This window comes from Mesorhizobium sp. M0051, assembly GCF_040323235.1.
GTDB lineage: Bacteria > Pseudomonadota > Alphaproteobacteria > Rhizobiales > Rhizobiaceae > Mesorhizobium.
This window is the reverse complement of record NZ_JAMYUT010000032.1, coordinates 1-88,753: the sequence shown is the minus strand read 5'-3', so window position 1 is coordinate 88,753 and position 88,753 is coordinate 1. Positions and strand designations below refer to the sequence as shown.

Sequence of the window (88,753 nt, the reverse complement as noted above, 5' to 3'; positions counted from 1 at the left end):
ATAATCCTTTTTTCTTTTTGTCCCTGTCGGCCGGCAGCGACACCCATTTAAAAAACGGCCTTTTTTTTTGGGTTCCCCCCCTTTTTTTGATATTGTGCGGGGCGGGCGCCGGGGGGCCCCCGACAAAGTCAACCTCCGGACGCATCCAAAGGGCGCGATCGGCGAGACAAGGAAACGGACCGTCCATGTTGCGATTCCTGCTCACGCGCATAGCGTCGGCAATACCGGTCCTCGCCATTTTGAGCCTGGTCACCTTTGCCATCATCCAGGCGCCGCCGGGCGATTATGCCGACTACATCCGCTCGCAGGCGATCAACCAGGGTGGAGCTTCCTTCGCCGAGGCTGACGCGCAGGCAAAGGCCTATCGCATCGAGCATGGCCTCGATAAGCCGCTGCCCGTCCAGTATCTTAACTGGATCGGTGGCATCATCACCCGCGGCGACTTCGGCTACAGCCTCTATTACAACAAGCCGGTAGCCGATGTGGTCGGCGAGCGGCTGCCGCGCACGCTCCTTCTGGCTTTGGTCTGCCATCTGCTCGCCTCGGTGCTGGGCATCGGCTTCGGCATTTGGGCGGCGACCCGGCAATATACCTGGATAGACAGCACGCTTTCGGCCATCTCCTTCCTAGGCATGACGGTGCCGCGCTTCCTGATGGCGCTGATCATCGTCTATCTCCTGGTCTTCCAGTTCAACGTATCGGAGATCGGCAGCTTCTTCTCGCCGCAATATGGCGGCGCTACGTGGTCGTGGGCCAAATTCGTCGACCTGGTCAAGCATGTCTGGCCTGTCGTGGCGATCGCCACCTTCGGCGGCCTCGCCTACAATATGCGCGTCATGCGCGGCAATCTGCTCGACACGCTGAACGCGCAATATGTCGAGACTGCCAGGGCCAAGGGGCTGACCGGCACTGCCGTCGTCATGCGTCACGCCGTGCCCAATGCGCTGCACCCCCTCGTCATGTACCAGGGCGTGGTGCTGCCTTATATGCTCACCGGCGAGATCGAGACCGCAATCATCTTTGCGCTGCCAACCGTCGGCCCGGCGATCGTCGGCTCCATGGCTGTCGGCGACGTCTATGTCACCGCCACGTTCATGATGGTTTTGTCGGCAACGCTGATTGTCGGCAACATCATCGCCGACATGCTGCTCGTGCTGCTCGATCCGCGCGTGCGCCAGTTCGGGGAAAGCTGAGATGCTGGCTTTCGACAATCTCCCACCACCGTTGCCCGCCGAAGGCACAATCGAGAAGCCGCAGCGCGGCAATGAGAGCTATATCGCGCTTGTCTGGCGCCGGTTGAAGCGCTCCTGGACCGGCATGGCCGGGCTTTGGCTTGTCGTGCTCCTGTTGGTGATGGCCGTGTTCGCCGAGTTCATCGCGCCGATGGACCCGAAGGTCACGGACGTCGGCTTCGCTCCGCCGCAGGTGCCTGTTTTCCATGACAAGGACGGCGGTTTCACCGCTCGGCCGAGGGTCTATGCGCTCGCCGATTCGGCGGATCTCGATCCGGTCACCTTCCAGCCTGTCGTTGGCCCTGACTATGACCATCCGAGGCTGCTTGGCTTCTTTGCGCACGGCGCACCCTACAAGCTGTTCGGGCTCATACCGGCGGACCGGCATTTGTTCGGCTCGCTGGATGGCCAGCCGGTACATTTCCTCGGCACGGACAAATTCGGCCGCGACGTGCTGTCGCGCGCCATCCATGGCTCGCGCGTCTCGCTGATGATCGCGCTGACGGTCGTCTTCATCATCACCGTCATCGGCACCACCGTCGGTATGGTCTCCGGCTATTTCGGCGGCAGGTTCGATGTCTGGATGCAGCGCTTCGTCGAACTGGTGCTCGCCTTCCCGCAACTGCCGCTTTACCTGGCGCTGACGACATTGATCCCGGTTACTGCTCCCACCAACGTCTTTCTTGCTTTCGTCATCATCGTCATGTCGGCATTGGGTTGGGCGCAGATGTCGCGCGAGGTGCGCGGCAAGACTTTGGCGCTGGCGCGGATCGAGTATGTGCGCGCCGCCATGGCGGTCGGCGCCACCGACAGGCGCATCATCATGCAGCACATCTTCCCCAATGTGATGAGCCATGTGATCGTGGCCGTCACGTTGGCGATCCCGACGGTTGTGCTGCTTGAATCCTTCCTCGGTTTCCTAGGCTTTGCCGTCAAGCCGCCGCTGATCTCGTGGGGCCTGATGCTGCAGGACACTGCGACCTATTCGGTCATAGGCACCTATCCCTGGATCTTATCGCCGGTCGGCTTCGTGCTCGTCACAGTCTTTGCCTTCAACGCGCTTGGCGACGGCCTGCGCGACGCCGTCGATCCCTACTGAGGTGGCACAGATGTCAGTCGCGCTCGCCGTATCCTTCGCACCGACCGTCCGCCATGACCATGACGGACGCCAGGATCAGCCCGTTATCGACGCCCGCAATGTCGCCGTGGCCTTCAAGGTCGAGCATGGCGTCGTCGACGCGGTCAAGGACATCTCGTTCCAGCTCTATCGCGGCGAGACGATCGCCATCGTCGGCGAATCCGGTTCCGGCAAGTCGGTGACGGCGCGCACCGTCATGGGATTGCTGTCGCGGCGCGCCACGGTGTCGCCCGGATCGAGCGTCTGCTATGACGGACAAAACATCCTGAAGTTCCCCGAGAGCGCGCGGCGCAAGCTGCGCGGCAACCGCATTTCGATGATCTTCCAGGAGCCGATGAGCTCACTCAACCCGATTTATACGGTCGGCAGCCAGATCGTCGAGGCGATCAGGGTGCATCGCAAGGTCAGCCGCAAGCAGGCCTGGGCGCGGGCGCTGGAACTTCTGCAGCACGTGCAGATTCCCGATCCCGCTGCGCGGCTCAGGCAATACCCGCACCAGCTGTCGGGCGGGCAGCGCCAGCGGGTGATGATCGCCATGGCGCTTGCCAACAATCCCGACGTCTTGATCGCCGATGAGCCGACCACGGCGCTCGATGTCACCGTCCAGGCGCAGATCCTGAACCTGATCCGCAGCCTGCAGAAAGAGCTGCGCATGGCGGTAATCCTGATTACCCACGACCTGACCGTCGTGCGCCAGTTCTCCGATTACGTCTATGTCATGCAGCATGGCGAAATGTGCGAGCACAACGTCACCGAACGGCTGTTTGCCGATCCGCAGCATCCCTATACGAGGCGGCTGCTGGCTTCCGAGCCGCGCGGGCAGCCGAAGCCGCTCCCCGCCGGCTGCGGCACCATCCTCGAGGCCAGCGGCGTGCGCGTCTCCTTCATGCTGCGCCATGGCACCTTCCTGAAACCCGACTGGCGCGAACTGGTCGCCGTCGACGGTCTCAGCCTCAGCCTGTGCCGCCATGAGACGCTGGGGCTGGTCGGCGAGTCAGGTTCCGGCAAGACCACCTTCGGCCAGGCCCTGCTCCGGTTGATAGACACCAAGCGCGGCGAGATTCGCTTCGACGGCAAGCCGATCCACGGCCTGTCGCGAGCCGAGATGCGGCCCTTGCGATCACGCATGCAGATTGTCTTCCAGGATCCGTTCTCTTCTCTCAACCCGCGCATGACGATCGGGCAGATCATCGAGGAAGGGCTGATCGTCAACAGCATAGGAGCGACGCGGCGCGAGCGGGTAGAGCGAGTGCGCGACGCGCTGGTCAGCGCCGGCATGCCAGGCGATATACTGTCGCGGTTTCCGCACGAATTCTCCGGCGGCCAGCGGCAACGCATCGCGATCGCCCGCGCCATAGCGCTCGAACCCGAATTCATCCTGCTCGACGAGCCGACATCGGCGCTGGACCTCTCCGTCCAGGCGCAGATCATCGACCTCTTGCGCAAACTGCAGGACGAGCGCGGCCTGAGCTACCTTTTCATCTCGCATGACCTTAAGGTGGTGCGCGCACTGTGCCACCGCGTCATCGTCATGCAGAACGGCAAGATCGTCGAGCAGGGCCCCGTCGACGATGTCCTTTCCAATCCCAAGACCGCCTACACCGAACGGCTCGTCAGGGCCGCTTTCGAAGTGGCCTGAACATATGCCGGAGATTAGCATGGCAAGAAATCCCAAGATCACGTTCATCGGCGCCGGCTCGACGGTGTTCATGAAGAACATTGTCGGCGACGTGCTGCAACGCCCGTCGCTTGCCGGCGCGACGATCGCGTTGATGGACGTCAATCCGCAACGGCTGGAAGAGAGCGCCATCGTCGTCAACAAGCTGATCGCGACGCTTGGCGTCAAGGCGAAGACCGAGACCCATTCGGACCAGCGCAAGGCGCTGGCCGGTGCCGATTTTGTCGTCGTCGCGTTCCAGATCGGCGGCTACGAGCCCTGCACGGTCACCGATTTCGAAGTGCCGAAGAAATACGGCCTGCGCCAGACGATCGCCGACACGCTCGGCGTCGGCGGCATTATGCGGGGGCTCCGGACCGTGCCGCATCTGTGGAAGGTCTGCGAGGACATGCTCGCCGTCTGCCCGCGGGCGATCATGCTGCAATATGTCAACCCGATGGCGATCAACACCTGGGCGATATCAGAGAAATATCCTGAGATCAGGCAGGTCGGCCTCTGCCATTCGGTGCAGGGCACGGCAATGGAGCTGGCGCACGATCTCGACCTTCCCTATGAGGAAATCCGCTATCGCTCGGCCGGCATCAACCACATGGCCTTTTATCTCAGCTTCGAGCATCGCCAGCCGGACGGTTCCTACCGCAATCTCTATCCAGATCTCGTGCGTGCCTATCGCGAAGGCCGCGCGCCCAAGCCTGGCTGGAACCCGCGCTGCCCCAACAAGGTGCGCTACGAGATGCTGACGAGGCTCGGCTATTTCGTCACCGAAAGCTCGGAGCATTTCGCCGAATACACGCCCTATTTCATCAAGGACGGACGCCCGGACCTGATCGAGAAGTACGGCATCCCGCTGGATGAGTATCCCAAGCGCTGCATCGAGCAGATCGAGCGCTGGAAGGGGCAGGCGGAAGCCTATCGTTCGGCCGACCGCATCGAAGTCGAGCAGTCGAAAGAGTATGCCTCCTCGATCATGAATTCGGTCTGGACCGGCGAACCGTCGGTGATCTACGGCAATGTCCGCAACAATGGCTGCATCACCTCGCTGCCTTTCGACTGCGCCGCCGAAGTGCCGTGCCTGGTCGACGCCTCCGGCATCCAGCCGACCTATATCGGCGAGCTGCCGCCGCAATTGACCGCGCTGATCCGCACCAACATCAATGTGCAGGAACTGACGGTGCGGGCGCTGATGACGGAGAACCGCGAGCACATCTACCATGCTGCGATGATGGACCCGCATACCGCCGCCGAGCTTGATCTCGACCAGATCTGGTCACTGGTCGACGACCTTCTCGCCGCTCACGGCGACTGGCTGCCGGCCTGGGCCCGCGTGAGGCGCAAGACCGAAGCCGCCTGACGACCTATTTCGGAGCGTCGGGGTCGGTCTCGTCCTCGTCGTCGCGGGCCGAGATGACATAGGCGCCCTTCAGCCAGCGATTGAGGTCGATGTCCTTGCAGCGCGTCGAGCAGAATGGATAAGTCTCGCGCGCCGACGGCTTGCCGCATTCGGGGCAGGGGCGTTTGGGCCGTAGCGGCGTCACCTTGTCGTCGATGCTCATGGCCGCGGCGATGACCAGCTTCGATGGATCTTGAAGCCTTCGCCGGATAGCAGCGCCACCGTCTCATAGAGCGGCAGCCCGACGATGTTGGTGTAGGAGCCGACCAGCTTGACGACGAAGGCGCCGGCGAGACCCTGGACGGCGTAGCCGCCGGCCTTGCCGCGCCATTCGCCCGAGGCGACATAGGCGTCGATCTCTTCGCGCGGCAGTCGCTTGAAGCGCACCCGTGTCTCGACCAGCCGTTGGCGGAGTTTGCCGCCCGGCGTGATCAGGCAGATGCCGGAATAGACCCGGTGCGAACGGCCGGACAACAGCCCGAGGCAGTTGGCGGCGTCGTCGAGCGTCTCGGCCTTGGGCAGGATGCGCCGCCCGACGGCCACCACCGTGTCCGCGGCCAGCACGAAGCCCGGCGCATAGTCGGCTTCGATTGTCAGCGAAGCGAATGCCTTCTCGGCCTTTTCCTTCGACAGCCGCTTGGCCAGCGAGCGCGGATGCTCGGCACGCAGCGGCGTTTCGTCGACATCGGCAGGCAGCACGCGGTCCGGTTCGATACCGGCTTGCTGCAAGAGCTCGATTCGGCGCGGCGAACCCGAGGCAAGCACCAGCTTCTGCAAAATGCTCATCGCGGACCAGTCGGGCTTTGCTTACTTGAAACGATAGGTGATGCGGCCTTTGGTCAGGTCGTATGGTGTCATTTCGACCAGAACCTTGTCGCCGGTCAGCACGCGGATGCGGTTCTTGCGCATGCGGCCGGCCGTATGGGCGATGATTTCGTGTTCGTTTTCGAGCTTTACCCGGAACATCGCGTTGGGCAACAATTCCGTCACGACACCCGGAAACTCGAGGACTTCTTCCTTCGGCATTCGATACCTTTGCTTGGATGGCAGTTCCGGCGCTTAGAGCATGATGCCGAAAAGTGTGAAGCGGTTTTCGGACGACATCATGCTCTACTTCTTGGTTTAGAGGCGGATTCAGATTTCAGCTCGAACAGACCTGAAATCATCCGACTCTAGCCGGAATTTCGGCGGAACCTATATGATAATCGTTCGCTTGTGAACACGCTTAATCCGTCGCGTTTTTTTGTTGTGGGAGCAAAAAACGTCGACCTATGCGCAACTTCAGCCGCTCGCGCACGTCCCTGTAGGCCGCCATGATCTGCTCGCGCGTGCCGCCGGCATCGGTGGGATCCGGCATCGGCCAGTATTCGACTTCGACGGCGAGCGAGCGGGTGAGTTCAAGCGCCGCGTGGTGCGCTTCCGGCGCCAGCGTGACGATGAGGTCGAAATAGTCGTCCTCGAGATCGTCCATCGTCCTTGGGTGACGCTCGCCCAGCGTGAGACCCTCCTCGGCCAGCACCGCATCGACGAACGGATCGCGCTCGCCCGCGCGAACGCCGGCCGAGGCGACGAAGATGGTGTCAGGTAGCATCCGCCTCGCCAGTTGCTCCGCCATCGGCGAGCGCACGGCATTCATCCCGCACAGGAACAGGATCGAACGGGGAAGGCCGCCGGGTGCCAGGGCTAGCCCCGCCAGTGCAGCACGCAGACCAGCGTGAACAGCCGGCGCGCCGTATCGAAGTCGATGTCGATCTTGCCGGAGAGCCGGTCCATCAGCGTCCGCGAACCCTCATTGTGCAGGCCGCGGCGGCCCATGTCGATCGCCTCGATGTGGCTCGGCGTCGAGGAGCGGATGGCATCGTAATAGCTTTCGCAGATCATGTAATAGTCCTTGACGATGCGCCTGAGCGGCGTCAGCGACAGGATGTGGGTGACGACGGCGGCGCCATCCTCTCGCGCCACGGCAAAGACCAGGCGCTGCTCGGCCAGCGACAGTTTCAGCCGATAGGGGCCGGCGCCGCTGTCATTGACGGGTCGAAAACTGTTTTCCTCGATCAGATCGAAGATCGCCACCGCGCGTTCATGCTCGACATCGGGTGTCGAACGGCCGATCGATTCATCGAGTTCGACATCGATCAGCCTGCCGCGGGTTTGATCGGAGTCCGACATGCCGGCCTACATATTCAACCGTATGGCGACGGAGCGGCCATGTGCTTCAAGGCCTTCCGCCTTGGCCAGCGCAATCGCCGCCGGCGCCAAGATCCGCAACTGCTCCGGCCCAAGCTTGAGGATCGAGGTGCGCTTGACGAAATCGAGCACGGACAGGCCGGACGAGAAACGTGCCGAGCGTGCCGTTGGCAGCACATGGTTGGATCCGCCGACATAGTCGCCGATAGCTTCCGGCGTATGGCGGCCGAGAAAGACGGCACCCGCATTGCGCATCCGGGCCAGAAAACCCTCGGCATCGTCGATTGCCAATTCGACGTGTTCGGCGGCGATACGGTCGACCAGCGGTAGCGCGGCGTCGATGGTGGCGACCTCGATCACGGCGCCGAAATCGCGCCAGCTTGCCGCCGCCGTTTCGGCGCGCGGCAGGTTCTGCAACTGGCGTTCGACCGCCTGTTCGACGGCGATGCCGAAGCCCGGGTCGTCGGTGACCAGGATCGACTGCGCCGACGCATCGTGCTCGGCCTGGGCTAGCAAATCGGCGGCGATCCAGTCCGGGTCGTTGCTGCCGTCAGCCACGACGAGCACTTCCGACGGCCCGGCGATCATGTCGATGCCGACGGTGCCGAACACCTGGCGCTTGGCTGCGGCGACATAGGCGTTGCCCGGCCCGACGATCTTCGCGACCGGCCGGATCGTTTCGGTTCCATAGGCAAGGGCTGCGATCGCCTGGGCGCCGCCGACGCGGTAGATTTCCGACACGCCTGATATATCGGCGGCCACCAGCACCAGCGGGTTGATGACGCCGCCGGGCGCCGGCACGACCATGACGATGCGCTCGACGCCGGCTACCCTGGCAGGTACGGCGTTCATCAGCACCGAGCTCGGATAGCTCGCCGTGCCGCCCGGCACATAGAGCCCGACCGCCTCGATCGCCGTCCAGCGCCAACCGAGTTCGACGCCGGCGGCATCGCTATAGCGATCGTCCTTCGGCCGCTGCCGTTCGTGATGCGAGCGGATGCGGTCGCGCGCGAATTCCAGCGCCTCGATCGTTTTTGGGTCAGCGGCCTTGTAAGCCTGGGCGATGTCGTCCTTCGAGACGGCGATGCCTAATCCAGCAAGATCGGCGCGATCGAATTTCTGGGAATACTCGATCAACGCCGCGTCCCCCTCGGCGCGGACGCGCGCGATGATGTCGCGCACCGCGGCGTCGACATCGGCTGACACTTCCCGCTTGGTCAGGAGGAAGGCGGCGAAACGCTGCTCGAAATCGGCGTCGGACTGACGAAGCGTGATGGCCATCGGATGTTCAGGCCTTATGGATCGGGCGCGAGCTGGCTTCCCACGCGCCGCCGATGTCGGCAAGACGGGCCTCGATGCACTCGACATCGAGCATGATCGTGCCGCCGCCCGCAAAGATCAGCTCGACGATACCGGCCGGCTTGCTGATCTCGATGAAGCTGATCGCCAATAGGGACAGGACCTCAGTCGGCTTGTCGCGGGCGATGCCGTTGGTCTTGGCACCGAGCACCCGGTCGAAATGCAGCACCGCCTGCCGCCGCTCATTGTGCTGGCGAAACAGGCCGGATTTGGCCTCCCACACGAAACGGTTCATGGTCATCAGGAAACGCTTGGCCGCGGGCAGGAATTCGAGGTCGCTGACCTTCATCACGGCATCCTGGACATGGGCCGAAACGATGCTCAGATCCTGGTCGTCGAGCGCGATAAGCTTAAGGGCAGTCATGCGGATTTCGCACCTGAAGGTTGATAACCGAACCTTCTGTTAGGCGGTCTTTCCCGTCCGCGCAACCGCACCGCACGGCCTTGCGATTGGCCTATGCGGAAATCCGCTCGATCACCGCGCCGCAGTTGGACAGCTTTTCTTCCAGCCGCTCGAAGCCGCGGTCGAGATGATAGACGCGGTTGACCGTCGTCTCGCCTTCGGCTGCCAGGCCGGCGATGACCAGCGAGACCGAGGCGCGAAGATCGGTCGCCATGACCGGCGCACCCTTCAATTTCGGCACGCCGTCGACGATTGCCGTCTGGCCCGAAAGCGTGATGTGGGCGCCGAGCCGGGCCAGTTCCTGCACATGCATGAAACGGTTTTCGAAGATCGTCTCGGTGATGCGCGACTTGCCCTTTGCCATCGTCATCAGGCCCATGAACTGCGCCTGCAAATCGGTCGGGAAGGCCGGGAAGGGCGCCGTCGTTACGTCGACTGGGGAAATGCCGGCGCCGTTGCGCTTCACACGAATGCCGGAATTGGTTTGCGTGATCTCCGCACCCGTCTGGGAGATCACGTCGAGCGCTGTCTGCAGCAGTTCGGGGCGTGCGCCCTCGAGCACGACGTCGCCGCCAGTCATTGCCACCGCCATTGCGTAGGTGCCGGTCTCGATGCGGTCGGGAATGACGCGCACGCGGGCACCCGACAGCGATTCGACGCCATCGATGGTGATAACAGGCGTGCCGGCGCCGGAAATCTTCGCGCCCATGGCATTGAGGCACTCGGCGAGGTTGACGATTTCGGGTTCGCAGGCGGCATTTTCCAGCACCGTCTCGCCCTTGGCGAGCGCCGCGGCCATCATCAGCACATGGGTGGCGCCGACAGAGACTTTCGGGAACACGTAGCGGTTGCCGACAAGACGGCCATTCCGGGTTTTGGCGATGACATAGCCGGTGTCGACATCGATGTCGGCTCCCAGCGCCTGCAAGCCTTCGAGGAACAGATCGACCGGGCGCGTGCCGATGGCGCAACCGCCGGGCAGCGACACCTTGGCCTCGCCCATGCGGGCCAGCAGCGGCCCGATCACCCAGAACGACGCCCGCATCTTCGATACCAGCTCGTAGGGCGCCGTCGTGTCGACGATGTTGCGGGCGGAGAAAGTGATGGTGCGCGAATAGCCTTCATTCTGCTTCTCGCGGCGGCCATTGACCGAATAGTCGACGCCGTGATTGCCCAGGATGCGGATCAACTGCTCGACATCGGCCAGATGCGGCACGTTTTCCAGCGTCAGCGTGTCATCGGTCAAAAGCGAGGCGATCATCAGAGGCAGCGCCGCGTTTTTCGCGCCCGAGATCGGAATGCTTCCGGAGAGCTTGTTGCCCCCGACAATTCTGATGCGATCCATGGAAGAACGTCCCTCTCGGCTCAAAAAAGCCGGTTCAATCGTTTGAGTAGCGGCCCGTCTAGACCATTGGCCAATCTGGTTCAAGGAATTGGCTGGTTCAAGAAATAGGATTTCGCCCCGCCCCGGGCCAAGACTGGCAGATTTGAGTTAATCTTTTTGTATTTCCTTCGCAGCGCCGAGCCCGTCCGGCCGCTGATCCGCATCGCCGGCGCGCCGCGAGCGCGACTGCGCCTTGCGCTTCTGCAAATTGGCACGCAATTGCTCGGCCAGCCGGTCCTTGCGGTTGATGCCGCCCTTTTTTGCTGGGATTGTCTTGTCGTTCATGGTCCCGTCCGGGCCGGCGACCAGCCAGCCTGCCAATCAGGGATAGCCAACATTGTGGCGCCGCCATGTCAATAAAGCTATCCGGCAAAGGCTTTCACAGAAGCGTTGCACTTGGCCTTGCGCTTGCCGGTTCGATATGGCAGAAGCCCCGCCATCAGCGGCTGCGGTAGCTCAGTGGTAGAGCACTCCCTTGGTAAGGGAGAGGTCGAGAGTTCAATCCTCTCTCGCAGCACCATTCCAAGCCCATGTTTGGAAACAACTATCTGACTTTATTGGTCTTTTTGCCGCCTGTCTGGTACACAGGGGTGGTACACATAAGCTTGAGAATGCCTGGACCTCGGCGACATCCGAAGGTCGGCGTCTATTATCTTTGGCAACGCGCGCCCTCCGATTTGAGGGATAGGCGTTCGGGCTGGTGTCGGGCGTGTAGATTAGGCCCGACTTTCTTTTGCCGGCGGCCAGCAAGCACTGGTCCTTCTACTCCCCGACAATGGACGTCGGTGAGCGTACCGAGGTTATCGGGTCGGCATGACGAAGGACGATCCTCCACGCGCCTTCCTCCCGGCGGAATATGGTGGTGACTCGAAGCGCAATCGGCACCAGTTTGTCGCCCCCGCCGACCTTGGATTGGAACCGTTCGACCTCGATGATGTATCCCAAGTCGGCCGTCGCATATTCCGAGATGCGCTCAAAGCCGATGGCCTTGCCGTGCCGGTAATTGGTGGCGGCCCGTTCCATGGTCTCAGCGGCCTTTCTCCATCCCTTCGCCGGCGGGCCAAAGGGATTGGCAATTATGACGTCGTCCTTTCGCGAGTAGAGGCCTTTCAAGGGCTCAGGATCGCCCTTTACGAAGGCATCCAGAGCCAGATGATCCTGCTCGATAACTTTCGTTAGGTCGGAGGCTAACATCTTAACATTCCCACAGTCTTGCCATGCTTCCCAAAACTTCAGAAGCGGCAACTCGTTCCGTTAGCCTGCGCTAAAATGCCTGCCACCTCCCGGCAGTGGGCAGTGTCGTCGTGGGAACATGCACTGAATGGAGAACAGTGCGACAGCCGAACTGCCCCAACAGGTAACGGGATCACGCCTGCTGAATCACCAATTCGCTGGTCATGGGAATTCCTCTGAGGGCCCCAAGCACCATGTTGTGGGAGATCGCGCGATCATGAATTTTCTCCAGGTCGGCGCGCGGCGCCGAAGAACACACGGTCGCGCGCAGGTGCAGGGATACATAGCAATGCCGGGCGTCCCTGGGCGCCGTTAGCCCATCAAGTCCGTCGAACTCGCCACGCGGGTCGAACACGCCTTCCGCGACAAAATCGACTGAACGCAGATCGACCCCCGCATGCGCTGCCAGCATCGGATAGTCCGAGCCGGCACACACAGCCGCCGCGGCAAAGATCTGCTCCCAGGGAAAGACTGCGGCCGGCGAATTGTCCTTGAGGCTCGCCGGTCGCTCCAGCAGCGGCGTTGTGTAAGGATCGCTCGACTGCCGGTCGAAGTGGTAGCGGGCACGGTAGGTGCCGCGCACCGCGTCACCGTGTTTCTTCAGCACGGACACGATGTCTTTGACCGTGCTGACGGATTCTCCGAAGACTATTGGCATCTTTACCTCCCTATAAAGTTACAATTCCACTCACTTCCTCGGTTGCCGACGACTGTTGCCGCGGTCCGGCCTTGATCCGATAATGCGCCGATAAGGCTCACCCTACTTAGCAGGCGCGGCCGCTTGGGTATCGCCGCCGAGATCTTTCTTGAAGGTTTCGAAATCGACCTGCATGCCGTTGAAGATGGTGCTCCAGTGGCGTGACAGAGCGGCGATAGCGACGGCCTCTTCAATCTCGTCCTCCGTTGCGCCCGCCTGTTTTGCGCTCTCGGTGTCTTCCCAGATGCAATACTGGCAGGGAACTTGAGCGGAGACGGCGAGCGAGATCAAAGCCTTGACTTTCGGCGGCAGGGCGGTGTCGTTCGAGAATTGCAGAGCCTTCACCTCGGCCCAGGCGCCCGGCAGCGCCGCTTTTGAAACCTGATGGACAAAGCTTGGCACCGAGCCGAGCGTCCGCTCGACGTCCTTATAGGTGGCGTCGACCTCAGCCTGGCCGGCCCAGCCTAAGCCCGGTGACAAAAATGTGGCGCAGACGACAGTCGATGCGAACGCCGTTTGAAGGAAGCGGCGCGACCGGCGGGGTCCGAGCTTGCCGTGGTATGCGTTGGAAGCAATATGGGAAACTGCGAAGGCGGACATGATCTCTCTCCTCTGTGGAACCATTCGAGGCGGCGTTCTGTGATGGCCCCGTGCTCCAAGGAGTCACGGACGAGAGAAAAAGTTCGATCAATCATCCTCGATTCTGGGCGGGCGCGGCGAAAGATGAAGGTGCAGGCGTCGGGCCTTGCCGTCTCGTTGAAAGATCACCAGGGCGACACCCGGCGGGCAGTGGAACGGGTCTTCGGGCGGATTGAAGAATCGTCCTTCGATGACTGTGACATGGCTGCCGCTGAGAATGCGCTGCGGCTCGAGGCGGACGCCGGCTTCCGTGTCGGAGTCGACTTCCTCGGCAAGGAATGAACGCCCCAACACCGGTTCGCTCGCTCCACGGACCAGGTGAAGATCTTCCGCAAAGTGCCCGAGGAAGCGGTCGCGTTCGCCGTGCCGGTTGAGTCCATTGAAGATTTCGGAGTAAAATCGCTGGCGTTCGCAAGACTGTGAGCGAGCCCCTGCGTCGCCAAGGCCTGCCGTTTCGAGCAGCATCTCCGCCAGCTTGCGTTTGGCTTCCGACAAACGACTGCGAACCGTCCCAATCGGCACATCCAGAATGGCGGCCAGTTCCTGGTAGGACTGATAGCTTCCAAAATAGCGCAAGATTGCGGTGGCCTGCAGCGGCTCGGGAAGCTTGCGGAGGGCATCCCAAACCCATTCGCGAAGCGCGATTTTCTCCAGCCGCTCCTCGATGCCAGCGCGTTCGTCAGGGCGGTCGGGAATGTCGGCGGTCAAGATCTCGCGTCGTCTTCGACGCAATTGTTGCAGGCAGCATCGGTACAGCACAGCGCCAAGCCAGCCACCGACGGCTTGCGGATCCTTGAGTTCACCGATGCGCCTCAGCGCGATCAGGAACGTCTCATGCACTGCATCTTCGGCGTCAGATCCATAGCCGAGGATATTCAGCGCTGTCGCATAGAGCCGCGCGCGATGACGTTCCAGCAACAGGCCGAGGCAACCACAATCACCGCCCCGAGCGGCAACTGCCAGTTCGGCATCATTCGGCACGATACGAGTTTCGTAGCTCATCGACTGAAAGATGCACCAACCGGCGAAAAAGTTCGAATGCTTGTTCAGGCTTCGTCACCATCCGTGTTCGGCACCAGATCACCAGTAAGCTTTGAGCAGGCTTTGAATTGGGTTATGATCCTCGACCATCGCTCCCAGATCCGTCAGCGTGCAGCGCGGCGCCACTTCAGCTCCGCAACGACCGGCCCGAAGCGGGGTCCGTGAAACCACGCTCGTTCGTGCCGCCTTCTCCTCGTCCAGCCGCCTTGCGCCGACGGAACGATCGCGCTGGGAAGCCAGCGCTTGCAACAGCGCGTGACAATGATGAGCGTCTGCCGTATATTGACATAAAGATATCCTTATGTGACACGAACAGGCTTGTCGCCAGGGGGATAAAAAATGTCGCAGAATTCTGCATCGCCGGACGCATTGTTCGGCTCTGTCGCGGCAAAGCCCGATGGGTCGGAGGTGCTTGCGGCGCTCACGGCGGCGGCTAGCGAACGCATCCTCATCCTTGACGGTGCCATGGGCACGCAGATCCAGGGCCTGGGTTTCGATGAAGACCAGTTTCGCGGCGAAGCCTTCGCCGGCTGCGCCTGCCACCAGCAAGGCAACAATGATCTTTTGATCCTGACGCAGCCGCAGGCGATCGAGGAAATCCACTATCAATATGCCATCGCAGGCGCGGATATCCTGGAGACCAACACCTTCTCCTCGACGTCGATCGCCCAGGCCGATTACGGCATGGAGGATGCCGTCTACGCGCTGAATCGCGACGGGGCGCGGCTGGTGCGGCGCGCCGCGTTGAGAGCACAGCAGCAGGATGGCAGGCGCCGCTTCGTCGCCGGTGCGCTCGGCCCAACCAACCGCACCGCTTCGATGTCGCCTGATGTCAACAATCCCGGCTATCGCGCCGTGACCTTCGACGAATTGCGCCTTGCCTATGGCGAGCAGCTGCGCGGCCTGATCGACGGTGGCGCAGACATCATTCTGATCGAGACCATCTTCGACACTCTGAACGCCAAGGCAGCGATCTTTGCTGCGGAAGAGATCTTCATCGAGAAGGGCGTGCGCCTGCCGGTGATGATTTCGGGCACCATCACAGACCTGTCCGGCCGCACGCTGTCGGGCCAGACGCCGACCGCCTTCTGGCATTCGGTGCGTCATGCCAGCCCGTTCACCATCGGCCTCAACTGTGCGCTCGGCGCCAAGGCCATGCGCGCCCATCTGGCCGAAATATCAGGCGTCGCCAACACCTTCACCTGCGCCTACCCGAATGCCGGCCTGCCCAATGAATTCGGCCGTTATGACGAGAGCCCGGAATACATGGCCGCGCAGATCGGGGATTTCGCCCGCGAGGGACTGGTCAATGTCGTCGGCGGCTGCTGCGGCTCGACGCCGGATCACATCCGCGCCATTGCAGAGGCTGTCCGGAAGTATCCGCCGCGCGCCATTCCCGACATCGAGCGCAAGATGCGCCTGTCCGGGTTGGAACCGTTCACGCTGACGAATGAGATTCCCTTCGTCAATGTCGGCGAGCGCACCAATGTTACCGGGTCGGCCAAGTTCAGGAAGCTGATCACGGCGGGTGACTATGTCGCCGCGCTCGACGTGGCGCGCGACCAGGTCGCCAACGGCGCGCAGATCATCGACATCAACATGGACGAAGGCCTGATCGATTCGAAGAAGGCGATGGTCGAGTATCTCAACCTGATCGCCGCCGAACCAGACATCGCCCGTGTCCCGGTGATGGTCGACAGTTCGAAATGGGAGATCATCGAGGCCGGCCTGAAATGCGTGCAGGGCAAGCCGCTGGTCAACTCCATCTCGATGAAGGAAGGCGAGGCGGCATTCCTGCATCACGCCAGGCTGGTGCGCGCCTATGGCGCAGCCGTCGTCGTCATGGCCTTCGACGAGGACGGCCAGGCCGATACAAAGGCGCGCAAGGTCGAAATCTGCACCCGCGCCTACAAGCTCCTGACTGAGCAGGCCGGCTTCCCGCCCGAGGATATCGTCTTCGATCCCAATGTCTTCGCCATTGCCACCGGCATCGAGGAGCACGACAATTACGGCGTCGACTTCATCGAGGCGGCGGGCGAGATCACCGAGACGCTGCCGCATGTCCACATTTCCGGCGGCGTGTCGAACCTGTCGTTCTCGTTCCGCGGCAACGAGCCGGTGCGCGAGGCCATGCATGCCGTGTTCCTCTACCACGCCATCCAGCGCGGCATGGATATGGGGATCGTCAACGCCGGCCAGCTCGCCGTCTACGACACGATCGAGCCGGCGCTGCGCGAGGCCTGCGAGGATGTCGTGCTCAACCGTGTGCCCAAGGCCGGCGGCACAGCCACCGAACGCATGCTGGAGATCGCCGAACGCTTCAAGGGCGCGGCGGGCCAAGAAGCCAAGGAGCGCGATCTTGCCTGGCGCGAACTGCCGGTCGAACAGCGGATCGGCCATGCGCTGGTCAACGGTATCACTGAGTTCATCGACGCCGACACCGAGGAAGCGCGGCTTGCCGCCGAGCGCCCGCTGCATGTCATCGAAGGCCCGCTGATGGCCGGCATGAACGTCGTCGGCGACCTGTTCGGCGCGGGAAAGATGTTCCTGCCGCAAGTGGTGAAGTCCGCGCGGGTGATGAAGCAGGCGGTGGCGGGACTGCTGCCGCATATGGAAGCCGAGAAGTTGGCCAATGCCGCCAATGGCATCGACAATGGCGAGCGCCAGACAGCGGGAAAAATCCTGATGGCGACGGTGAAGGGCGATGTCCACGACATCGGCAAGAACATCGTCGGCGTCGTGCTCGCCTGCAACAATTACGAGATCATCGATCTCGGCGTCATGGTGCCGGCGGCAAAGATCCTGCAGACGGCGCGCGAGAGACAAGTCGACATCATCGGACTGTCAGGCCTGATCACGCCGTCGCTCGATGAGATGGCGCATATGGCCGCCGAGATGGAGCGCGAAGGCTTCGATATCCCGCTGCTGATCGGCGGCGCGACGACCAGTCGCGTGCACACGGCGGTGAAGATCCACCCGCGCTACACCAAGGGACAAGCGGTCTATGTCACCGACGCCAGCCGGGCGGTCGGCGTGGTCTCGTCCTTGCTGTCGAATGACAGCAAGGCGAAGTACGTCGACACGGTGCGCGCCGAATACAAGAAGGTCGCCGACGCGCATGCCCGCTCCGAAGCCGACAAGCAGCGGCTGCCGGTAGCCAAGGCGAGGGCCAATGCGCATCGGATCGACTGGTCTGAATATGAGCCGCCGAAGCCGTCCTTTACAGGCGTGAAGGTCTTCGAGAATTGGGACCTGACCGAGCTCGCGCGCTACATCGACTGGACGCCGTTCTTCCAGACCTGGGAGCTGAAGGGCCGCTATCCAAAAATCCTCGAAGACGAGGCGCAAGGACCCGCCGCCCGCCAGTTGTTCGAGGATGCGCAGGCGATGCTGAAGAAGATCATCGCCGAAAAATGGTTCGTCCCGCGCGGCGTCATCGGTTTCTGGCCGGCCAATGCCGTCGGCGACGACATCAAGTTGTTCACGAACGAGGCACGCTCGCAGGAACTGGCGACCTTCTTCACCCTGCGTCAGCAACTGACCAAGCGCGACGGCAAGGCCAATGTCGCGCTCTCGGATTTCGTCGCGCCAGCGGATAGCGGTAAGCTCGACTTCATCGGCGGCTTCATCGTCACCGCCGGCATCGAGGAGGTGGCGATCGCCGAGCGTTTCGAGCGGGCGAACGACGATTATTCGTCGATCATGGTCAAGGCGCTGGCCGACCGTTTCGCCGAGGCCTTCGCCGAGCGCATGCATGAGAAGGTGCGCAAGGAGTACTGGGGCTACGCGCAAGAGGAATCGTTGGCGCCCGACGAGCTGATCGGCGAACCCTATCGCGGCATCCGCCCGGCCCCCGGCTATCCGGCGCAACCCGACCATACCGAAAAGGCCACGCTGTTCCGGCTGCTCGACGGTGAGCGCAATGCGGGCGTGAGCCTGACCGAGAGCTATGCGATGTGGCCGGGCTCGTCCGTGTCAGGCATCTATTTGTCGCATCCCGAAAGCTACTATTTCGGCGTCGCCAAGGTTGAACGCGACCAGGTCGAGGATTATGCGCGCCGCAAGGCGATGCCATTGGCGGAGGTCGAGCGCTGGCTCGGCCCTATCCTCAACTACGTGCCGGCACACTATGCCGAGGCGGCTGAATAGCGGCGGCATGCCTTCAATTGAATTGCACTGGTTGCCGGCTTGTGATCCATGGCGTGACGGTTACACCTTCGCGGGCAGTCGCCTTTGCAGTTGGAGCGCCGAATGACCCTAATCACACGCCGCCGGCTTTTGACATCGGCCGCGATCGCCGGCGCGGGCGGGATCGGGCTTTCGGCCATGGGTCGGCTTGGCGGCTGGGCGGCTGCCACGCCTGAGCCGGTGGTTTTGCAGACGGCAAAAATCCAGGCAAAGCTGACGGATATCGGCCAGACCAGGGATGTGCTGACCTGGGGCAACGCCGGAATGCCGCCCGTGCTCAGGATGAAGAAGGGCGAGCCCTTTGCCGCCCGTCTTGTCAATGCCATAGACGATCCGACGACGATTCATTGGCATGGCATTCGCGTTCCAAACAAGATGGACGGCGTCCCGTTCCTGGTCCAGCCCTACGTCTATGCCGGCGACCATTTCGATTACGCCTTCACGCCGCCCGACGCCGGCACCTTCTGGTATCACCCGCATTGCAACACGTTGACCCAGATGGGCCACGGCCTGACAGGCGTCATCGTGGTCGAGAATCCCGGCGATCCGGAATTCGATGCCGAGGTCGTCCTCAATCTGCGCGACTGGCGCCTCGGCGACGACGGCCAGTTCATCGACCAGTTCCGCCCGCGTGATGCTGCGAGAACCGGCACCTATGGCACGGTGCGTACCGCCAACTGGCTCGACCAGCCGCAATATGACGCGCCGGCCGGAGGGCTGGTGCGGCTCAGGATCGCCATCACCGACGTCACGCGCATCTATGCTTTTCGCGTCGACGGCGCCGAGGCGACAGTCATCGCACTGGACGGCAATCCGGTGCAGCAGCGTTTTTCCCCCGATGCCTTGCTGCTTGGACCGGGACAGCGCATGGAGCTGGCCATCCGCATGCCCGATGGCGAGGGTGCGATCGTAAGCCTGAGGGATGTCAGGGGCACCAAGCCCAAGGTGCTTGCGACCCTGCGCGCGACCGGAAGCTCGCTCAAGCGTGATATCAGCGATGTTGCACCCCTGGAGCTCAATCCGGTGGCGGAAGTGGATCTCACCAGCGCCAAGCATATTTCCCTGGCTCTGAGCGCCACTGCGGAAAATGTCCCAAGCGACGGCATTTGCGGTTCGCTTGGCTACAGTTTTTGGGCCATCAACAAGGTGCCGTGGCCCGGCGATGCACCGGATCCGACTGCGCCGCTGGCCGAATTGAAGCTCGGCAGGAGCTATGTCATCGACATGGAAAATTTGACGCCGCAATCCCATCCGATGCATCTGCACGGCATGAGCTTCAAAGTGCTGTCGTCCTCGACGCGCCAGGTTCAGCCTTTGATTTCCGACACCTATCTCATCCAGCCCAACGAGAAGGTTCAGCTCGGCTTCGTTGCCGACAATCCCGGCGACTGGCTGCTGCACTGCCACATCATCGAGCACCAGAAATCGGGAATGACGAGCTACGTCAGGGTGGTGTGAAGCCGCGGCCGAGGGTTTCGTTGGCAAAAGAGGGCGGTTCCCTGCTATTGCCGCCTCCAACTCAAGAACCATGGGACATTCCTGCATGACCAATGTCGCCCTAACCGGCCTTGCCCGTGATCTCGCCAGGCGTTCCGCCGAAGGCCGCCCGGTGCGTATCGGCGTCATCGGTTCGGGCGAAATGGGCACCGATCTGGTCACGCAAGGCATGCTGATGCCGGGCATTTCGGTCTGCGCCGTCTCGACACGCCGCCCCCACACCGCACGCGATGCCATCCGCATTGCCTATGGCGACGAGGCAATGGCGGTCGAAGCCGACACCGCGTCGAAAGTCACCGCAGCGATCGAAAACGGCAAGATCGCCGTCACTTCGAACGAGATGCTGGTCACCAATCCGTTGATCGATGTCGTCATCGACGCCACCGGCAAGCCGGGTGTCGCCGCCGATTTCGACCTGATGGCGATGGAACACGGCAAGCATCTGGTGATGATGAATGTCGAAGCCGACGTCACCATCGGCTGCTATCTCAAGCAGCAGGCTGATCGGCTTGGCGTCGTCTATTCCGTTGGTGCGGGCGACGAGCCGTCGAGCTGCATGGAGCTGATCGAGTTTGCATCGGCGCTCGGCCTAACCATCGTCTCGGCCGGCAAGGGCAAGAACAACCCCCTCAATCACGATGCCGTGCCGGACGACTACCGCGAGGAAGCGATCCGCCGCAACATGAACCCGCGCATGCTGGTCGAGTTCGTCGACGGTTCCAAGACCATGGTCGAGATGTGCGCCATCGCCAACGCCACCGGGCTGGTGCCCGATGTGCCCGGCATGCATGGCCCGAAGGCCGACCGCGACGACCTCGCCAAGGTGCTGATCCCGCGCGAGAACGGCGGTCTGCTGCTGAAGAAAGGCGTTGTCGACTACACGGTCGGCAAGGGCGTCGCGCCCGGAGTCTTCGTCATCGTCGAGGCGACGCATCCGCGCATCATCGAGCGCATGGACGATCTGCATATCGGCCGCGGCCCCTATTACAGCCTGTTCCGGCCGTATCACCTGACTTCGTTGGAGGTGCCGCTGACCGCTGCCCGCATCATGCTTTTCGGCAAGCCCGACATGGTGCCGCTGCCGCGGCCGGTCGCCGAAGTGTGTGCCGTCGCCAAGCGCGACCTTGCCGCCGGCGAAATCTTCGATGCGATCGGCGAGACTTGCTACCGCTCCTGGACCATGACCGTCGGCGAAGCCCGTGCCCAGCGCGCCGTGCCGGTCGGCCTGCTCGAGGGCGGCAAGGTGCTGAAGCCTGTCAGGAAAGGCGAATTGCTGACTGCGGATAATGCCGTACCCGACCAGACGACGAGGCTGTTCGCTTTGCGCCGGCTGCAGGACGAGATGCTGTATGGGGCTGAAGGCCGCGCGCCTCTGTCGGAGCGGTTGGCCGACATTGCCGTCGATTTGAGGACCAAGGTAGGCGAGGGCGGTCGCGTCGTGAGCAAGAACAAGATCGACGACATGTGGGGCGGCAGCCAGAATGAGGCCTGACCAGGGGCACACGGGGTTGATCGGTTGAACGGCCTATTGGCGGCCCGGATTTCGTCTTTCGTTTGGATTGATCAGCATAAACATTCGGGATTGACTGTAGTGTCTCAGTTTGAAATTTGACGCCGCGCTTGTCGCTCGCCGGCCCGACCTCCTATATGCTTAGCGGAAAGCATGGGAGCAGCCAGTGACAGACGATATCGTAGGCATCATTGCGACGGCAATACGCGATATGCGCGCCGAATACCCTGGCACCGGAGAAGGCACCACGCGAGACCAGATATTTGAGGGAAATGAAAACAGCATTCCCCTTGCAAAGGCCGCTATTCTGGCGCTGGACAAAGCAGGCTACAAGATCGTCGCCAAGGCCGAACCCGAGAAGGGATCGTGATGCCGACCGGACCTAAGGGCCAGAGGCGCCCCGCCGACGTAATCGGCAATGCCGTCCGTGTCATGCGCATTGCCACCGGCGAGGAAGCCGACGATGTGCAGGAAAACACGCGGGTATCGGTTGCCAGTCAAGGCGGGAAAGCGCGGGCGGAAAAGCTAAGCGCCAAGCGTAAGGCAGAAATTGCGACCAGTGCCGCAAGGGCTAGATGGCAAACTCGCGTTGCTCCTTCTGAAAAAGAAGATTCTTAGCATCTTCGTCAATCATGCCGCTTGTATGCCATTGATGATCACGTAGGGCTGCATCATTGGGTCGGCAAAGCGAAACATTTGCTGCCGGTCACCGCCTCTCCTTGAGAGAATTTTGCCGCCATCGTCTCCACTAAAGCGGCGGAGATGCTTTTCGAAGTGAGCAATTCTGCGTCTATCTTTCATAATAGCGCTAAGTGGTTCAATTAAATCAGCGGCTTTGAAAAACCCCTCGTCGTCGCTTTTTGCCAGCGCACAGGCGAGTAGGGTTTCTTTCAAGTTGTTTTTCTGGTTCGTTCTGGTCGCTTCGCCATATGCGTCGCGAAACGATACTGCGGTGTCTTCGATAAACTGCTTCATAGCTTCTGCGACATCACCGTTATTTATATTTAGGCGACGTGTTTTAATGGCATTTAGTGCCGCAAGCTTCGATAGGGTTTGCGTGAAGAAGGGCAATCCTCGCGATAGGATCACAACCGTCCAGATCGCATCGTTGCTGAATGTCATCGGAGTTTGTCGGATTCTTTGGTGGATTATTTCACGAAGTTCACTTTCCGACATCCTGTGGAGCGGAACATCAACCAGAGCGCGCCCGATCGAGGCATGGTCCGCTATCAATTCTGATATATTCTCAGCCACTCCAACAATTATTACAGTTGTGTGAACAGCAAAATCATAAAGCTCCTTTACTATGTTAGCCATCAAAACCTTGGTATCGCCGTCGGTAACCTTGTCGTACTCGTCAAAAATTATAATCGGCAAAGCATTTGGATTTATTTTCTGTAGTTCACGACGAACCTGTGACGGAGTGATCGCCGTAAAATTGGTGTCGAAATTGACATAATCGGGGCGCCCCCGAGAAATGCCCATCGCCTTCAACTCCTCAAGACCTCTAATCCACACGGATGAGAAATCATCGTGCGGTCCGCATTGGACGCGCGCTACTATGAAGCTTTGAAGGGTTGTTCCGTACCTCTTCCAAAAGATGTTGGACAATGAGGTTTTGCCAACTCCGCGCTCCCCGAAAAGAACGACATGCTTTGCCCGCTCCATTACCGTCTGGAGCATTTTATTTACCTCCTTAGAGCGCCCCGCGAACAACTGCTCTTCATCAACAGGGGCTCCGTCAAACAGGCGCTGGATTTCGAATTCCAACATCATCCATTCATCGGAGGTCTGGGGCTTTGGCTTTTGCGTCGCCTTCGGCTTCGTTGCCATAAGCGTCTCCTTCGCGGCGGGAATCACAACATTGGTATGACTAACACGACAAAAGGTATGACTAATAGCAAAAAAGGTCTGACTAGCGTCCGCGATGGACGATCTTTGCGAGAAGATGGACGCCGTTGCGCCCAAGCCGGGTAAGCGCGGCCCGTACAAGAAGCAGCCTAGCTAAACTCGTAGGCGCACTTGCCGTGGTCTTTATGATGCGGGTCGAAGAACACGATGCGAAGGCAATTAAGTTCGCGGACGCCGTAAATACGTGTTCCTTGATCGAGCCTGAGAGAGAACAGCGTATCCGCGTGAATGTTTCGCGCTTCTAGCCGAGCTTGAACGTCCTTCTTGAACTTGTCCCTGGCTATGTGGTGGTTATTGTTCCCGGATGATCGCCCGCCGCTGGCTTTTAAAATTTCGTCCCATGTCATCGATTCAAAATTGGCCAAGTGGTCTTCAATATGGCCTCTGACATTGGCTATGTGCGACAGGCAAGACTCGTGACCAAACGGACCGTCCCAATCAAAATCACTGAACCGCCAAACCGGCTTCATCTTTAAGTAGGAGTCAGGGTCCGATCCAATCCGAACGGATTCGCCACCGGGTTTCTTCTTGATTTTCGGTTTGGCCATTTCAGGTCAAAGAGGCATAATATCGCTGCATTGCTGAAACCGTGATTTCAACCTTGCTTCTCTCGCCCGGCCTCGCTCCCCGTCTTGCATCCAGCCAAGGGTCTTCCGTATGTGTGAGATCGCTGAGCCATTGTGCAGACTTCCCGCCGTAAAACTTCAATACGTTTTTAACGGTTCGCCGCTCACGCTTGTCCAATTCCTCGGCGTCACCACGAGCAATCTTTGTGACCTTGAATTCGCTGGCGTGTTCGCGCCACAAGGCGGGACAGACAGGACCGTCCTTCCAAGCCTCGATTTTCTCTCTGAAAAGAGTGTGGTCGGCCCACACGGTATGCCAAGCCTGGGAATAGTAAACAAGCTTTTGCAACTTCATGGCCGACAGATCACCCATCTCTTCCAAGATAAATTGGGCGACGTCGAAAACATTGGCCATTTTTGTCTGCTCCTTCTTCGGCATTCCAGCCGAAGAAGCTCCCCCCGAGCTTCGAATCGGCACACTATGCCTAATGTGCGATACGCACAATACGGGACTCTTGTGCGGCGCACAATGAACCGCCATGCAGACTTATGACAGCTTCAGGATGCGCCGCGAACCTAAAGGAACCGTTCACGGCCAAGCCGGTTCCAAATTTCAAACTGAGACACTACCGGATTGACCGAAGCCTTCCCCTTTGTCATCCACGGGCGGAGCAAGGAGCGGAGCGACGCAGCGCAGACCATAGGATGACGAAGCGATGGGCGTTTCCGCCAAGGCGTCAACGCAAGGAGCTACCGGCTTACTTCCCGAGCTCGATCGATCGCAACCGCGCAGCCTCAACCGCCTCGGTGAGAAGGTGCGTCAGCCGGTCCTCGCCCATCAGCACGGCCAGCGCTGCTGCCGTCGTTCCGTTGGGACTCGTGACCTGCTGGCGCAGCACACCTGGTTCCTCGCCGCTTTCGGCGGCAAGCGAGGCAGCGCCGTAGACGGTCTGCATGGCGAGCAGCTTGGCGGTCGCTGTCGGCAGGCCGGCCTTCTCGGCGGCCACGGTCAGCGCCTCGATGAAATGGAAGATGTAGGCCGGCCCCGATCCGGACACAGCGGTCACCGCGTCCATCAGGCCCTCGTCGTCGACGGTGGTCACTTCGCCGCTTGCCGACAAAAGATCGGCGACGAAACGCTTGGTGTCGTCGGAAACCAGCTTGTTGGAAAACACCACCATCATACCCTTGCCGATCGCTGCCGGCGTGTTGGGCATGCAGCGCACGACCGGTGCACGGTTGCCCAGGATGTCCTCGAAGGTGGCGGTAGGCGTGCCGGCGGCGATGCTGACATAGGTGGTGCGGCCATCGGCGAAGCGCTTGTAGTCGGCGGTGACATCGCGGATCACCTGCGGCTTCACCGCGATGACGACGAGATCGGGCACGGCATCGGCCGGAATGCCATCGGCATCGGCTGATGCGGCGCAGCCCAACGCTGCGGCACGATTGCGCAGATCGGCATTGGGCTCGACCACGAAAACCGCCGACGGCGCAAGCTTGCCGGATTTCAGCCAGCCCGAGAGCATGGCGTAACCCATATTGCCGCAGCCGGCGAGAACAAGCCTGATCGTCATCGAAAGCCTCCGAAGCAACGCCTTCACATAGACGCTGACTGTTCCGTGGGGAAGCCCCCGTCAGGACGAACGGGAGATCCGTGCCGCGATCGGGATCATGCAATGCCATCGGCCGCAGCGTGTTTTGCAAATAGATGCAACTACAGAGGGAAACCGCACCGTCGGCGCGAAAAAATTAACCTTTCGTTTTCCGTGCCTGTTTAGCGTGGCTTAACGAATGGCCAATCGCTGTTCGCGGGTCGCAAGGGGTAAAGTTCCAGACGATGGTCGACAGGGAAAACCGCGAAGACTGGAAGCGCGAGCGCTCGTTGCTGGCGCTTGGCCAGGCTGTGCGTGGCGACGAACCCGACGCATCCCTGGTCTCGATCGGAGACCGGGCGGACCCGTCATGGCGCGAGGATGCCGCCACGCGTCATCGTCTCGCCCGTTCACAACGCGAAACGCCGACGAACCCGAAGCTGTCGCGTGCAACAGGCGGGTATCAGGCTGGCCACGAGCCGGCCTCGTCGATGAACCATGCGCAAGCCACGCCACAGCCACAGACACAGCCCGGCCGGATCCGAGCGTTGCTGTCGTGGCTGCACAAGGCCGTGTCCCGCAAGCCGGTCCCGGAGGAGCCCTTCGATACCCACGGTTGGGTATCCGCTGAAAACGCGATATCAACGCAAGATCCGACGTACTCTCCCTATTCGCAGTCGGCGCCGGCCATTGCGCCTCGGCAGCCAGTTCCCGCTGCTTACCCGCCGCCTTTCCAGCCCGGCGGCCATTCTCCCTTTCCGCCGCAGATGGCGCAGCCGCCTCAGCCTCCGCACATGGTGCCGCCGCGAGCGTATTCGGGCCCGCAACTCTATCCCTACGCGCAGCCTTTGGCCTACATACAGCAGCCGGACTATCCACGTCCGCAATCTACGTCGGCCCCCAATGCCGGCCAGCCCTCCTATCCGCCTCAGCCTGCCCCTGCGCCTCCGCCCTTCCCGCCGCAGCAGTCATCCCAGCCTCGCCAGCCATCGGTAGAGGCGCGGCAGGCCACGGAGGATGTCGAACCGCAAGCGCCGATCGAGGAAATCCGCGCCAGCCTGCGCGAATTCCGTGAAGCGGTCCGCGAACTCACCGAGAGCCGCGCGCGTCGCCGGTACTTCTGAGCCACAAAATTCTTCGCCGTGTCGTACAAAAGCATGCCGGTTTCGCGTAAACGGCATGGGACGGCGCTTTGGCGGGATTGCGTGTGGGAATTTTCGTGAAGATGCCACGCTGTTAAAGATCAGAAAGCGCGTCGCGTACCCAAGCGCCGCGCGTGGGCATTTTTGTGTTGAGGGGGGTGCAAGGCCGAAGTGATTGATGGGAAGAGCGTTGCCGAAGACGTGGTGCGGACGGTCAAGATCCTGACCGCCGAGCTTGTCGCCAAAGGCAAGGCCAAGCCCGGTCTTGCAGTGGTCATCGTCGGCGAGGATCCGGCCAGCCAGGTCTATGTCGCTTCCAAATCGCGCACCGCGAAGGAATGCGGCTTTCATTCAGTGCAGCACACGCTGTCGGCCGAAACCTCGGAACCGGCATTGCTGGAGATCATCGGCGACCTTAACGCCGATCCGGCCATCAACGGCATCCTGGTGCAGCTTCCGCTGCCGGCCCATATCGATGCCGGCAAGATCATCCAGACCATCGCGCCGGAAAAGGATGTCGACGGCTTCCATTTCATCAATGTCGGCAAGCTCGGCACCGGTGAACTCGAGACTGCCTTCGTGCCCTGCACGCCGGCCGGCTCGATGCTTCTGATCGAGCGGGTGCGCGGCAAGGATTTGTCCGGCCTCAATGCGGTCGTCGTCGGCCGCTCCAACATCGTCGGCAAGCCGATGGCCAACCTCCTGCTTGCCGCCAATTGCACCGTCACCATCGCCCACAGCCGCACCAAAGACCTGCCGGCACTTGCCCGCACCGCCGACATTCTGGTCGCGGCCGTCGGCCGGCCGGAGATGATCAAGGGCGATTGGGTGAAGCCTGGCGCCACCGTCGTCGATGTCGGCATCAACCGCATTCCCGCACCAGAGAAGGGCGAGGGCAAGTCGCGCCTCGTCGGCGACGTCGCCTATGCCGAAGCGGCCAAGGCCGCCGGAGCCATCACGCCGGTTCCCGGCGGTGTCGGGCCGATGACCATTGCCATGCTGATGGCCAATACGTTAGCCTCGGCCTACCTTGCGGCCGGATTGAAACGGCCGTCCTTCTGACCGCCAGAAAGCCGCAGCTTTGCCGAACTCCACTATTCCCCCGGAACGGCCGGTCATGACTGATCCCGTTCAAGGCGGCCGGCAGTTCGCTTTCCTGCTGGTCGACAAGTTCTCCATGTTCTCGCTGGCCGCGGCGATCGATACATTCCGGTCGGCGAACCGGTTGCTCGGCCGCGACTTCTACGGCTGGACCACGGTGTCGGCCGATGGCGATCCGGTGATGGCCTCCAATGGCCTGCCGCTCAAGATCGACTATGCCGTTGCCGACCTGCCGCCGGTCGACATCCTCTTCGTCTCGGTCGGGCTGACGACGGAATTTCCCGGCAAGAGCAAGGTGCTGGCGGCACTGCGCAGCTGGGGCCGGCGCGGCAATGCGCTCGGTGCCTTGTCGGTCGGCTCCTATCTGCTGGCCGAGGCCGGCCAACTCGAAGGCTATCGCTGCACCATCCATTGGGAAAACCGCGCCGGCTTCGTCGAACGCTTCCCCGACATCAACTGCACCGGCAACGTCTTCGAGATCGACCGCAAGCGCTACACCTGCGCCGGCGGCACCACCTCGATCGACCTGATGCTGGAGATCGTGCGCGGCGATTTCGGTTCGAATCTCGCCAATGGCGTCGCCAACCAGTTCCAGCACGAACGCATCCGCTCGGCCGGCGACCGCCAGCGCGTCGGTCCGGAACGAGACCTGACCGGCAAGTCGGAGAAGCTCAGGCGCATTGTCGAACTGATGGCAGACCACCTCGACGAGCCGCTGTCGGCCGTGCAACTGGCCAAGTCCGCCGGCCTGTCGGTGCGCCAGGTCGAGCGGCTGTTCCTGCGCCATCTCAGCGTCACCCCCGGCCGCTATTACATGCGGCTGCGGCTGGAGCGGGCGCGCGAATTGTTGCGCCAGACCAACATGCCGATCCTCGACGTGGCGATCGCAACCGGCTTCACCTCGCATTCCTACTTTGCCCAGAGCTACCGGCTGCAATTCGGCAGGCCGCCCTCGGAAGAGCGCCGCACGACCTACTGAGCGGTTTTTCGCTTCCGTTGAAAAGTTCGGTATTCGGCCCCGGCACCGGGCCGGCGGAGCATCAAACGAAAAACCCGCCTGAGCGGCGGGTCACCGGCGCAAATCAGCACCATGGGCGAATATGTACCATAGCTGAGGGCACTGAGTCAAGAAAAAATTCCTATCGTGAAAAACTACCGGCACTGCCGACACCGCCGAACAGGATGTCGTCAGGTCTTTTGTTACGCTGAGTTCGGAGCCCTACGCACCGGCACCGACTTGTGTCCCGGCGCCGCGTCAAATAGCTTGCCGCCCGGATCAGGGGCGGATTGAGGAGATTTCGATGGCGGGACTTGCACGGGGCGTCGCTGCGGCGATCCTCCTTTTGTCGATGACCACGTTCGGCTTCGCCGCAAACAAGGTCATCGTTATCCTCGACGCCTCCGGCTCGATGTGGGCGCAGATCGACGGCAAGCCCAAGCTCGAAATCGCCCGCGAGTCGCTACGAACGGTGCTTCAATCGGTCCCCGTCGACGACGAAATCGGCTTCATGGCCTATGGCCATCGCGAAAAGGGCAGCTGCGACGACATCCAGTTGATCGTGCCGCCACAGGCAGGTTCGGCCAGTGCCATTTCGGCGGCCGCCGACAGCTTGAAATTCCTCGGCAAGACGCCCCTGACCTCTGCGGTCAAGCAAGCAGCCGAGGCGTTGAAATATACCGAGGACAAGGCGACCGTCGTGCTCATCACCGACGGTCTCGAAACATGCGGTGGCGACCCCTGCGCGCTTGGCAAGGAGCTTGAAGCATCCGGCGTCGACTTCACCGCCGATGTCGTCGGTTTCGGCCTCACCGCCGACGAAGGCAAGCAGATCGCCTGCCTCGCCGACAACACCGGCGGCAAATACATCCAGGCCTCCGACGAGAAGGCGCTGCAGGAGGCGCTTGTCGAGACCGTGGCGGCACCCGCTCCAGAACCGGCTCCCGCTCCGGCGCCTGCGCCCGCACCGGAGCCCGCGAAACCGGAATTCAATTTTCAGCCGACGGTGGTGATGGCCGAAGGTGGCGAGCCGATCACCGACGGCAACGCCTGGGAGATCTACAAGGCGAATGCCGATGGCTCGCGCGGCGATTCCATCACCACCGAATATGGCGCCTACAAAGGCAGTCTCGAGCCGGGCGACTACGTCGTCGTGGCGCGCGACGACGAGGCCAAGGTGGAGCAGAAATTCAAGATCGAGGCCGGCCAGGTCTACAAGCCGCTGTTCACCTTGAACGCAGGCACCATGCTCATTCATCCGCGGCCGAGCCAGGGCGCCGATATCAGTGAGGCGGCCAGCCTCAATTTCGTTTATCCGGGCGGCAGCACCACCCACTATGGCGACACCAAGATCATCGTGCCGGCGGGCGAACAGAAGGTCACGGTCCAGATCGGCGCCGGCAGCGTCACCGAAACCATCCAGCTCGCCGCCGGGCAGAAGATCGAGAAGGACGTCATCGTCGGCGTCGGCCATATCGTGCTCAACGCTTTCTATGTCGCCGGCGGTGACAAGGCCGACAGTTCCGGCCTCGGCTTCGAGATCGTCAAGGCGAAGAAGAAAATCGACGGCACGCGTGACAGTGTCGAGCATTCGTATGGACCCGACAGCAAGTTCTGGCTGCCGCCGGACGACTATGTGGCGGTCACCACGCTTGACCTGGCGGTCGTCGAGCAGCCGTTCAGCGTCAAGGTCGGAGATATCACGGACATCAAGGTGCCGCTCGATGCCGGCGTCCTGGCGATGTCGGCGTCCGGTGCCTATTCGATCGAGATCCTGTCACCGAAAAAGGACATAGAGGGTAAGCGCAAGGCGCTTGGCCTGAACTATGGCGATACCTGGCAGCAGACCGTTCCGGCCGGCGACTATGTGGTCGTCCGCCACATGTCCGATGCAGGCCATGACAAGGAAATGCCGGTGACGGTCAAGGCCGGCGAACGGAGCGAAATTACCGTTACGCCGTGACCACCATTTGACCGTAGCAAAAAGGGCGGCCAAGCGCCGCCCTTTTCATGCACAGAACGGTGATTCCATCACGCCGTGCCGAAGGCGCTGGCGCCATGGTCGGCGCGGCCGACCAATTGGCGGAAGCCAGCGAACAGCTCGCGGCCGAACCCGAACTCGTTGCCTATGAGATCGGCATCCGCCGTCCGGCGCAAGGCGAAGTCGCCGGCCGGCACCAGCACCTCAAGTGTCCCGGCCTCGGCGTCGAGCCGGATGATGTCGCCTTCGTGGATCCTGGCGATCGGCCCTTCCTCGACTGCTTCCGGCGTTACATGGATCGCCGCCGGCACCTTGCCGGAGGCGCCCGACATGCGCCCGTCGGTGACCAGCGCCACGCGCTGGCCGCGATCCTGCAGGATACCGAGCACGGTGGTCAGCTTGTGCAGTTCCGGCATGCCGTTGGCCTTCGGCCCCTGGAAGCGGACGACGGCGATGAAATCACCGGTCAGCGTGCCCGCCTTGAACGCCTCGTTCAACCCTTGCTGGCTGTCGAAGACCTTGGCCGGCGCCTCGATGATGCGCCGTTCCGGCTTCACCGCGGAAGTCTTGATGACGGCGTGGCCGAGATTGCCCGAGAGCACCTTGAGGCCGCCGGTCGCCTGGAAAGCCTTGCTGAACGGCGCCAGCACTTTCTCGTCGCCGCTTTTGCGCGGCGAGGCTTCGCGCACCACGCTGCCGTCGGCACCGAGCTTTGCCTCGACCGCGTAGGGCCGCAAGCCTTCGCCCCACACCGTCTGCACATCCTCGTGCAGGATGCCTTCGTCGAGCAGTTCGCGGATCAGGAAGCCGAGCCCGCCGGCGGCGTGGAAATGGTTCACGTCGGCAAGACCGTTGGGATAGACCCGCGCCAGCAGGGGCACCGCTTCCGAAAGGTCGGAAATATCCTGCCAGGTGATGGCGATGCCGGCCGCCGCCGCCATGGCGATCAGGTGGATGGTGTGATTGGTCGAGCCGCCGGTGGCGTGCAGGCCGACGACGCCGTTGACGATCGAACGCTCGTCGATCATCCGGCCGGCCGGCGTATAGGCATTTCCGAGCGCGGTGATCGCCAGCGCCCGCTTCGTCGCCTCGCGGGTCAGGGCGTCACGCAGCGGCGTGCCGGGATTGACGAAGGAAGCGCCCGGCGTGTGCAGGCCCATGATCTCCATCAGCATCTGGTTGGAATTCGCCGTGCCGTAGAAGGTGCAGGTGCCCGGCCCATGGTAGGACTTGGACTCGGCCTCCAGCAGTTCGGCGCGTCCGGCCTTGCCCTCGGCATAGAGCTGGCGGACCTTGGCCTTTTCATCGTTCGGCAGGCCAGTGGTCATCGGTCCTGCGGGAATGAACACCGCCGGCAGATGGCCGAAGGTCAGTGCGGCGATCACCAGGCCAGGCACGATCTTGTCGCAGACGCCGAGATAGACGGCGGCGTCGAACATGTTGTGCGACAGGCCGATCGCTGCGGCCATGGCGATCACGTCGCGCGAAAACAGCGACAGCTCCATGCCGGGCTGGCCTTGCGTAACGCCATCGCACATCGCCGGCACGCCGCCGGCGACCTGGGCGATGCCGCCGGCCTCGCGTGCCGCGTCCTTGATCAGCGCCGGAAAGGTCTCGAACGGCTGATGCGCCGAGAGCATGTCGTTATAGGAGGTGATGATGCCTAGGTTTGGGACCTTATCCGCACCCAGCGCCAGCTTTTCCGAGGGACTGCACACCGCAAAGCCGTGGGCGAGATTGCCGCACGACAGCACGGCCCGGTTGGCGGTGCGGTTCGACGCCTCGGCGATGCGGCTAAGATAACGCTCGCGGCCTGGCTTTGAACGCTCGCGGATGCGTTCGGTGATGGCTTCGATGTCGCGTCTGACGGTCATGGTGTCGGTCCTTTCAGGCGAGGTCCCGGAACACAATCCGGCTGTCCGCCGGGACCCTCAGTACGTTCAAATCAGGGCGCCCAGAAAATCTCCACGGGCTTACGCGCGGCGTCGAGCACGGCGCGGATTGGTTTTCGCGGTCCGGGCGCGACCGCGCCGTCGAAGGCGGTGCGCTTGTCCTCGCCCTCGATGTGCACCGCGATGAAGCCGGCATCGACGATGCGCGCCAGCGACAGGGTCAGCCGCGGCTCGCCCGCGCTCGCCGCACGAACCGGCAGCACGATCCTGTCGCAGGACGGGTCGAGCAATCTTGCCAGGTCGTCGGCATCGGGAAAGAACGAGGCGGTATGGCCGTCCGGCCCCATGCCGAGCACGACGACGTCGAGCGGCCAGGGCAGCGACTGCAGTGCTGCGTTGTCGGACGCCGCCGCGTCCTCGATGTCGGTGGCTTCGTGATAGAGAGGCACGAAACGTGCCGCCTTGGCCGCGTTCTGCAAGAGATTTGCGGCCACCAGCCCGGCGTTGGAACGTGGCGAGGAGGCCGGCACGAAGCGCTCGTCGACCAGCGTCACGATCACCTTGTCCCAGGCGATCGGTATCGCCGAAAGAGCGGCGAAGAACTTTGCCGGCGTGGTGCCGCCGGAGACGGCGAGCAGCCCCGTGCCGCGCTCGGCGATGGCCTTGGTCAGGCGGCCGGCGACATGACCGGCAAGGGCGGCCGCCAATTCCTGGCGCCCGGCGAAGCCGTTCCAGCTGTAGGCGGCGCTGTTCAATTGCTCTCGTGCCATGTCCGCCCGTCACGTTCGATCAGTGCGATGGAGGCCGAGGGTCCCCAGGTGCCTGCCGTATAGCCCTGCGCCTCTTGTCTGGCGCTTTCCCAGGCGTTCTGGATCGGGTCGATCCACTTCCACGCCGCCTCGACTTCGTCGCGGCGCATGAACAGGGTCTGGTTGCCACGGATGACATCCATGATCAGCCGCTCATAGGCATCCGGCGCGCGGCCATCGAAGGATTGCGCGAAGCTCATGTCGAGCGAGATCTGGCGCAGCCGCATGCCGCCCGGACCCGGATCCTTGATCATGATGAACTGCTTGACGCCTTCGTCCGGCTGCAACCGGATGACCAGTTGGTTGGCGAAGATCGGACCGGCGCTGTCACCGAAGATCGAATGCGGGATCGGCTTGAATTCGATGACGATTTCCGAAACCCGTGTCGCCAGCCGCTTGCCGGTCCTGAAGTAAAACGGAACGCCCGCCCAGCGCCAGGTGCCGATCTCGGCCTTGATGGCGACGAAAGTTTCGGTGTTGCTGTCGTGGGAAAGCTCCTCGACATAGCCTTTTACAGCTCCGCTGGCCGAGGCGCCGGCGCGGTATTGGCCACGCACGGTGTGCTTCGGCGCCTCGTTGCCGTTGATGCGCTTCAGCGCCCGCAGCACCTTCAGCTTCTCGTCGCGCACCGCGTCGGCGTCCATCGAAGACGGCGCTTCCATGGCGACCAGGCACAGCAGCTGCAGCATATGGTTCTGCACCATGTCGCGCAGTGCGCCGGCCTTGTCGTAATAGGTGACGCGGTCTTCCAACCCCACTGTCTCGGCGACCGTGATCTGCACATGGTCGATATGGGCGGAATTCCACAGCGGCTCATAGAGCGCGTTGGCAAAGCGCAGCGCCATCAGGTTCTGCACCGTCTCCTTGCCGAGATAGTGGTCGATGCGGAAGATCTGGCTTTCGTGGAAATCGTCGCCGACCAGATCGTTGAGCGCTCGCGCTGACGCAAGGTCGCGGCCGATCGGCTTCTCCAGCACGATGCGGGAGTTCGGCGTGATCAGATTGTGCTCCTTCAGCTTGTGAGAAATATCGCCGAACAGCGCCGGCGCCACCGCCAGGTAGAAGGCACGGATACGGTCGCTGTCGCCGATCGCCTTCGTCAATTTGTCGAAGCCGGCGCCGGTCGTTGCATCGGCCGAGACATAGGATAGCCGCGCCAGAAAGGTCTTCAATTCATTGGCGTCGATATCGGCCGGTTTGACATGCTCGGAGATCGCCTGCTTGGCGAAGGCCTGGAATTCCTCATCGCTCATTTTCGATCGTGATGTGCCGATGATGCGCGTCGGCTCCGAGAACTGATGGTCGCGCTGCCGATAGTAGAGAGACGGCAAAAGCTTGCGTTCCGACAGATCGCCGGTGCCGCCGAAAATGATGAAGTCGAAAGGGTCGACGGGGATGATCTGGCTGGTCATGGTCTATCCGCTCTGACGCCGGTCGCAAGTACGCGGCTGATATAATCTAATCGATTTAAATTTTCCAGTGCCATGGTGTCACATCTGGGTGTATGCGCCTGCCCCTTGACAGTCCGATGACCCTGGAGGCTTGTCGACAGGCGCGGCTCCGGAAGCCCTTCGCAGTTGCAGCATAGAGCGGGATCGAGGCGAAAGCCAAAGGAGAAATCGGCGATGGCCGCACATCTTTCAACCAACCTGTTCAGCAGCCGCGGCATTGCGTGGATGTGTATGATCGGCGTGACTGTCGATCATCACCAAGCATGAGCGGGAAAAAAATGCGTCTGGAAAACAAGGTTGCCGTCATCACCGGTGCTGCGTCGGGCTTTGGCGAGGGTATGGCCAGGCGCTTTGCCGAGGAGGGCGCCAGGGTTGTCATCGCCGATCTCAATGGCAAGGGTGCGGAGCGTGTCGCCGGCGAGATCGGTGAAGCGGCGATCTGGACCCAGACCGATGTTTCGCTGCGCTCCGAATTCGACGAGATGGTCTATGCCACGAAGAGCGCCTTCGGCCGCATCGACATTATGGTCAACAATGCGGGCTATACCCATCGCAACGGCGACATGCTCAATGTCGACGAGGAAACCTTCGATCTGATCACATCAGTCAACATGAAGGCGATCTATCACGCAGCGCTTGCCGTGGTGCCGATCATGGAGCGGCAAGGCGGCGGCGTCATTTTGACCACGGCCTCCACCGCGGGTCTGCGGCCGAGGCCCGGCCTCACCTGGTACAATGCGTCGAAAGGCTGGGCGATCTCCGCCACCAAGTCGATGGCGGTGGAACTGGCGCCGAAGAAGATCCGCGTCAACTGCCTCTGCCCGGTTGCTGGCGAGACCGGCATGCTGGAGAAATTCATGGGCGCCGACACACCTGAAATCCGCGAGAAGTTCCGCGCATCGATCCCGCTCGGCCGGCTTTCGACGCCGCTCGACATTGCCAATGCCGCACTCTGGCTGGCCTCCGACGAAGCCGCATTCATCACCGGTGTGGCGCTGGAGGTCGATGGCGGCCGCTGCATCTGATAGCCTGCCGTATGTCGCCAACATGCCCACGCCGAGCAGTGGGAGTCAGGCGCCGGTCTTGATGTAGGTCTTGTAGACCCAGCCGGTCTTGCCGTTATAGATGATCTGGCACCATTGCTTGCAACTCATCACCTGAACCGAGGTTCTGGCCGGCACCGTGGCGATGGCGGCGGCATTCTTCTTCGGGCCGCTCCGCATGGTCACGGGTCTCAGGATACGCCCTGTTCCGGCGGCTGCGACCTTCCCGGGCTTCGCCTTGGCCTGGCTGCCGTCGTCAGCGGCCGTTGGCTGCTGTGGCGGCACCTGCGGCTGCACCGCGGGGATAGCGGCGGTTTGTGCGCCATCGGGATGGCTACCCGCCGCCGCGGGGGGGGCGGCAACCTTGGCAAGTTCAGCGGTGGCATCGGTATCGGCTGCCGGCTGCGCGAATGCCGCCGCCGGCTTGTCCGGCGTCTGTTCAGCCTGGTTCGCCACTTGGCTGGGAGCAGTCGAATCGGAGGCGACCTTCGGCTGCGGTCCGGTCCAGCGCGGATCATTGGCCTTGAGTGCGGGGATGGCTTCCGCTGCTGCCACGGTCGGTGAAACCGCGTCGGACTTGCGCGCCTGCGGCACGGTTGTCGCGGCGACTGCAGCCCCCACCGGGGCTATTTTCGTCGTCTTCACCGGAATGGCTGGAATTGTCTGCTCAGGGCTTGCTGACGCTTGCCTGTCGCTGGCCGGTAATGCCAGCCATAGCGCCACGGCGGCGACGCCAAGCAGTGCTGCGGTGCCGATTGCGGCGATCACCAGATGCGAGTTCGAACGGACTTCCTGCCAGAACGACGGCCGCATGTCGTATCCGAACTGCATGGCAAAGCGCCGACGTTCCGGCGTACCGAAACTGAAGGGCTCTTTCACTCTTGCCACCTCCATAAGTGGGCCAATGTTCTTTCGATCGAATGCCAAGAACCTGGCGAAAGATCTGCATCGGTCCCAAGAAACCAAAGCGGGCAAGCCCGCAAAATTCCCCATCAGTCGCCCACAACCGGCATCTTTTGCCGGCGATTGTGGCATCACTACGCCTTCCCACCCGATTCTGCACCTTTGAGGGGGATTCCGCAATGTGCCGCTACGGCAACAAATATTACAGTAATATTACATGAATTCAGCGCGATCCTGTCCAGTCCGAACGCAATCCCGAAAAGTGGGAACAACCCTAAATCCTGTCCCGCAGAGCAAACCAGTTGAGCGCCAGGAACAGCAGCGGCGTACGAAAGCGCCGTCCGCCGGGGAAGGGCGGGATTTTCAGATCCTCGATCAGCTTCAGCCGGTCGCGGTTGCCCGCAACGGATTCGGCATATAGCTTGCCGAAGAAGTTCGACAGCATGACGCCGTGGCCGGAATAGCCGCCGGCCGAAATCACATTGGGCATCACTTCGCGCACGAAAGGCATTCTCGGCACTGTGATGCCGACATAGCCGCCCCAGCCATGCGTGATCTCGACGTCCCTGAGCGCCGGATAGAGTTCCGCGATCTGGCGACGGATGTGGATGTGAATATCCTTCGGATCGTTGACGCCGTAAATCTCGCGTCCGCCAAACAGCAGCCGCCCGTCTTTCGATCTGCGGAAATAGCGCACGACGAAGCGGGAATCATCGACCGACTCGCCGCCCGGCAACACGTTCGAGTCTGCTCCCAGCGGCACGGTTGCGCCGATGAATGAACCGATCGGCATGATGTGCGCCGCACTCACCGGCTCAAGCGTGCCGCCGTGGGCGTTGACCGCGATCAGGCATTTCTGCGCTGTCACCGTGCCTCTCGGCGTCGAAACCTTGACCTTGCCGCCACTGGAAACGATGCCGGTCGATGGCGTCCCCTCGAACAGCTGCGCGCCGGCAAGCGCTGCCACCCGCGCCGTCCCGATCACCATTTTCATCGGGTGGATGTGTCCAGTGCCGGTGTCGCGCGTCCCGCCAAAGTAGGCTGTCGATCCCAGCCGCTCCGCCGTCTCCCTGGCATCCATGAACGAGATATGCGGGTAGGAAAAACGGCTCGCCATGATCTCGGCATGTGCCTTGTAGTCGTCGACGTAGCGCGGCTTGTGCGCCACCGAGAGCTGGCCCGGCAGATAGTCGATGTCGATCTGGTTGGCAGCAGCGAATTCGAGGAGATGCGTCTTCGCCTCTTCGGCAAGATCGAACAGGGCCTTGGCGCGCGAAAAACCATACTCGGCCTCCAGCTCCTCTGCCCAGGAACGCTGGCCGGTGCCGAGCTGCCCGCCATTGCGCCCGGAAGCGCCGTCGCCGAAACGGTACGCCTCGATCAAAACGACATTCGTCCCTCCCTTGGCCAGATGCACCGCCGCCGACAGGCCGGTAAAGCCGCCGCCGATGATGACGACATCGCAGGTACGGTCGCCATCGAGCACGGGGTATTCAGGCCGCGGTCCGGCTGTGTCTTCGTACCAGGAGCGGCCGGGGGAGATCGGGGATTGGTAGGCCATGATGCGGTTAAGACTCGGAGTTTTGGGGGGGGAAGCGAATGGCGAATAGGGAAGAATTGAAAAGTGAGGGTTGATCGAGACTGTGTCGCCCGTCTCATCATTTCTGTTCGCTATTCGCTAAACATTGAGCAACAAATACTCCCGTTCCCAGGGGCTGATCACTTCCATGAACGTCTCGAATTCGGCGCGCTTGATCGCCGCATAGGTCGCGGCGAAGGACTTGCCCAGATGCGCGCAGAGCTCCTTATCGCCCTCGAACAGGTCGACGGCTTCGAGCAGGCCACGTGGCAGGTCGATCTCGTCGGCATTGGCGGTCGTCAGGACGGGAGGTTCGGCCTTGATCTTCCTGGTGATGCCGATCAGCCCGCAGGCAAGCGATGCCGCCAAAGCCAGATAGGGGTTGGCGTCGGAGGAGGGGATGCGGTTTTCGACGCGCCGCGCCGCCGGATCCGAGCGTGGCACACGAAACGCCGTGGTGCGATTGTCATAGCCCCATTTGTTATTGACCGGCGCCGACGCCGCCTGTGTCAATCGCCGGTAGGAATTAACATAGGGCGCGAACATCACCAGCGCGTTCGGCACATGCTTCTGCATACCGCCGATGAAATGGAAGAAGGCGTCGGTTTCCGAGCCGTCGGCAGCCGAGAAGATGTTCTGTCCGGTCTTCTTGTCGATGATCGATTGATGGATATGCATGGCGGAGCCAGGCTGCCCCTGGATGGGCTTGGCCATGAAGGTGGCATAGATCTCGTGCTTCAGCGCCGCCTCGCGAATGGTGCGCTTGAACATGAACACCTGGTCGGCCAGTTCGATCGGGTCTCCGTGGCGCAGATTGATCTCAAGCTGGCCGGCACCTTCCTCGTGGATCAGCGTATCAATCTCCAGCCCCTGGCTTTCGGAGAAATGGTAGATGTCGTCGATCAGTTCGTCGAATTCGTTGACGCCGGCGATCGAATAGCCGGCGCCGCCGCCGATCGCGCGTCCCGAACGGCCGACCGGCGGTGTAAGCGGATAATCCGGATCGGGATTCTTGCGCACCAGATAGAATTCGATCTCAGGCGCCACCACCGGCCTCAGGCCGAGCTTGTCATAGGCGGCAACCACGCGCTTCAACACGTTGCGTGGCGTGAACTCGACCGAGCGGCCATCCTGGTGGACCAGATCGCAGATGACCGCGGCCGTCGGGTCTTCTTCCCAGGGCACCACCGTCAGCGTCGACAGGTCAGGCATCAGTTTGAGGTCGCCGTCGTCTTCCGGGTAATGGAAGCCGTTGCCGTCCTCGGGATAGCCGCCGGAAATCGTCGTCATGAAGACTGCCGATGGCAGGGCCAGCGATGTGTTGGAGGTGAATTTCTTCGATGGCATCATCTTGCCGCGGGCGACGCCTGCCTGATCAGGCGTGATGCACTCGATGTCTTCGATGCCGCGCCATTCCAGCCAGGCGCTGACTTCCTTCCAGTTCTTGACGCCCCGTTGGTTTTTCACGAAGGCAGGCGTGCGGGCACGTCCTCCGCGGCTCGACGGACGGACTTCCTTTTTTGCAGGCGGCATCATTCACCAGATTGGGTTGCGGATTGTGGAGTATAGCCGTGCCCTCCAATGGAAGGGAAGGGGAGCCGCGCCGGGCATTGGCTGACGCTGTTGAAAATCGCGCCAATCGGCTTAGTTTCCGCAATCCCGATCCCAATCGAGACCCCAATCTTAATCGAGAAATTGCATGCGGCACGACGACAAACTGACGACGATCGGCTTCGACGCCGACGACACACTCTGGCAGAACGAGCAGTTCTTCCGCCTGACGGAGAAGCGCTTTGCCGCCATGTTGGCCGACCATGGCGAAGCGGGGCACATCTCCGCGCGATTGTTGGAAGCCGAAAGGCGCAACCTTGCCGTCTATGGCTTCGGTATCAAGGGATTTACCCTGTCGATGATCGAAACAGCGATCGAGGTTACACAGGGCCACGTGCCGGCGGCGGTCATATCGGAGATTCTCGATACCGGCCGCGAGATGCTGAGCCATCCGATCGAGGTCTTGCCGCATGCGCGCGAGACTGTCGAAAAGCTTGCCGGCGCGTTCCGCCTTGTGCTGATCACCAAGGGCGACCTTTTCGATCAGGAGCGCAAGCTGGCCGGGTCAGGTCTGGGCGAATTGTTCGACGCGATCGAGATCGTCAGCGACAAGAATGCCGCCACCTATGACAGGATCTTCAGCCGGCATGGCGATGGTCCGGCAAAAAGCATGATGGTCGGCAATTCGCTGAAGTCGGACGTGGTGCCGGCCATCGAGGCCGGCGGTTGGGGTGTCCATGTGCCGCATGAACTGACCTGGGTGCTGGAGCATGTCGAGGCTCCGGTGGCCGAATCGAGATTCCGCCAGATATCCGATCTCGGCCAACTGCCCGGGCTGGTTGAAAGCATCGTGAACGCGGGCTGATCGCAGTAGTCGGCCATTGTTTTCCGTTTACGGGCGGGGAAACCGCCTACAACTCTTTCTGCAATCTAGCGGCCAACCAGGCGGTCGATCACCGGCTGCAGCCGTTCGGGCGTGATCGGCTTGGCGACCACGACATCGATGATATCAGACAGGCTCAGGCTCTCCGGCGAGCCATTCTTGGTCGAAAGCAGGATCACCGGTGGCAGCGATTTGCCCGAGGCCCGCCGCAACGCTCCGATGCTGGACATCAGGTCGTCGCAGTCCTTGTTGTCGGCACCGCCGTCTAGAACGACTGCGCCGGGAATGAGGGACCGTAAGATCCTCGCTGCCGTGTCGGGAGATTCCGAGATTGGCTTGAGCCCGGATCGCTCGACGATCTTCGAGATCACCACGCGATTGATGGGCGATTTGCCGACGACAAGCACCTGCGACGGATCGCGGATCGCCTCGGAGCTAGCGTCGCGCGGCGCCCGATTCAGATGTCTTGGAGTCTCGCCTTCGTGATTCAATGGGCACACAAGTCGGCCAAGAAGCTCGCCCCTATTTCAATGCAGAGTTGAATCTGGGGTGCAATTGGCGTGAGATCGTGGCTTATGTCAAGTTGAAATAAAAGACCCCGAGATCATGCCTGGGAGCAGTGAATTTCAAGCAACTCTACTGTACTGGACTGTCCACCGGGATGTCATGAAAGAAAATTCACCTGCACGGCGACCGCGCAGGTGAAAGGGCGGTTGCACGGATTGCGATCAGCCGTGGCTTTGTTGCGTGACGATCACCGGGATCAGCAGGTCGCCCCAGTTGCCGTCGCCGCCGTGATGGCGTGCCGAGCGCACGAGCTCCACCGAGACGCCCGCCTCGACCGCCTTCATCACCGATTGGTTGAGGCGGTGCAGATCGTTGGCCAGCATGCGGATCGTCGCTTGCTGGTCGACGCTCATCGTCGTGGACTGTTCCTCGGCGCGTTCCTTGACACGGCTTATCGATGCCATTGGTCTTCTCCTTGTGTCCCAAGCCCTGCTGGGCGTTTCCTCTGTACTTTGCAGCTCGCTATTCCGCTGCCGGTTTGAACTGCGCGTGCTCGGTGGACTCGTGCATGGCGGTGGTCGACGACCGGCCGCCGGTGATCGCCATCGACACGGCATCGAAATAGCCGGTGCCGACCTCGCGCTGGTGCTTGGTCGCGGTGTAGCCATTGGCCTCGGCCGCGAACTCCGCTTCCTGCAACTCGGAATAGGCCGCCATTTGCCGTGCCTTGTAGCCGCGAGCCAGTTCGAACATGCCGTAGTTGAGCTGGTGAAAGCCGGCGAGCGTGATGAACTGGAACTTGTAGCCCATGGCGCCGAGTTCCTTCTGGAACCTGGCGATCGTCGCGTCGTCGAGGTTCTTCTTCCAGTTGAACGATGGCGAGCAATTGTAGGCGAGCAGCTTGTCGGGGTGGTGCTTGCGCACGCCCTCGGCGAATTTCCTGGCCTGCGCCAGGTCAGGCTTCGAGGTCTCGCACCAGATCAGATCCGCGTAAGGCGCATAGGCGATGGCCCGCTCAATGCAGGGCTCGATGCCGTTGCTGACGTGATAGAAGCCTTCCACCGTACGCCCAGCGCCGTAGTCGACGAAAGGCTGGTCGCGCTCGTCGATGTCGGAGGTGAGCAGCTTGGCGGCTTCCGCGTCGGTGCGCGCGACGACCAGGGTCGGCGTGCCCATCACGTCCGCTGCCAGGCGCGCTGCGTTGAGATTGCGGATATGCGCCGCAGTCGGGATCAGCACCTTGCCACCGAGATGGCCGCACTTCTTTTCCGACGCCAGCTGGTCCTCATAGTGGACGCCAGCGGCGCCCGCCTCGATGAATGCCTTCATGATCTCGAAGGCGTTGAGCGGTCCGCCGAATCCGGCTTCCGCGTCGGCGACGATCGGCGCGAACCAGGTCTCGACCGAAAGCCCGTTGCCCTCGGACGTCTCGATCTGGTCGGCGCGCTGCAGCGTGCGGTTGATGCGCTTGACCAGCTCGGGCGCCGCATTGGCCGGATAGAGCGACTGGTCCGGATACATCGCAGATGCGGTGTTGGCGTCGGCGGCGACCTGCCAGCCCGACAGATAGATCGCCTTCAGCCCGGCGCGCACCTGCTGCATCGCCTGGTTGCCGGACATGGCGCCGAGCGCATTGACGAAGTCCTCCTCGTGGATGAGCTTCCACAGCCGGTTGGCGCCCATTTCGGCAAGGCTCTGGCGGATCTGCACCGAGCCGCGCAGCCGCTTCACGTCTTCCGCGGAATAAGGCCGTTCGATACCGTCGAAGCGACCTTCCGGCGCCGATGGGACGAGGTTGTAAAAATCAGTCATTGATCACTCCGAAGGATTACTGCATCCGTGTCCGGGCATCGATCATCGAGCGCGGGGTTTGACTGAATTTACATTGCGGCGCGAGATGAGCCAGTAGAATCAAGAAAATCGGCGAAATATAAGGGAAAACCTGTGTTGCGTTTGACAGGCGCACGCTGTAAATTTGTCATGATTGTAAAGAGCGGCGCATCGAGATTGTCGCGAACCTTGTGTAAATTCCTGTCAAGGACAGTCGATGGCTGACCAGAAGATATTTGCCGGGCCGCGCATCCGCCGCATCCGCAACGCCAAGGGCCTGACCCAGACGGCGATGGCCGAGGGGCTTGGCATTTCCCCGTCCTATCTCAACCTGATTGAGCGCAACCAGCGGCCGCTAACCGTGCAACTGATCCTCAAGCTGGCGTCCGTCTACAAGATCGATCCGCATGAGTTGCAGGGCGAGGCAAGGGGGTCAGTCGCCGCTTTGAAGGAGGTGTTCACCGATCCTCTGCTGGTCGGCGAGCTGCCGGGCGATCAGGAGCTGATAGAACTTGCCGAGGCGGCGCCCAACGCGTCCGCGGCGGTGATAAAGCTGTTTCGCGCCTATCGCGAACAGGCCGAGCGCCTGTCCGACCTCAACGAGCTTTTGGCGCGCGAGGGCCGGACGACCGCAGTTTCCGGTGCCCGCCTGCCGATCGACGAGGTGCACGAGATTTTCGAGCGCCGGCCGAACCATTTCGCAGCCCTCGAGGAGGAGGCCGCGGCGTTCACCTCGGTGCTTGATCCCGGCGACGATCTGTTCGGCGCGCTGAAGGCTTGGCTGAAGCGCGAATACGGCATCGTGGTCAAGGTGCTGCCGGTCGCCACCATGCCGAACTGGCGTCGCCGTTATGACCGCCACTCGCAGCGCATGTTCCTGTCCGAGCGGCTGTCGCCGTTCGACCAATTACGCGAAGTCGCGATGGAGGCCTGTCTGATCCGCATGACGGTCGCGGTCGCCGGCGAGATCCAGGCGCTCAAGCTGGCCACCGACGAGGCCCGCCGGCTCGCTCGCTTCGAACTTGGCCGTTATTCGGCGCATGCCTTGATGATGCCCTACCAGGCCTTTCACACGGCTGCCGTGCGTGCCCGTTATGATATCGATGTCCTGCGTTCGCGCTTCGGTGTCTCCTTCGAACAGGCGGCGAACCGGTTGACCACGCTGCAGCGGCAGGGTGCCTCGGGTGTGCCGTTTTTTATGCTGGAGGTCGACAATGCCGGCAACCGCTTCCGCAAGGCCGGGAGCCAGGGCTTTCCGCAAAGCCGCTTCGGCGGCGCCTGCCCCAAACTGCCCGTGCATGTCGCTTTCACCCAGCCCGGCCAGATCTTCGTGGAGGCGGTGGAAATGCCCGACGGCGCCGAGTTCCTGTGCATTGCTCGCACGCTTGAAGGACCGCAAGGCGCCTTCTCGGAGCGCCCGCGCCGCACCGCGCTGCTGCTCGGTTGCGACATCGGCTTTCGCGACGACATCGTCTATGGCGCGGCGCTGCCCGGTGCGGCAATCGCCGCAAAGGCCGGCCGCGTCGCGGCGACACCGGTCGGACCCGCCTGCCGGCTTTGCGAGCGCGTCGGCTGCCTGGCGCGCGCCGAGCCGCCGGTGACGCGTCCGCTCGGCCTCGACGAGATGGTAACGGGCCTGAGCGCTTTCGATTTCCAGTAAGTCATGACTGTTGGTCGCAGAACAATACAACGAAATGTGTGTATTTGTGAAAGATGCTAGCTGTCGATCGTGATGTAACAGTTACAATATTGCTCGAACATTGCCGGCAGGATATCAAAACGCAAGCTGCATATGGGTCGGGGGATCATTGATGGGCAAGACAGTTTTCTGGTTGAGTTTGGCGTTCGCCTTTTCGGTTGGCCCTGCCGCAGCGGAAAAGTCGTCGGCCTTCTTCAAGTCTTACCAACAGTACAACGACGCCGGCAAGGCATTCCTGGACAAGATCGATCCGAAAACCGGCGCGATAGACCTCGCCGAGGGCGTGCATCTTGACCTCAAGGACAAGTTCTACTTCCTGAACAAGAAGGACACGGCAGCCGTCCTGACCGAAGCTTGGGGCAATCCGCCCGGCTCCGGTGCCGATGCGCTCGGCATGATCTTTCCCGCGGCAAACGATCCCATTGCCGACAACAATTGGGGGATAGAGTTGCGCTGGGAGAAGATAGGATATGTCGACGATAGCGACGCCAACTCCATCGACTACGACGAATTGCTGCGCAGCATGCAGGCGGACACCTCGTCGGCCAATGACCAGCGAGTAAAGGACGGCTTTCAGCCCGTTACGCTGGTCGGTTGGGCCTCACCGCCTGTCTATGATGCGGTCAACAAGCGGCTTCACTGGGCCAAGGAATTGGAATTTGGCAGCGACGCGGTCCACACGCTCAACTATGACGTCCGCTTTCTCGGCAGGGAAGGCGTTTTTGTGATGAGCTACATCGCCACCGTGAAGCAATTGCCGGAAATAAAACAGAGCCTGGATGAGGTTCTAGATTTGGCGGACTTCGGCGCCGGCAAGACATACGCCGATTTCGTGCCAGGCGTCGATACGGTTGCAGCGGTAGGCGTTGGTGGGCTGATTGCCGGCAAGTTGGCGGCGAAGGCAGGCTTTTTGATCGTGGCTCTGGTTGCGTTGAAGAAGTTCGGTCTGATCCTGCTGGTTCCATTGGCCGGGCTCTGGCGCTTCATCCGCGGCAACAAGAGTACCTCATAGACTCTGTTGCGACGGTCTGGTTCGCCGTCCGGCTGAGACCAAGACGGCTTCTCAGTGCCCCAAACGGCAAATCGAACTGGCTCAGCCCCAGCGCGCATCTTTGCGTTACGCGAACAGGCCATCTTTTCGTCGTCCCTTGCGCATCGTCCCGTCCACAAAAGCCCGACAGTCGCGCCCATGACCGACACTGCATCATCGCCGATCCTTGCTTCATCGACCGCCTCGCGGCGCGACGAACGCGTCGGCATGCTTTTGGTGTTCCTGTCGGCACTGATGTGGAGTTTCGGCGGCACCATCGCCCGCTTCATCACTGTCGGCGATAGCTGGACGGTTGTTTTCTGGCGTTCTGTCTGGGCAGCGGCTTTCCTGATCTGCTTCATGGTCTGGCGCGACGGCTGGCGCGGCATGTCGAAAATGTTCCGCGACATGGGTCTGCCCGGCCTTGCCGTCGGCGTCTGCTTCGCCACGGCATCGACCGCCTTTGTCGTGGCACTTGCCTACACCACCGTGGCCAATATCCTGTTGATGCAGGCCGGCGTGCCGTTGCTGGCGGCGCTGTTCGCCTGGGCGTTGTTTCGTGAAAGGGTGGGTGTCGCGACCTGGCTGGCCATCGCTGCCGTCATCGCCGGCGTCGCCATCATGGTGTCGGAATCGCTTGATGGCGCCGTCTCGCCGATAGGTGACGGGCTGGCGCTGTTGATCGCGGTGATGTTCTCGATCGCCACCGTCATTACCCGGCGGTTTGCCGGTGTCCGCATGACGCCGGCAACCTGCCTTGGCACCATGCTTGCGGCAGGCTTTGCCGCATCGCAGACCTCGACATTCGCTGTGTCGACCAGTGACATGGCTTTTCTCTTTGTCTTCGGCGTGGTCAATCTGGGCCTCGGCCTCGCCTTTTTCGCCACCGGCGCTCGGCTGATACCCGCGGCAATAGCAGCACTGCTCGGCACGTTCGAGCCGATCCTGGGGCCCATATGGGTCTGGCTCGTCCATTCCGAGGTGCCGTCGGGGCGCACCATCGTCGGTGGCGCGGTGGTTGTCACGGCGCTGCTCGTCCATATCGGGCTCGAATTCAAGCGCCAGACGGGGCCCGAACGTGCAGGGGTCACCGGAGTTCCATCGCCTAATTGACGTGGCGCGCAGCTTTGCCATTGACAATGCCGCTGCCGCGCGGGCAGGCTGAGATTACGGCAACAACAAGACAGGCTTATCTTGCCAAGTCTCCCTGCCGGTCAGATCGAGACCGGACCACATCGTCGTATCTCTGCCTGCGCCACGGCGAAAGCCTATGACGGCATTTGCACGCCACACGAGTCCCAGCGACGACGCAACGCCTGCCTCTCATCGAACTGCCTGCATAGCGCCGGCAGTTCACGCTTGTCGCCTTTTGGAAAGCTCAATAGCCTGAAACAAATGCCCGGCCGCGCTGGAACCGTGACGAGCCGGCGAAGGAACACTCATCAAAGGAGAATAGCATGATCCGCAAAGCGCTCTGGCTTTCGGCAACTTCGGTATTTCTGACGCTTTTCACCGTCGGCGGTCATGCCGAGGATCGCGTCCTCAATGTCTTCAACTGGTCGGATTATATCGACAGTTCGATTATCGACGATTTCACCAAGGAGACGGGCATCAAGGTCGTCTACGACACGTTCGATTCCAACGAAATCCTGGAAACCAAGCTGCTTGCCGGCGGCAGCGGCTATGACGTCGTCGTACCCAGCGGCAATTTTCTTGCGCGCCAAATCCAGGCCGGTGTGTTCCAGAAGCTCGACAAGTCGAAGCTGCCGAACATTTCCAACATGTGGGACACGGTTTCAGAGCGCACCGCCAAATACGACCCCGGCAACGAATACTCGGTCAACTACATGTGGGGCACGGTTGGCATCGGTTACAACATCAAGAAGGTGCAGGCAGCACTCGGCACCGACAAGATCGACAGCTGGGATGTTTTCTTCAATCCGGACAGCCTGGCCAAATTGAAGGACTGCGGCGTCTACGTATTGGACTCCCCGGCCGACATCATTCCGGCGGCGTTGAAATATCTCGGCCTCGACCCGAACAGCACGTCATCAGATGATATCGCCAAGGCCGAGGAGGCTTTGCTCAAGGTCCGGCCCTATATCAGGAAGTTCCACTCCTCCGAATACATCAACGCGCTCGCCAACGGCGATATCTGCCTGGCGGTCGGCTGGTCGGGTGACGTGTTCCAGGCCCGCAACCGCGCGGTCGAGGCCAAGCAGGGCGTCGAGATCGGCTATTCCGTGCCGAAGGAGGGTGCTCAGATGTGGTTCGACCAGATGGCTATCCCCGCTGATGCGCCGCATGTCGCGGAGGCGCTCGAGTTCATCAACTACATGATGAAGCCGGAAGTTATCGCCAAGTCGTCCAACTATGTGCTCTACGCGAATGGCAACAAGGCTTCGCAGCAATTCGTCGACAAGGCGCTGTTGGATGATCCTTCGGTTTATCCCGATGCCGAGACGATAAAGAAGCTTTACACCGTCTCGCCTTACGATCCCAAGACCCAGCGCGTCATCACGCGTACCTGGACCAAGATCGTCACTGGCCAGTAAGCAATCTGAGATGGTCCCGGCAGCCACCTGCCGGGACCATTCTTTTCTGGGGCAAGAAGCAAGAATCAGGACGGAGTGGGACATGAAATCGCTTGGCAGCATCCGCAGGGATTTTACGCCGTGGAACGACCCGAACGCCAAGCCATACATCCAGTTCGATAACGTCACCAAGAAGTTCGGCGACTTCACCGCCGTCAACAATCTGTCGCTGACCATCTTCGAGCGCGAGTTCTTCGCTCTGCTCGGCGCCTCGGGCTGCGGAAAGTCGACGCTGCTCAGGATGCTCGCCGGTTTCGAGGAGCCGACGGCCGGTCGTATCCTGCTCGATGGCCAGGATTTGCGCGGCATCCCGCCCTATCGCCGGCCGGTCAACATGATGTTCCAGTCCTATGCGCTGTTCCCGCATATGACTGTCGAGAACAACATCGCGTTCGGCCTCAAGCAGGATGGCATGCCGAAGCCCGAAATCGCGGCCCGCGTCGCCGAAATGCTCAGGCTGGTCAAGCTCGAACAGTTCGCCAAGCGCAAGCCGCACCAGTTGTCCGGTGGCCAGCGCCAGCGCGTTGCGCTCGCCCGCTCTGTCGCCAAGCGGCCGAAGGTGCTTTTGCTCGACGAGCCGCTCGGCGCATTGGACAAGAAGCTGCGCGAGGAAACGCAGTTCGAACTGATGGACCTGCAGCAGAACCTCGGTCTGACCTTCGTCGTCGTCACCCACGACCAGGAAGAGGCGATGACGATGGCCGATCGCATCGCCATCATCGACAAGGGCGAGGTGATGCAGGTGGCAACGCCGGCCGAAGTCTACGAGGCGCCGGGGTCGCGCTTCGTCGCCGGTTTCGTCGGCAATGTGAACATGTTCGAGGGCAAGATCGCGCGTGGCGAGGCTGGCGCTGCCAGCATCGATGCCGGTAATGGCATCACCATCCGCACCGACAATGCCGGCACCGCCAGCGCCGGAACGGCTGTCACCTTCGCCATCAGGCCGGAAAAGATCAAGGTGTCGTCCAAGAAGCCGGCCGAGGCAATCAACGCCATCGAGGGCGAGGTCTACGACATCGCCTATCTCGGCGACATGACCGTCTTTCACGTCAGGCTGGACGACGGACAGGTCGTGCGCGCGAGCACCATGAACGCGGCCCGCATCACCGAGGATCCGTTGAGCTGGAACGACCGAGCCTGGGTCTCCTTCCGGCCTGACGCCGGCGTCGTGCTGACACGGTAGGAGCGACCATGTCGAGCGCCGCCGTCACCACCGCATCAGCCTCTCCGGCAACCAGTACCGGCAAATCCGTCCACGCCAGGTTGGGCGCTGCATTCTCTGGCCGCCTGGTCATCATTATCCCCTATGTCTGGCTGCTGTTTTTCTTCCTCATTCCGTTCGTCATCGTTTTCAAGATTTCGCTATCGCAGACGGCGATCGCCATTCCGCCCTATACGCCGGCGCTCGATATCAGCGGCGGCTTTTCCGGATTTCTTGCTCAGCTGAAACAACTCAACCTCGACAATTACACCTGGCTGACGCAGGACGCGCTCTACTTCAATGCCTATGTGACCAGCGTCATCATCGCCGCGATCTCGACGGTTCTGACATTGCTCGTCGGCTATCCGATCGCGTACGGCATGGCGCGCGCGCCAGCGACGATCCGTCCAACCTTGCTGATGCTGGTGATCCTGCCGTTCTGGACATCGTTCCTGATCCGCGTCTACGCCTGGATCGGCATTCTCAAGCCCGAGGGACTGCTCAATCAGTTGCTGCTCGCCACTGGCGTCATCCACCAGCCGCTGATCATCCTCAACACATATACGGCGATCTTCATCGGCATCGTCTATTCCTACCTGCCGTTCATGGTGCTGCCGCTCTATTCCGCTCTGGAAAAGATGGATTATTCGCTGATCGAGGCGGCAAAGGATCTCGGCTGTCCGCCGACCAGCGCGTTCTGGAAAATCACCTTCCCGCTGTCGCTGCCGGGCGTCATCGCCGGCTGCTTGCTGGTGTTCATTCCAGCCGTCGGCGAGTTCGTCATTCCCGACCTGCTCGGCGGCTCGCAGACACTGATGATCGGCAAGACCTTGTGGAATGAATTTTTCGGCAACCGCGACTGGCCGCTGTCGTCGGCTGTGGCCGTCATCCTGCTGCTGCTGCTGATTGTGCCGATCATGCTCTTCCAGCGAGCTCAGGCGCGCGCTCAGGAAATGGACCGGTGACATCATGAACACCACCTGGAGCCGCTTCAACATCACCTCGGTCGTGCTCGGCTTTGCCTTTCTCTATTTGCCGATCGTCCTGCTCATCGTCTTCTCCTTCAACGAGTCCAAGCTGGTCACCGTCTGGGGCGGCTTCTCGACCAAATGGTACGTCTCGCTGTTCCACAACCAGGGCCTCATGGACGCGACCTGGGTGACGGCGCGCGTCGGCCTGATCTCGGCCACTGTGGCGACGGTGCTCGGCACGCTGGCGGCACTCGCCTTGACCCGTTACACGCGCTTCAAGGGCAGGGTGCTGTTCTCAGGCATGGTCTTCGCGCCATTGGTCATGCCGGAAGTCATCACCGGCCTGTCTCTGCTGCTGCTCTTCGTCGCCGTCGGTCTCAATCGCGGCATCCTGACCGTCACGCTGGCTCACATCACCTTGACCATGTGCTTCGTCGCCGTCGTCGTGCAGTCGCGCCTGATCACCTTCGATCGCTCGCTGGAAGAGGCCGCGATGGATCTGGGCGCGACGCCGGTGAAGACCTTCTTCCAGATCACGCTGCCGGTCATCATGCCGGCGATCGTCTCCGGCTGGATGCTGGCCTTTACGCTTTCGCTCGACGATCTGGTCATCGCCAGTTTCACCTCGGGGCCGGGCGCAACGACGCTGCCGATGAAGATCTACAGCCAGGTTCGCCTTGGCGTGACCCCGGAGATCAACGCCGCTTGCACCATACTGATCGCCGTCGTGGCGATCGGCGTCATCATCGCTTCGCTTGCCAACAAGCGGCGCGAGGTACAGCGCCAGCTCGACGAGCAGGCCGCACAGCGCGGGTGAAGGCGGAAAGCGCGGTTTCTATTCTCCCGAAACGCCGCGGCTGATCGGGGAAATGAACGGTGTACTCCAGGTTCCGCCGACGAAGAATGATGACTGGTTGGAACCTTGCTGGCCATTGGTCTGCGTTGCAGCCTGGTCCGGCTGAATGACGCCGCCGGACAAGGCCAGCCCGCGTCCCGCGTAGGACGCGATCCCGGACAGCCAGATCTTGTATTTCGCCGAATTGGCTTCGGCCTTGTCGATCCGTGCCACGCCCTTCGAAATGCTGGCCTTGATCTCGGCGCCGTCGATCGGCAGCGTTCCGTCGGAGACGTCGTCGAGCGCGAAAAAGCCGCCTTGCTCGGTATGCTTGAGGAACGCCGGCAGGTTGAGCTTGCTCAACGCACCTGGTCCGAAGGTCGCCGAAACCGAGCCGTCGGCATTGTCGAAAATGGAGTTCCAGGTTCTGCCCGGCCCCTTGAGGATGACCGAAACGGTCCCCGTGCCAACCGGCACCAGCCGGGTCATCCCCGCCGCCGTGGCAAAAGCACCGCCGTCGATATCGGATGCCAGCAGCCGGATTTCGACCTGGGAGCCTTCCGGCTTGCGGTCGAAGCGAAGGCTGGTCTGGATGTTGCCGCCGAAGGCCGAGGCATCGGAGATATCGAAGACCGACAGGCCATCCTTGACCTGGGCGGTGGCGGCGACGTCGGCGAGCTGGATAGGCCCGGCGGTGGCGTGTGCCGCGGACAGCCTGAGATCGAGGTTGATCTTGTCGGCGAAACTTGTGTCGACTTCGCTAGGCTCCACCGCGCCGGTGGGCGCCAGCGGCGTGAAGGCCGACAGGAACGATCTGAGGTCGAGCGTGTCGAAGGCGAGCGTGCCGGAGATCACCGGCTGAGCTTCGCCAAGCGACAGGTCCAGCGCTCCCATTCCCGGATTGTTGTCCAGTGCAATGGCGGTATTTTCGAATTTGACGCGCCCGGCCGTTGCCGTGACCTTGCTCGAAATGCTGACCGAGCCGATCGCAGCGCCCGGCGCGATGCCGGCCTGCAACCATTCCAGCACCCGGCGTAGCGAGGGCGCCGAAAATTTCGCCTGACCGTCGAAATAGCTGTTTTCGGACATGCTGGCCGTGCCGTCGAAAGAGAAGGTGGCGGGGGGCGCCTTGAACGACAGGGAAAGCGGCGCCAAGCCGCCTGCAAAAAGCACCAGCGGCTTCTCCGAGGCGGCATCCACGGCCACACTTTCGCCGCGCCAGATCCCGGTCGCAGACAGCGTTGCATTGCTGTTCATCGCCGCCCAGGTCGCCTGTCCGCTCAGGCTGCTCAGAATCTCGACGTCCTTACCGTTGACCGAAGCCACCATGCGGCCGTCGCGAAACTCCACCGTGCCGAAAGTGTCGGTCGGCAGCTTGTCGAGATTCGGCTTTGCGGGGTCGGCATTGACGACGCCGCGGGCCGTGTCGATGGAACGCGTGATGCGTCCACCGGTTGGGACGGCGGGCAGGAAAAGGCCGGTTGGCGTGCGCTGAACCCGGATCGTCGGCCGCACCAGCCGCGCCGTCGAAAACACCACGTCGCCGCGCAAGGCCGCCATGGCGGAAAGGTCGACCTCGACCCGTTCGGCCTCGACGACCGGCGGCGTCTCGGTGTCGGTCCATTGCGAAAGCGTCACATCGGTCAGGATCGCCCGGAAAGTCGGCCAGACCTCGATCCGCGGCGAGCCTTCGATGGCGACCCGGAAGCCGCTCCACGCACTCATTTCCCAGGCGATGCGGTCGCGCACGATACGGGTGGAGGCGATCAGCGGCAGGGTGGCAACCACCAGCGCGATGACGATCACGGCAGCGCCGATCGCCCATATTCCGCGCCGGATCAAAGATGATGGCATATCGCCCCGTATGCTTCTGTAACCCCAGTCGTCACCACGACTTCCTGGTCGTCACTACGACCCCAGTCGTCACTACGACCTAGGGCTGAGGCATTTCAAGTCTTTATGGCCCGGCGATGGCATTTGCGCACATCTAGCCGCATCAATCGAACAAAATCTTGCTCTGCTGCGCTGCGATATGCATAAGCGATGGCGACCGTGGAGGAACGATCATGGCTGCCGAAGTACCGCTCTGGACCCCGACGCAAGAGCAAGTTGATGCGGCACCCTTGACCGCTTTCACCAAGGCAGCCGCACTGAGGGCCGGTGTAGCGTTTTCTTCGTATCCGCAGCTTCACGCGTGGTCGGTCGAGGATCGTGAAGGGTTCTGGAGCCTGGTTTGGGATTTCTGCGGCATCGTCGGCGACAAGGGGACCAATGCGGGCGATGCCATCCTTGTCGACGGTGACAGAATGCCCGGCGCCTCGTTCTTTCCCTATGCGACACTGAATTTCGCCGAGAATCTCCTGAAGCAGACCGGGACCGGTGAAGCAATCGTGTTTCGCGGCGAGGACAAGGTCGAGCGCCGTCTGTCCTGGAACGAGTTGCATGCGCTGACCTCACGCCTGCAGCAGCTTTTCCTGTCGCTCAAGGTGAAGAAGGGCGATCGCATTGCCGCGATGATGCCCAACATGCCCGAGACCGTCGCCGCCATGCTTGCCGCCGCCTCTATCGGCGCCGTCTGGTCGTCCTGCTCTCCCGATTTCGGCGAGCAGGGCGTGCTCGATCGCTTCGGCCAGATCGAGCCTGTCGTCTTCATCGCGCCTGACGGCTATTGGTACAATGGCAAGGCGATCGAGGTCGCCGACAAGATCGCTGCGGTCGCGGCCAAGCTCTCGAGCGTCCGCAAGGTCCTGGTCGTCGATTATCTCGGCACATCGAGCGATGTCGCTGGGACCATCGATAAGGCCGTGGCGCTTGAAGAGGCGCTGTCGCCCTTCGCCGGCAAGCGCGTTAGCTTCGAGCAGCTGCCGTTTTCGCATCCGCTTTACATCCTGTTCTCATCAGGAACGACCGGCATTCCCAAATGTATCGTCCATTCGGCCGGCGGCACGCTGATCCAGCATGTCAAGGAACACCGGCTGCATGCAGGGCTGATCGAAGGCGACCGCTTCTTCTACTTCACCACCTGCGGCTGGATGATGTGGAACTGGCTCGTGTCGGGGCTCGCTTCGGGTGCCACGCTGCTGCTCTATGACGGCTCGCCCTTCTACCCTGACGGCAATGCGCTGTTCGACTTTGCCGATGCCGAGAAGATGACCTTCTTCGGCACCTCGGCCAAGTTCATCGATTCCGTCCGCAAGGCCGGACTAAAGCCGATCCGCAGCCATGATCTGTCTGATGTGCGTGCGATTTCCTCCACCGGGTCGCCGCTGTCGCCGGAAGATTTCCGCTTCGTTTACGACGGCATCAAAAAGGACGTCCATCTGGCCTCGGTCTCCGGCGGCACCGACATCGTCTCCTGCTTCGTGCTCGGCGTGCCGACGCAGCCTGTCTGGACCGGCGAGATCCAGGGTCCGGGCCTCGGCCTTGCCGTCGATGTCTGGGACGACGACGGCAAGCCGGTCAGGCAGGAGAAGGGCGAACTGGTCTGCACCAAGGCCTTTCCGTCGATGCCGATCGGCTTCTGGAACGACCCCGGGGGCAAGAAATACCACGCGGCCTATTTCGAGCGCTTCGACAATGTCTGGTGTCATGGCGATTTCGCCGAATGGACCGGGCATGGCGGCCTGATCATCCATGGCCGTTCCGACGCCACGCTCAACCCGGGTGGCGTGAGGATCGGCACGGCGGAGATCTACAACCAGGTCGAGCAGATGCCGGAAATCCTGGAGGCGCTGTGCATCGGCCAGGATTTCGACAATGACGTGCGCGTCGTGCTGTTCGTGCGCCTGGCCGCTGGCGTGCAACTCGATGAGGAACTCGAGAAACGCATACGGGCAAAAATCCGCAGCGGGGCGAGCCCGCGTCACGTGCCGGCCAGGATCGTCGCCGTCACCGACATCCCGCGCACCAAATCGGGCAAGATCACCGAGCTTGCGGTACGCGACGTGGTGCATGGCCGCGCCATCAAGAACAAGGAGGCGCTCGCCAACCCAGAGGCGCTTGAGCTGTTCAAGAACCTGCCGCAACTGGCCGAGTGACCCGCCAATGCATGTTGCACAAATTGGCTCGGGCTTTGAGCCAACGACCTGCATGAAACAAGGATTTCCAGCATGGTTACCGAAATATGTCGGTAGAATTTACCTAGATTTCATCAGTGGTACACATCCGTAAATTTTCCGCCGCCTCGGTAAGGAGTTGTTAAGGTCCGGCGTCGATAGTCGCATACAACTTGAGGGAGAAATCCCGTTCCTCGGCCCCCGGAGGATCCGATTCGCTCAAGCCCCCGTTGTGACAGCAATTCCATCTCTTAAGGCGTCCTTTTGGGCGCCTTTTCTTTTGCTGAAGCAATTCCAGGAAAAGCGTCGAGCGTTTTTCCCGGGAAAAGCGCATCCCTTTGGGAGTTGCGACAAACAAAAGGGATCGAGCTGTGGAGGGCGCTGGCCTATTCCGCAAGCACACGAGTCGACGGAAACGCGACCTCGACCAGCGTGCCTTCACCCGGTGTGGAGTTGATGATGAACCGGGCGCGGTTGGCTTCGACCATCGCCTTGGTCAACGGCAATCCCAGCCCGGTGCCGTCGCCACGTCCGCGCTTCAGCGCGTTAATCTGCTTGAATGGCTTCAGCGCCTGCTCGATCTCGGCCTGGCTCATGCCGATGCCGGTGTCGCGTACCCGCATGACGACGTCGCCCGACGTCTCATAGGCGGTCGAGACGATCACCTGGCCGCCGGCCTGGGTATAGCGGATGGCGTTCGACAGGATGTTGAGCGCGATCTGGCGCACGCTGCGCAGGTCGGCCACCACTTCCGGCAAACGCGAAGCGAAGCTGGAGCGGATGATGACGCGCTCACGGTTGGCCTGTGGCTGCATCATCGCCACAGTCTCAGCCAGCGTGTCGTTGAGCGACACCGCCTCGTAGGCCATTTCCTGCTGGCCGGCCTCGATCTTCGAGATGTCGAGCAGGTCGTTGACTAGGTCGAGCACATGATTGCCCGAGCGGTTGATGTCGCGCAGATAGTCGCGGTAGCGGTCATTGGCGACAGGTCCGAACTTCTCGTCGACCATCAGTTCGGAAAAGCCGATGATGGCATTGAGCGGCGTGCGGATCTCGTGGCTGATGCGGGCCAGGAAATCGGTCTTTTGCGAGGACGCGCGCTCTGCCATCGCACGCGCTTGCGTCAAGTCCTCTTCGGCCCGCTTCCACTGCGTGATGTCACGCACGACAGCACAGAAGCCGCTGTCGTTGGGCAGCCTGCCAATGGTCATGAACAGCGGGATGAACCGCCCCTGCGCCTCGCGCCCGATTACCTCGCGGCCGTCATTCATCACGCTCGCCACGCCGGGTTCGGACAGTCCGTTGAGATAGTCGCGCGCCGCCCGCTGGCTTTCGATTGCAAATAGTGAAGCGAACGGCTTGCCGGTAACATCGTCGCTGTCGAAACCGAACAGCGCTTCGGCCGGACGGCTGATCGATCGGATGGTGCCGTCTCGGCCGATCAGCACGACGCCGTCGGTGGCGGTGTCGATGATGGTGCGCATCTCGGCGATGCGCGCCTTGAGCTCGGGAATGTCGGGCTGCGTCTGCTCGTCGCCAACCGCATGCACCGGTGCGTCATCTTCGCCGTGGCGGCGTACCACCAGCATCAACGCCTTGCCGTCGCGCCAGGGGACTGAGCGTAGAATAGCTTCGATCGGGAATTCCTGCCCGTCACGCGTCTTCAGCCGCAGCGCGCGATCGGCGCCGTCGGAAGAACCGTCATCGGCGTAGGGGTCGGCAAACAGGGCGCCGAGGCCACCGGCATCCGCAAGGTCGTCGAGTGCCTCATAGCCGGTCAGGTTGAGGAATTCCCCGTTCGCATAGTGCAGCTCGTCGCCGGAATGGATGAGCAGCGGCACGGGCAGCTTGCCGAGAAGCGAAGTGTCGGGAACCTTGTGCTCATCTCCGGCCGAAAACGCCGACGGCACGAACCCTTCGGCCTTGAGCGGCGGCACCTGCAGGCGCGGGCGCTCGATGCGTGTTTCCACGACGTCCTCTGCGCTGGCAGTTGTCTCGGCGGACGCCACCGCCTGCTGGTCGGGCGAGGCTTTCTCGTCGGGCTGCGCCCAATCTTCACTATCTTCGGCATCGCGAAAATCAGCTGACGTCATGCTGTCGTCATCGACGGCATCACGTCGCGCATCGGCGCCAACCGGCTCCTCGCCAGTCGCACCGGGTTTGGTGATGTCTGGTTCCGCCGCCACCGGTTCGGAGACCGGGGACGCGCCACTATTGTTCGCGGCAGCGTCGCTTTCGTTGACATGGCCGGCATAATCCAGCAACGAGCCCGTCGCATTCGGCGGCGCATCGGGCTCCTGAACCGTTTCGTCCGGGTGGCCGCCATCAAGCCGCGCCAGATCCCGCTCGTCCTCGGCATCGACATCGGACGGCTCGGCTGGCGCTGTCTCGTTCTCTGGCTCTGCCGCAGGGATTTCGCCGGCATGCGTAGGCTGTTCATGCGACGCGGTGTCGGGCGTTGATGAAACCCCGCCGACTGCAGAAGCTTCCGTCCCCGCTGTCGGCACGTCTGCTGCTTCCACCGCCGGTTCCGTGGATGTCTCGCTCGTCGGCTCGACCGGGGAACTGTCCTTCCTCAGCCGTTCGCCGATCTCGCGGAACGCGCTGCGTTCCAGGCTCGACAGGCCCTTGTCGTTGGCCGGCTGACGATGTTCGGCCAGCCGGATCACCTTGTCGGCAAAGCGCCGTTCCGGTTTCGGCACGATGGTCAGCGCCGGCACCTCGCCCTTGAAAGGGTCCGAAGCCGGTGGGCCCTCGGCCTTCGGCTCTCCCGATGCTGGTTCGAGGGTTTTCGGTTCCGGTGCCGCCGGTGCCGCACCGTTGGGCACCAGCGCCATGCCGATGGCTTCAGGATCGACGACCGCATCACTGGCGCGGGCGACGCCGAAGCCGCGAAAACCCTCGAAGGCACGGCTGCGGCCATAGACAGGCAGCGCCGCCAGATCGACAGGTATCTTCAGATCGGTGCCGACCACCGGCCACAGCACGGAGCGCCCGGACCAGGTATCGCGCCGTTCCAGAAGGCCTGCGATCTCGTCGGAGGGGTCGAGGCCGAAAGTGGCCGCGACATCCCTGAAGCGCCGGCCGATCACGTCGGCTGCGGGCTTGCCGACGATGGAGGCGAATTCCGGCGACAGCGCACTGAATTTGCCTTCGGCGTCGGTGCGCCAGACGAAGCGTAGCGGCGGCGCCATGCGGTCTATCGCCGGAACGGTCCCAGGCGCGGCCGCGGAGGTGGCCTGGACATCATTCCGTATCGGGTCTTGTTGTTTCGTGTTTTGGGCGGGAGTGTCCAGAGCGGCCGGTTCTGCGGGCGCTTCAGGTTCAGGCGCGGCTGGCCGGTGCGCCTGTTGCCCCTCGTCCTCGCCGGTGTTGAAGTACCAATGGTCGTGCTGCGCCGGCGTGCGCGCAGGTGGATGATCGCTGTTGGCGGCTGTCGGCGGCTGCACCGTCGCGTCGGCGATCTCATGCGCCTGCGATGCGGCGATATCGCTGGTCGGTTGTGAGGCACCCGGTTTGTCCGCGGGCTCGGCACCCTGTTCCGGCTGAACAGCAGCGTCGCCAGGCGCGGCCTCGGCAATGGTTTGCGCTGGATGTTCGCCGCCAGCTGCGGTGTCGTCGAGTTGGTCCTCGTCGATCACCACCAGCAGATGCCGCTCCTCGGTCAATCGTGCCAGCCCCGCCGGATAGGCGGCCGTGCCGCCGGGGACGAGGCGCTTGACGATGCGGTCGCTCTCAGCCGCGACGTCGGCGACGAGCGCAGCCAGCGTCTCCGGCAGGATGCCCAGCGCAGAAAACCCCTCCGAGGCGGCCTCGACGTTGCCTGCGGCATCGACAAAGGCGATGAAATGGCCATCCTCGGTAAACCCGCTGATGGCGCGAGCGGCGATTTCGCCGGCACTGCGCGAGCCCGTCTGCGCCGCCGGCACGGCCAGCATGATCGCCTTTTCGGCATCCGGCATGGACACGGCGCTGGCCAGGAAGCTGACGGCGCGGCTGGTCATGCCGGTCGCAAGCCGCACCGTGATAGCCCTGTCATTGCCGATCTCGGGAAATCCGCTGGTCGCCATGATCTGGCGCCTGGCTATCAAGGGCAGTTGCGCCGAGGTGCCGATGATGGCCTCGATGTCGGGATAGCCGAACATCGCGGCTCCCGGCCCATTGGCCCAGATCACCTGCTCCAGGTCCGCCGACAGGATCGCGATCGCGTCGCCGGCGGCAAAGCGATGGCGGACCGCGTCGAGCACGGCGACGTCAAGGAAGGAATATTCGGACGGCATGCGCTTGGCGAACCCTCACGGAGCGGCGAATTTGCAGTTAACGCTTTGTTAATAAAAGCCGGAGGCGCGAAGGTCCACAAGCCAGAACGTGCAAAGGCCGGAATCTGGGCTCTTGGTTAACGGCCCAAAAGAATTTATGGTGCACTGCAACAAAGATATTGCAATGCACAAAATTTGCCTTTATATTGCCATCATACATGAACGAGACGGCTTTCTGTCAAAGCCGCTGGCGCTGAAAAGGATGGAAAATGTCCAAGACCAAGACTGCCGAGACGATTGAAAACGTTGAATTCCCGAGCTTCGACGCTTCCAAGGCTACCGACCAGATGCGCGCTTTCGCCGAAAAGGGTGTTGAGCAGTCAAAGGAAGCCTATGCCAAGCTGAAGACTGGCGCCGAGGAGACCCAGAAGGCTTTGGAGTCGACCTTCGAGACCGCCAAGACCGTTTCGAGCGACCTGTCGCTCAAGACCATTTCCGCTCTGCGTGCCAATGCAGAGGCCGGCTTTTCCCATCTCGAAGCGCTGATCGGCGCCAAGTCGTTGTCGGAAGTCGTCGAGTTGCAGACCGCGTTCCTGCGCAAGCGCGTCGAGACGACGGTGGAGCAGGCCAAGGACTTCCAGGCTGTCGCCTCCAAGGCAGCCGAGGACGTCTCCAAGCCGATCAAGACCGCCTTCGAGAAGGCGATGAAGGATATCAAGATTGCTTAACATTTACGCATGATCTGAAGATGCAACAAAAGGTCGCATTTTCTTAAAAAAGATCGGGCGTATGATGTCGGCAATCAAGGAATACCCGGCGGGTGGAACCTCCTCCCTCTGCCTGCCGGGGTGACCAGCCAGCACCTCCTCCCGCTGGCTCGTAACAGGAAAAGGCCGGCACCTCCTCCCGCCGGCCTTTTTCTTTGCCTGGCGCCGGCGAATATCGCGCCGATGTGGGGAAGTGACCTTTGCTTTCCAAAAGCCTTGAATTAGAATCCATAAGCCCGTAAGGACGCATCGCCGAACGACAGAGCGGTCGAGTGGGATGAGTTTCCGCTTCGACCCGTTCAGGCAAACGTGCCGTTGTAGCTCAGATGGTTAGAGCGCCGGATTGTGGATCCGGAGGTCGCTGGTTCGATCCCAGCCAACGGTACCATAATTCATCAAATAATTTCAGTTACTTACAGGTTATTGAGGCAGTGAGGTAGGCCCCCTACGGATGGGTACCATTCTGGTATCATACGCAGGGCGTTCAGCTATGCCCATGACGGTCAACAAAGTTGGCGGTGGGAGCGGACCCCGCCAACGACGTCGGCTGTCGTTCTGCTTTGAGGTCTTTACGCAGCCGAAAAATGCCGACGGCCACGGGAGCCTGTGGAAACCGCTAGGCCCGAAGGTGAAGGGGCTTGAAGCTGCAGACTGATCCACGCATGGACGGCTGCAACATTTGATGTCGCTGTCCGGAAACGAAAGGCAGCGCCAATGTTTAGAGTAACCGCCCCACACCGCCACGCCATTTTTGCAGAACTTGACGCACACAACCGTGTTTCGACAGAGGTCGAAATGGCGGCCCTTGAACATCACGTGCTCCTCCATGGCTGAGGAGCGTTCCATGCATGCTCCGATTACCGAAAGGTTTGCGACAGAGCCGTATTTGAAGCGGTTCACTGGCAGCTTGCGACCTCTGTTGCTATTTTGAATCCATGTTGATCGGGCTGGAACAGACCAGGCGAGAACTGCGCCCCGGTTCATATGAATGGTCGGGAGGCGCGTCCACGTTTCTCAGGGTCGGTCCTGGCGAAGGTGCGTTCCATTTCGAGCGCGTGACCGTGGGCGTGGTGCTGGCGCCGCTTAGAAGCCATCATGCCGCTTATGGGAATGACCGCCGCCGGGCCTTGCCATTGCTGCCGGGCCAAGGCTGGGTTTTCCCCGCCGGCTTCGAGGGCTGGTGCCGGTGGGATGAGCCGAACGACTTCCTCAATGTCGAGATCGACGACGATCTCCTCATGGGTGCGGGGATGCCAGCACCGTCCTTTGTGCCTCGGTCAGGTACGATCGATGCGTTGGTGACTCAACTCGCCATCAGCCTCCACGCTGCAGGAAATGCCGCGCCTCGGCTATATCGCGACGCTTTGGCTGTCGCACTCGCAGCGCAGCTCACGCGTCTCGCGGGCCAGCCTGCAGGCGATCCGCCTGCGGCAGAGCCACGTATTCTGCGGGCGCTCGACTATATCGAGGCGCATCTTGCGGATGATATCACGCTCGATGACCTGGCGGCGGTAGCGGTGATGAGTCGGTTCCACTTCGCGCGCGCATTTCGCGCTGCCGTTGGCGTGCCGCCACATGCCTTTGTCGTCTCGCGCCGGATCGAGCGGGCGAAGGATCTGTTGCGCTCAACCCGACTACCGATCGCCGAGGTCGCATGGCGGGTCGGTTATTCCAATCCGGCAAAGTTCGCGGCGCAGTTCCGCAAGCTGGTGGGCGAGAGACCGGGAGCCTGGCGCGGGCACTGAAGCGCAAGATCGGATCGGCAAAGCGCAAGGACGGGCGCTGACGAGCGGACGTCATGGCGCGATGCTTGAGGAAATCCTGTCCTGAGGAGGCTTTTCCCATGTCCGTGCTCTCGTCGTTTATCGCCGCGGCGGCTTCGATGTTTTTTGCCGGAGCTGCGCTTGCCGCTGAGGTTCAGACCCGCAAGGTTTCCTTTGACAATGAAGGGGTCGCCCTGATCGGCACACTTTATCTGCCCGCCGATTACCGGCCTGGCGAGAAGCGCCCCGGCGTGCTGGTGACCGGCGCCTGGACATCGGTCAAGGAGCAGATGTCCGGCCTCTATGCCCGAGAAATGGCAGAACGCGGCTACGTGTCCCTTGCCTTCGACTTCCGCGGCTGGGGTGAGTCCGGCGGGACTGCCAGGTTCAGGGAAGACCCTGCGGCCAAGAAGTCGGATATTGTTGCTGCCGGCCGTTTCATGGCGAGTTTGCCTGATGTCGACGCGGCAAAGATCGCGGGCCTCGGTATCTGCGCCTCAGCCGGCTACATGGCGCAGGCCGCATCAGCCAATGCGAACTTCGCCAGCGTGGCGCTGGTGGCTCCCTGGCTGCATGACGCCCGCATCGTCGAACAGGTCTATGGCGGTCCAGAAGGTGTGGCCGCACTGATTGCGACATCGCGACAGGCCGAGGCCGCCGAGCGCAAGGGCCGACCCCGGATCGTCGTCGCCGCGAGCATGAGCGACCGGACGTCGCTGATGTACCAGATACCCTATTACACGGAGAGTAACCGGGGCCTCATCCCGGCCTATGACAACAAGTTCAACCTGGCCTCTTGGGAACCGTGGCTGACCTACGACTCCGTGGCCGTCGGTGCGCAGCTCCACAAGCCAACGCTCATCGTCCACTCGGAAGCCGCAGCGATCCCGCAGGGTGCGCATGCTTTCTTCGCGCTTCTTGAGGGCGACCGGTCCGAACTCTGGCTGGACGACGTCGCCCAGTTCGACTTCTACGACAAGCCCGAGAACGTGACGCGGGCCGCCGATGCAGCTGCGGCGCATTTCAACCGAATCAATAGTGGTTCTTGAAACAGAACTACCCCGGTGCCAGGGCGCTGGGCCTACCTTGCACCAAAGCCGCTGCTCGGGCGGCTGGCGGATTGATGGATGGTAACGAAACGCTTGCATGCAAACAAGGAGGATATTTCCATGGAACCTAATCATTCAAACCCAGCATCGACGCGACCCACTGGAACCACCGGCCAAAGATGTCGTGGAATGAAGGCGGCGTTGCTCGGCGCCGCGCTGCTCACAGTCGCTGGCGCTCAGACGTCCTTTGCGTCGCCCGCCGACGAAGCCCGCATAGCCGGCGTAATCTCCGCCGTCGCCGTCTACGCCGACAATCGCGATTTCCGCCCTCTCGAACGCTTCTTCGCACCGGAAACGACGATCGATTACACGTCCTTGTGGGGTGGCGAGCCGCAGCGCTTTGCGCCCTCGGCGTTGATGGATGCCTGGGCCGACCTGCTGCCGGGTTTCGACGCCACGCGTCATGAGCTTTCCGATATCCAGGTCGAGATCGGCGATGGCGCGGCAACGGCACAAGCCAGTGTCCGCGCAACGCACTGGCTGGGCGATCGCATGTGGGTCGTGGCCGGATCTTACGAATACGCGCTTATCCGCACCGGCAGCGGCTGGCAGGTCTCGCGGATGACGCTTCACTTGGCCGAGGAAAGCGGCGATCGCACTCTCGTCGAAGAGGCTACAGCCAAGGTCGCGCGAGCCAAGTGATTGCCGAGACTACCGCCCACGGCTATTGGTCTGCGTCGTGCTCCGCACGACGTCGAGGAATGCCTTCAGCACCGGTGAGGGCTGTTCGCGCCGATAGATGATGGAGGTATCGATAGCCAGGTTTCGGCCCCGAATTGGACGATAGACCACGCCGGATCGACGCAGGTTCTGAAGGCAGGCTGGCAACAGTGAAACGCCAAGCCCGACAGATACAAGGCCGATGATCGTCTGCTTGGGCGTTGCTTCCCGCACGATCCTTGGGCTGAAGCCCGACGCCCGGCACAGCCCGACGATCTCGTCATAAAGGGATGGATTGATGCCGCGCGGAAATTGAATCAGTGCCTCTGGTGCCAAGTCCGCCAGCGCCACCTCGGCTTCCGAGGCCAACCGATGCGTTTCCGGCAAGGCTACGATCAAAGGTTCGACCAATATGCTTTCGACCTGCAGAGCGTTGTGAACAATAGGCGGATGAACAAAGCCGATATCGAGTTGGCCTTCAGCCACGAGTTTGATCTGACTGGGAATACGCAGGTCCGTCAGGCTCAACTCGACCTCTGGATAGGCTTCAACAAAGCGCTGAACGATTGCAGGCACGACACTGTAGATCGCCGCATCGATGAACCCGACGGACAGATGGCCGGTTTCACCACGATCGGCTTTGCGGGCAAGCTCCACCGCTTGCCCCGTCTGATGAAGCACTGCCCGCGCTTCGTCCAGAAACACACGGCCGGCAGCAGTCAGTTCGACCTTGCGCTTGGTGCGATCGAGTAGGCGCACGCCGATGGCCTGCTCCAGCTGCTGGATCTGCTTTGTCAGAGGGGGTTGGGAGATGTGCAGGCGTATTGCGGCGCGCCCGAAATGCAGTTCTTCCGCTACAGCCACGAAGGACTGCATGAGCTTGTGGTCCATTTCTAGTTTCCCAAATCGAATTACTGCGAGTCCAATCGATATTGGACTGAAAGTATTGGAGCCTGCAAAATCTGAAAAGCCGCAAAAGAAGGAGGCAGGATTTTGAAGAATTCCGAGATTTCACGCCGCCAGATGCTCAAGGTGCCGCTTGCCGGAGCGGCGCTCGCAGCAGCATCTCAATCCGGGCTTGTCTGCGAGGCACTTGCACAGCCGGTTCCAGCTTCGTCGCCGGCACCTTCCGGCGCCTTCGCCCATAATGTCGAAGCGGTTGGCTATACCGATCTCGATCATCGCCCGGCCTTCAAGATGGCGATCAGGCAGGTAGGCGAGCGATGGTATCTTTATACCGGGCACTTCTGGCACTCCGGATGGAGCATCATCGACGTAACCGACCCGGCAAAGCCGGAGGTCCTCAAATTCGTGCCTTATCCCGGCACGAACACCTGGACGCTGCAGATCGATTTGTCCGGCGACACGATGGTGACCGCACTCGAAAAGCCATTCGCGAATTTCGGTGGCGATCCCGATGCGCCGTTCGGAGAAGGGGTTCTGATCTGGGATATCGCCGATCCCGTCAATCCGAAACAACTGAGCCACTACCGAACTGGCGGAAACGGCACTCACCGCAATCTTTATCCCGGCGGGCGCTACGTTCACCTTGCCGCCGGCATGCCGGGGTACAAGGGCAACATCTACGTCATTCTCGATATCTCGGATCGCTCCAAGCCGCGCGAAGCCGGACGTTGGTGGGTGCCGGGCCAGCATGAGACCGGCGGCGAGAGCTTCGCAGTCGCGGAGCCCGCCGCCGACCAGAAGACCTCCGATCGCTACCAGTTGCGACTGAAGCCGCAATGCATGTGCGGCGCCTTCTGCGCCAGCACGGGCGCGGATGTCTCGCTGCACGGCCCGCCCTATGTCACCGGCGATCTCGTCTATTTGCCTTACGGCGCGGCCGGTATAATTGTGCTCGACATCAGCGACGTCTCGCGGCCGAGGCAGGTCGGCGGCCTAAGCTTCAGCCCTCCGTTTCATTCGCGCTTCGGTGTGCATGGCGTGCTGCCGATTCCAGAGCGCGGCATCGCCTTCGCCAATTCGGAGAACGTCACCTATGGACGTGGTCCGATGCATCATGCGTCGATCATCGACATTTCAGATCCAAGCGAACCCTTTCTACTGTCGCTGTTGCCCGAACCCGTGCCGCCGGAAGGCGCTCCCTATTCGGATTTCACAACGCGTGGCGGCTGGCGCGGGCCGCACAACATCAACCACCACCAGCATCATCCCGATGTCCAGAAACAGGGCGATCTGTTCTACATCGCGCACTTCAATGCCGGGCTCAGGATCTACGACGTTTCGAACACCCGGCTTCCGCGTGAGGTCGGCTATTTCATCCCGCCGGAACCCACCCGCCGCTACGGGCCAATGCCCGAAGACAAGCTGGTCCTGCAGACCGAGGATGTCGTCGTGGATCGCCGCGGTTTCATGTATATCAGCGACAAGAATCAGGGGCTCTGGATACTCCGCTACACGGGGCCGAAACCCGATTGTGCCGGACCATGAAGGTGCCTTTCCGATTCAACGGTCGAGGGCTTTGGCAAACGCGGAAGCAGGCACACCTCTCCTCTACGTGCTGCGAATGACTTCGAGCTCACAGCCCGAAATTCGGCTGCGGACTGGCTCAATGCGGCTCCTGCCGCATGATCGTCAACGGTGAGATCGCTGCATCCTGCGTGGTTCTGTTTGAAGATGTCGCCGGCAAATCGGTCGAGACGCTTAGGCCTGAACTCATGATTGTCGTCACTGCCGCGAAACCGATCATACGAAAGCGACAGCCCGGTGCTGTATCGCGTTCGGCCATCCCCCAGTCCATCAAGCGCGCCGGCGGCGCAAGAACGACAATGTATTCGCTGGCCGTAGCGTTCAGCGGCCGCAGGTCCCTTGGCAAAGGCATGGCCGGTATGGTTCCGAGAAGGCCGCCTTCCTCAGCTGGCGTTCGCACGCTCGACAAATCCGTAACCGCCGAGACCGGCGTCACGCGCAAGACGATCGACTAACGAAAGGTCGAGGGCGGGACAGCGGCTGGGACATCGTCAATGCCGAAAGCGAAGAGCTCGAGATCGCCTGCCAGGAAGGTCTGATCCTGCCGCTCGACATCGACAAGCTCGGCGGCAAGGACAATTATGTCCCGGGCGCCGTCCACAAATGCGGCATCGGTGCTGCGACAGCCGCAGCAACAAGTCTAGTCACGGAGTGCCTCCGCTTCGGTCAGCGCTGGTGCGCAAGGCCGCGCTCGGGCCAAACATTTATGTTTGGACGCCGTGCAGTATCGTTAATTTCCAAGCGGCTTTAGACGGGGCAACGTAACTCCGTCAACAAACGATGGAGCATGTCAATGTCCCAATCCACTCTACCATGAATGCGCTGATCTTGGATCAATTCAAGCAGCCGTTCAGGCTGTCGGAAGTCACGCGCCCCATTCCCGGCGATGGCGAGGTTCTCGTCAGGGTCAGAGCGAGCGGCGTCAATCCTCTCGACACCAAGATCCGCGCCGGCGCGGCGGCACATGCGAAACATCCGCTTCCGGGGATTCTCGGCATCGACCTTGCCGGCGTCGTCGAGCAGGTTGGTCCGGGTGTCACCGCGTTCAAACGCGGAGACGAGGTCTTTGGCATGACCGGAGGCGTGGGCGGCAACCAAGGTTCGCTGGCCCAGTTCGCAGCAGTCGATGCGCGGCTGCTTGCACCGAAGCCCGCGAACCTGTCCATGCGCGAGGCGGCAGCGCTGCCGCTGGTCTTCATCACCGCATGGGAGGGCCTCGTCGATCGTGCCAAGGTTTCAGCAGGTCAGAAGGTCCTGGTCCAGGGCGGCGCGGGCGGCGTCGGGCATGTCGCGATCCAGATCGCGAAGGCGTTCGGCGCCGAAGTGTACGCCACTGACGCAGCCGCTAAGAAGCCGTTGATCGAGCGCCTCGGAGCGGTCGCGATCGATTATCGCGAGAAGACGGTGGAGCAATATGTCGCCGAATACACGGACGGTCTCGGCTTCGATGTCGTCTACGACACCGGCGGCGGGGCGGTGCTGGACGCGTCATTCGCCTCCGTGAAGCGGTTTGGCCATGTCGTCAGTTCCCTCGGTTGGGCTAGTCACGCGCTGGCGCCACTGTCGTTCAAGGCGGCGACCTATTCGGGCGTGTTCACGCTTCTTCCGCTGCTGACAGGCATTGGTCGTGAACACCACGGCGAGATCATGCGGGAGGCCACGCGGCTAGCGGAGGCTGGCGAGCTTGTCCCGATCGTCGATCCGCGTCTCTTCACACTCGAAACAGCGAGCGATGCCTACGCAGTCATCGAAGATGGCAATGCCCAGGGCAAGCTGGTCGTTGACATAGACGTTTGATGCGCGCCTCGGAACCTTCGAAGCGAACCATGACGTCTGTGAGGGCTTTGGCCATTTCATGCTTCTCCTCGGCGGAGAAGACGTTGTCGACCAACGTAACGCGAATATAGGGCATGATGTTTTCCTTTTAGGTTCTTGGGATCCATGAACGGAGGCGTCGATTGGGGGCTGTCACGGTCCCGGAACAGCCCGCTGCGACCGTTTCGCGAAGTGGTGTGGGTCTTGATCGAGGAACTCCACACCGATGGCTGGCACATTGGCGGACGTCCGTTCGAAGGTCCGAAGTCTCTGATGGGCATGCTCGAACGAAGCAAGAAGGTTTACGAGTCGATTGACGGAACTCCCGCGACGCGGGAGGAATTTGCTCGGTTGGCCCCACCCATAACTGCGTGACGGGGAGCGTGGGCGCTCAAGAATCCCACAATTCGAGCCGGCGCTTGCATTCCCGGCTCGAAAGTATCGAGCCTCCCATGGCGACCGGTCTCGATCTGGTGCATATGAAATCGCATGAAGTTGAGCGATCTTCGTGAAGGTCCATGCGAACACGTTTGAGTATCAAGGATGGAATGGAGCGATCTGAAGATATTTTTGGCTATTTCCCGCGAGGGCACCTTGGGCGCGGCAGCGCGCCGACTTGGGCAGACGCAGCCGACGATGGGTCGGCGGTTGCGCGCGCTGGAAGAGGCTGTCGGCCATACGCTTTTCCAACGCAACTCCGACGGTTTTGTTCTGACCGACGAAGGTCAAGCGGTGCTCGGTCATGCCGAAAGGATCGAGGAAGAGGCGCTGGCCTTCGAGCGGCAGCTTGCCGGTGCCGAGGCACATCTTGAGGGCAACTTGCGCGTATCGTCGTCGGATTGGTTTGGTCACATCATGTTGGCTCCCGTTCTAGCCGAGTTTGGCCGCCGCCATTCGAAGCTGTGCGTGGAATTGCTCACCGACGCGCGCCTCTACAGCCTTCCCCGGCGAGAGGCCGATCTGGTGTTTCGGATTGCCCCATTCAGCGACGCGGAAGTGATCTCGCGTCGACTGATGCACATTCCCTATGCGCTCTACGGACCTCCAGGCATGGCCTGCCCGATGCTGGGGGACGGTGCGGGCGCGCGTTTGATCACCATGGATATGGCATACGCGGAAATGCCCGACGCAGTGTGGCTTAAACAGAAGCTGCCCAACGCTGAAGTCTGCCTGCGCAGCAACAATCGCGAGGTCCAGGCACAGCTTTGTGCGCAGGGTGCCGGGCTTGCGGTTTTGCCGAGGCCACTGGGCGACCGCACGCCTGGGATCGCAACGATGGACATCGGCGAAACGCCACCCGGCCGGGATACCTATGTGGGCTACCACCGGGACTTACGGCGGCTCGCACGGTTACGAGCCTTGCTCGACCTAGTGATAGACCGGCTCGCAAATTGATCTCTTGTCGATTCCATTCGGTGGTGCATGCCGTTGTCGCGTCGAGCAGACGTTCGCATTTACGTCCACGCCAGCAAGGCGTGGCCCCCACGCTCCAAGGACCCTGACCGGCATATCGCGGCGGCCTTGGCGCGTAGGGTTAGCCGAGTTATTCGAGATCGGCGTCAATGCGAACGATCAGCCCGGCGGCATTGACTGAGATGTCCAGAAGGCCGATCTCGTGACCAAAGTCTCCGGTGAAATCGACCCGCACGCGCGCTCGGCCATCGCCGATGCTCTCGATCGAGAGGAAGCGGGTGACCGTGTGATAGCCTACGAAATACCGCTCGATGTAGTCGCGGACGCCGGCATGACCGTCGAAGCGGTGGCCGGTCGACGGGTCGTCGATCACCGCATCTGGCGTGAACAAGGTCAGTGCCGTGTCGGCGTCGAAGGCGTTGGTTGCCGCGATCAGCGCACCTGCCGCTTTGCGCAAGGTGTTGGTGGTCATCGCTTCAGCTCCGGTGCTGCCAGCTCTTGAAGACGAATTCGAGGCTGTAACCGTCCGGGTCTCTGACCTGCGCCGCATAGTAGCGGGGATCGTAGTGAAGCTGCGGTCCCGGTGCGTGGATCTCGGTCGCGCCGGCCGCCAAGGCTTCGGCATTGGGGGGAATTCACCATCGCTTCGGAATCGTCGACGAAGCCGACATGCACCGCGCCGGGTGTTGCTGTGTCCCGCCTCAGCCAGAAGAACATCCGGCCCTTCGAAACGAAGCCCTTGAGGTCGGGGTGCCCGGCCGGGCCGTCCTTGCCGTCGTAGTCGACGCGAGCGGTGATGCCGAGGATCGGGAGTATCCTCTCGTAAAAGGCGATCGAGCGCGCCGTGTCATTTGCTGTCAGGAAGATATGTTCGAGCATGTGAGCCTCCTCAAATCATATAGCCGCCGCCGATTTCGATGTTCTGGGCGTTGATCCAGCGGTTCTCGTCCGACAGCAGGCCGGCGACCATGCAGCCGATATCGCCCGGTTCGCCGACGCGACCGAGCGCAGTCTGCCCGGCGAGCAGCGCCTCGAATTCTTCGCTGAGGCCTCCGCCGAGTTCGGTGCGGATCGGTCCCGGTGCGATGGAATTGGCGCGGATGCGGCGCTCGCCGAACTCCTTGGCCATGTAGCGGGTCAGGACTTCAAGGCCGCCCTTGAAGGAGGCGTATGGCGCGACGCCGGCGGTCGCCACACGGCTGGTCGCGCTCGTCACGTTTACGATGTGACCGCCATCGGCGATCAGGGGAAGCAGGGCCTGCGTGAGGAAGAACGGCCCCTTGAGATGCACGCGGAACAGTCCCTCGAACTGTTCTTCGGTCACCGTCGCGATGGGGTTGTAGAGCCCGTGCCCGGCATTATTGACGAGGAAATCGAAGGTCTTTCTGTTCCAGGTCTTTGCTAGCGCTTCGCCGACTGCGTCGCGAAACGCAAGGAACGCCGCACTGTCGCTGACGTCCAGCTTTATGGCGACTGCCTTGCCGCCATCCGCTATGATCGCTTTGACGACCTTCGCTGCCGCATCTGGATTGCTGTTGTAAGTCAGGATGACACCCATGCTGCGCCTGGCGCACTGGATCGCGACGCTGGCGCCGAGGCCGCGGCTCCCGCCTGTGATGATGACGATGCTCATTTGGTGCTCCTTGGATTCACTGACCAGGTGATAGCCGCGGGGGATCGCGGCCGCTCGCACGATCCTCTTCGGATCTTGCCTATTTCTGCTTTCCTGTTGATCCGCGTGCATCGCTGTGAAACAACGCTGCCCATGGGCAGGCAGCTTCAGGAACTCAGGCAACTGGCTTCTCGCGCGGAGAACCGCCGCACGGAGACGGGCATTCCGCGTGTCGCCATGGTTCAGGGCGAGATACCGGAACATCAGCTTGCCGCCGTCTACGATCCCATGGTCAATCTGATCCTGAGAGGGTCGAAGACGATGACGGTCGGCGACCGGACGTTCCGCTACGATCCCGCGACCTATTTCGTGATGTCGGTCGATCTGCCAGCGGTTGGCTCCGTGCACCCATCTGAAAACGGAGAACCCTATCTGGCGATCAGTCTGACGCTGGAGCCGGCCATCCTTGCCAATCTGCTGGCCGACCTGCCCAAACCTGCTGGAGGTGAACTCTACAGCCCCGGTTTCTCCGTCGCGCCGGTCACACCGGACCTGCTCGACGCCTGGCTTCGCATGCTGCGCTTGATGGAGCGTCCGAACGAGATCGCAGCCCTGGCGCCTGCCTACGAGCGCGAAATTCTTTTCCGCGTGCTGCAGGGGCCGCTCGGCTGGTTGCTCCGTGATATCGCCACGCCTGACACTGCTCTGTCGCGGATCGGGATCGCCATCCAGTGGATCAGGGGGAACTTCGCCAAGCCGCTGCGCGTCGAGGCTTTAGCGGAGATGGCGGCTCTCAGTGTTTCCGCGTTCCACCGCCATTTCAAGGCCGTGACGGCGCTCAGCCCGCTGCAGTACCAAAAGCACGTGCGCTTGCTACACGCCCGATCCCTGCTCATTGCCGGAGAAGGCAACGCCACTTCCATCGCGTTCGGTGTGGGTTACGAAAGCCCAAACCAGTTCAGCCGCGAATATGCTCGTCAGTTCGGGTTGCCGCCGTCGAGAGATGTTGCGCGATTGCGCCAGAAAGGCCCACGCAACGCTGAACATTTGCTTGCGATCAGCAATGGATAATAATCGCGGGGCGAACTGGCGGACGACGAAGGACGACACCGTCGACAGGGCTTCAATTCAATCCTGCTCCGACATGGAGATGACATCCTTGTCGAGTCGCATCTTTTTCCGACATTCAAAGTGGTGCGGGATAGGGGAGGGAACAGCATGCTTCGGGCGCCTCGCATAGCCGAGGATAAAGCAGGGTACCCGCGGGCTGCGTCTTCAGATGAGTTCGACATGAGTTGCTCGCGCATTCAGACCAGCACAATCTTGCCTTCGCCCGCGGACTTCGCCGCGTGTTCGATTGCGGCGCCGAACTGTTCCAGCCCGTAGCGGGCGACGATGGGCAGCTTGCCTGGATGTTCGGCAAGCAGCGCCCAACATTCTCTTGTCGCCTTCGCGAGGGTCTCCCTGCCACCGTTGCGCTGCCAGGCGCTGATCGCGAAACCCTGCCACCGCAGGGACTTGTAGAGCAGGGTCGAGGCCTTAACTTCAACCGGCCGGTCGTCCAGGACTCCGTAGGAGAACAGCGACCCTCCGGGAGCAATCCGTTCGATGAGCGCGAGCGTATCGGGGCCGCCGACCGGATCGAGCACAAGGTGATAGGGCTCCACCTTGCTGAGGGTTTCCGCAATGCTGGCACCGAGTCCGACAGCTCTGTTTTCGGCATCAAGAAGACGGTAGCCCGCGCCCTCGCGCACTAGGCGTTCGACAGTCATGCCCCGCGTGCTTGCCAAATGATCGGCGACGGCGGCAACCGCGGAGCGCGCCGCAGTGAGCAGAACACGATGGCCGGGCACCGCCGGAGCCAGGTCCAGCATGCCCCAGGCGGTTAGCGGGTTGAGCGGAAACTGACAGACCACCTCATCAGCCAGACGCTCGGAGAGCTCAATGGGTACAGCATGCACCTGTTCGATCGGAACGGCGGCGTATTCGGCCCATGCACCGGGGCTGCGAAATGCCACGCGACACCCGATCTCGATCTCGCGGACTTCGGCGCCGACTTGTTCGACGATGCCGGCACCGTCGTATCCGGCAACCTGCGGATAGACGGGTTTCGTGCCGTATTTGCCGGCGATGAACAGCCGGTCGGCCGGCTGGATCACACGGGCGGTAACGCGCAGCAGGACCTGCCGAGGACCGCACGCGGGCTTCGGCGCCTCCCTGTAGCGAAGAACATCTTCGGCCGCGCCAGCCCGATCGAACACAATCGCCTTCACAAGGGTCTCCTTTGGCAAATTTCGCGACAACCTAGGCGCGGCATGCTATACCGAAAAGGACTTTCTTGATATGAGTTCAGATCAACATGGTATGAGATGGATCTGCGTCATTTGAGATATTTCGTCGCGGTTGCGGAGAACGAGCTTGTGACAAGGGCTGCGCAGCGCCTGCGCGTGTCGCAACCGCCGCTGAGCAGGGCCATTCGGGAATTCGAAAGCGAGTTGGGCGTCGACCTGTTCCGGAGACAGAAGCAGCGCTTGACTTTGACGGCCGTCGGCGCGGTGCTGCTGGATGACGCGAAGGCGATCCTCAGTCGGGTCAACGGCTTCAAGCAGCGAGCCCAATCGCTGTCATCCGGAGAGCAGGGTCGCATACGGGTTGGATACGTCGATGGAGCCATGCAAGGAGGCCTTCTGTCGAAGCACCTGCGGGAACTGCGCGCGCGCTGCCCGTCGCTCGCCGTAGATCTCGTACCGCTCAATAGCGAACTGCAGCTAAAGGCGCTCGCGGATGGAGTGATCGATGCCGGGATCGTCTACACGCCACGCTCTGAAAACGATGATGTTGTGGTTCACAAGCTGCTGGCGGATCGCCTTCTCCTAGCACTGCCGGTGGACGACAGGCTGGCTGGGAAGCGGCAGATCCGGCCGCCCGATCTGGACGGGGCGGCATGGGTCGTTGTGCCACGGGAAGAGGACACCAACTGGCAGGTCCGGTTTGCTCAGCAATATGCCAGCGCCGGCTTTCGGCCCGAAATTCGTTACGAAGTGTCTCAGCTTTCGGCGATGCTTGGGCTGGTCGAGGCCGGCGTGGGCCGAGGCTTCGTCCCCGCGAGCGCCACGCGGGCGCAAGTACCCGGCGTCAAATTCCGATCCTTGTCGTGGTGGACCCATACGGTCGATTTCTGGCTCGCTTGGCGCAAGCAGAACCCCCCTCCAGTCGTTCGACAGCTATTGCTCGCCAATCGAATTTCGGCGGAGTAAACGTTTCTCTAAGCGCGCCGACAGACAAGCTGGCTCGACCCAGTTCCGCGCTGCTTGCGCCCAGATCTCGCCACACGCGGGTATCGCCACGATTTGCCGTCCAGCGCATTCGGTGCAATTTGCATTCATGAAGATATCCGGCCCCGATCTCCACTTGTTTCGTGTCTTTGAAAGCGTGGTTCGCAATGGCGGCATATCTGCAGCACAAATGGAGCTGTCGCTCAGCCAGCCAACGATCTCCTCCCCCAGATTGGTCATTGCCATCCGCATGTGGCGAGAGCGATCTACCGCCAGGCCAGCGCGCTGAACACCAATACGCGCTACATGTGCGACGTGGCGGTCGAGTACGCAGCGCGCCTGACCGCCGACCTGCCTGATCACCTCGACACCTGCATCTTCGTCAACTCGGGCAGCGAAGCCAACGACCTGGCGATGCAGATAGCCATGTTGCTCAGTCGGCATGATGGCGGCTTGATTATCGACCAAGCTTACCACGGATGCACCGAGCTCACGACGGCGCTCTCCAATGAAAGCTGGCGTCCAAAGGGACGCCCAACACCGCGGAAGTGGACGTTTTCATCAGCGCTTTTGACGCCAGCTTAGCGCGATGATGAGTCCGAAAACACCGCCGCCGACCCAGCCGATGGAATGAAGTCGTTGCAGGCGTCGCCAGCAGGCGTTCTATGACAGCCCTATGCATTGGACACATGCAGCGACAAGGCCAGCCTGGTAAGCCTCCACATCGATATTCAACTTCGGGGACCACTCTTTGAATTCACGCCCTCAAGCAAGGCGAGCAGGCCTTTCAGAATTTCGATTGGCGGTGGCGGGCACCCCGGAATGTGCAGGTCGACGGGCAGAGCCTCCGACACGCCGCGCAATACGGCATAGCTGCCGGCGAAACAGCCGCCGTTCCTGGCGCAATCTCCGAGTGCGACCACCCATTTGGGATTGGGAGTTGCGTCGTAGGTTCGCTTCAACGCCTCTCGCATGTTCTTGGTCACGGGCCCGGTGACGAGCAGTACATCGGCATGGCGAGGCGATGCGACGAAGCGGATTCCAAAACGCTCGATGTCATAGAAGGCGTTGCTGAGAGCGTTCATCTCAAGCTCGCAGCCATTGCAGGAACCGGCATCGACTGCCCGGATCGACAGGCTTCGCCCCAATCGTTTGTGAGCAGCGCCATCGAGCGCGCGCGCGAGTTCATCGACCGCCGTGTCGCTCGCCGCCGGCGGACGCTCTGTCAGCGGCGGACGTATCAGGCTTTCAAAAAGCAGCTTGCGCATGACAGCGTACCCTCAGAGATCGTGGCCTGAATAAGAGCAGTTGAAGGATTTGTTGCACAGCGGGAAGTCGGCGACGATGTTTCCTTCGATCGCCGCTTCAAGCAGAGGCCATTGAAACCATGACGGATCGCGCAGGTGACAGCGCTCGACCAAGCCGCCTTTGCCGATACGCAGCCAGGCCAGAATGTCGCCCCGAAAACCCTCGACCAGCGCCATGCCCTCGCGCGGCCCGTCTGCTGCGGCGAGATCAACGCGGATCGGACCGCCGGGCAGCCGCTCCAGGATTTGCTCGATGAGCGACAGGCTCTGTTCGACCTCGCGGATGCGGATCCAGACGCGGGCATTAACGTCGCCCTCCTTAAGGACAGCTATTTCGAAATTGAGTTCGTCGTAAGGGGAGTAGCCCGGACTGCGCCGCGCGTCGAAGTCGCGACCAGAGGCGCGACCGACATAGCCGCCGGCTGCGTATTGCCGGGCAAGCTGCACGTTAAGTCGGCCGGTTCCGACGGTCCGGTCCTGCAGCGAGGCAGTGTTGTCGTAAAGTTCAATCAGGTGAGGGAAGCGTTGCCTGATCTCCGCGATCACCGACCGAACCGCGCGCGCTCCCTCCTCGCCTAGTTCGCTTGCCACCCCTCCGGGTACGATAAGGTCGCGCACCAAACGATGGCCGAAAGCAGCATCGCTTGCCCGCAATACACGCTCGCGCAATACCCCGCAGTGGGCATGCATGATCGCGAAGGCAGCATCATTGCAGATGGCGCCGATGTCGCCCAGATGATTGGCCAGGCGCTCCAACTCGGCCATGAGCGCCCGCAACCAGACCGCACGTGATGGAACCTGGATACCCAGCGCCGCTTCGACCGCGCGGGCAAATGCAAGGGAGTATGCCACGGTGCTGTCACCCGAGATTCTGCCCGCCAGCTTACCGGCGCGATCGATATCGGACCCCGCCATCAGACCTTCTATGCCCTTATGGGTATATCCGAGGCGCTCCTCGAGCCGGACGACCGTTTCGCCGCTCGCCGTGAACCGGAAATGCCCCGGCTCTATGATGCCGGCATGCACGGGCCCGACCGGGATCTGATGCAGGCTTTCCCCCTCGGTAGGCAGGAAGGGGTAGGGGGACGCTGTCGGGGCAGATGTCCGGACACGGGTGGCCAATGGATAGCTGACACCCCAGTGGCCATGGTCAAGCCACGGTCGTGTATCGGGCGCGCCTTGCGGCAAGAGCCCAAACAGGTCAGCGGCCGCGCGTTCGAGGCGCAACGCGGGCGCATGTAGCCGGCCGACCGACGGGTAGCGGCCATCCCGGCATTCCAGGCTGACAACGCCGATGTCCTTGGCATTTTCATCGAGAAGCGCCATGTGGACGGTGATTGGCTCACCCCACAGACCAAGCAAGCTCCAGTGACCCTCGACCAGTTGCTCGATGGCAAAGCTCCATGTTCTCGGGGTCGCCACAGCACGCGGCCACGGGGCATGCTTCTCGACGCGTTGGCCAGCGAGAATGAAGTCGATCAGTGCGGGCATGCTTTTTCTTCCGTCCGCTTCACCCCAGGATACTTGCGACATGCTGGAACCATGTGACCAGTGGAGGCGGCAGATAGATGCCGGCGGCAAACACCAACGCCAAATGGGAATACATCGGAACGTAGGACGCTTTGGCGGGCGCGGTGCTGCCGTGCGGTTCGCCGAAAGCGACGCCGGTCAGTCGAAGCAGCAAGGCTCCGAAAGCGAGCAGAATTCCGAATACCAACGGCATCGCCAAAAGGGGGTGTCTTGCAAATGTCGAACTCACGACCAGGAATTCGCTCATGAAGATGCCGAGCGGGGGGAGGCCGGCAATGGCGACGACGCCGATGACGAGCGCCCAGCCAAGCCCTGGATGCGTCTCCGTCAGTCCCCGGATCTCCGCTATGTTTTGCGTCCCCTTGACCTGTGCAATATGTCCGACCGTGAAAAAGATCGCCGACTTGGTCAGGCTGTGCATGACCATGTGCAGCAGGCCGGCAAAGTTGGCGAGCGGGCCACCCATGCCGAAAGCGAACACGATGATGCCCATGTGCTCGATCGAGGAGTACGCGAACAGGCGTTTGATGTCGCGGCGGCGGTAGAGCATGAAGGCTGCGAAAACAAGCGATGTCAGCCCCATCGTGATCATCAGTGGCCCAGGCGCGATTGCTTCTGGGCTTGCCGCGAGCAGCAGCTTGAAGCGCAGAACGGCATAGAGCGCGACGTTCAGCAGCAAGCCCGACAGCACTGCGGAAATCGGCGTCGGGCCTTCCGCATGCGCATCGGGCAGCCAGGCATGCAAGGGCGCGAGCCCAATTTTGGTGCCGTAGCCGAGGAGCAAGAAGACAAAAGCAACGTTGAGCAATGCCGGGTCGAAATGCGCCGCGTGCTCGATAAGCACTGTCCAGACCATGGCATTGGTGCCCTCGCCGACAACCGGCTGGGCGGCCATGTAGACGAGGATGGTGCCGAAGAGGGCAAGTGCTATGCCGACGCTTCCCAGAATGAAATATTTCCAGGCGGCCTCCAGTGCTTCATGCGTGCGATAGATGCCGACCATGAGCACGGTGGTCAGCGTGGCAAGCTCCACCGCCACCCACATCAAACCGATATTGTTCGACACGAAGGCGAGGTTCATGCCGAACATCATGATCTGGTACATTGCGTGGTAGAACCGCAAATTCGGCGCGGTCAGTCGTCCGGTATGCAGTTCGTGCGCAATATAGGAGGCGCTGAAGACGCTGGTCGTGAAAGCTACGAACGTGTTGAGCACGATGAATACGATGTTGAGATCGTCGACGAGCAGATACTGGCCGGGCTCTGGTCGTTCCATCACGAACAGTGACAGCGCGGCGAGCAAGGTCAGGAAGCTCGCAGCGACATTCAGGCCGGCCGTCAACCGATAATTCGGCAGCGCCGCGAAAAGCGCGGCCGCGACGACTGGTATCACCAAAATGGCGGCCACGGCATCGAAGGAAAACGCGGTCATCGGCGTTCGCCCCTATAGTCGTCGAGCGCGCCGACATCCACCGAGTCAAACCTTTCGCGGATGCGAAACAAGAAGACGCCGATGACGATGAAGGCGATTAGGATCGAGAAGGCGACACTTATCTCGACGACCAGCGGCATGCCCTTGGCTCCCGTGGCGGCCAGCACCAGGCCGTTCTCGAGCGACATGAAGCCGACAACCTGGCTGACGGCATTACGGCGAGTGACCATCACCAGAAGCCCCAACAATATGATAGACAGCGCGAAGGCCAGGTCCTCACGGGCGAGGGGGTCAGCCTCGGGAGTGACCCGCAGCATCAGTACCATGGAGAGCGTCACCAGGCCTATTCCGGCAAGCATGGTCGGACCGATGCCGACGGCGGTCTCGATGTCGCGATGGATGCCGAGCCGCTGAATGATGCGATGAAGCCCAACGGGAATTACGATCGCCTTGAAAACGAGAGCGATCGCCGCAGTGACATAGAGATGATGGGCGTCCTGGATGTATGCCTGCCAGGCCACGGACATGGCGAGGACGATCGCATGAAGCGCAAAAACGTTGATCAGAGCAAAGAGGCGATCCTGGTACAGCATCATGAAGCTGACCAGCACTAGGCCGCCGGCGAGCAGGTGAGCGATGTCGAAGGTGAGGCTGTGCATCACAGGCTCCGCGAGACGAACAGCAGAAGCGTGCCGAGCAGGGCCAGCATCAAAGCGGCACCGAGGAAATCCGGGACGCGGAAGACTCGCATCTTGGCGATGGCAGTCTCAAACAGGGCGAGGAGAGTGCCGCTGACGGCAAGTTTGCCGATATAAAAAACGACGCCCAGAACATAAGATCCCGGTCCGGCTCGGGCGGTCACCAGCCCCCAAGGCAGAAAGACGCAGGAAATCAACGACATATAAAGCAGGAGTTTGAGGAAGGCCGCGAACTCGATCATCGCCAGATGTCGACCCGAATATTCCAGCACCATCGCTTCATGAACCATGGTGAGTTCCAGGTGGGTCGATGGGTTGTCCACCGGTATGCGGGCGTTTTCGGCAATCGCCACCATCACGAGAGCGATGAGGGACATCCCGAGCGATACGCGCAGGCCAACCTGTGGCGAGCCCATGAAGGCAGCGACTGTGGACAACTGCGTGGCGCCGGCGACGAGCGCCAGGCTGAACACGATCAGCAGCATAGCGGGCTCGGCCAGGGAAGCGATCATCACCTCGCGGCTTGCGCCGATGCCGCCAAAGCTCGTACCGACATCCAACCCCGCCAGCGCCAGGAAGAACCGTGCGCTTCCAAGCAGTGCGACGATGGCTATGAGATCGGCGGTCCAACTGAATGTGAGGCCGGTGGCGAATGTCGGGATGAGTGCGGCGGCGACCCAGGTAGCGGCAAAGATCAGATAGGGTGTCACGCGAAACAGCCAGGATGCATTATCCGCCAGAACGACTTCCTTGCGCATCAGCCGCAGGAGATCGCGGTAGGGTTGGATCAGGGAGGGACCCTGGCGGCGCAACAGTCGTGCCTTTACCTTGCGCACGAAGCCGGTCAGGAGCGGTGCCAGCAAAAGCACGAGCGTCATCTGCGCACCTTGGACGCCCAACTCAAGGATCAGGGCCATAGTGCGAGCACCAGAAGCAAGGCCACGAGAAAAAGAAAGACGAGGGTCAGGTAACGCCTGATCGTCAGGAACTGCAGATGGTTGAGGTGCTCGGTCGCAAAGTCGATGCCCCTGGCGATGGGCTGGTAGACCACCTCCCAGATCACATCATGCATTTCGACATTCAAACGAGATGGGCCGATCTCACCAGGGGCCGGCATTTCGACCGTTTCCCTTGCCCGGAATACGAATGTACCGAAGACGCGGCGGATCGGCTGCGCGAAGCTGACGGCCGTGTACTGCGAGCTTGGAGTCACATCCGGAAAACCACAACCCCAGGCCGGACCCCGGCGGAGTGCATGCGACGCGAAGCGATGGATCACATATGCCGCGGCGGAGGCGGAAAAGGCGATGAACAGGAACACCAGCAGGCCGTTGTAGGAACTGCGGCTTGCTGCAATCGGCACGATCGACAGCCAGGCCTGCGCCATCTGCACAGGCATGCGGCTGCCAACCAGCGGGCGCGTCACCGACGAGAGGCCGTCTATGACTAGACCTGGAAGGATCCCTGCAAACAGGCAAAGTGCCGCGAGGGCGAACATTGCCGCCAGCGAGTACCGATCGACCTCGTACGCGCGTTCAACTGCGGCCGAGCGTGGCCTGCCGAGGAACGTGATCCCGAACGCCTTCACGAAGCAGGCCGCGGCCAGTGCCGCCGAGAGTGCCAGCAGACCACCAACGGCAGGCACCATGACTTTCAGCCCCCATTGTGGCAGATCGGGACTCTGCAATATGGCTTGAAAGGCCAGCCACTCGGAAACGAACCCGTTGAAAGGTGGAAGTGCCGAGATCGCGACGCAGCCGACAAGAAAGGCAAAACTTGTTAGGGGCATGCGATGTATGAGCCCGCCAAGCTTCTCCATGTCTCGCTCGCCGGTTGCCGTCAGCACGGCGCCCGCACCGAAGAACAGCAAGCTCTTGAAAAAGGAATGGTTGAGGACGTGGAACAGCGCGGCGGTGAGGGCCAATGCTGCTGCCGATGGCATCGCGTTCGCCTTAAATGCCAGCGCCAGTCCAAGGCTTACGAAGATCACGCCGACGTTTTCGATGGTGCTATAGGCAAGAAGCCGCTTCAGGTCCTTTTCCATCAAGGCGTAAAGGATGCCGAGAACCGCCGTCAGGCCTCCGAGAAAAAGCACTGCAACGCCCGACCACCATGCCGGCTCACCGAGCAGATCGAAGGTAACGCGTATGAAACCATAGATGGCCACCTTCGTCATGACGCCGCTCATCAGAGCCGAGACGTGGCTTGGCGCGGCCGGGTGAGCGAGTGGAAGCCAGACGTGTAAAGGGACCAGTCCCGCCTTGGAGCCCGCGCCCAGCAACATGAGCGCCAGGACGAAAGTTGCGACGAAAGGGGTGGGAGCGGCAGCACGCATCGCTTCGAACGTGTAGTTCCCGCCAGGGCCCGACAGGAGGCCGAATGCAAGCAGCAGCGCGAGTGTGCCGAAGCTCGCCATCACGAGATAGATGTAACCCGCCCGTGCATTGTCCTGTTCGCGATGGTGCGCCATGACGAGCGCCCAGGAGGCGAGTGACATGAATTCCCAGGAAAGCAGGAAGGTGAAGGCATCGTCGGCCAACACGACAAGATTCATTCCTGCGAGGAAGGCCGGGAAGAACGGCAACACCCGATGTGGCGCGGATTCATGCCTGCCGTATCCGAGGCCGTAAAGACTGGCCATGGCGCCGCCGAAGTTGACGACGACGAGGAAAAACATGGAGAGCGCATCCAGGCGGAAATGAGCGCCAATCCATGGCAACCCAAGAGGCAACGCGGCAGTCGATGGAGTGACGGGATCATCGAAGATGCGGCTGGCGAGAACCAGGAGCACAGCCGCCGATATACCGAGCGTCAAGCTGTAGATCAGGTGTGTTCCCGAGCCCGACCTGCGGCTTTCCGCAATCGCAAGCACCGCAGTCCCCAGGAGCGCAGCAATGCTCCATAGGAGGACCGCGGCCCCTGAAATCACGCCACGCTCCTCACGGGAATTTTGGCATCCGCATCGACCCCGCCCAGAACCTTGGCAGGGTCAAAATCTGCCTTCAGCCGCACGCCGCGCCCGCCCGTTTGGCTAGAGGCGCCTTCGGCAATCAATTCGACGCCGGCGAGATCGAGTGCCCCGATCAACTTCATGAGGGAATCGACATTGCCCCGGATAATCGACTCGCTGGCTTCCATGCGTTGAATTGTCGGCACGGAGAGGCCGGACAATTCGGCAAGCCTGCGCTGATCGATGCCAAGGAGTGCCCTCGCAGCACGCAACTGTGGAGCGGTTATCACGGTCGCATCCCCTCTTACCCAGCGTTGAGATATTATCTCTACGAGTTGCAGCATATATTAAAATGTAGAGCATTCAAATAATGATGCGTGACGCATCTGCCTTGGCCGCTACGGCCTTTGTGCGAAGCGCCGCATGACGAAGCCCCATTAGGTGCTCACAGAACAAAGTTCGTGAAGTCGGTGCGGCAGTGCAGCCAAATCCGGCACGCGGCAAAATCCGGCATGTAGCAAAGGTCTGTCGAACTACGGCCAGAGCCGCCTCATGCGAACGGACACATCCTCCAGGACGGGCATGGAGGCAAGCACGAGGAGCATGGCCGCGAGAAATAGCGTCACTGCAAAACCGACGTGTTTGAAACCCACGGCGCCGATGATGCCGCCGATAAAGAACAATGAAACAAGCGACGCTAGCAGCCTCAGCTTCCTTCGATCTGCTTTCACGAACAGTTCGTCCGAGTCATTGCCTGGGATGTTCCAATAGAGCAGCTTGCCCAGTTCAATGCCCATATCAGTCACCAGGCCAGTGACATGCGTCGTCCGAATTCTAGCTTCCGACAGCTTGGTGATGATGGCGTTCTGCAAGCCCATGATGAAGCAAAGCAGCATCACCGTCATTGGCACAAATAGGGCTTCATGGCGGGCAAGATGGCTGCCGAGCAGGCCGAAGCAGATCAGCAGGATCGCTTCCAGGACCAGCGGAAATGCATACTCGCCCTGCAGGCTCTGCCGCCTTCCCCAATTGACCAGGACTGCCGAACAGGCGGCACCAGCGACGAATGACGACAAGGCCCCCAACCCGGAAAGCGCGAGTTCGACGTTGCCGAGCGCCAGATGATCAGCCATCGAGGAAACGATGCCGGACATGTGGGACGTGTACTGCTGAACCGCCAGAAAGCCGCCGGCATTGGCCGCCCCTGCGACAAAGGTCAAGAAACGGGCGAGATGCCGATCGGTTCTTTCGCTTCGTTCCTTTCCGGTCAATCGGCGTAGATACATGATCATGAGCGAATCTTGCCTTTCCAAGCGGAGAAGCAGGACCGCAAGCTGACGTGCTGGGAGAGGCTCATTGGTGTTTCTGGAAGGAAAGGAGGACGAAGGACGGTGAATGCGTGGCGCCAAGCGCTTTGTACGATCTAGTTTGGCCTGCCCAACAGCGTTTCCGGGTGCCGGAATCTGACGCCGCGGGCGGCACGAAGCTGGGAAGCAGTGATCATTGAGGTGTGGTGTCTGATATGAGAAATGATATTCAGCACGGTATCATTGGAGTATGAAACATCAACACAAATCGAAAAATAGTGATCGCCCGCACTCGGCAATCCGCCGTCACCTCGGCAGCGTCTCGACGCAAGTCATGGAGCAGGGCCTTTGCTCGGTTTTGACCGTCCGCTTGAAGGTGATCGAGGAACGAGGTCAGCGGCAGCCTTGATGCGTATCCCAATCTTTTGGGCAGATCGCGTACTGGCTCAGAAGGCGCGACTTATGGCGCCGTCGAACCCGATACTCCGTCAGGCACCTGGCACTCGCTCGGACTTGGCACAGCAGTCTACGCAGCAGTTCTGACGCATTGTACATCAGGAGGCCCCCAGGGCTACGAAAAGTGATTGTCCCTGCCTGTCGATGCGCAGCAAAATTGGTTTGTTCTGCTGACGGGATTTCGACCACTCTTGCTGGATATCCGAAGGCTGCGTCACATTCCGGTTGTTGGCCGAGACGATCACGTCGCCAGGCCTCAGGCCGCCTTCCGCGGCAAGGCTGTTGGGTGCCACTCGCTGGATGTACACGCCGGTCGTGCCCGGCTGTAGACCCAGTTGCTGACGCGCCTCGTCCGGGATCGGGCTGAGCGAAAGTCCAAGGTGTTGGTCTGCGGCCGCGGGGGGAGGAACAGCGCCCGTCTGCACCTCTTCGTCCTTGCGTTGACCAACTGTCAGGGCCAGTTCCTGCGGGCTGCCATCCCGGATTCTAGTCAGCGTCGCCTTTGACCCTGGCTTCTGATTTGCTGCTGCAAGAGTTAGATCGTGAACACTTTGAATGTCCTTGCCGTTGAAACGGGTGATGACGTCACCCGACTGTAAACCTGCTTTGTCGGCCGGACTGCCGGGCTCGACGGAAGCAACCAGCACGCCCATTGGCCCTGGCATTCCAAGAGCCTCGGCAATTGACGGCGAGACTTCCTGGAGCCGCACTCCAATGAAGCCGCGTTCGATGCGGCCGGTGCGGATCAACTGGTCGACGACACTCTGGGCAGTTCGCGAAGGCACGGCGAATCCGATGCCGATGCTGCCCCCGGACGGCGAGACGATGGCGGCATTGACCCCGATCACTTCGCCGCGCACGTTAAACAACGGTCCGCCGGAATTGCCCCTGTTGATGGAGGCGTCTGTTTGCAGGAAATCATCAAAAGGCCCGGATTGGATGTCGCGTGAACGGGCAGAAAGCACACCAACTGTGACGGTTCCGCCGAGCCCGAATGGACTGCCGATCGCGATTGTCCAGGCGCCCGGCTGCATTGCGTCCGAGTCGCCCCAAGCGACTGTTGTCATGTTGGGCCGCGGCTCAATCTTCAGCACGGCGATATCCGTGGCCGGGTCCCGGCCTACAAGGCGAGCGGGCTTAGATTCCTTGTCGGAAAACAGGACGTGAACTTCGGTAGCGTCGGCGACAACATGATTGTTGGTGACAATATAGCCCTCGGGGCTGATCACGAACCCGGAGCCAAGGGCTTCTCGTACCTGCGGTTGGGCAGGTCCCAAGCCGCGACTATCGAACGGGTCGAGAAAATCGTTGAGTGTTGTCTGGTCCTGGATAATCTGTCTCGTCGTGATCGCGACAACTGCCGGCAGCTTTTGCCGCACGATTTCGGTGAAATCGTTCGGGATCTCCTGAGCTACGGTCGGAGCAAAGTCGCCGACCGAGAGGATCAGCGTTCCCGCCACGAGCCCAGCCCATAATTGCTTCTTCGAAATGTAGGACATGATTGGTTCTCCTGCCCGGGCCGCCCCGGCGCCGCTGCGTGACTATGCCCCTACGAACGCAAGAACTGCGCACGCTGATTGTTTCACCGGACCGAAAAAATGGCGCTCAAAGGGCTGAAATCCTGCGCCTGAAACCTACCTCGGCCATTGAAAATCGATCGAAAACGCCAAAAATCACACCGGTTCGCGAAAGCTGCCGATCCACGACAACAAAGGAGATTGTTCAAAGAGGCGGATCATCGCGCTCTTCTAGGACGTCAGCAGAGTCCGACCTGAATGGAGCGCATCGGGCGGTAATCGACTCGCGAAATACGGTCAGCCGGCATCGGCGGACCGTTCCGCCGGCGGATCCTTCTCACTCAGCGGCAAGTCACGGCGCGGGAAGCTACCCGCCACGTGAAAATTTTCCTATCCTCTTGAAGGCGCAGGAACGGATTTTTAGATTCATGTTGGCCGGCCGCCAAAAGGGGCCGGCATGAGCCGAGGAGGCGCCAAGCCTTTTTGGCACCTTCTTGTAAACCATGTTGCTCAAAGGAGGATATGGCTATGAGGACAAACCTTGATTTTGCCCCCCTGTTCCGGTCCAGCATCGGCTTCGACCGCGTCTTCGACATGCTGGAAAATGCGAGCCGCGTCACTGCGACAGACAATTGGCCGCCCTACGACATCGCCAAGACAGGTGAGGACGACTATCGCATCACCATGGCGGTTGCCGGCTTCTCGCAGGATCAGCTGACAATCACTCATCAGCCTAACCTGTTGGTTGTGAGTGGGTCGCAACCTGGCGAGGACAATGGCCAGTACCTCTATCGCGGCATTGCCGGGCCCGCTTTCGAGCGTCGGTTCGAACTGGCCGACCATGTGAAGGTCGTCGGCGCCGGCCTGGACAATGGGTTGCTGAACATCGATCTCAAGCGCGAGCTTCCCGAAGAGATGAAACCGCGCCGGATCGCCATCGCCGGCAGCACGGCAAAGGCAGCGCCGCGACAGATCGAAGCCGAAAAGAACGCGGCCTGAAGTCAGCGTGAATCAGAAGCGACAGGCACCCACTGACGCATAGAGCAGGCCGGAGGCGGCACGTCGCCGTCTCCGGCGCATCCTTCGCTCCATCGGAGAGACGAATGATGCAGGTGCAAGCAAGTGAAGTCGCTCGAGTCCAAGCACGCGAACGAGTCGTGGAAAATTGCCGGCGCGGATCTTTCTGGAACCGGCTTCAACTGGCCTTGCTGCGGGCCAGCGACGCCGCTGCTTTGCGAGCGTCGCATCATGGGCCAGCGTTGGCGGAACCTTGAGGCGATTTATGCATCGCCGATCGAGGTGGTGATGAGTGAGCGTGTTTCAATCGCTGACAACCCCTTCACTGCCGGACGCGATCAGCCCTGACGAGTAGACGTTTATCGACACATTGCGCCACAGCCTCACCGTGGCGAACGCGCGAGACTTGATCATTATCCCGCCCTTGCTTGCCATGCTGGCCCTGCGCTCGCAAGGCGCCTTAAGATTCTGGCTGTTCGTCTCGCCATCTCCTCTTGAACTGAAAAGAGGCGATTCCGATCTTTTCCACAGCTGCCGCCTGGTCTGCCGGGTTCGTCGGCTTACCCCTCATCTTGGCGACAGGACGAGGCAGAAATCGGTTGGCGCGCAATTCGAAGGGAGGTCATTATGGAAAGTGAGATGTTCAAACATGCGATTTTCGTACGGGACGATACCTTTGCTCTCCGAAAGATCGTTTGTCTCATGGATGCGATAGAGTTTCTGGAGGAATGGCCGGTCGAAAGGCGAGGCCTCCTTCACGCGGCGGCATGTGACACTTGCTACGCTGCGTATGATGGTCGGAAGTCTGTCGAGTCGGCGCACAAGACGTTTACGGCTTGGGCACGCAGGGTCGGTGTGATCGACAATGTGCCTGTGGCGCCGCACTGGATGACTGGGCCGAAGATTGGCGGCGTAAATCAGCCTATGGATATTGACGGCTAGCCCGTCATCCAGCGGCTAAAGACGGGGGCAATTCGAATCGCCGCCCGATGCCTCGTCATGCGATGGCAAGGCTCGCAGAGTTAGGGGCTCACGCGAAATCGGGATTGGTCTTCGAAAAGCTGTAGCCGGCTTCTCAGAATTAATGGCTGCCGCCGGGATTCCCTTGGGCCGGATCCGCCAGGTCTTCGTCAGGTTGGATCAGATCGATTAGATTTGCCATCCGTGTTCCTGGCAGCGGTCGTCCCTCGCTCATCAGCGCCTCATCGGCAAAAGCCCAGGCCCATGCCTCTCTTAACTCCTCGAGCGAAGCACCGGACGCAATGATTTCAGCAATCGTTGCGTCGTCGACGCGTCCGAGGATCGAGAGAACGTCTTGGCGTGTCATGCTCATCCTTTCCTCCGTCCGAAATGCTAGCGAAGCAGATGGTGTTCGAAGGACTATTTGCAAGAGGCGTCCCCCGGCTTTACGCTTGCGACGGCGAGTCCGGAGCAGAGATGGCATAGTGGGCATGCAGCCAACAGTTGGACCTGAATCTGACAGCGAAGCGCCGGCTGCCGCCCTCCAAGTCCGCCGCGCCCTCCAAGTCCGCCGCGAGAGACTGGCGATACGAAAGTTCACCCAGTAGCAGCGGCGATCATCCCCTTTGACTGCAGGGCTATCGCATATGAGTAAAGAGGCTAAGCAGGTTTTGATCGGCCCATCGTGCCTTGAGTCGTTTGTGGCTGAGCGGGATG

The 88,753-nt window shown here is 61.4% G+C and carries 80 protein-coding genes, 2 tRNA genes and 1 pseudogene; 39 read left to right on the top strand and 44 right to left on the bottom strand.

Annotated elements, in window-relative coordinates:
* Positions 1-187 (bottom strand): hypothetical protein (locus tag NKJ90_RS27160; RefSeq protein WP_352487187.1); only part of this gene is annotated, 187 nt, incomplete at its 3' end.
* On the opposite strand from NKJ90_RS27160, the gene NKJ90_RS27155 reads away from it, so the two are divergent.
* The 4 genes from NKJ90_RS27155 to NKJ90_RS27140 are packed head-to-tail and all read left to right on the top strand — an operon-like array spanning position 186 to position 5,399.
* Positions 186-1,193 carry an ABC transporter permease gene (locus NKJ90_RS27155; protein WP_023758403.1) on the top strand — a complete coding sequence of 336 codons (1,008 nt, stop codon included), beginning with the start codon at positions 186-188 and terminating at the stop codon, positions 1,191-1,193. The two genes, NKJ90_RS27160 and NKJ90_RS27155, sit on opposite strands and share 2 nt — an antisense overlap.
* A gap of 1 nt (position 1,194) precedes the next feature.
* Positions 1,195-2,331, top strand: a complete 1,137-nt coding sequence (locus NKJ90_RS27150; protein ID WP_023758402.1) for an ABC transporter permease — start codon at positions 1,195-1,197, stop codon at positions 2,329-2,331.
* Positions 2,332-2,341: 10 nt separating this feature from the next.
* The gene (locus tag NKJ90_RS27145; protein ID WP_023758401.1) at positions 2,342-4,009 is read left to right on the top strand and encodes an ABC transporter ATP-binding protein; all 1,668 of its coding nucleotides are present in this window, start codon (positions 2,342-2,344) and stop codon (positions 4,007-4,009) included.
* Positions 4,010-4,028: 19 nt separating this feature from the next.
* Positions 4,029-5,399 (top strand): alpha-glucosidase/alpha-galactosidase, encoded by a 1,371-nt coding sequence (locus NKJ90_RS27140; RefSeq protein ID WP_023758400.1) that lies wholly within the window; start codon positions 4,029-4,031, stop codon positions 5,397-5,399.
* 4 nt (positions 5,400-5,403) lie between these two features.
* On the opposite strand, the gene yacG is transcribed toward NKJ90_RS27140, so the two are convergent.
* The 9 genes from yacG to NKJ90_RS27095 all read right to left on the bottom strand — a co-directional run bounded on the left by yacG (position 5,404) and on the right by NKJ90_RS27095 (position 11,056).
* A complete protein-coding gene (yacG, locus tag NKJ90_RS27135) occupies positions 5,404-5,601 on the bottom strand; it encodes a DNA gyrase inhibitor YacG (protein ID WP_023758399.1) in 198 nt (65 codons plus the stop codon).
* Positions 5,598-6,224 (bottom strand): Maf-like protein, encoded by a 627-nt coding sequence (locus NKJ90_RS27130; protein WP_023758398.1) that lies wholly within the window; start codon positions 6,222-6,224, stop codon positions 5,598-5,600. Before NKJ90_RS27130 ends, yacG begins: the two co-directional genes overlap by 4 nt.
* 21 nt (positions 6,225-6,245) lie before the next feature.
* Positions 6,246-6,464: a translation initiation factor IF-1 gene (gene infA, locus NKJ90_RS27125; protein ID WP_006200926.1), complete on the bottom strand. Its 219-nt coding sequence runs from the start codon at positions 6,462-6,464 to the stop codon at positions 6,246-6,248.
* Positions 6,465-6,663: 199 nt separating this feature from the next.
* The gene (locus tag NKJ90_RS27120; RefSeq protein ID WP_352487189.1) at positions 6,664-7,134 is read right to left on the bottom strand and encodes an arsenate-mycothiol transferase ArsC; all 471 of its coding nucleotides are present in this window, start codon (positions 7,132-7,134) and stop codon (positions 6,664-6,666) included.
* Entirely contained in the window at positions 7,122-7,607 is a 486-nt protein-coding gene (locus NKJ90_RS27115) for a UPF0262 family protein (protein WP_352487184.1), read from the bottom strand. Before NKJ90_RS27115 ends, NKJ90_RS27120 begins: the two co-directional genes overlap by 13 nt.
* A 6-nt stretch (positions 7,608-7,613) precedes the next feature.
* Positions 7,614-8,906, bottom strand: coding sequence for a histidinol dehydrogenase (gene hisD / locus NKJ90_RS27110; RefSeq protein ID WP_023758395.1), 1,293 nt, complete (start codon positions 8,904-8,906; stop codon positions 7,614-7,616).
* A gap of 7 nt (positions 8,907-8,913) precedes the next feature.
* Complete coding sequence (locus NKJ90_RS27105; protein ID WP_023758394.1) at positions 8,914-9,348, bottom strand: DUF2948 family protein; 435 nt, start codon at positions 9,346-9,348, stop codon at positions 8,914-8,916.
* Positions 9,349-9,439: 91 nt separating this feature from the next.
* Positions 9,440-10,732, bottom strand: coding sequence for a UDP-N-acetylglucosamine 1-carboxyvinyltransferase (gene murA, locus NKJ90_RS27100; protein WP_023758393.1), 1,293 nt, complete (start codon positions 10,730-10,732; stop codon positions 9,440-9,442).
* Between the two features lie 147 nt (positions 10,733-10,879).
* On the bottom strand, positions 10,880-11,056 hold the full coding sequence (locus tag NKJ90_RS27095; RefSeq protein WP_023758392.1) for a hypothetical protein: 177 nt from the start codon (positions 11,054-11,056) through the stop codon (positions 10,880-10,882).
* Positions 11,057-11,216: 160 nt separating this feature from the next.
* Here NKJ90_RS27095 and NKJ90_RS27090 point away from each other — a divergent pair.
* Positions 11,217-11,291: transfer RNA gene (locus NKJ90_RS27090), tRNA-Thr, on the top strand.
* 242 nt (positions 11,292-11,533) lie between these two features.
* On the opposite strand, the gene NKJ90_RS27085 is transcribed toward NKJ90_RS27090, so the two are convergent.
* The 4 genes from NKJ90_RS27085 to NKJ90_RS27070 form a co-directional block, all read right to left on the bottom strand.
* Positions 11,534-11,965 (bottom strand): YybH family protein, encoded by a 432-nt coding sequence (locus NKJ90_RS27085; RefSeq protein ID WP_023758391.1) that lies wholly within the window; start codon positions 11,963-11,965, stop codon positions 11,534-11,536.
* Positions 11,966-12,137: 172 nt separating this feature from the next.
* Positions 12,138-12,662 carry an OsmC family protein gene (locus tag NKJ90_RS27080; protein ID WP_023758390.1) on the bottom strand — a complete coding sequence of 175 codons (525 nt, stop codon included), beginning with the start codon at positions 12,660-12,662 and terminating at the stop codon, positions 12,138-12,140.
* A gap of 102 nt (positions 12,663-12,764) precedes the next feature.
* A complete protein-coding gene (locus NKJ90_RS27075) occupies positions 12,765-13,301 on the bottom strand; it encodes a carboxymuconolactone decarboxylase family protein (RefSeq protein ID WP_352487182.1) in 537 nt (178 codons plus the stop codon).
* An 87-nt stretch (positions 13,302-13,388) separates the two neighbouring features.
* Positions 13,389-14,342, bottom strand: coding sequence for an RNA polymerase sigma factor (locus NKJ90_RS27070; RefSeq protein WP_023758388.1), 954 nt, complete (start codon positions 14,340-14,342; stop codon positions 13,389-13,391).
* A gap of 378 nt (positions 14,343-14,720) precedes the next feature.
* Between NKJ90_RS27070 and metH the strand changes: the two genes are divergently transcribed.
* The 5 genes from metH (at position 14,721) to NKJ90_RS27045 (ending at position 22,194) form a co-directional block, all read left to right on the top strand.
* Positions 14,721-18,530 (top strand): methionine synthase, encoded by a 3,810-nt coding sequence (metH, locus tag NKJ90_RS27065; RefSeq protein ID WP_352487180.1) that lies wholly within the window; start codon positions 14,721-14,723, stop codon positions 18,528-18,530.
* A 102-nt stretch (positions 18,531-18,632) separates the two neighbouring features.
* A complete protein-coding gene (locus NKJ90_RS27060; protein WP_023758386.1) occupies positions 18,633-20,027 on the top strand; it encodes a multicopper oxidase family protein in 1,395 nt (464 codons plus the stop codon).
* Positions 20,028-20,112: 85 nt separating this feature from the next.
* Positions 20,113-21,558, top strand: a complete 1,446-nt coding sequence (locus tag NKJ90_RS27055; protein WP_023758385.1) for an NAD(P)H-dependent oxidoreductase — start codon at positions 20,113-20,115, stop codon at positions 21,556-21,558.
* Between the two features lie 184 nt (positions 21,559-21,742).
* Positions 21,743-21,946, top strand: coding sequence for a hypothetical protein (locus tag NKJ90_RS27050; RefSeq protein WP_352487179.1), 204 nt, complete (start codon positions 21,743-21,745; stop codon positions 21,944-21,946).
* A gap of 62 nt (positions 21,947-22,008) precedes the next feature.
* Positions 22,009-22,194, top strand: coding sequence for a hypothetical protein (locus NKJ90_RS27045; protein WP_352487178.1), 186 nt, complete (start codon positions 22,009-22,011; stop codon positions 22,192-22,194).
* A 12-nt stretch (positions 22,195-22,206) separates the two neighbouring features.
* Here NKJ90_RS27045 and NKJ90_RS27040 read toward each other — a convergent pair whose 3' ends face one another.
* The 4 genes from NKJ90_RS27040 to proC form a co-directional block, all read right to left on the bottom strand.
* Positions 22,207-23,409 (bottom strand): ATP-binding protein, encoded by a 1,203-nt coding sequence (locus tag NKJ90_RS27040; RefSeq protein ID WP_352487177.1) that lies wholly within the window; start codon positions 23,407-23,409, stop codon positions 22,207-22,209.
* A 167-nt stretch (positions 23,410-23,576) separates the two neighbouring features.
* Positions 23,577-24,035, bottom strand: a complete 459-nt coding sequence (locus tag NKJ90_RS27035) for a hypothetical protein (RefSeq protein ID WP_023758382.1) — start codon at positions 24,033-24,035, stop codon at positions 23,577-23,579.
* 1 nt (position 24,036) lies between these two features.
* A complete protein-coding gene (locus NKJ90_RS27030) occupies positions 24,037-24,468 on the bottom strand; it encodes a Panacea domain-containing protein (RefSeq protein ID WP_023758381.1) in 432 nt (143 codons plus the stop codon).
* A gap of 343 nt (positions 24,469-24,811) precedes the next feature.
* Complete coding sequence (gene proC, locus NKJ90_RS27025) at positions 24,812-25,627, bottom strand: pyrroline-5-carboxylate reductase (RefSeq protein WP_023758380.1); 816 nt, start codon at positions 25,625-25,627, stop codon at positions 24,812-24,814.
* Positions 25,628-25,890: 263 nt separating this feature from the next.
* Here proC and NKJ90_RS27020 point away from each other — a divergent pair, with 263 nt between their 5' ends.
* From NKJ90_RS27020 to NKJ90_RS27005, 4 genes are all read left to right on the top strand, one after another.
* Positions 25,891-26,769, top strand: a complete 879-nt coding sequence (locus tag NKJ90_RS27020) for a hypothetical protein (RefSeq protein ID WP_023758379.1) — start codon at positions 25,891-25,893, stop codon at positions 26,767-26,769.
* Between the two features lie 189 nt (positions 26,770-26,958).
* Positions 26,959-27,849 carry a bifunctional methylenetetrahydrofolate dehydrogenase/methenyltetrahydrofolate cyclohydrolase FolD gene (folD, locus tag NKJ90_RS27015; protein WP_352487175.1) on the top strand — a complete coding sequence of 297 codons (891 nt, stop codon included), beginning with the start codon at positions 26,959-26,961 and terminating at the stop codon, positions 27,847-27,849.
* A gap of 55 nt (positions 27,850-27,904) precedes the next feature.
* Positions 27,905-28,867 carry a GlxA family transcriptional regulator gene (locus NKJ90_RS27010; protein WP_013530232.1) on the top strand — a complete coding sequence of 321 codons (963 nt, stop codon included), beginning with the start codon at positions 27,905-27,907 and terminating at the stop codon, positions 28,865-28,867.
* A gap of 322 nt (positions 28,868-29,189) precedes the next feature.
* Positions 29,190-30,848 (top strand): vWA domain-containing protein, encoded by a 1,659-nt coding sequence (locus NKJ90_RS27005; RefSeq protein WP_023758377.1) that lies wholly within the window; start codon positions 29,190-29,192, stop codon positions 30,846-30,848.
* Between the two features lie 68 nt (positions 30,849-30,916).
* Here the strand turns inward: NKJ90_RS27005 and edd are convergent, their stop codons facing one another.
* The 3 genes from edd to zwf form a co-directional block, all read right to left on the bottom strand.
* Positions 30,917-32,740 carry a phosphogluconate dehydratase gene (edd, locus tag NKJ90_RS27000; RefSeq protein ID WP_023758376.1) on the bottom strand — a complete coding sequence of 608 codons (1,824 nt, stop codon included), beginning with the start codon at positions 32,738-32,740 and terminating at the stop codon, positions 30,917-30,919.
* Positions 32,741-32,811: 71 nt separating this feature from the next.
* Positions 32,812-33,528, bottom strand: coding sequence for a 6-phosphogluconolactonase (gene pgl, locus NKJ90_RS26995; protein WP_023758375.1), 717 nt, complete (start codon positions 33,526-33,528; stop codon positions 32,812-32,814).
* Positions 33,510-34,979, bottom strand: coding sequence for a glucose-6-phosphate dehydrogenase (zwf, locus tag NKJ90_RS26990; RefSeq protein WP_023758374.1), 1,470 nt, complete (start codon positions 34,977-34,979; stop codon positions 33,510-33,512). Before zwf ends, pgl begins: the two co-directional genes overlap by 19 nt.
* A 317-nt stretch (positions 34,980-35,296) precedes the next feature.
* On the opposite strand from zwf, the gene NKJ90_RS26985 reads away from it, so the two are divergent.
* Positions 35,297-36,043 carry an SDR family oxidoreductase gene (locus NKJ90_RS26985; RefSeq protein WP_031259883.1) on the top strand — a complete coding sequence of 249 codons (747 nt, stop codon included), beginning with the start codon at positions 35,297-35,299 and terminating at the stop codon, positions 36,041-36,043.
* Positions 36,044-36,088: 45 nt separating this feature from the next.
* Here the strand turns inward: NKJ90_RS26985 and NKJ90_RS26980 are convergent, their stop codons facing one another.
* The 3 genes from NKJ90_RS26980 to NKJ90_RS26970 form a co-directional block, all read right to left on the bottom strand.
* Positions 36,089-36,940 (bottom strand): SH3 domain-containing protein, encoded by an 852-nt coding sequence (locus tag NKJ90_RS26980; protein WP_023758372.1) that lies wholly within the window; start codon positions 36,938-36,940, stop codon positions 36,089-36,091.
* Positions 36,941-37,238: 298 nt separating this feature from the next.
* On the bottom strand, positions 37,239-38,525 hold the full coding sequence (locus NKJ90_RS26975) for an NAD(P)/FAD-dependent oxidoreductase (RefSeq protein ID WP_023758371.1): 1,287 nt from the start codon (positions 38,523-38,525) through the stop codon (positions 37,239-37,241).
* Positions 38,526-38,642: 117 nt separating this feature from the next.
* A complete protein-coding gene (locus NKJ90_RS26970) occupies positions 38,643-40,079 on the bottom strand; it encodes a glutamine synthetase family protein (RefSeq protein WP_023758370.1) in 1,437 nt (478 codons plus the stop codon).
* Between the two features lie 163 nt (positions 40,080-40,242).
* Here NKJ90_RS26970 and NKJ90_RS26965 point away from each other — a divergent pair, with 163 nt between their 5' ends.
* Positions 40,243-40,959, top strand: coding sequence for an HAD family hydrolase (locus NKJ90_RS26965; protein ID WP_023758369.1), 717 nt, complete (start codon positions 40,243-40,245; stop codon positions 40,957-40,959).
* 65 nt (positions 40,960-41,024) lie between these two features.
* Here the strand turns inward: NKJ90_RS26965 and NKJ90_RS26960 are convergent, their stop codons facing one another.
* The 3 genes from NKJ90_RS26960 to aceA all read right to left on the bottom strand — a co-directional run bounded on the left by NKJ90_RS26960 (position 41,025) and on the right by aceA (position 43,296).
* Positions 41,025-41,477 carry an ANTAR domain-containing protein gene (locus NKJ90_RS26960; RefSeq protein WP_023758368.1) on the bottom strand — a complete coding sequence of 151 codons (453 nt, stop codon included), beginning with the start codon at positions 41,475-41,477 and terminating at the stop codon, positions 41,025-41,027.
* Positions 41,478-41,705: 228 nt separating this feature from the next.
* Positions 41,706-41,948 carry an SMc00767 family acetate metabolism repressor gene (locus tag NKJ90_RS26955; protein WP_006202762.1) on the bottom strand — a complete coding sequence of 81 codons (243 nt, stop codon included), beginning with the start codon at positions 41,946-41,948 and terminating at the stop codon, positions 41,706-41,708.
* A gap of 58 nt (positions 41,949-42,006) precedes the next feature.
* Complete coding sequence (gene aceA / locus NKJ90_RS26950; RefSeq protein ID WP_023758367.1) at positions 42,007-43,296, bottom strand: isocitrate lyase; 1,290 nt, start codon at positions 43,294-43,296, stop codon at positions 42,007-42,009.
* A 235-nt stretch (positions 43,297-43,531) separates the two neighbouring features.
* Here aceA and NKJ90_RS26945 point away from each other — a divergent pair, with 235 nt between their 5' ends.
* The 7 genes from NKJ90_RS26945 (at position 43,532) to NKJ90_RS26915 (ending at position 51,626) form a co-directional block, all read left to right on the top strand.
* On the top strand, positions 43,532-44,974 hold the full coding sequence (locus NKJ90_RS26945) for a helix-turn-helix domain-containing protein (RefSeq protein ID WP_023758366.1): 1,443 nt from the start codon (positions 43,532-43,534) through the stop codon (positions 44,972-44,974).
* Between the two features lie 151 nt (positions 44,975-45,125).
* On the top strand, positions 45,126-46,025 hold the full coding sequence (locus NKJ90_RS26940) for a DUF2167 domain-containing protein (protein ID WP_023758365.1): 900 nt from the start codon (positions 45,126-45,128) through the stop codon (positions 46,023-46,025).
* 177 nt (positions 46,026-46,202) lie between these two features.
* Entirely contained in the window at positions 46,203-47,156 is a 954-nt protein-coding gene (locus NKJ90_RS26935) for a DMT family transporter (protein WP_023758364.1), read from the top strand.
* A gap of 344 nt (positions 47,157-47,500) precedes the next feature.
* Complete coding sequence (locus NKJ90_RS26930; RefSeq protein ID WP_023758363.1) at positions 47,501-48,598, top strand: polyamine ABC transporter substrate-binding protein; 1,098 nt, start codon at positions 47,501-47,503, stop codon at positions 48,596-48,598.
* 82 nt (positions 48,599-48,680) lie between these two features.
* Positions 48,681-49,820 carry an ABC transporter ATP-binding protein gene (locus NKJ90_RS26925; RefSeq protein ID WP_023758362.1) on the top strand — a complete coding sequence of 380 codons (1,140 nt, stop codon included), beginning with the start codon at positions 48,681-48,683 and terminating at the stop codon, positions 49,818-49,820.
* Between the two features lie 8 nt (positions 49,821-49,828).
* Positions 49,829-50,803 (top strand): ABC transporter permease subunit, encoded by a 975-nt coding sequence (locus NKJ90_RS26920; RefSeq protein ID WP_023758361.1) that lies wholly within the window; start codon positions 49,829-49,831, stop codon positions 50,801-50,803.
* 4 nt (positions 50,804-50,807) lie between these two features.
* Positions 50,808-51,626 (top strand): ABC transporter permease, encoded by an 819-nt coding sequence (locus NKJ90_RS26915; RefSeq protein ID WP_023758360.1) that lies wholly within the window; start codon positions 50,808-50,810, stop codon positions 51,624-51,626.
* An 18-nt stretch (positions 51,627-51,644) separates the two neighbouring features.
* Here NKJ90_RS26915 and NKJ90_RS26910 read toward each other — a convergent pair whose 3' ends face one another.
* Positions 51,645-53,498, bottom strand: a complete 1,854-nt coding sequence (locus NKJ90_RS26910; RefSeq protein WP_023758359.1) for an AsmA family protein — start codon at positions 53,496-53,498, stop codon at positions 51,645-51,647.
* 212 nt (positions 53,499-53,710) lie between these two features.
* Here NKJ90_RS26910 and NKJ90_RS26905 point away from each other — a divergent pair, with 212 nt between their 5' ends.
* On the top strand, positions 53,711-55,681 hold the full coding sequence (locus tag NKJ90_RS26905; protein WP_352487169.1) for an acetoacetate--CoA ligase: 1,971 nt from the start codon (positions 53,711-53,713) through the stop codon (positions 55,679-55,681).
* A 404-nt stretch (positions 55,682-56,085) separates the two neighbouring features.
* On the opposite strand, the gene NKJ90_RS26900 is transcribed toward NKJ90_RS26905, so the two are convergent.
* Entirely contained in the window at positions 56,086-59,979 is a 3,894-nt protein-coding gene (locus tag NKJ90_RS26900) for a PAS domain S-box protein (protein ID WP_023758357.1), read from the bottom strand.
* Positions 59,980-60,227: 248 nt separating this feature from the next.
* Between NKJ90_RS26900 and NKJ90_RS26895 the strand changes: the two genes are divergently transcribed.
* The 5 genes from NKJ90_RS26895 (at position 60,228) to NKJ90_RS26875 (ending at position 64,239) form a co-directional block, all read left to right on the top strand.
* Positions 60,228-60,686 carry a phasin gene (locus NKJ90_RS26895; protein ID WP_023758356.1) on the top strand — a complete coding sequence of 153 codons (459 nt, stop codon included), beginning with the start codon at positions 60,228-60,230 and terminating at the stop codon, positions 60,684-60,686.
* A gap of 350 nt (positions 60,687-61,036) precedes the next feature.
* Positions 61,037-61,113: transfer RNA gene (locus NKJ90_RS26890), tRNA-His, on the top strand.
* Between the two features lie 547 nt (positions 61,114-61,660).
* Positions 61,661-62,470 (top strand): AraC family transcriptional regulator, encoded by an 810-nt coding sequence (locus NKJ90_RS26885; protein ID WP_023758355.1) that lies wholly within the window; start codon positions 61,661-61,663, stop codon positions 62,468-62,470.
* A 98-nt stretch (positions 62,471-62,568) separates the two neighbouring features.
* Positions 62,569-63,537: an alpha/beta hydrolase gene (locus NKJ90_RS26880; protein ID WP_023758354.1), complete on the top strand. Its 969-nt coding sequence runs from the start codon at positions 62,569-62,571 to the stop codon at positions 63,535-63,537.
* Positions 63,538-63,726: 189 nt separating this feature from the next.
* A complete protein-coding gene (locus NKJ90_RS26875) occupies positions 63,727-64,239 on the top strand; it encodes a nuclear transport factor 2 family protein (protein WP_023758353.1) in 513 nt (170 codons plus the stop codon).
* A 9-nt stretch (positions 64,240-64,248) separates the two neighbouring features.
* Here NKJ90_RS26875 and NKJ90_RS26870 read toward each other — a convergent pair whose 3' ends face one another.
* Complete coding sequence (locus NKJ90_RS26870) at positions 64,249-65,148, bottom strand: LysR family transcriptional regulator (protein ID WP_023758352.1); 900 nt, start codon at positions 65,146-65,148, stop codon at positions 64,249-64,251.
* A 102-nt stretch (positions 65,149-65,250) separates the two neighbouring features.
* On the opposite strand from NKJ90_RS26870, the gene NKJ90_RS26865 reads away from it, so the two are divergent.
* The 4 genes from NKJ90_RS26865 to NKJ90_RS26850 all read left to right on the top strand — a co-directional run bounded on the left by NKJ90_RS26865 (position 65,251) and on the right by NKJ90_RS26850 (position 69,957).
* Positions 65,251-66,708 (top strand): LVIVD repeat-containing protein, encoded by a 1,458-nt coding sequence (locus tag NKJ90_RS26865; protein ID WP_352487168.1) that lies wholly within the window; start codon positions 65,251-65,253, stop codon positions 66,706-66,708.
* A 137-nt stretch (positions 66,709-66,845) separates the two neighbouring features.
* A complete protein-coding gene (locus NKJ90_RS26860; protein ID WP_023758350.1) occupies positions 66,846-67,202 on the top strand; it encodes a hypothetical protein in 357 nt (118 codons plus the stop codon).
* Between the two features lie 358 nt (positions 67,203-67,560).
* Positions 67,561-68,544, top strand: a complete 984-nt coding sequence (locus NKJ90_RS26855; RefSeq protein ID WP_023758348.1) for a zinc-dependent alcohol dehydrogenase family protein — start codon at positions 67,561-67,563, stop codon at positions 68,542-68,544.
* A gap of 561 nt (positions 68,545-69,105) precedes the next feature.
* Positions 69,106-69,957, top strand: coding sequence for a LysR family transcriptional regulator (locus NKJ90_RS26850; RefSeq protein WP_023758346.1), 852 nt, complete (start codon positions 69,106-69,108; stop codon positions 69,955-69,957).
* 148 nt (positions 69,958-70,105) lie between these two features.
* Here the strand turns inward: NKJ90_RS26850 and NKJ90_RS26845 are convergent, their stop codons facing one another.
* Genes NKJ90_RS26845 through NKJ90_RS26835 form a run of 3 tightly spaced genes read right to left on the bottom strand, consistent with a single transcriptional unit; the run spans position 70,106 to position 71,608 of the window.
* Entirely contained in the window at positions 70,106-70,447 is a 342-nt protein-coding gene (locus NKJ90_RS26845; protein ID WP_023758345.1) for a nuclear transport factor 2 family protein, read from the bottom strand.
* Positions 70,444-70,854, bottom strand: a complete 411-nt coding sequence (locus NKJ90_RS26840; RefSeq protein WP_245266513.1) for a VOC family protein — start codon at positions 70,852-70,854, stop codon at positions 70,444-70,446. Before NKJ90_RS26840 ends, NKJ90_RS26845 begins: the two co-directional genes overlap by 4 nt.
* Before the next feature lie 10 nt (positions 70,855-70,864).
* Positions 70,865-71,608: an SDR family NAD(P)-dependent oxidoreductase gene (locus tag NKJ90_RS26835; RefSeq protein WP_023758344.1), complete on the bottom strand. Its 744-nt coding sequence runs from the start codon at positions 71,606-71,608 to the stop codon at positions 70,865-70,867.
* A 132-nt stretch (positions 71,609-71,740) separates the two neighbouring features.
* Here NKJ90_RS26835 and NKJ90_RS26830 point away from each other — a divergent pair, with 132 nt between their 5' ends.
* Entirely contained in the window at positions 71,741-72,658 is a 918-nt protein-coding gene (locus NKJ90_RS26830) for an AraC family transcriptional regulator (protein WP_023758343.1), read from the top strand.
* Between the two features lie 236 nt (positions 72,659-72,894).
* On the opposite strand, the gene NKJ90_RS26825 is transcribed toward NKJ90_RS26830, so the two are convergent.
* On the bottom strand, positions 72,895-73,860 hold the full coding sequence (locus tag NKJ90_RS26825) for an alcohol dehydrogenase catalytic domain-containing protein (RefSeq protein ID WP_023758342.1): 966 nt from the start codon (positions 73,858-73,860) through the stop codon (positions 72,895-72,897).
* A gap of 96 nt (positions 73,861-73,956) precedes the next feature.
* On the opposite strand from NKJ90_RS26825, the gene NKJ90_RS26820 reads away from it, so the two are divergent.
* Positions 73,957-74,844: a LysR family transcriptional regulator gene (locus NKJ90_RS26820; protein WP_023758341.1), complete on the top strand. Its 888-nt coding sequence runs from the start codon at positions 73,957-73,959 to the stop codon at positions 74,842-74,844.
* A 195-nt stretch (positions 74,845-75,039) separates the two neighbouring features.
* On the top strand, positions 75,040-75,447 hold the full coding sequence (locus NKJ90_RS26815; protein WP_352487188.1) for an aminotransferase class III-fold pyridoxal phosphate-dependent enzyme: 408 nt from the start codon (positions 75,040-75,042) through the stop codon (positions 75,445-75,447).
* A 146-nt stretch (positions 75,448-75,593) separates the two neighbouring features.
* On the opposite strand, the gene NKJ90_RS26810 is transcribed toward NKJ90_RS26815, so the two are convergent.
* From NKJ90_RS26810 to NKJ90_RS26770, 9 genes and pseudogenes are all read right to left on the bottom strand, one after another.
* Entirely contained in the window at positions 75,594-76,130 is a 537-nt protein-coding gene (locus tag NKJ90_RS26810) for an NADH-quinone oxidoreductase subunit B family protein (protein ID WP_023758339.1), read from the bottom strand.
* A 12-nt stretch (positions 76,131-76,142) separates the two neighbouring features.
* Positions 76,143-77,660, bottom strand: coding sequence for a hydrogenase large subunit (locus tag NKJ90_RS26805; protein ID WP_352487166.1), 1,518 nt, complete (start codon positions 77,658-77,660; stop codon positions 76,143-76,145).
* A gap of 19 nt (positions 77,661-77,679) precedes the next feature.
* Positions 77,680-79,131 (bottom strand): hydrogenase 4 subunit F, encoded by a 1,452-nt coding sequence (locus tag NKJ90_RS26800; RefSeq protein ID WP_352487164.1) that lies wholly within the window; start codon positions 79,129-79,131, stop codon positions 77,680-77,682.
* A complete protein-coding gene (locus NKJ90_RS26795) occupies positions 79,128-79,790 on the bottom strand; it encodes a hydrogenase-4 component E (protein ID WP_023758337.1) in 663 nt (220 codons plus the stop codon). The genes NKJ90_RS26800 and NKJ90_RS26795 overlap by 4 nt, the downstream gene beginning before the upstream one ends.
* Entirely contained in the window at positions 79,790-80,746 is a 957-nt protein-coding gene (locus NKJ90_RS26790) for a respiratory chain complex I subunit 1 family protein (RefSeq protein WP_352487162.1), read from the bottom strand. The genes NKJ90_RS26795 and NKJ90_RS26790 overlap by 1 nt, the downstream gene beginning before the upstream one ends.
* Entirely contained in the window at positions 80,737-82,758 is a 2,022-nt protein-coding gene (hyfB, locus tag NKJ90_RS26785) for a hydrogenase 4 subunit B (RefSeq protein ID WP_502904949.1), read from the bottom strand. The genes NKJ90_RS26790 and hyfB overlap by 10 nt, the downstream gene beginning before the upstream one ends.
* Positions 82,755-83,069, bottom strand: a complete 315-nt coding sequence (locus tag NKJ90_RS26780) for a helix-turn-helix domain-containing protein (RefSeq protein ID WP_023758334.1) — start codon at positions 83,067-83,069, stop codon at positions 82,755-82,757. Before NKJ90_RS26780 ends, hyfB begins: the two co-directional genes overlap by 4 nt.
* Positions 83,070-83,324: 255 nt before the next feature.
* Positions 83,325-84,071, bottom strand: a pseudogene (locus tag NKJ90_RS26775) (YoaK family protein); the annotation flags it as partial.
* A 569-nt stretch (positions 84,072-84,640) separates the two neighbouring features.
* Positions 84,641-86,041, bottom strand: coding sequence for a Do family serine endopeptidase (locus NKJ90_RS26770; protein WP_023758332.1), 1,401 nt, complete (start codon positions 86,039-86,041; stop codon positions 84,641-84,643).
* A gap of 546 nt (positions 86,042-86,587) precedes the next feature.
* On the opposite strand from NKJ90_RS26770, the gene NKJ90_RS26765 reads away from it, so the two are divergent.
* The 3 genes from NKJ90_RS26765 to NKJ90_RS26755 all read left to right on the top strand — a co-directional run bounded on the left by NKJ90_RS26765 (position 86,588) and on the right by NKJ90_RS26755 (position 88,018).
* On the top strand, positions 86,588-87,058 hold the full coding sequence (locus tag NKJ90_RS26765) for an Hsp20 family protein (RefSeq protein WP_352487161.1): 471 nt from the start codon (positions 86,588-86,590) through the stop codon (positions 87,056-87,058).
* A gap of 123 nt (positions 87,059-87,181) precedes the next feature.
* Positions 87,182-87,424, top strand: coding sequence for a hypothetical protein (locus tag NKJ90_RS26760; protein ID WP_023763183.1), 243 nt, complete (start codon positions 87,182-87,184; stop codon positions 87,422-87,424).
* Positions 87,425-87,703: 279 nt separating this feature from the next.
* Positions 87,704-88,018, top strand: a complete 315-nt coding sequence (locus NKJ90_RS26755) for a DUF982 domain-containing protein (protein ID WP_023763184.1) — start codon at positions 87,704-87,706, stop codon at positions 88,016-88,018.
* 139 nt (positions 88,019-88,157) lie between these two features.
* Here the strand turns inward: NKJ90_RS26755 and NKJ90_RS26750 are convergent, their stop codons facing one another.
* Entirely contained in the window at positions 88,158-88,409 is a 252-nt protein-coding gene (locus tag NKJ90_RS26750) for a hypothetical protein (RefSeq protein WP_023763185.1), read from the bottom strand.
* Positions 88,410-88,753 lie beyond the last annotated feature (344 nt).

Excerpts from the sequence above, each read along its gene's own strand:
- NKJ90_RS27155 (WP_023758403.1), top strand. The coding sequence starts at position 186 with ATGTTGCGATTCCTGCTCACGCGCATAGCGTCGGCAATACCGGTCCTC.
- NKJ90_RS27150 (WP_023758402.1), top strand. The coding sequence starts at position 1,195 with ATGCTGGCTTTCGACAATCTCCCACCACCGTTGCCCGCCGAAGGCACA.
- NKJ90_RS27145 (WP_023758401.1), top strand. The coding sequence starts at position 2,342 with ATGTCAGTCGCGCTCGCCGTATCCTTCGCACCGACCGTCCGCCATGAC.
- NKJ90_RS27140 (WP_023758400.1), top strand. The coding sequence starts at position 4,029 with ATGGCAAGAAATCCCAAGATCACGTTCATCGGCGCCGGCTCGACGGTG.
- yacG (WP_023758399.1), bottom strand. The coding sequence starts at position 5,601 with ATGAGCATCGACGACAAGGTGACGCCGCTACGGCCCAAACGCCCCTGC.
- NKJ90_RS27130 (WP_023758398.1), bottom strand. The coding sequence starts at position 6,224 with ATGAGCATTTTGCAGAAGCTGGTGCTTGCCTCGGGTTCGCCGCGCCGA.
- infA (WP_006200926.1), bottom strand. The coding sequence starts at position 6,464 with ATGCCGAAGGAAGAAGTCCTCGAGTTTCCGGGTGTCGTGACGGAATTG.
- NKJ90_RS27115 (WP_352487184.1), bottom strand. The coding sequence starts at position 7,607 with ATGTCGGACTCCGATCAAACCCGCGGCAGGCTGATCGATGTCGAACTC.
- hisD (WP_023758395.1), bottom strand. The coding sequence starts at position 8,906 with ATGGCCATCACGCTTCGTCAGTCCGACGCCGATTTCGAGCAGCGTTTC.
- NKJ90_RS27105 (WP_023758394.1), bottom strand. The coding sequence starts at position 9,348 with ATGACTGCCCTTAAGCTTATCGCGCTCGACGACCAGGATCTGAGCATC.
- murA (WP_023758393.1), bottom strand. The coding sequence starts at position 10,732 with ATGGATCGCATCAGAATTGTCGGGGGCAACAAGCTCTCCGGAAGCATT.
- NKJ90_RS27095 (WP_023758392.1), bottom strand. The coding sequence starts at position 11,056 with ATGAACGACAAGACAATCCCAGCAAAAAAGGGCGGCATCAACCGCAAG.
- NKJ90_RS27085 (WP_023758391.1), bottom strand. The coding sequence starts at position 11,965 with ATGTTAGCCTCCGACCTAACGAAAGTTATCGAGCAGGATCATCTGGCT.
- NKJ90_RS27080 (WP_023758390.1), bottom strand. The coding sequence starts at position 12,662 with ATGCCAATAGTCTTCGGAGAATCCGTCAGCACGGTCAAAGACATCGTG.
- NKJ90_RS27075 (WP_352487182.1), bottom strand. The coding sequence starts at position 13,301 with ATGTCCGCCTTCGCAGTTTCCCATATTGCTTCCAACGCATACCACGGC.
- NKJ90_RS27070 (WP_023758388.1), bottom strand. The coding sequence starts at position 14,342 with ATGAGCTACGAAACTCGTATCGTGCCGAATGATGCCGAACTGGCAGTT.
- metH (WP_352487180.1), top strand. The coding sequence starts at position 14,721 with ATGTCGCAGAATTCTGCATCGCCGGACGCATTGTTCGGCTCTGTCGCG.
- NKJ90_RS27060 (WP_023758386.1), top strand. The coding sequence starts at position 18,633 with ATGACCCTAATCACACGCCGCCGGCTTTTGACATCGGCCGCGATCGCC.
- NKJ90_RS27055 (WP_023758385.1), top strand. The coding sequence starts at position 20,113 with ATGACCAATGTCGCCCTAACCGGCCTTGCCCGTGATCTCGCCAGGCGT.
- NKJ90_RS27045 (WP_352487178.1), top strand. The coding sequence starts at position 22,009 with ATGCGCATTGCCACCGGCGAGGAAGCCGACGATGTGCAGGAAAACACG.
- NKJ90_RS27040 (WP_352487177.1), bottom strand. The coding sequence starts at position 23,409 with ATGGCAACGAAGCCGAAGGCGACGCAAAAGCCAAAGCCCCAGACCTCC.
- NKJ90_RS27035 (WP_023758382.1), bottom strand. The coding sequence starts at position 24,035 with ATGGCCAAACCGAAAATCAAGAAGAAACCCGGTGGCGAATCCGTTCGG.
- NKJ90_RS27030 (WP_023758381.1), bottom strand. The coding sequence starts at position 24,468 with ATGGCCAATGTTTTCGACGTCGCCCAATTTATCTTGGAAGAGATGGGT.
- proC (WP_023758380.1), bottom strand. The coding sequence starts at position 25,627 with ATGACGATCAGGCTTGTTCTCGCCGGCTGCGGCAATATGGGTTACGCC.
- NKJ90_RS27020 (WP_023758379.1), top strand. The coding sequence starts at position 25,891 with ATGGTCGACAGGGAAAACCGCGAAGACTGGAAGCGCGAGCGCTCGTTG.
- NKJ90_RS27010 (WP_013530232.1), top strand. The coding sequence starts at position 27,905 with ATGACTGATCCCGTTCAAGGCGGCCGGCAGTTCGCTTTCCTGCTGGTC.
- NKJ90_RS27005 (WP_023758377.1), top strand. The coding sequence starts at position 29,190 with ATGGCGGGACTTGCACGGGGCGTCGCTGCGGCGATCCTCCTTTTGTCG.
- edd (WP_023758376.1), bottom strand. The coding sequence starts at position 32,740 with ATGACCGTCAGACGCGACATCGAAGCCATCACCGAACGCATCCGCGAG.
- pgl (WP_023758375.1), bottom strand. The coding sequence starts at position 33,528 with ATGGCACGAGAGCAATTGAACAGCGCCGCCTACAGCTGGAACGGCTTC.
- zwf (WP_023758374.1), bottom strand. The coding sequence starts at position 34,979 with ATGACCAGCCAGATCATCCCCGTCGACCCTTTCGACTTCATCATTTTC.
- NKJ90_RS26985 (WP_031259883.1), top strand. The coding sequence starts at position 35,297 with ATGCGTCTGGAAAACAAGGTTGCCGTCATCACCGGTGCTGCGTCGGGC.
- NKJ90_RS26975 (WP_023758371.1), bottom strand. The coding sequence starts at position 38,525 with ATGGCCTACCAATCCCCGATCTCCCCCGGCCGCTCCTGGTACGAAGAC.
- NKJ90_RS26970 (WP_023758370.1), bottom strand. The coding sequence starts at position 40,079 with ATGATGCCGCCTGCAAAAAAGGAAGTCCGTCCGTCGAGCCGCGGAGGA.
- NKJ90_RS26965 (WP_023758369.1), top strand. The coding sequence starts at position 40,243 with ATGCGGCACGACGACAAACTGACGACGATCGGCTTCGACGCCGACGAC.
- NKJ90_RS26955 (WP_006202762.1), bottom strand. The coding sequence starts at position 41,948 with ATGGCATCGATAAGCCGTGTCAAGGAACGCGCCGAGGAACAGTCCACG.
- aceA (WP_023758367.1), bottom strand. The coding sequence starts at position 43,296 with ATGACTGATTTTTACAACCTCGTCCCATCGGCGCCGGAAGGTCGCTTC.
- NKJ90_RS26945 (WP_023758366.1), top strand. The coding sequence starts at position 43,532 with ATGGCTGACCAGAAGATATTTGCCGGGCCGCGCATCCGCCGCATCCGC.
- NKJ90_RS26940 (WP_023758365.1), top strand. The coding sequence starts at position 45,126 with ATGGGCAAGACAGTTTTCTGGTTGAGTTTGGCGTTCGCCTTTTCGGTT.
- NKJ90_RS26935 (WP_023758364.1), top strand. The coding sequence starts at position 46,203 with ATGACCGACACTGCATCATCGCCGATCCTTGCTTCATCGACCGCCTCG.
- NKJ90_RS26930 (WP_023758363.1), top strand. The coding sequence starts at position 47,501 with ATGATCCGCAAAGCGCTCTGGCTTTCGGCAACTTCGGTATTTCTGACG.
- NKJ90_RS26925 (WP_023758362.1), top strand. The coding sequence starts at position 48,681 with ATGAAATCGCTTGGCAGCATCCGCAGGGATTTTACGCCGTGGAACGAC.
- NKJ90_RS26920 (WP_023758361.1), top strand. The coding sequence starts at position 49,829 with ATGTCGAGCGCCGCCGTCACCACCGCATCAGCCTCTCCGGCAACCAGT.
- NKJ90_RS26915 (WP_023758360.1), top strand. The coding sequence starts at position 50,808 with ATGAACACCACCTGGAGCCGCTTCAACATCACCTCGGTCGTGCTCGGC.
- NKJ90_RS26910 (WP_023758359.1), bottom strand. The coding sequence starts at position 53,498 with ATGCCATCATCTTTGATCCGGCGCGGAATATGGGCGATCGGCGCTGCC.
- NKJ90_RS26905 (WP_352487169.1), top strand. The coding sequence starts at position 53,711 with ATGGCTGCCGAAGTACCGCTCTGGACCCCGACGCAAGAGCAAGTTGAT.
- NKJ90_RS26900 (WP_023758357.1), bottom strand. The coding sequence starts at position 59,979 with ATGCCGTCCGAATATTCCTTCCTTGACGTCGCCGTGCTCGACGCGGTC.
- NKJ90_RS26895 (WP_023758356.1), top strand. The coding sequence starts at position 60,228 with ATGTCCAAGACCAAGACTGCCGAGACGATTGAAAACGTTGAATTCCCG.
- NKJ90_RS26885 (WP_023758355.1), top strand. The coding sequence starts at position 61,661 with ATGTTGATCGGGCTGGAACAGACCAGGCGAGAACTGCGCCCCGGTTCA.
- NKJ90_RS26880 (WP_023758354.1), top strand. The coding sequence starts at position 62,569 with ATGTCCGTGCTCTCGTCGTTTATCGCCGCGGCGGCTTCGATGTTTTTT.
- NKJ90_RS26875 (WP_023758353.1), top strand. The coding sequence starts at position 63,727 with ATGAAGGCGGCGTTGCTCGGCGCCGCGCTGCTCACAGTCGCTGGCGCT.
- NKJ90_RS26870 (WP_023758352.1), bottom strand. The coding sequence starts at position 65,148 with ATGGACCACAAGCTCATGCAGTCCTTCGTGGCTGTAGCGGAAGAACTG.
- NKJ90_RS26860 (WP_023758350.1), top strand. The coding sequence starts at position 66,846 with ATGATCGTCAACGGTGAGATCGCTGCATCCTGCGTGGTTCTGTTTGAA.
- NKJ90_RS26855 (WP_023758348.1), top strand. The coding sequence starts at position 67,561 with ATGAATGCGCTGATCTTGGATCAATTCAAGCAGCCGTTCAGGCTGTCG.
- NKJ90_RS26850 (WP_023758346.1), top strand. The coding sequence starts at position 69,106 with ATGGAATGGAGCGATCTGAAGATATTTTTGGCTATTTCCCGCGAGGGC.
- NKJ90_RS26845 (WP_023758345.1), bottom strand. The coding sequence starts at position 70,447 with ATGACCACCAACACCTTGCGCAAAGCGGCAGGTGCGCTGATCGCGGCA.
- NKJ90_RS26840 (WP_245266513.1), bottom strand. The coding sequence starts at position 70,854 with ATGCTCGAACATATCTTCCTGACAGCAAATGACACGGCGCGCTCGATC.
- NKJ90_RS26835 (WP_023758344.1), bottom strand. The coding sequence starts at position 71,608 with ATGAGCATCGTCATCATCACAGGCGGGAGCCGCGGCCTCGGCGCCAGC.
- NKJ90_RS26830 (WP_023758343.1), top strand. The coding sequence starts at position 71,741 with ATGGGCAGGCAGCTTCAGGAACTCAGGCAACTGGCTTCTCGCGCGGAG.
- NKJ90_RS26820 (WP_023758341.1), top strand. The coding sequence starts at position 73,957 with ATGGATCTGCGTCATTTGAGATATTTCGTCGCGGTTGCGGAGAACGAG.
- NKJ90_RS26810 (WP_023758339.1), bottom strand. The coding sequence starts at position 76,130 with ATGCGCAAGCTGCTTTTTGAAAGCCTGATACGTCCGCCGCTGACAGAG.
- NKJ90_RS26805 (WP_352487166.1), bottom strand. The coding sequence starts at position 77,660 with ATGCCCGCACTGATCGACTTCATTCTCGCTGGCCAACGCGTCGAGAAG.
- NKJ90_RS26800 (WP_352487164.1), bottom strand. The coding sequence starts at position 79,131 with ATGACCGCGTTTTCCTTCGATGCCGTGGCCGCCATTTTGGTGATACCA.
- NKJ90_RS26795 (WP_023758337.1), bottom strand. The coding sequence starts at position 79,790 with ATGCACAGCCTCACCTTCGACATCGCTCACCTGCTCGCCGGCGGCCTA.
- NKJ90_RS26790 (WP_352487162.1), bottom strand. The coding sequence starts at position 80,746 with ATGGCCCTGATCCTTGAGTTGGGCGTCCAAGGTGCGCAGATGACGCTC.
- NKJ90_RS26770 (WP_023758332.1), bottom strand. The coding sequence starts at position 86,041 with ATGTCCTACATTTCGAAGAAGCAATTATGGGCTGGGCTCGTGGCGGGA.
- NKJ90_RS26765 (WP_352487161.1), top strand. The coding sequence starts at position 86,588 with ATGAGGACAAACCTTGATTTTGCCCCCCTGTTCCGGTCCAGCATCGGC.
- NKJ90_RS26755 (WP_023763184.1), top strand. The coding sequence starts at position 87,704 with ATGGAAAGTGAGATGTTCAAACATGCGATTTTCGTACGGGACGATACC.
- NKJ90_RS26750 (WP_023763185.1), bottom strand. The coding sequence starts at position 88,409 with ATGAGCATGACACGCCAAGACGTTCTCTCGATCCTCGGACGCGTCGAC.